92 protein-coding genes are annotated in these 98,621 nt (G+C 63.3%); 32 read left to right on the top strand and 60 right to left on the bottom strand.

Annotated elements, in window-relative coordinates; all coding sequences use genetic code 11:
- Nucleotides 1-319: 319 nt before the first annotated feature.
- Both BN1233_RS10020 and arsC read right to left on the bottom strand, forming a co-directional pair.
- Nucleotides 320-514, bottom strand: coding sequence for a hypothetical protein (locus BN1233_RS10020; RefSeq protein ID WP_046863432.1), 195 nt, complete (start codon nt 512-514; stop codon nt 320-322).
- Between the two features lie 78 nt (nt 515-592).
- On the bottom strand, nt 593-1,018 hold the full coding sequence (arsC, locus tag BN1233_RS10015) for an arsenate reductase (glutaredoxin) (RefSeq protein ID WP_046863431.1): 426 nt from the start codon (nt 1,016-1,018) through the stop codon (nt 593-595).
- Nucleotides 1,019-1,197: 179 nt separating this feature from the next.
- On the opposite strand from arsC, the gene BN1233_RS10010 reads away from it, so the two are divergent.
- From BN1233_RS10010 to BN1233_RS09960, 10 genes are all read left to right on the top strand, one after another.
- Complete coding sequence (locus BN1233_RS10010) at nt 1,198-3,738, top strand: heavy metal translocating P-type ATPase (RefSeq protein ID WP_046863430.1); 2,541 nt, start codon at nt 1,198-1,200, stop codon at nt 3,736-3,738.
- 28 nt (nt 3,739-3,766) lie between these two features.
- Complete coding sequence (gene cueR / locus BN1233_RS10005; protein WP_082145339.1) at nt 3,767-4,321, top strand: Cu(I)-responsive transcriptional regulator; 555 nt, start codon at nt 3,767-3,769, stop codon at nt 4,319-4,321.
- Between the two features lie 23 nt (nt 4,322-4,344).
- On the top strand, nt 4,345-4,824 hold the full coding sequence (locus tag BN1233_RS10000) for a cupredoxin domain-containing protein (protein WP_046863429.1): 480 nt from the start codon (nt 4,345-4,347) through the stop codon (nt 4,822-4,824).
- A gap of 39 nt (nt 4,825-4,863) precedes the next feature.
- Nucleotides 4,864-5,163 (top strand): copper-binding protein, encoded by a 300-nt coding sequence (locus tag BN1233_RS09995; RefSeq protein WP_046863428.1) that lies wholly within the window; start codon nt 4,864-4,866, stop codon nt 5,161-5,163.
- Between the two features lie 676 nt (nt 5,164-5,839).
- Nucleotides 5,840-6,244, top strand: a complete 405-nt coding sequence (locus BN1233_RS49580) for a four-helix bundle copper-binding protein (RefSeq protein ID WP_046863427.1) — start codon at nt 5,840-5,842, stop codon at nt 6,242-6,244.
- Nucleotides 6,245-6,594: 350 nt separating this feature from the next.
- A complete protein-coding gene (locus tag BN1233_RS09980; protein ID WP_046863425.1) occupies nt 6,595-9,003 on the top strand; it encodes a heavy metal translocating P-type ATPase in 2,409 nt (802 codons plus the stop codon).
- 102 nt (nt 9,004-9,105) lie between these two features.
- Nucleotides 9,106-9,453, top strand: a complete 348-nt coding sequence (locus BN1233_RS09975) for a hypothetical protein (protein WP_048707644.1) — start codon at nt 9,106-9,108, stop codon at nt 9,451-9,453.
- A gap of 75 nt (nt 9,454-9,528) precedes the next feature.
- The gene (gene copM, locus BN1233_RS51005; RefSeq protein WP_052763744.1) at nt 9,529-10,152 is read left to right on the top strand and encodes a CopM family metallochaperone; all 624 of its coding nucleotides are present in this window, start codon (nt 9,529-9,531) and stop codon (nt 10,150-10,152) included.
- Nucleotides 10,153-10,211: 59 nt separating this feature from the next.
- On the top strand, nt 10,212-10,700 hold the full coding sequence (locus BN1233_RS09965; RefSeq protein WP_046863872.1) for a DUF411 domain-containing protein: 489 nt from the start codon (nt 10,212-10,214) through the stop codon (nt 10,698-10,700).
- Between the two features lie 546 nt (nt 10,701-11,246).
- Complete coding sequence (locus tag BN1233_RS09960; RefSeq protein ID WP_046863423.1) at nt 11,247-12,272, top strand: class I fructose-bisphosphate aldolase; 1,026 nt, start codon at nt 11,247-11,249, stop codon at nt 12,270-12,272.
- A gap of 30 nt (nt 12,273-12,302) precedes the next feature.
- Here the strand turns inward: BN1233_RS09960 and BN1233_RS46745 are convergent, their stop codons facing one another.
- The 3 genes from BN1233_RS46745 to BN1233_RS09950 all read right to left on the bottom strand — a co-directional run bounded on the left by BN1233_RS46745 (nt 12,303) and on the right by BN1233_RS09950 (nt 13,028).
- The gene (locus BN1233_RS46745) at nt 12,303-12,464 is read right to left on the bottom strand and encodes a hypothetical protein (protein WP_154678260.1); all 162 of its coding nucleotides are present in this window, start codon (nt 12,462-12,464) and stop codon (nt 12,303-12,305) included.
- Complete coding sequence (locus BN1233_RS09955; protein ID WP_046863422.1) at nt 12,464-12,715, bottom strand: methyltransferase family protein; 252 nt, start codon at nt 12,713-12,715, stop codon at nt 12,464-12,466. The genes BN1233_RS46745 and BN1233_RS09955 overlap by 1 nt, the downstream gene beginning before the upstream one ends.
- Before the next feature lie 97 nt (nt 12,716-12,812).
- Nucleotides 12,813-13,028, bottom strand: coding sequence for a hypervirulence associated TUDOR domain-containing protein (locus BN1233_RS09950; protein WP_046863421.1), 216 nt, complete (start codon nt 13,026-13,028; stop codon nt 12,813-12,815).
- A 196-nt stretch (nt 13,029-13,224) separates the two neighbouring features.
- Between BN1233_RS09950 and BN1233_RS09945 the strand changes: the two genes are divergently transcribed.
- From BN1233_RS09945 to mazG, 4 genes are all read left to right on the top strand, one after another.
- Nucleotides 13,225-14,574, top strand: coding sequence for an acetamidase/formamidase family protein (locus BN1233_RS09945; protein ID WP_244470660.1), 1,350 nt, complete (start codon nt 13,225-13,227; stop codon nt 14,572-14,574).
- A gap of 235 nt (nt 14,575-14,809) precedes the next feature.
- Nucleotides 14,810-15,022, top strand: coding sequence for a heavy-metal-associated domain-containing protein (locus BN1233_RS09940; protein WP_046863420.1), 213 nt, complete (start codon nt 14,810-14,812; stop codon nt 15,020-15,022).
- A 157-nt stretch (nt 15,023-15,179) separates the two neighbouring features.
- Nucleotides 15,180-16,199 carry a CDF family Co(II)/Ni(II) efflux transporter DmeF gene (dmeF, locus tag BN1233_RS09935; RefSeq protein ID WP_046863419.1) on the top strand — a complete coding sequence of 340 codons (1,020 nt, stop codon included), beginning with the start codon at nt 15,180-15,182 and terminating at the stop codon, nt 16,197-16,199.
- Nucleotides 16,196-17,029, top strand: a complete 834-nt coding sequence (gene mazG / locus BN1233_RS09930; RefSeq protein WP_046863418.1) for a nucleoside triphosphate pyrophosphohydrolase — start codon at nt 16,196-16,198, stop codon at nt 17,027-17,029. The genes dmeF and mazG overlap by 4 nt, the downstream gene beginning before the upstream one ends.
- Here the strand turns inward: mazG and hflX are convergent.
- The 7 genes from hflX to dusB form a co-directional block, all read right to left on the bottom strand.
- Entirely contained in the window at nt 17,024-18,400 is a 1,377-nt protein-coding gene (gene hflX, locus BN1233_RS09925) for a GTPase HflX (RefSeq protein WP_046863417.1), read from the bottom strand. The genes mazG and hflX overlap by 6 nt on opposite strands.
- Nucleotide 18,401: 1 nt before the next feature.
- On the bottom strand, nt 18,402-18,656 hold the full coding sequence (gene hfq / locus BN1233_RS09920; RefSeq protein ID WP_046863416.1) for an RNA chaperone Hfq: 255 nt from the start codon (nt 18,654-18,656) through the stop codon (nt 18,402-18,404).
- Nucleotides 18,657-18,911: 255 nt separating this feature from the next.
- Nucleotides 18,912-20,282: a nitrogen assimilation response regulator NtrX gene (gene ntrX / locus BN1233_RS09915; protein ID WP_046863415.1), complete on the bottom strand. Its 1,371-nt coding sequence runs from the start codon at nt 20,280-20,282 to the stop codon at nt 18,912-18,914.
- Nucleotides 20,279-22,519 carry a sensor histidine kinase NtrY-like gene (locus BN1233_RS09910; RefSeq protein ID WP_046863870.1) on the bottom strand — a complete coding sequence of 747 codons (2,241 nt, stop codon included), beginning with the start codon at nt 22,517-22,519 and terminating at the stop codon, nt 20,279-20,281. The genes ntrX and BN1233_RS09910 overlap by 4 nt, the downstream gene beginning before the upstream one ends.
- A gap of 109 nt (nt 22,520-22,628) precedes the next feature.
- Nucleotides 22,629-24,083: a nitrogen regulation protein NR(I) gene (gene ntrC / locus BN1233_RS09905; RefSeq protein ID WP_046863414.1), complete on the bottom strand. Its 1,455-nt coding sequence runs from the start codon at nt 24,081-24,083 to the stop codon at nt 22,629-22,631.
- Nucleotides 24,084-24,090: 7 nt separating this feature from the next.
- Entirely contained in the window at nt 24,091-25,188 is a 1,098-nt protein-coding gene (locus BN1233_RS09900; protein ID WP_046863413.1) for a two-component system sensor histidine kinase NtrB, read from the bottom strand.
- A gap of 124 nt (nt 25,189-25,312) precedes the next feature.
- Nucleotides 25,313-26,332 carry a tRNA dihydrouridine synthase DusB gene (gene dusB / locus BN1233_RS09895; protein WP_052763743.1) on the bottom strand — a complete coding sequence of 340 codons (1,020 nt, stop codon included), beginning with the start codon at nt 26,330-26,332 and terminating at the stop codon, nt 25,313-25,315.
- A 120-nt stretch (nt 26,333-26,452) separates the two neighbouring features.
- On the opposite strand from dusB, the gene BN1233_RS09890 reads away from it, so the two are divergent.
- Both BN1233_RS09890 and BN1233_RS09885 read left to right on the top strand, forming a co-directional pair.
- Entirely contained in the window at nt 26,453-27,643 is a 1,191-nt protein-coding gene (locus BN1233_RS09890) for a bifunctional 2-C-methyl-D-erythritol 4-phosphate cytidylyltransferase/2-C-methyl-D-erythritol 2,4-cyclodiphosphate synthase (protein WP_046863412.1), read from the top strand.
- Nucleotides 27,640-28,128, top strand: coding sequence for a CinA family protein (locus BN1233_RS09885; RefSeq protein ID WP_046863411.1), 489 nt, complete (start codon nt 27,640-27,642; stop codon nt 28,126-28,128). The genes BN1233_RS09890 and BN1233_RS09885 overlap by 4 nt, the downstream gene beginning before the upstream one ends.
- Before the next feature lie 142 nt (nt 28,129-28,270).
- Here BN1233_RS09885 and BN1233_RS09880 read toward each other — a convergent pair whose 3' ends face one another.
- The 8 genes from BN1233_RS09880 to gyrA form a co-directional block, all read right to left on the bottom strand.
- Nucleotides 28,271-28,729: a type II toxin-antitoxin system RatA family toxin gene (locus tag BN1233_RS09880; RefSeq protein ID WP_046863410.1), complete on the bottom strand. Its 459-nt coding sequence runs from the start codon at nt 28,727-28,729 to the stop codon at nt 28,271-28,273.
- Between the two features lie 12 nt (nt 28,730-28,741).
- A complete protein-coding gene (lipA, locus tag BN1233_RS09875) occupies nt 28,742-29,695 on the bottom strand; it encodes a lipoyl synthase (RefSeq protein WP_046863409.1) in 954 nt (317 codons plus the stop codon).
- A gap of 100 nt (nt 29,696-29,795) precedes the next feature.
- Nucleotides 29,796-30,056 (bottom strand): GlsB/YeaQ/YmgE family stress response membrane protein, encoded by a 261-nt coding sequence (locus tag BN1233_RS09870; RefSeq protein WP_046863408.1) that lies wholly within the window; start codon nt 30,054-30,056, stop codon nt 29,796-29,798.
- A 72-nt stretch (nt 30,057-30,128) separates the two neighbouring features.
- Complete coding sequence (locus tag BN1233_RS09865) at nt 30,129-30,593, bottom strand: peptidylprolyl isomerase (protein WP_046863407.1); 465 nt, start codon at nt 30,591-30,593, stop codon at nt 30,129-30,131.
- 11 nt (nt 30,594-30,604) lie between these two features.
- Nucleotides 30,605-31,033 carry a TonB C-terminal domain-containing protein gene (locus BN1233_RS09860; protein WP_082145337.1) on the bottom strand — a complete coding sequence of 143 codons (429 nt, stop codon included), beginning with the start codon at nt 31,031-31,033 and terminating at the stop codon, nt 30,605-30,607.
- Nucleotides 31,034-31,107: 74 nt separating this feature from the next.
- On the bottom strand, nt 31,108-31,659 hold the full coding sequence (locus BN1233_RS09855) for a peptidylprolyl isomerase (protein ID WP_187144271.1): 552 nt from the start codon (nt 31,657-31,659) through the stop codon (nt 31,108-31,110).
- Between the two features lie 20 nt (nt 31,660-31,679).
- Entirely contained in the window at nt 31,680-32,180 is a 501-nt protein-coding gene (gene coaD / locus BN1233_RS09850; RefSeq protein WP_046863867.1) for a pantetheine-phosphate adenylyltransferase, read from the bottom strand.
- A gap of 61 nt (nt 32,181-32,241) precedes the next feature.
- Nucleotides 32,242-34,881: a DNA gyrase subunit A gene (gene gyrA / locus BN1233_RS09845; RefSeq protein WP_244470661.1), complete on the bottom strand. Its 2,640-nt coding sequence runs from the start codon at nt 34,879-34,881 to the stop codon at nt 32,242-32,244.
- A 377-nt stretch (nt 34,882-35,258) separates the two neighbouring features.
- Here gyrA and BN1233_RS09840 point away from each other — a divergent pair, with 377 nt between their 5' ends.
- Nucleotides 35,259-35,894 (top strand): MarC family protein, encoded by a 636-nt coding sequence (locus BN1233_RS09840; protein WP_046863404.1) that lies wholly within the window; start codon nt 35,259-35,261, stop codon nt 35,892-35,894.
- 5 nt (nt 35,895-35,899) lie between these two features.
- Here BN1233_RS09840 and BN1233_RS09835 read toward each other — a convergent pair whose 3' ends face one another.
- The 3 genes from BN1233_RS09835 to BN1233_RS09825 all read right to left on the bottom strand — a co-directional run bounded on the left by BN1233_RS09835 (nt 35,900) and on the right by BN1233_RS09825 (nt 38,207).
- The gene (locus BN1233_RS09835) at nt 35,900-37,006 is read right to left on the bottom strand and encodes a M20 family metallopeptidase (protein ID WP_046863403.1); all 1,107 of its coding nucleotides are present in this window, start codon (nt 37,004-37,006) and stop codon (nt 35,900-35,902) included.
- Nucleotides 37,007-37,113: 107 nt separating this feature from the next.
- Nucleotides 37,114-37,536, bottom strand: a complete 423-nt coding sequence (locus BN1233_RS09830) for a VOC family protein (protein ID WP_046863402.1) — start codon at nt 37,534-37,536, stop codon at nt 37,114-37,116.
- Nucleotides 37,537-37,706: 170 nt separating this feature from the next.
- Nucleotides 37,707-38,207 carry a single-stranded DNA-binding protein gene (locus BN1233_RS09825; protein ID WP_046863401.1) on the bottom strand — a complete coding sequence of 167 codons (501 nt, stop codon included), beginning with the start codon at nt 38,205-38,207 and terminating at the stop codon, nt 37,707-37,709.
- A gap of 409 nt (nt 38,208-38,616) precedes the next feature.
- On the opposite strand from BN1233_RS09825, the gene uvrA reads away from it, so the two are divergent.
- The 3 genes from uvrA to trmFO all read left to right on the top strand — a co-directional run bounded on the left by uvrA (nt 38,617) and on the right by trmFO (nt 43,601).
- Nucleotides 38,617-41,547, top strand: coding sequence for an excinuclease ABC subunit UvrA (gene uvrA, locus BN1233_RS09820; RefSeq protein ID WP_046863400.1), 2,931 nt, complete (start codon nt 38,617-38,619; stop codon nt 41,545-41,547).
- A gap of 365 nt (nt 41,548-41,912) precedes the next feature.
- Nucleotides 41,913-42,068 (top strand): DUF1127 domain-containing protein, encoded by a 156-nt coding sequence (locus BN1233_RS44560; protein WP_074078280.1) that lies wholly within the window; start codon nt 41,913-41,915, stop codon nt 42,066-42,068.
- Nucleotides 42,069-42,182: 114 nt separating this feature from the next.
- The gene (gene trmFO, locus BN1233_RS09815) at nt 42,183-43,601 is read left to right on the top strand and encodes a methylenetetrahydrofolate--tRNA-(uracil(54)-C(5))-methyltransferase (FADH(2)-oxidizing) TrmFO (RefSeq protein WP_046863399.1); all 1,419 of its coding nucleotides are present in this window, start codon (nt 42,183-42,185) and stop codon (nt 43,599-43,601) included.
- A gap of 10 nt (nt 43,602-43,611) precedes the next feature.
- On the opposite strand, the gene BN1233_RS09810 is transcribed toward trmFO, so the two are convergent.
- The 5 genes from BN1233_RS09810 to yajC are packed head-to-tail and all read right to left on the bottom strand — an operon-like array spanning nt 43,612 to nt 47,805.
- The gene (locus tag BN1233_RS09810; protein ID WP_082145335.1) at nt 43,612-44,454 is read right to left on the bottom strand and encodes a phytoene/squalene synthase family protein; all 843 of its coding nucleotides are present in this window, start codon (nt 44,452-44,454) and stop codon (nt 43,612-43,614) included.
- A 28-nt stretch (nt 44,455-44,482) separates the two neighbouring features.
- Complete coding sequence (locus BN1233_RS09805; RefSeq protein WP_425311711.1) at nt 44,483-44,890, bottom strand: Mth938-like domain-containing protein; 408 nt, start codon at nt 44,888-44,890, stop codon at nt 44,483-44,485.
- Nucleotides 44,880-45,821, bottom strand: a complete 942-nt coding sequence (gene secF, locus BN1233_RS09800) for a protein translocase subunit SecF (protein ID WP_046863397.1) — start codon at nt 45,819-45,821, stop codon at nt 44,880-44,882. Before secF ends, BN1233_RS09805 begins: the two co-directional genes overlap by 11 nt.
- A gap of 16 nt (nt 45,822-45,837) precedes the next feature.
- On the bottom strand, nt 45,838-47,445 hold the full coding sequence (gene secD / locus BN1233_RS09795) for a protein translocase subunit SecD (protein WP_046863396.1): 1,608 nt from the start codon (nt 47,443-47,445) through the stop codon (nt 45,838-45,840).
- A 30-nt stretch (nt 47,446-47,475) separates the two neighbouring features.
- On the bottom strand, nt 47,476-47,805 hold the full coding sequence (yajC, locus tag BN1233_RS09790; RefSeq protein WP_046863395.1) for a preprotein translocase subunit YajC: 330 nt from the start codon (nt 47,803-47,805) through the stop codon (nt 47,476-47,478).
- A 243-nt stretch (nt 47,806-48,048) separates the two neighbouring features.
- On the opposite strand from yajC, the gene BN1233_RS09785 reads away from it, so the two are divergent.
- A complete protein-coding gene (locus BN1233_RS09785; RefSeq protein ID WP_046863394.1) occupies nt 48,049-48,933 on the top strand; it encodes an ATP-binding protein in 885 nt (294 codons plus the stop codon).
- 103 nt (nt 48,934-49,036) lie between these two features.
- Here the strand turns inward: BN1233_RS09785 and BN1233_RS09780 are convergent, their stop codons facing one another.
- From BN1233_RS09780 to BN1233_RS09715, 14 genes are all read right to left on the bottom strand, one after another.
- Nucleotides 49,037-50,296, bottom strand: coding sequence for a peptidoglycan DD-metalloendopeptidase family protein (locus tag BN1233_RS09780; protein WP_046863393.1), 1,260 nt, complete (start codon nt 50,294-50,296; stop codon nt 49,037-49,039).
- A gap of 131 nt (nt 50,297-50,427) precedes the next feature.
- Nucleotides 50,428-51,066: a protein-L-isoaspartate O-methyltransferase family protein gene (locus BN1233_RS09775; RefSeq protein WP_046863392.1), complete on the bottom strand. Its 639-nt coding sequence runs from the start codon at nt 51,064-51,066 to the stop codon at nt 50,428-50,430.
- Nucleotides 51,067-51,142: 76 nt separating this feature from the next.
- A complete protein-coding gene (gene surE, locus BN1233_RS09770; protein WP_046863391.1) occupies nt 51,143-51,904 on the bottom strand; it encodes a 5'/3'-nucleotidase SurE in 762 nt (253 codons plus the stop codon).
- A gap of 2 nt (nt 51,905-51,906) precedes the next feature.
- Complete coding sequence (gene serS / locus BN1233_RS09765; protein WP_046863390.1) at nt 51,907-53,187, bottom strand: serine--tRNA ligase; 1,281 nt, start codon at nt 53,185-53,187, stop codon at nt 51,907-51,909.
- Nucleotides 53,188-53,283: 96 nt separating this feature from the next.
- Entirely contained in the window at nt 53,284-54,084 is an 801-nt protein-coding gene (tatC, locus tag BN1233_RS09760; RefSeq protein WP_046863389.1) for a twin-arginine translocase subunit TatC, read from the bottom strand.
- The gene (gene tatB / locus BN1233_RS09755; RefSeq protein WP_063776617.1) at nt 54,068-54,604 is read right to left on the bottom strand and encodes a Sec-independent protein translocase protein TatB; all 537 of its coding nucleotides are present in this window, start codon (nt 54,602-54,604) and stop codon (nt 54,068-54,070) included. Before tatB ends, tatC begins: the two co-directional genes overlap by 17 nt.
- A gap of 56 nt (nt 54,605-54,660) precedes the next feature.
- A complete protein-coding gene (locus BN1233_RS09750; RefSeq protein WP_046863388.1) occupies nt 54,661-54,912 on the bottom strand; it encodes a twin-arginine translocase TatA/TatE family subunit in 252 nt (83 codons plus the stop codon).
- A gap of 55 nt (nt 54,913-54,967) precedes the next feature.
- The gene (locus tag BN1233_RS09745) at nt 54,968-56,083 is read right to left on the bottom strand and encodes an ABC transporter ATP-binding protein (protein WP_187144270.1); all 1,116 of its coding nucleotides are present in this window, start codon (nt 56,081-56,083) and stop codon (nt 54,968-54,970) included.
- A gap of 5 nt (nt 56,084-56,088) precedes the next feature.
- Nucleotides 56,089-56,817 carry an SMC-Scp complex subunit ScpB gene (gene scpB / locus BN1233_RS09740; RefSeq protein ID WP_082145331.1) on the bottom strand — a complete coding sequence of 243 codons (729 nt, stop codon included), beginning with the start codon at nt 56,815-56,817 and terminating at the stop codon, nt 56,089-56,091.
- Between the two features lies 1 nt (nt 56,818).
- Nucleotides 56,819-57,619, bottom strand: coding sequence for a segregation and condensation protein A (locus BN1233_RS09735; protein ID WP_046863387.1), 801 nt, complete (start codon nt 57,617-57,619; stop codon nt 56,819-56,821).
- 32 nt (nt 57,620-57,651) lie between these two features.
- Nucleotides 57,652-58,668: a beta-N-acetylhexosaminidase gene (gene nagZ / locus BN1233_RS09730; protein WP_046863386.1), complete on the bottom strand. Its 1,017-nt coding sequence runs from the start codon at nt 58,666-58,668 to the stop codon at nt 57,652-57,654.
- A 133-nt stretch (nt 58,669-58,801) separates the two neighbouring features.
- Complete coding sequence (locus BN1233_RS09725; RefSeq protein ID WP_046863385.1) at nt 58,802-60,181, bottom strand: SPOR domain-containing protein; 1,380 nt, start codon at nt 60,179-60,181, stop codon at nt 58,802-58,804.
- Nucleotides 60,182-60,270: 89 nt separating this feature from the next.
- On the bottom strand, nt 60,271-62,031 hold the full coding sequence (gene argS, locus BN1233_RS09720; RefSeq protein ID WP_046863384.1) for an arginine--tRNA ligase: 1,761 nt from the start codon (nt 62,029-62,031) through the stop codon (nt 60,271-60,273).
- Between the two features lie 25 nt (nt 62,032-62,056).
- Nucleotides 62,057-63,268, bottom strand: a complete 1,212-nt coding sequence (locus BN1233_RS09715) for a deoxyguanosinetriphosphate triphosphohydrolase (protein WP_046863862.1) — start codon at nt 63,266-63,268, stop codon at nt 62,057-62,059.
- A 69-nt stretch (nt 63,269-63,337) separates the two neighbouring features.
- Here BN1233_RS09715 and erpA point away from each other — a divergent pair, with 69 nt between their 5' ends.
- Nucleotides 63,338-63,664 carry an iron-sulfur cluster insertion protein ErpA gene (erpA, locus tag BN1233_RS09710; RefSeq protein ID WP_046863383.1) on the top strand — a complete coding sequence of 109 codons (327 nt, stop codon included), beginning with the start codon at nt 63,338-63,340 and terminating at the stop codon, nt 63,662-63,664.
- Nucleotides 63,665-63,745: 81 nt separating this feature from the next.
- Nucleotides 63,746-65,608, top strand: a complete 1,863-nt coding sequence (locus BN1233_RS09705; protein ID WP_048707639.1) for a hypothetical protein — start codon at nt 63,746-63,748, stop codon at nt 65,606-65,608.
- Nucleotides 65,609-65,613: 5 nt separating this feature from the next.
- Here the strand turns inward: BN1233_RS09705 and BN1233_RS09700 are convergent, their stop codons facing one another.
- Nucleotides 65,614-67,908 (bottom strand): NADP-dependent malic enzyme, encoded by a 2,295-nt coding sequence (locus tag BN1233_RS09700; RefSeq protein WP_046863381.1) that lies wholly within the window; start codon nt 67,906-67,908, stop codon nt 65,614-65,616.
- A 93-nt stretch (nt 67,909-68,001) separates the two neighbouring features.
- Here BN1233_RS09700 and BN1233_RS09695 point away from each other — a divergent pair, with 93 nt between their 5' ends.
- Complete coding sequence (locus BN1233_RS09695) at nt 68,002-68,640, top strand: CatB-related O-acetyltransferase (RefSeq protein WP_244470658.1); 639 nt, start codon at nt 68,002-68,004, stop codon at nt 68,638-68,640.
- A 1-nt stretch (nt 68,641) separates the two neighbouring features.
- Here BN1233_RS09695 and BN1233_RS09690 read toward each other — a convergent pair whose 3' ends face one another.
- From BN1233_RS09690 to BN1233_RS09675, 4 genes are all read right to left on the bottom strand, one after another.
- Nucleotides 68,642-69,280 carry a class I SAM-dependent methyltransferase gene (locus BN1233_RS09690; protein ID WP_048707637.1) on the bottom strand — a complete coding sequence of 213 codons (639 nt, stop codon included), beginning with the start codon at nt 69,278-69,280 and terminating at the stop codon, nt 68,642-68,644.
- Complete coding sequence (locus BN1233_RS09685) at nt 69,277-70,227, bottom strand: glycosyltransferase family 2 protein (RefSeq protein ID WP_063776616.1); 951 nt, start codon at nt 70,225-70,227, stop codon at nt 69,277-69,279. Before BN1233_RS09685 ends, BN1233_RS09690 begins: the two co-directional genes overlap by 4 nt.
- A complete protein-coding gene (gene aspS / locus BN1233_RS09680; RefSeq protein ID WP_046863379.1) occupies nt 70,224-72,032 on the bottom strand; it encodes an aspartate--tRNA ligase in 1,809 nt (602 codons plus the stop codon). Before aspS ends, BN1233_RS09685 begins: the two co-directional genes overlap by 4 nt.
- A 110-nt stretch (nt 72,033-72,142) precedes the next feature.
- Nucleotides 72,143-72,610, bottom strand: a complete 468-nt coding sequence (locus BN1233_RS09675; protein ID WP_244470657.1) for a GNAT family N-acetyltransferase — start codon at nt 72,608-72,610, stop codon at nt 72,143-72,145.
- 205 nt (nt 72,611-72,815) lie between these two features.
- Between BN1233_RS09675 and BN1233_RS09670 the strand changes: the two genes are divergently transcribed.
- Complete coding sequence (locus tag BN1233_RS09670; protein WP_425311703.1) at nt 72,816-73,229, top strand: DUF4345 domain-containing protein; 414 nt, start codon at nt 72,816-72,818, stop codon at nt 73,227-73,229.
- Here the strand turns inward: BN1233_RS09670 and BN1233_RS09665 are convergent.
- Nucleotides 73,199-73,765: a GNAT family N-acetyltransferase gene (locus tag BN1233_RS09665; protein ID WP_187144269.1), complete on the bottom strand. Its 567-nt coding sequence runs from the start codon at nt 73,763-73,765 to the stop codon at nt 73,199-73,201. The genes BN1233_RS09670 and BN1233_RS09665 overlap by 31 nt on opposite strands.
- Complete coding sequence (gene gatB, locus BN1233_RS09660; protein ID WP_046863377.1) at nt 73,762-75,237, bottom strand: Asp-tRNA(Asn)/Glu-tRNA(Gln) amidotransferase subunit GatB; 1,476 nt, start codon at nt 75,235-75,237, stop codon at nt 73,762-73,764. The genes BN1233_RS09665 and gatB overlap by 4 nt, the downstream gene beginning before the upstream one ends.
- 191 nt (nt 75,238-75,428) lie before the next feature.
- Here gatB and BN1233_RS09655 point away from each other — a divergent pair, with 191 nt between their 5' ends.
- Nucleotides 75,429-75,734, top strand: coding sequence for a hypothetical protein (locus BN1233_RS09655; RefSeq protein WP_046863376.1), 306 nt, complete (start codon nt 75,429-75,431; stop codon nt 75,732-75,734).
- 110 nt (nt 75,735-75,844) lie between these two features.
- Here BN1233_RS09655 and BN1233_RS09650 read toward each other — a convergent pair whose 3' ends face one another.
- From BN1233_RS09650 to BN1233_RS09635, 4 genes are all read right to left on the bottom strand, one after another.
- The gene (locus BN1233_RS09650) at nt 75,845-76,138 is read right to left on the bottom strand and encodes a hypothetical protein (RefSeq protein ID WP_046863857.1); all 294 of its coding nucleotides are present in this window, start codon (nt 76,136-76,138) and stop codon (nt 75,845-75,847) included.
- On the bottom strand, nt 76,135-77,658 hold the full coding sequence (gene gatA, locus BN1233_RS09645) for an Asp-tRNA(Asn)/Glu-tRNA(Gln) amidotransferase subunit GatA (protein ID WP_046863375.1): 1,524 nt from the start codon (nt 77,656-77,658) through the stop codon (nt 76,135-76,137). The genes BN1233_RS09650 and gatA overlap by 4 nt, the downstream gene beginning before the upstream one ends.
- 69 nt (nt 77,659-77,727) lie before the next feature.
- Nucleotides 77,728-78,015, bottom strand: coding sequence for an Asp-tRNA(Asn)/Glu-tRNA(Gln) amidotransferase subunit GatC (gene gatC, locus BN1233_RS09640; protein WP_046863374.1), 288 nt, complete (start codon nt 78,013-78,015; stop codon nt 77,728-77,730).
- 66 nt (nt 78,016-78,081) lie between these two features.
- Complete coding sequence (locus tag BN1233_RS09635) at nt 78,082-78,780, bottom strand: metal-dependent hydrolase (protein WP_046863373.1); 699 nt, start codon at nt 78,778-78,780, stop codon at nt 78,082-78,084.
- Between the two features lie 218 nt (nt 78,781-78,998).
- Here BN1233_RS09635 and ruvX point away from each other — a divergent pair, with 218 nt between their 5' ends.
- On the top strand, nt 78,999-79,430 hold the full coding sequence (ruvX, locus tag BN1233_RS09630; RefSeq protein WP_046863372.1) for a Holliday junction resolvase RuvX: 432 nt from the start codon (nt 78,999-79,001) through the stop codon (nt 79,428-79,430).
- Nucleotides 79,431-79,569: 139 nt separating this feature from the next.
- Complete coding sequence (locus BN1233_RS09625; protein ID WP_046863371.1) at nt 79,570-80,499, top strand: AEC family transporter; 930 nt, start codon at nt 79,570-79,572, stop codon at nt 80,497-80,499.
- A gap of 8 nt (nt 80,500-80,507) precedes the next feature.
- Here the strand turns inward: BN1233_RS09625 and dprA are convergent, their stop codons facing one another.
- The 4 genes from dprA to BN1233_RS09605 form a co-directional block, all read right to left on the bottom strand.
- Entirely contained in the window at nt 80,508-81,683 is a 1,176-nt protein-coding gene (gene dprA / locus BN1233_RS09620) for a DNA-processing protein DprA (RefSeq protein WP_046863370.1), read from the bottom strand.
- Nucleotides 81,680-82,294 (bottom strand): glycerol-3-phosphate 1-O-acyltransferase PlsY, encoded by a 615-nt coding sequence (gene plsY / locus BN1233_RS09615; RefSeq protein WP_147707104.1) that lies wholly within the window; start codon nt 82,292-82,294, stop codon nt 81,680-81,682. Before plsY ends, dprA begins: the two co-directional genes overlap by 4 nt.
- Nucleotides 82,287-83,597: a dihydroorotase gene (locus BN1233_RS09610; RefSeq protein ID WP_046863369.1), complete on the bottom strand. Its 1,311-nt coding sequence runs from the start codon at nt 83,595-83,597 to the stop codon at nt 82,287-82,289. The genes plsY and BN1233_RS09610 overlap by 8 nt, the downstream gene beginning before the upstream one ends.
- 107 nt (nt 83,598-83,704) lie before the next feature.
- Nucleotides 83,705-84,643: an aspartate carbamoyltransferase catalytic subunit gene (locus BN1233_RS09605; RefSeq protein WP_046863368.1), complete on the bottom strand. Its 939-nt coding sequence runs from the start codon at nt 84,641-84,643 to the stop codon at nt 83,705-83,707.
- A gap of 192 nt (nt 84,644-84,835) precedes the next feature.
- On the opposite strand from BN1233_RS09605, the gene topA reads away from it, so the two are divergent.
- From topA to BN1233_RS09585, 4 genes are all read left to right on the top strand, one after another.
- The gene (topA, locus tag BN1233_RS09600; RefSeq protein ID WP_046863367.1) at nt 84,836-87,595 is read left to right on the top strand and encodes a type I DNA topoisomerase; all 2,760 of its coding nucleotides are present in this window, start codon (nt 84,836-84,838) and stop codon (nt 87,593-87,595) included.
- Between the two features lie 389 nt (nt 87,596-87,984).
- A complete protein-coding gene (gene parE / locus BN1233_RS09595; RefSeq protein ID WP_046863366.1) occupies nt 87,985-90,045 on the top strand; it encodes a DNA topoisomerase IV subunit B in 2,061 nt (686 codons plus the stop codon).
- Between the two features lie 368 nt (nt 90,046-90,413).
- Nucleotides 90,414-91,046 carry an AzlC family ABC transporter permease gene (locus BN1233_RS09590; RefSeq protein WP_082145414.1) on the top strand — a complete coding sequence of 211 codons (633 nt, stop codon included), beginning with the start codon at nt 90,414-90,416 and terminating at the stop codon, nt 91,044-91,046.
- Nucleotides 91,043-91,399, top strand: coding sequence for an AzlD domain-containing protein (locus BN1233_RS09585; protein WP_046863364.1), 357 nt, complete (start codon nt 91,043-91,045; stop codon nt 91,397-91,399). Before BN1233_RS09590 ends, BN1233_RS09585 begins: the two co-directional genes overlap by 4 nt.
- 31 nt (nt 91,400-91,430) lie before the next feature.
- Here the strand turns inward: BN1233_RS09585 and BN1233_RS09580 are convergent, their stop codons facing one another.
- The 3 genes from BN1233_RS09580 to BN1233_RS09570 form a co-directional block, all read right to left on the bottom strand.
- A complete protein-coding gene (locus BN1233_RS09580; RefSeq protein WP_052763742.1) occupies nt 91,431-92,468 on the bottom strand; it encodes a hypothetical protein in 1,038 nt (345 codons plus the stop codon).
- Complete coding sequence (locus BN1233_RS09575) at nt 92,468-95,359, bottom strand: penicillin-binding protein 1A (RefSeq protein WP_046863363.1); 2,892 nt, start codon at nt 95,357-95,359, stop codon at nt 92,468-92,470. Before BN1233_RS09575 ends, BN1233_RS09580 begins: the two co-directional genes overlap by 1 nt.
- 260 nt (nt 95,360-95,619) lie before the next feature.
- Complete coding sequence (locus BN1233_RS09570) at nt 95,620-98,160, bottom strand: glycosyltransferase (protein ID WP_046863362.1); 2,541 nt, start codon at nt 98,158-98,160, stop codon at nt 95,620-95,622.
- Nucleotides 98,161-98,621: the final 461 nt, after the last annotated feature.

The raw sequence follows: 98,621 nt of genomic DNA, 5'->3' as shown, positions 1-98,621 counted from the left end.
ATGGTCTGCATGGAGGGCTGCCTGAGACGGACTTGGACACAGCTGGTCCCGGCTCCGGAATCGCTGGCGGTGTCCGCCGCACCGCCAGCTGAGCCTACGCGTTCTGCGTAGTACGAACTCGCCCAATCCCGGTCTCAGTCAGGACCTGCGAGTTCCGCGGCCGAAAGGAGACACGTCGGGCCAAGGGCCGTATTGCCGCATGGATCGTATCGCCCCGGCCCGCAGCTCGGCACAGGGGCTGGGGCAACTCGCTGCCGATCTCGCAGCAGCATTCAACGGATCTCGAGCGCTGTCGCAGGGTAGGTTGGGGTGCCCCGCCCTACCCGCCGCCGATCTCCTCGATGACGATGCCAGTGCCTCCACAGATCGGACAGTCCTTGGGTCCGATCTTGCCGGTGCCCTGGCATTCCCGACAGATGTTCTCGCCCGCCCCAGGGGTGCCCGGCTCGGCCTGATCTCCGGGATTGAGCTTCGGCTTATCGGGATGAACGCTCTCCGGCTTGTTCTGAGTCATGACCTTGCTCCCGCAAACGTCCGTGCGGGTCAACGCAGCGGGGAACCGGCAGCTGGCCTCGGCGACCTCCGTGGGCCCTCAGGCGGTGGCCACGCGGCGGCCGTGCTCATCAATGACCCGCTCGCCGTCCTCCTTGACGAACTCGCCATGCTGAGGCGGCAGGATGTCGATCACCGCCTCGGAGGGACGGCACAGGCGCACGCCGTTCGGCGTGACGACGATAGGGCGGTGGATGAGGATCGGGTGCGCCATCATGGCGTCGAGGAGTTGGCCGTCCGTGAGCGACGGGTCGTCCAGGCCCAGTTCGGCATACGGCGTGCCTTTCTCCCGCAGGAGATCGCGGACCGGAAGGCCCATGCGATCGATGAGTCGTCTGAGCAGGAGCCGGGTCGGCGGGGTCTTCAGATACTCGATGATGTGCGGCTCGAGCCCGGCATTGCGGATCAGCCCGAGGGTGTTCCGCGACGTCCCGCATTGCGGGTTGTGGTAGATGATCACGTCCATGAAGCGTGGCCTCCCTTCCGGCGCTCATGCAGCAACGCTGGGCCTCCGACAAGGGTCCGCTCGCGAAGAGCCCTGCCCCGGCTTTCTCCTGCGGCGGCTCTTGCGAACATCGCTTGACCTTCCCATCATGGGAAGCCTTAGACACCCATGCAGCAAAACGAATTGACGGAGTGTTCAAGATGGCTGGCGCTGCGAAAGGGCAGGCCCAGTGGCCGGGAGAGTCACTCTCCATTCCTGTCGAAGGCATGACCTGCGCATCCTGTGTCGGGCGTGTCGAGCGCGTCCTTTCAGCTCTGCCGGGGGGTGTCGCAGCCAATGTGAATCTCGCGACCGAGCGGGCGGAAGTTACCTTCCGAGGCGCCCCGGATCCGCTCGGCGCTGCGCATGCCATCGAGGACGCAGGCTATGCCATTCGCGAGGAAAGTGCGGAGTTCCAGGTCGAAGGCATGACCTGTGCGTCCTGCGTGGGGCGCGTCGAGCGTGCGCTCGAGGCTGTCCCCGGCGTCGTGAGCGCTTCCGTCAACTTGGCGACCGAGAAGGCGAGCGTGCGCTATCTCGCGGGAATCGTCTCGGTGGATGACCTCACCTCGGCCATTCGTGACACAGGCTATGAGGCGCATCCCGTCGCCACTGCAGTGACCAAGGGTCGGGAGGATACCCGTGAGCAGGGATATCGGAGCCTGAAGCGCTCGCTTGCATTTGCCGCCGCGCTGACGCTTCCGGTCTTTGCACTCGAAATGGGCTCTCATTTTGTGCCCGGCTTCCACGACTGGGTGATGGAAACGATAGGGCACCGCGAAAGCTGGTACCTGCAGTTCGTCCTCACCACGCTCGTCCTGTTCGGACCGGGCCTGCGCTTCTTCCGCAAAGGGGTCCCTGCCCTGCTTCGGCGCGCGCCGGACATGAACTCGCTGGTCGCGCTCGGCACCGCCGCAGCCTATGGCTATTCCGTCGTCGCGACCTTTGCGCCGCGTGTGCTGCCGTCGGGCACCGTCAACGTCTATTACGAGGCGGCAGCGGTGATCGTTACGCTGATCCTTCTCGGTCGGACGCTCGAGGCGCGTGCGAAGGGAAGGACTTCGGAGGCGATCAAGCGCCTGATGGGCCTCCAGCCCAAGACGGCGCGCGTGCAGCGCGACGGAAACGCCGTCGAAATCCCGATCGATGAGATCAAGGTCGGCGATATCGTCCTCGTCCGCCCGGGAGAGAAGATTCCGGTCGATGGCAACGTCGTCGAAGGCTCATCCTTCGTCGACGAGTCGATGATCACGGGCGAGCCGGTGCCGGTCCAGAAGGGGGTGGATGCCGGTGTGGTCGGCGGGACGCTCAACAGGACCGGCAGCTTCAGCTTCAAGGCGACGAAGGTCGGGGCCGACACGGTCCTGGCTCAGATCATCCGCATGGTCGAGGCCGCGCAGGGATCGAAGCTTCCCATTCAGGCCATGGTCGACAGAGTCACGATGTGGTTCGTGCCGGCGGTCATGGCCGCGGCTGCCCTCACATTCGTGGTGTGGCTCCTCTTCGGGCCTGAACCCGCGCTCGGCTCCGCCTTGGTGAATGCGGTTGCCGTCCTGATCATCGCCTGTCCCTGCGCCATGGGACTTGCGACGCCGACCTCGATCATGGTCGGCACCGGCCGCGGAGCGGAACTCGGCGTGCTCTTTCGCAAGGGTGAAGCGCTGCAAGGTCTCAGGAGCGTCGACGTCGCGGCGCTGGACAAGACCGGCACGATCACCAAGGGACGCCCGGAGCTGACCGATCTCATCGCTGCGCAAGGCTTCGCGGAAGACGAGATCCTCGCTCTGGTGGCGGCCGTGGAGGCGCGCTCCGAGCACCCAATCGCGGAGGCGATCGTCGAGGCCGCAACGAGCCGCGGGCTGCATGTCGGAGCCGCAGACGGCTTCGACGCCTTCCCGGGCTTCGGTGTCTCGGCGCAGGTGGGCGGACGGAAGGTCGAGATCGGCGCCGATCGGTTGATGAGGAAGCTGGGATATGATGTGGCGGCGTTCGAATCCACGGCGGAGCGGCTTGGCCGTGAGGGCAAGAGTCCTCTCTATGCTGCCGTCGACGAAGAGGTTGCAGCCGTCATTGCTGTCGCCGACCCGATCAAGCCTTCCACACCGGATGCGATTGCGGCGCTGCATGGCCTCGGGTTGCAGGTTGCGATGATCACTGGCGACAATCGCGGAACGGCGGAGGCGGTCGCGCGCCAGGTCGGCATCGACGAGGTGATTGCCGAGGTGCTTCCCGACGGCAAGGTCGAAGCCCTCGAGCGTCTCCGCGCCGGCGCACGGCAGGTGGCCTTCGTGGGCGATGGCATCAATGATGCGCCGGCACTCGCAGAGGCTGATATCGGCATTGCGATCGGGACCGGAACGGATGTCGCAATCGAGAGCGCCGAAGTCGTCCTGATGTCAGGTGACCTGCGGGGCGTCGTGAACGCCATTGCGCTGTCGAAGGCGACGATCCGGAACATCCGGCAGAATCTCTTCTGGGCGTTTGCCTACAACGTGATTCTGATCCCTGTCGCAGCCGGCGTGCTCTACCCGGCTTATGGGGTTCTGCTCTCGCCCATCATTGCCGCGGGCGCGATGGCGCTCTCGAGCGTGTTCGTGCTCGGCAATGCTCTGCGGCTTCGCGGGTTTGAGCCACCGATCCGTGCGGCAGCCTCGACCGCATCGGGAGCGCCCGCTGCAGGAAGCGTCGGGGCGCACCCGTAGCGCCCCACTCTATGAAAGGAACATCGTCATGAACATCGGTCAGGCCGCGGTGGAATCCGGCGTTTCCGCCAAGATGATCCGATACTACGAGTTGATCGGGCTGATCCCGAAGACCGTGCGGACCGAGTCAGGATATAGGGTCTACTCGGATAGCGACGTTCATACGCTCCGCTTCATCCGGCGTGCCCGCGATCTCGGATTTTCCGTCGAACAGATTGCGGAACTCGTCGCCCTCTGGAGAGACCGGGACCGCGCCAGCACGGACGTGAAGCGGATCGCCCTCGCGCATGTCGATCTCCTAGAGCGTAAGGCCCGGGAACTCCAGGAAATGGCCACCACGCTGAAACATCTTGCGCAGCATTGTCATGGCGACAACCGGCCCGACTGCCCGATCATCGAAGGGCTAGCGGATGAATCGATCCCCCTGCCCCATGTCGCGGATCCGGCTCCTCATTTTGGCGCCGCCGGGCTGCGGACGAAGCGTGCCGCGGGATCCGGCAGTAAGAATGCTGTTCAGCAACGGCATGCGCATGCGGTGCAGCAGAGATCCGAGAGTCGAGAGCGTTCGGCACAGGGACAATAAGGGAGCTATCGAAGAAGACACGTATGTCCGTTGTTGCCGGCGCTGCAGCAGCGCTGGGACTTTCCATGGGAATGGCTGTTGCCGGGACCGGAGATGCTGGCCACAGCCACAGTTCGTTCGCAGCTGGCGAACCGGGTAATCCGAAGAGGCCGGTCGCGCGGACCGTCGAGGTCACGATGCGGGAGACCGATGATGCGAAGATGCTCTTCGTTCCCGATCGGGTTACGGTCAAGAGTGGCGAGCAGGTGAAATTCATCATCAGAAATGTGGGCGAGGTCGAACACGAGTTCATGCTCGATACCATGGCGAATAACGCGAAGCACAAAGTTCAGATGGAGAAGAACTCGGACAAGGGGCACGACGATCCAAACGGACGCCGTCTGAGCCCGGATAATTCGGCCGAGATCGTCTGGCGCTTCACGAAGCCCGGAACCTTCGAGTTTGCATGTCTGATTCCCGGCCACTACGAGTCCGGGATGAAGGGCGTCATCGTGGTTGAGTGATCATACACTCCACCGACCGCAACCGAGGAGGACGAACCCGTGAGGAGCTTCAACCTTGCCGCTGCGAGTCTGATCTTTGCTCTCTTCTTCTCGGGCCAGGCGCTCTCCCAGAACACCCCGATGGTTTCGGGCATCGTCCAGAGGGTCGACGCATCAGCCGGCAAGATCACGATCGATCACGGCCCGATCCCAAACCTCGACATGGACGCCATGACGATGGTGTTCCGGACACCCAATCCGGCGATACTCGAAGGCGTGAAGGCGGGTGACAGGATTCGCTTTCAAGCGGATCGCGTGAACGGGCGGATTTCGGTGATCAGAATCGAGAAGTCGAAATAAGGCTGACCGACAATCGGCGCGGTAGTCGGACGCTTCGGCCCGCAGGCTTCGCCGTCACTCTTCCTCACCACGCTCAAGTGGCCACCCGCCACCCGCAGCCGTGAAGTGAAGAGATCCCGAAGCGAACCCTTTGATCAGGGCTTGCTTTGCTTGTGTTTGATCTCCGCATTTTCCTGCCGCAACTGCTTCAAAGATTCTGCATCTCCGGGTGGGGAAATGGCCGGGGCATCAGGCGTGGTCTCTGCGTAGGGAGGTTCCTCGTCTCGCGTGCTGACGGCCTGATCGATCGGCGTGTCGGGGCCAAATCCTGCCCCTCCCGTGATTGGGGCGCTACTGCTCCTGCCTGTTTCTTTCCGGGACATTGACGCTCTCCTGAGTACTGCTTGTGAACGCGTCTTCCCGACGGGTGTTTCACTCTCAGACTGTAGAATCCATCTGCACGCTCTGCCGCCTCGTCAGCTTGACCGGAGGCGAATCCCTCGTGGTTCCGCTCGGGATGGGCGTGGCATCATGGTCATACTGGAACAGGACTCCCGACCGGCCTGTTAGAGTGGCGCCTGCCGAGCGCCCGTGCGCGCCCTGATTGCCGCAGGCCCGTTGTGAGACCGATGAGTTTGATCGTCGGTTTCTGCCATCACAACCGAACATCAGGGGCCCGCCCCGATGGAGATAGACCATGCACGCTCAAGAGATGATCCGCACCCATCCCCACGTGAAGGGCAACACGAACGAGGCGCTCATCCGCTGCATCGAGGAGTGCTACTCCTGTGCTCAGGCTTGCACGTCCTGCGCCGACGCCTGCCTCGGCGAGGACATGGTCCAGCAATTGACCCAGTGTATTCGCCTGAATCTAGATTGCGCTGACGTCTGTGCTGCGACCGGGGCGGTAGCGACACGGCGAACGGGCTCCAACGAAGAGGTCATTCGGCGTATGCTCGAGGCGTGTGCAACGGCTTGTCGGCTTTGCGGCGAGGAGTGCGAGCGCCACGCCGGACGTCACGAACACTGTCGGATTTGCGCTGAATCCTGTCGTCGGTGCGAGAAAGCCTGCCAGGAAGCCGTCCGCAGCATGGCTGCCTGACACTGCAAAGGAAGTTTGGGGAACACGGCGGGGCAATCGCTTCGTCCAGTCCGGAACTGCGATTTTTGCCTGCCGGCACGCCGGGCGCTCGAGATGCTCCTTTCTGCGAAACAGCGAATGCATGTGACGCCTGGGACACGGACGCCACATTCGTTTCAGGAGCGATCACGATGCAAGGCTTGTCTGGCGATCGCTTCCGGATCGCCGGTATGCACAAGGTCGACGAGGCCTCGGCCGACTCGGGATGACCTTCGCTCGACGAGATCGAGAGGGCTCGAGAATACGTGCCTTGATCTTCCTATGCTGAGAAGGTGTAGCGACCGGGTTTGTGCTGCAAGAGGAGACGCGGGATGAACCATGATCATCGCTCCGAAAGCCATGAACACGGTGCCGGAACAGCCCACGACCATTCCAGGCACGGACACGATCACGCCCATCACGCTGCGCCTGGGTCGGACACCGCCAATCTCGTGAAGGATCCGGTCTGCGGAATGATGGTCGATCCGCACACGACGCATCATCGCGCGCAGCATGTGGGCAGGACCTACTATTTCTGCTCGGCGGGATGCCGGTCGAAGTTCGAGGCGGATCCGACCCGCTACATCGACCCCGCCACCTCCGCGGCCAAGGCCGAGCCGGTTCCGGAGGGCACGATCTATACCTGCCCGATGCACCCGGAGATCCGGCAGGTCGGACCGGGCTCCTGCCCGATCTGCGGCATGGCCCTGGAGCCGGTTCTCGTCGGTGCCGACACGGGACCGAGCGAAGAACTCATCGACATGACGCGCCGGTTCTGGATCGGACTCGTCCTGACGATCCCGGTCTTCGTGCTCGAGATGGGCGGCCATCTCATCGGTCTCGAGCACCTCATCCCACAGACTACCTCGAACTGGATCCAGCTCCTGCTCGCCACGCCCGTGGTGCTGTGGGCCGGCTGGCCCTTCTTCGAGCGCGGCTGGCGGTCGGTCGTGAGCCGCAACCTCAACATGTTCACGCTGATCGCCATGGGCACGGGCGTGGCCTGGATCTACAGCATCGTGGCGACCCTCGCGCCGGGGATCTTCCCGGCCACCTTCCGCGCACCCGACGGTTCGGTTGCCGTCTATTTCGAGGCCGCAGCCGTCATCACCGTGCTCGTCCTGCTCGGGCAGGTGCTCGAGCTCAGAGCCCGCGAGACGACGAGCGGCGCCATCCGCGCCCTCCTCGACCTCGCCCCCAAGACGGCACGCCTCATGCGATCCGACGGGACCGAGGAGGAGGTCCAGCTCGACACGGTGCAGGTCGGAGACCGGCTCCGTGTCCGCCCGGGCGAGAAGGTGCCGGTCGACGGCGAGGTGGTGGACGGGCGCAGCTCGGTCGACGAGTCGATGGTCACGGGCGAGTCGATGCCGGTGACCAAGGAGGTCGGCGCCAGGGCGATCGGCGGAACCATCAACCGGACCGGTGCCCTCGTGATCCGGGCCGACAAGGTCGGGCGGGACACCATGCTGGCGCGGATCGTCCAGATGGTCAGCGAGGCGCAGCGCAGCCGGGCGCCGATCCAGCGCCTGGCCGATCAGGTCTCGGGCTGGTTCGTGCCGACGGTGATCGGCGTCGCCATGCTGGCCTTCCTGGCCTGGGCGATCTGGGGACCGGAGCCGCGCTTCTCCTACGGGCTGGTCGCGGCGGTCTCGGTCCTGATCATCGCGTGCCCCTGCGCGCTCGGGCTCGCCACGCCGATGTCGATCATGGTCGGCGTCGGCCGGGGCGCCCAGACGGGTGTCCTGATCAAGAACGCCGAGGCGCTGGAGCGCATGGAGAAGGTCGACACGCTCGTTATCGACAAGACCGGCACGCTCACCGAGGGCAAGCCGGCGGTGACGCGAATCGTGCCGGCTTCCGGACATGACGAGCCCGAGGTGCTCCGCCTGGCCGCCAGCGTCGAGCGGCCAAGCGAGCATCCTCTGGCGGTCGCCATTGTGGCCGCTGCCGAAGCGAAGGGGATCGCGACGGCACCGGTGACCGAGTTCGATTCCCCGGTCGGGAAAGGCGTCCTCGGCACCGTCGAGGGGAAGAGGATCGTGCTCGGCAACGCCAAGTTCATGACGGAGCACGGAGTCGACGTCGCACCGCTCTCGCAAGCGGCCGAGGAACTCCGGCGGGACGGCGCGACAGCCATCTTCGTCGGCGTGGATGGCCGTGTCATCGGCGCGATCGCCATCGCGGATCCCGTCAAGGGGACGACGCCGGAGGCTCTCGCCGTCCTCAGGGCGGACGGCATCCGGATCGTCATGCTTACCGGCGACAACTGGACGACGGCGCGGGCGGTGGCGGAGCGCCTCGGCATTGACGAGGTCGAGGCGGAGGTTCTGCCGGAGCAGAAGAGCGCCGTGGTGGACAAGTTCAGGCGCGAGGGCCGCGTCGTCGCCATGGCGGGGGACGGCGTGAACGATGCGCCCGCCCTCGCGGCCGCCGACGTCGGGATCGCGATGGGATCCGGCACCGACGTGGCCATGGAGAGTGCCGGGGTCACCCTTCTCAAGGGTGACCTGACGGGCATCGTCAAGGCGCGCCACATGTCGGAGGCCACGATGCGCAACATCCGCCAGAACCTGTTCTTCGCATTCATCTACAATGCGGCTGGCATCCCGATCGCGGCCGGCGTGCTCTATCCAGTGTTCGGCCTTCTCCTGTCCCCGATCATCGCCGCAGCCGCCATGGCACTGTCGTCGGTCAGCGTAATCGCGAACGCGTCCAGACTTCGGTTCGTGCGGCTCTGATCCCAAAGCTCATGTGAGGGAGTGAGAGCATTGCGGATTGCGCAGGGCTGAGCAGGAAGGTTGACGTGGCTCAATTGCCGCCAGAGCGGACGTAGTAGCATCATGCGTGTCATGGTCACCGCCTCCATCATCGTCCGTCTCGCCCTGGTGGCGGTCCTGATCATGGGCCCGCTCGGCTCGCCGTTCTATGCCGTCGGCGACCACGGCGGTATGGACGGCGTCCACTATGCACTGAGTGCGCCGGAGCACGACTGCTGCGATCCGGGGCCGGTCTTCCTGGACCGGACCTGCGCATTAGGCTGCATGCAGGCGCCGTGCGGACCGACTGCCCTCCCGATCCCTGCAGGTTGGCCCGCAATTGCCGATTACCTTGCGGTTTGGTGGATGGTGGCGACCGCGCTCCAGGCCGGGATCACCCCCGATCCCGCCACGCCTCCTCCTCGATCCTGAGACGACGTGCCCCATCCGGGCGGACGCGACAGCGTCCGTTGTCATTCAAGCTCGAACTCTCCGAGGAGAAACACCATGAAGACCTCTATTCTCGCTCTCGTTCTCGCCGCGAGCCTCTCCGGCACGGCCCTCGCCCAGCAGAGCACCCCATCGGCCACCGACCACGAGGCGCACCACCCGCAAGCCTCCCAGGAGCAGCCCACGGCTCCGGCCCCGTCAGGCAACCCGCCTGCTCAACAGCCGATGCCCGGCATGCGGGGCGGGATGATGGGCCAGGGCGGGATGATGTCCGGCATGCAGGGCAGCCAGCGTCCCGGCGGCATGATGGCCGGCATGGGCCAGGGCATGATGGGCTGCCCGATGATGCAGGGCGGCATGGCCGGGATGACGGGCCAGGGCGCAATGGCCGGTATGCAAATGGGCACGCCTGGCGGCGACCAGGGCGTCGCTTCGCTCGCCATGAATGCCGTCAACGAGCGCATGCACCGCGAGATGGCGATGGAATATACCGGCAATGTCGATGCCGACTTCGTCCGCAACATGATCGCCCACCACCAGGGTGCGGTCGACATGGCGAAGATCGAGGTCGCGTTCGGCAAGGATCCCAAAATCCGTCAGCTCGCCGAGGCCGTCATCAAGGCGCAGGAAGAGGAGATCGCGATGATGCGGTCGTGGCTCACCGAGAACGCGAGACAGTGATCGCGCCGGGGCGGCCACGGTCGCCCCCTCCCCTCTCCTCCATCGAACAAGGCCAGATCATGAATCCCAACCCGACATTGAGCCGGCGGGCGCTGCTCGCAGGACTCGCCGCTCTTCCCGTTGCCGTTTCTTGCTCCCCCGCCTTCGCGGCGGAACCCCTGCCCCGGATGACGGTCACCAAGGATCCGAGTTGCGGCTGCTGTGGCGCATGGGTCGACCATGTCCGCGCTGCCGGCTTCCCGGTCGAGGTGATCGAGTCATCCGAGGTGCCCCGCCTGAAGGTCCTCCTCGGTGTGCCGCGGGAGTTCGCCTCGTGCCACACAGCGGAGGTCGGCGGCTACGTCATCGAGGGCCACGTGCCCGCCGAGGCCATCAAGCGCCTGCTTGCCGAGAGGCCGCAGGCCAAAGGACTCGCGGTGCCCGGGATGCCCATCGGCTCACCGGGAATGGAGGTCGCCGGCGTCGAGGATGACACTTACGACGTCGTCCTGTTCGGGCCGGGTGGCCGGTCGACCTTCGCCCGCTACCGCGGCGCGCGTCCAGTCTGAGCCCCCACCCGGAGATCGGGAGCGCTGTTTCTCCGGGGCGCTCCCGATTGCCGGTACGTCCTGCAGCCCCGGTCGCAGGCCGACATCGCGTCTGCGGCTGCCCTGCCGGGCCGTTCGAGGTCCGGCGGCCATGCTGCGGCAGATCTCGTCGCAAGCCATCATGAGCCAGAAATCGCTGGGCTCGAGGCAGTGGGTCATCGCGGTGCCGAAGTAGGCTTGGCAGCAGCGCGGGCATTCGTCGCTGCACGATCCCGTCTCGGGTGAAATCTGGTGCATGGTAATCTCCAGAAACTCCAGGCGCGACGGACGATACAGCCCGCAGGGGCACGGCGCCTGTCGCGCCGAGGGGCCGTCACGTTCGCTGGGCGCGAAGACCGTCACACCGCGTCGGTGAGGTTGCTCCACTCAAGATCTGGAGTGCTTCGGCGGAGGGTGGATACTCGAATTCTGGAAAGGACTGCCGCCAACCGACCGCGTCGACAGGGCCGTGCTGACCGATCTGTGGTATAGTCATGCGACTTCGTCCGAATGGAGCGAGATCGACCCATGGAGATCAAGCAACTGACGGAAACAGCGGCGCGGATTCTGCGCCCCGGCATGGGCATCCTGGCTGCGGACGAGAGTTCGTCCACGATCAAGAAGCGCTTCGATGCAGTCGGAGTTGAACCGACCGAGGAGAACCGGCGCGATTATCGCGAGCTTCTCTTCCGCACGGCCGAGGCGATGAGGAATCACATCTCGGGCGTGATACTCTTCGAGGAAACTCTTCGTCAGAACGCGCGAGATGGTGCACCGCTCGTCAGGCTCATCGAGGAAGCGGGCTCCGTGCCCGGCATCAAGGTGGATAGGGGGACCAAACCGCTCGCCCTCAGCCCCGGCGAGACCGTGACCGAGGGGCTGGATGGGCTTCGCGAGCGCTTGCAGGAATCTTATGCTCTGGGCGCACGCTTCGCGAAATGGCGAGCGGTTATCCATATCGGCGACAACATCCCAACATCGGCCGCGATCAGCGCCAACGCACATGCCCTCGCCCGCTACGCTGCGCTCTGCCAGGAGCAGAACATCCTGCCGATCGTGGAGCCCGAGGTCCTGATGGAGGGGGCGCATGATATCGAGCGCTGCGCGGAAGTGACGGAACTGGTCCTGAGGACGGTCTATCGCGAATTGTACGAGCAGCGTGTTGTCCTCGAAGGGACAATTCTGAAGCCCAATATGGTCGTTCCGGGAATGGCCGCGCCGCGACAGGTTGGAGTCGAGGAAGTTGCAGAATACACGATCCGGATTCTCAAGCGGAGCGTCCCTGCAGCCGTGCCGGGAATTGCCTTCCTCTCCGGCGGACAGTCGGAGGAAGAGGCAACGGCTCATCTCGACGCCATGAGCAGGATGGGCGGAGTTCCGTGGCGGCTGACTTTTTCCTATGGCCGGGCCCTCCAGGCTTCCGCGCAATCGGCTTGGCGAGGCATCCCGGAAAATGTCCCGGCCGCGCAGCGCGCTTTTGCTCATCGGGCCCGCATGAATAGCCTTGCCACGTTGGGCCAGTGGAGCCGGGCTTCCGAAGCCGCCGCGGCGTGACGGGCAGCGAGCCCGAGGTATGGCCAGACCTCAATCCTCCTCGCTTGGGTGCTGCTTGCGCACGCGTCCAAGCCAGCGTGGTACCTGCGCCGCATAATCGGCATAGGCACATCCGTAGATCTCCCGCATGACGCGTTCCTCGATCCGGACCTGAGCCGCCATCGCAACAAGGCCCGCAATCGCGGCTCCCATTAGACTAGATCCGGAAATACGAGCGCAAGGCCCAGGAGCAGAATGGCTTGGCCAAGGAACGCCGGATTGCGGGACAGCGCGAAGGGGCCGGTGTCGACAAGCGGACCGAGCTCTCCCGGGGCTGCCCCAACGCGCCATGATGCGCCCATGTGATATTGCGACATGAGCGCAATGGCCGAGCCGAGAGCCACGAGAAAGTGACCCGCCAGAGAGGCCGCCCAGCGCCTTGGGTTGTGGGAGATCGCCAGCATCGTCCTGGAACTCGCCGCCGAGCATCAGTCATTCTTCGAGGACGGCCGACCTGCCGCGCACCGGTCACGCGGATTCGACGCGATCCAAAGGCTTTATTCACCGGCGAAGGAGCTTCAGCGCCTTTCCCCTGTGCAGAGCGACATGATCGGTCTTGTCGCTCTTGATCTCGTACTGGGGTTCGTCTTCGCTCGCATGGTGGACGTATCCTTTGTAGTTCACATCCGACCTGTGAACTTTCACGATCCGGCCGCTGACATGACCGACCTCAGAATTCCAGGTCACGTGATCGCCGACCTTGAATGTCGTCGCCATGGCTCGATCCTCCTCCGGCACTTCAGTTGCTCTCAGCAGACATTCGGCCCGGACCAATGCAACCGTCCTTCTTCCAGCTCTTCCTGGTGCAAATTTGATTTGATGACCTTGCGGCATGGGCTCACTTTACCGGGTCGACTGCGCCGGACGGATTGGCCGCAGCGACCGGCGCTGAGCCGGTACTTGGAGGTTCGTCATGCAGGAAGAACTCGCATCCCTCAGGCTCGATACTTCAGAATCCATGGCGGAGCGGGCCTTACGCACCGTTTTCGTGAACGAGTTCACCGACGGTGTTCTGGATCCGGGGCGCCCCATGCTGGGGCCGGTTGCTGACGGCGGAGTCATCGTTGCGAATACCGCCCCCGGATGCTGGGGTCCGATGATTACGCCCGAGATCCGTGGCGGACACGAGGTGACGCGGCCCGTTGCCGTCGAGGGAGCCGAGATCGGCGATGCGATCGCGATCCGGATCCGTTCCATTGTCGTGACATCCGCCGCGACCGCCTCCGGTAACGACAAGGTCATGGCGGGACGATTCAACGGAGACCCCTTCTGCGCCGCAGTCTGCCCGAACTGCGGGACCGAATGGCCACGAACTCGGGTCGAGGGGATTGGACCGACAGCCGTGCGCTGCATGAAATGCGGTGCCGATGCTACGCCATTCACATTCTCGAATGGTTATACCATCGTCTTTGACGAAGAACGCGAGATCGGAGTGACGGTCGGCAAGTCTGCTGCCGAAGCCATGGCAGAGGATGCCGCCCGTCTGATGGCCCTGCCCGACGCATCCATCCAGCACCCGATTCTGACTTTCGCGCCCGCCGATCTTGTTGGCGTGGCGACACGCTTGCGTCCGTTCCTCGGGCAGCTGGGAACGACCCCCTCGGTGGCCATGCCGGATTCTCACAATGCCGGCGACTTCGGCACTTTCCTCATCGGCGCGCCGCATCGCTATGCCCTGACTGCGGAGGAGCTCGCGGCGCACAAGACGGACGGCCACCTTGACGTGAATGCGGTTCGGGCCGGCGCGGTCCTGATCTGTCCCGTCAAGGTCCCGGGAGGCGGCATTTACCTCGGGGACATGCATGCGCTTCAAGGTGATGGTGAAATCGCTGGCCATACCTGCGATGTGGCCGGCGCGGTGACGCTGGAAGTGAGCGTCATCAAGGGGCTGAACATCGATGGGCCCATTCTTTTCCCTGTGGCGGAGGACCTACCGCATCTCGCCCGGCCGTTGCGCCGGACGGAGCGTCGCAAGGCCGTGGCTCTCGGCCGGGCGCACGGGCTTGCGGGGATCGAACGGGATGCACCCATCACGGTCATTGGGACCGGAGCCAATCTCAATGCGGCGACAGAGAATGGCCTGAAGCGCGCAGCGGACCTTTTGGAGATGACGGTGCCCGAAGTCATGAACCGCGCCACGATGGCAGGATCGATTGAGATCGGACGCCATCCGGGGGTGGTTCGGGTCACGTTCCGCGCGCCGCTCAAGGCATTGGAGGCCAGGAATCTGGCAGCTTTCGCGCGGGATCTTTACGGACTCTGACCGAGAGCGGCACCGTCGCGCTGTCCTGACGGTGCCGTCGGAGAGCCACTGCTGCCGTATCGACTCGGCGATCTCGCATTTCGTCCCCCCTGTTCGTGCGAAGTCTGCAATTGCATGTACACATGCAGTCGCCACGGCTGGAACCGGCTCGGGAGTGCTCCTTCCGACGCTCTCGCTTGACTCTCCCATCGTTGGAACCTTTACGCCTCCCGCCACACCAGGAGAGAAGATCCAAATGCTCAGGTTCCGTGTCCCGGATATGAAATGTGGTGGTTGCGCCAAAGGTGTCACGCGCGCGATCACGGGCCTCGACCCGACCTCTGATGTGGAGATCGACCTCGATACCAAGGAAGTGACAATCGTGTCCTCGCTCGAGGAGGACGCCGTTGCGTCGGCCCTCGAACGGGCCGGCTATGCGGTCGAAAGACGGCCCGCACCGGTCGGGTGACATCCGGCACGGGGCGTTTCCGATTGGCGTTCCGGCTCGCTTGTGTCGGCAGGCGCTACCCGGTCGAGCCGGAACGCCGCGGCGCAAAAGGCATGCGGGAACACGTATCGCCACTCATATATCCGATAGGTACCAACGGCTTCGGCGAGAAGAGAGAATGGTAGAGCCCCACAGCCACGAATTCCTCGGACGAGATCACGACCGTAACGCCCTACGAACCTGGCTCGTGATTGCCCTGACGACGGCGATGATGATTGCCGAGATCATTGCCGGCACTCTGTTCGGCTCCATGGCTCTGCTCGCCGACGGCTGGCACATGTCCACTCATGCAGGGGCTCTCCTGATCTCGGCTCTTGCATACGGCTATGCGAAACGGCACCGGAACGACCCACGATTCACATATGGAACCGGAAAGATCGGAGATCTCGCAGCGTTCACAAGTGCCGTCGCACTGGGGCTGATCGCGCTTCTGATCGTGTGGGAATCGCTCCAACGCCTGGTCGCGCCAGTGCCGATCGACTTCACCGAAGCGATCGTGGTCGCAACAATCGGCCTCGCGGTGAACCTCGCCAGTGCGGTTCTGCTCCACCAGGGCGATGGTCATGACCATGGTCACCACTCGCACGAGCATCACCGAGCCTCGGAACCTCCTCACGAAGCAAGCGGCCATCGAACTGCTCATCATGCTTACGCGGAAACGCATCGGCACGGCTCCGATCATCACGAGCACGACCATGGACACGGACGTCACGGGCACGATACGAACCTTCGGGCCGCCTACATTCACGTTCTGGCAGATGCCCTCACCTCGGTGCTCGCGATCGTCGCTCTCCTGGCCGGGCTATTTCTGGGCTGGAATTGGCTCGATGCCCTTTCAGGGCTCCTGGGAGCGATCGTAATTGCGCACTGGTCGCGAGGGCTGATGCGGATAGCTGCCGCAACCCTGCTCGACATGACGCCGGGAGACAATCTCGTGCGAGGGGCTCGTTCAAAGCTCGAAGGGACCGGAGCGCGGGTTATCGATCTGCATCTCTGGCGTCTCGGTCCGGGACATGTCGGCGTCACCGCAAGCGTTGCATCTCTGCAGCCGCGATCCCCTGATGAGTATCGCCGGCTTCTGTCGGATCTGCCCGGCGTGTCGCATGTCACAGTCGAAGTGCATCGCGAAGCAGCATGAAACCATCCAGCGACATCAAGCGCCTCATCGAGATCATGGCGGCACTTCGGACTCCCGGTAGGGGTTGCCCGTGGGATCTAGAGCAGACTTTCGAGACGATCGTGCCCTATACGATCGAGGAGGCCTATGAAGTGGCCGACGCGATCGAGCGGGGAGATCTTCTCGATCTACGAGATGAACTCGGAGACCTCCTCCTCCAGGTTGTTTTTCATGCGCGGATGGCCGAAGAGCAGGGTGTCTTTGGATTCGGGGCTGTCGTCGAGGCGATCACCACGAAGCTCATCCGGCGGCATCCGCATGTCTTCGGAGAGGCCAGGGATCTCTCACCGCAAGATGTGAAAGGCCTCTGGGACGAGATCAAGCAAGCCGAGAAGGCGGAGCGGAAGCGCGAGCGCGGCGCCTCGGAAGAGCACGAGGTCCCTCCCCGTCTCCTGCACGGTATTGCTAAGGCTCTTCCGGCGCTGGCGCGCGCCGACAAGCTCACCCGCGCCGCCGCGAAGGTCGGCTTCGACTGGCCGGACACCGGACAGGTTCTCGACAAGATCCGCGAGGAACTCGACGAGACCGAGGAGGCGATCGCCAGCCGAGACAGGGACCGGATCGAGGACGAGATAGGGGATCTTCTTTTTGCAGTGGCCAATCTCGCGCGCCATTGCGGTGTCGATCCCGAGATGGCGCTTCGGGGCACCAATGCGAAGTTCGAACGACGCTTTGCCGCCATCGAGGATGGTCTGGCCGCAACCGGGAAACAGCTCGGCGAAGCGAGCCTCGAAGAGATGGATGAGCTTTGGGCGGCCGCCAAGCGAGCGGAATCGAAAGGCGGCCTATAGGCGCCGTGCGGTCGGGAATCGTGCGAGGAGCCGTCCTTCGCGACCGCCGGAAACCCGTATATTGACGATCGTCTGCCCCTCGGGCGTCGCCTCGCGCGCGAGAATCTCCGTGTTCTCGTGCAGCCAGGCGAGGCCTCGTCCGTCCTCCGGCGCAACGGTGATCTCATAGGAGGGGCGCCCGAGTCCGAGGCGCACCTCGATCGTGCCGAGGAGGTCATCGAGACCCTCGCCCGTCACGGCAGAGATCAGAACCGGCCGCCGCTCGGGCGGCAGCCGCGCAACGGTCGTCGCGAGCCTCTCCCGGTCCTCGGGAGATAGCAGATCGGCCTTGTTCCAGACTTCGATCAGGCGAGACGTGTCGTCCGGGTCTATGCCGAGCTCGCGAAGCACGTGTTGCACGTCGCCGGCCTGCGCCTCAGTCTCACCGTGGGAAACGTCCCTGACATGAAGGAGCACGTCCGCCTCGATGACGTCCTCGAGGGTTGCCCGAAAGGCTGCGACCAGCATGGTCGGCAGATCGGAGATGAAGCCGACCGTATCGGACAGAATCACCTTCTCACCGCGTGGAAGTTCTACAGCCCGGGACGTTGGGTCGAGCGTCGCGAAGAGCATGTTCTCCGCGAGCACCGTCGCGGTGGTGAGGCGATTGAAGAGGGTCGATTTTCCGGCATTCGTGTATCCGACCAGGGCAACGATCGGATATGGGACGCGTCGGCGGCTGGCTCGGTGGAGGGAGCGGGTCTGGGTGACGGTCTCGAGCTCGCGCTCGATCCGATTCATGCGCTCCTGAATGAGGCGGCGATCGGCCTCGATCTGCGTCTCGCCCGGCCCGCCGAGGAATCCGAACCCGCCGCGCTGGCGCTCCAGGTGGGTCCAGGAGCGGACGAGCCGGCTCTTCTGATAGGCGAGATGGGCCAGCTCAACCTGGAGCGAGCCCTCCTTCGTTCGGGCCCGGCGCCCGAAGATCTCGAGAATCAAACCAGTCCGGTCGATGACCTTCGCGCCGGTCGCCTTCTCGAGATTGCGCTGCTGAACCGGGCTCAGCGCGCAATCCATGATGATGAGGCCGATGCCCTCGGATCGCACGATCCCAGCAAGCTCATCCACCTTACCCTTGCCGATATAGGTCGATGGCCGCGGTGACGAGAGCGCTACCACGAGGGCATCCGCGACATCCAGGTCAATCGCGCCGGCGAGCCCCACGGCTTCGTCGAGCCTGGCCTCAGTCGGGCGCGGGTTCGCCTTCTCGGTCGGCGAGGGAACACGCCGCCGCGTCAGGTAAGGACCGACCACCAAGGCACGCGTGCCCGCGGCGACTTCCTTCTCCGGCTCGAGGAGCCGGTCTTCCCCGGGAGTGCGAGGTTCGGTCACCTCACGCCTTTTCGTTCACCTCGTCCGCCTGGTCGAAGAGCTGAACCGGGTGACCGGGCATGATCGTCGAAATGGCATGTTTGTAGACCAGCTGCGAATGACCATCCCTCCGCAGCAAGACGCAAAAATTGTCAAACCAGGTGACGACCCCCTGCAGCTTGACGCCATTCACGAGAAAGATCGTGAGGGGGATCTTGTTCTTACGGACATGGTTGAGAAACGTGTCCTGGAGATTCTGCGTGCGTTCGCCCGCCATTATTGGCCTCACCGGCCCTTCGCCGCCGGTCCTGGCGAGGGGGCCGTCATTTTCGTTAATCCGCGCGTGCCTGCGGTCGGATGACTGGCACTCCTATTACAAGACCAAGCCTGACGTAGCGCAAGGCCCTCCGGTCGCCGAAATGCCTCCCGCCCCGATTTTCAGGTCGTCTCCGGTCAATTAACCTCCACCTGTGGCGTATCCACCGCAGCCGAAAGAGGCGCCGATGCAATGCTTCGATCCTCGAAGGATGCCCTAGGCCCCTACCCCAAGCGATTTGAGCTTCCGGTGCAGGGCCGAGCGCTCCATGCCGATGAACTCGGCCGTGCGCGAGATGTTGCCGCTGAACCGTGCGATCTGGGCCATCAGATATTCGCGTTCGAAAATCTCCCGCGCGTCCCGAAGCGGCAGACTCATCAATTTCTCGCCGCCGGCCCCGTTCGGCGTCGTCGGGACGAGCGCTCCGACTTCCGTCGGCAGCATTTCCGCCGTGACGGGCGCGTCCGCCTCTCCGGCCGTGAGAATCATGAGGCGTTCGACGTTGTTGCGAAGCTGCCGCACGTTCCCGGGCCAATCATGGGACTGCAGCACCGCCATCGCGTCATCCGCGATCCGGCGCTTCGGGAGGCCCGTGGCAGCGGAGATCTGTTCCATGAAGAACTCGATCAACTCGGGGACATCCTCCCGGCGTTCCGACAGGGCCGGAATCCGGATCGGCACCACGCCGAGGCGGTGGAAGAGATCCTCCCGGAAACGCCCGGCTGCAATTTCGGCGGCGAGATCCCGGCTCGAGGAGGAGATCAGGCGAACATCGACGTGGACCCTGGTCGTTCCGCCGACCCGCTGAAAGTTCTGATCGACCAGCACCCTCAGGATCCGATTCTGGGTCTCGCGGGGCATGTCGGCGATCTCGTCGATATAGAGCGTGCCGCCATGTGCCTCCTCGAGGGCTCCAATGCGCCGTCCCCGGCCGTCGCCTCCCTCGACGCCGAAGAGTTCCGCTTCCATGTTCTCGGGCGTGATGGTCGCGGCGGAGAGGACGACGAATGGGCCGCTGGCGCGATTCGAGACGGAGTGAATGGTCCGGGCAGCGAGTTCCTTGCCGCTTCCTGGCGCGCCGGTGACGAGAATCCGCGCATTCGTCGGGCCGACCCGTTCGATCGTCTGCCGCAATTGGTTGATGATTACCGATCGGCCCGCGATTCGGCTTGCCTGCACGGACCGTGCCTTCAGATCGCGGACTTCCCGCTTCAGGCGTGAGGCCTCGAGGGCCCGCTCGGCCACGAGGACCAGGCGATCGGCCTTGAATGGCTTCTCGATGAAGTCGTAGGCGCCGGACTTGATGGCGGCGACGGCGGTCTCGATATTCCCGTGCCCCGAAATCATGACGACGGGCAGGTCCGGGTGCTGCCCCTTGATGAGATCGAGGACCTGCAACCCGTCCAGGCGGCTTCCCTGCAGCCAGATATCGAGGAACACGAGGTGAGGCCGCCGAGACTCGATGGCAGCGAGCGCGTCGTCCGAACCTCCGGCAGTCCGTGTCCTGTGGCCTTCATCCTCGAGGATTCCGGCGACGAGTTCGCGAATGTCGGCTTCGTCGTCAACGACAAGGATATCGGCACTCATGATGCGACCTTGCGGGCTTCCCGCCGCTGCTGCGGCTGCTGATCGGTTTCGGAATGCTGCTTGGGAATGCGGATTCTGACCTGTCCTCCCCGGCCTGCCGGGTTGTCGAGAAGCTCGATTCCTCCGCCGTGCTCTTCGAGAATCTTGCTGACGATCGCGAGGCCAAGACCCGTGCCGCCATCGCGTGTCGTCATGTAGGGTTCCAGGAGGCGCTGGCGGCCCTCCTGGGGGAAGCCCTTGCCGTTATCGGTGATGACGAGCATCACGAAATCCTGTTCGGAACCCTCGAGCGAGACGACAATTTCCCCACGTCCGCGATCGTCTTCGGGAACCGCATTAATCGCCTCCGTTGCGTTCTTCAGGAGATTTTGCACGGCTTGCGAGACGAGGCGCCTGTCGAACGGCAGCACGATCGGCGTGTCGGGAAGCACATCGCGGAACGCAATATCGGGATGAGCGATGCGCAGCATGAATACGACTTCGCGCACCGTGGTGATGAGATCCTCTTCTCCGATCGCAGGTTTCGGCATGCGAGCGAAGGACGAGAACTCATCAACCATGCGCTTGATATCGTCGACCTGACGCACGATCGTCGCCGTGCACTGGTCGAAGACCTCCCGATCCGTCGTGATCACCTTTCCGTATTTGCGCCTGATTCGCTCGGCGGAGAGCTGAATTGGCGTGAGCGGATTCTTGATCTCGTGGGCGATGCGTCGCGCCACGTCGGCCCATGCGGAAGTACGCTGGGCCGCGACGAGATCGGTGATGTCGTCGAGCGTTATGACGAAGTCGCCTTCATGGCGGACCTGCTCGCTCGCGACACGAACGTTGAGGATCCGCTCGCGTCCGTTTCGAGCAAGTGCGAGCTGACCGTGAACGAGCCGCTGTGGATTATGGCGCGCCTCCTCGATCATGGGCGCGAGCTCGGGAAGCAGCTGCGTGGCAGGCTTGTCGAGCAGATCCTCCCGTCGAGCCGAGAACAGGGCCTCGGCCGACGGATTCACAATTGTCACGCGGCCGGCGGCATTGACGCCGATGACGCCAGGGGAGACCCCGGCGAGAACGGCTTCGGTAAATCGCCGACGACGGTCAATGAGGTCGCTCGCAGCCGTGAGGCTGTCATGCTGACGCCGAAGCTCCGACGTCATCTTGTTGAAGGTTTCGCCGAGATGCCCGAGGTCGCCCTCGCCGCCGCGGACCGGCACTTGCACATAGAAGTTGCCGGTCGAGACCTGGTCCGCTGCGTGAATCAACCGGCGCACCGGGGCGACGAGGCGATTCGCGAAATTCAGGCCGAACCAGATGGCCGAGAGCAGGACGATGAACGCGATCAGCGCGAACATCGAGGCGAATGCGATCTGGATACTGCCCTTCTTCTGATCGAGCGCCTGATAAACGGCGAAACCTGCTTCGGCGACGGCCGGGAACTCGAGCGCGCGCGGATCGACCTCGCGGGCCACATAGAGAACTCGCCCTCCATGGGCCTGGAGCTTCAGGACGGACCTGAAGACGTTCCCCTTTCCCGTGAAGAGGCACAGCGCATCCTCGGTGCTTGCTTCGTCGAGGTCCTCCGCCGACGGCATCGGAACGCCTTCGATGACTTTCGGCTCGACGCGCTCGACAACCGTCCCATCGGGCTCGACGATCAGGGCAAGCGGAAATCCGAGGAAGATCGCGCGGGAACTGAAGAACTCCCGGAAAATGCGACGGTCCGCATCGAAGAGGGGCTTCGCGCGATTCAAGTCGGCCGCCATGAGCTGGGTTTCTCGTGCCAGGGTGCGGCACTGGGTTTCCCGATAGGCATGCGCGATCGCGACCGTATTTCCCATCAGGTTCCGGAGCGAGCTCGTGAACCAGGGGTCGAGGCCGCGCTCGAGCGTGACGCTCGCGACGACGGCGACCAGGATCGCCGGGAGCACAGCCACGAGGCTGAACAGGCCGACGATGCGGGCATGCAACGAGGCGCCCGCCGCTCCCGCCCGGGTGTCGCGGATGAGGCGGTGCGTCTGCACCGCCACGATGCCGACGAGAAGGAGAATCAGCGCGCCGTTGATCAGGAACGCGAGGACGACGACGTTGTGGGTCGGCAGGATAGGCGTCAGCCCGGCGAGAACGAGAAAGGTCGCAAGAGCGGAGGCGAGCGCCGCAAGCACGGCGACCGGCCCGAGAACTCCCGGCCCTCGTTGCGCGGCGTCGCTGGTGGCACGACGGCCCGTTTGTTCCGAAGAATTCGACAAGGGTGCCCCGCCAAGAAGCGGGCGTTCGAGTGGCCCGCTCAGCCTCGTGCGCTGATGCACCAACACAACACTGTGGTCAAATTATTACAGATGCGGGAAACACCCGCTCCTACCGTGCGGTCCGGATCACCTGCAGATCCAGGTCCTTGACCTTCTTTCGCAGCGTGTTCCGATTGACACCGAGGAGTTCCGCAGCGCGAATCTGGTTGCCGCGCGTTGCGGCGAGCGCCGCTCCGATGAGCGGGCCCTCAATCTCGCGAAGGACACGATGGTAGAGTCCGGGCGGGGGGAGCGTATCCCGGTAAGTCGAGAAGTATTCCGCAAGGTGCCGCTCGACCGCGTCCGAGAGATTGCTCGCCTCGATGATGCCGGCGGGGCGCGCCGGTTGCGACACCGTCGCGGAGGGAGCGGTATCGAGTTCCGCCTCGATGATCGCGCCCGTGATCGTGTCCTGGGGATATAGGGCGGCCAGCCGGCGCACGAGGTTCTCCAGTTCGCGGACATTGCCCGGCCAACGGTAGCGCTTCAGCTGGTCCATGGCCTCGACGTCGATCTGCTTACGGGGCAATCCCTCCTTCTCGACGATGGTGAAGAAGTGCCGGATCAGATCCGGGATATCCTCGACCCGTTCGCGCAGGGGCGGCAGCCGCAGGGGAACCACGTTCAGACGGAAGAACAGATCCTCCCGAAACAGGCCCTGCTGGATCGAAATGCGGAGGTCTTTGTTCGTAGCGGCAATGATCCGGACGTTCGTCCGGATCGGCAGTCGTCCGCCGACGGTCGTGTACTCGCCCTGCTGCAGCACCCTGAGCAGGCGTGTCTGGGCCTCCATGGGCATATCGCCGATCTCGTCAAGGAAGAGGGTGCCGCCTTCCGCCTGCTCAAACCGGCCTGCGCTTCGCGCGGTCGCGCCCGTGAAGGCCCCCTTCTCGTGGCCGAAAAGCTCGGATTCGATGAGGTCACGAGGAATCGCCGCCATGTTTACGGCAACGAAGGGCCTCTGGCGACGCTTCCCATAGTCGTGCAGGGCGCGTGCGACGAGTTCCTTGCCGGTTCCGGATGCGCCGGTGATCATGACCGTCAGATCGGTCGGCATGAGGCGCGCGAGCGCCCGGTAGATCTCCTGCATCGCCGGAGAACGGCCGACGAGAGGGATCTCTTCGCCGTCCGGCGCCTGCTCCGGAACGATCGGCGCTCGCGGTCGGGAGAGCGCTCTTCCGACGACAGAGACGAGTTCCTTCAGGTCGAACGGCTTCGGGAGGTATTCGTAGGCGCCCCGTTCCGATGCCTTGATCGCAGTCATGAACGTGTTCTGTGCGCTCATGACGATGATCGGCAGCTCGGGGCGGAGCTTCTTGATCCGTGGCAGGAGGTCGAACGCATTCTCGTCGGGCATGACGACATCGGTGATGACGAGGTCCCCATCCCCTTGGGATACCCATCGCCACAGGGTGGCGGCATTGCTCGTTGAGCGCACCTCGTAGCCAGCACGGGACAGGGCCTGGTTCAGAACGGTGCGGATCGCGGCATCGTCATCGGCAAGAAGGATGTTTCCGCGGGACATGGAGCTCTCAAACCTCCGAGACGCGGCCATCGCTGGCCTGATACATGGGCAACAGGACACGGAAGGTCGTGCGCCTCGGAGCAGGGTCGAACTCGACGATCCCGCCGTGGTCACCGACGATTTTGGCGACCCAAGCAAGTCCGAGGCCACTTCCCTGGGCTTTGGTCGTGATGAAGGGGTCGAAGAGCTCTCCGGCGATGTCGGCCGGAATCCCCGGCCCGTTATCCCGCACGCTGAACTCGATCGGCAGGCGGATCCGCTCCTTCGACCCGGGCACCTGCAGGCGAACGCCGGTTCGGAACGCCGTCGACAGGACGACCTCCCCGTCCGGTGCATCGATTCCGATCGCCTCCGCAGCGTTCTTCACGAGGTTGAGGGCGACTTGGATGAGCTGGTCCCGGTTCCCGAGGACCGCGGGCAATGAGGGATCGTAGTTCTCGACGAACCGGATATGCCGCGCGAATCCGCTCTGGGCGAGGCGCTTCACGTGATCGAGGACCCCATGCACGTTGACGGGCCCCCGTTCGACCGGGCGTTCCTCCCCGAACTCCTCCATGCGCTCGACCAGCTTCACGATTCGGTCGGTCTCGTCGCAGATGAGTTGTGTCAGAACGCGGTCGTCCTGGCCTACGGATTGTTCGAGGAGCTGGGCTGCGCCTCTGATCCCCGACAGCGGGTTCTTGATCTCATGGGCCAGCATCGCGCCGAGCGCCGTGACGGAACGCGCCGCACCACGGTGTGTGAGCTGACGGTTCATCTTGTCCGCCATCGTTCGTTCCTGCAGCAGGAGAACGACAATGTCGCCGTCCTCGGCCATCGGTGTCGCAAAGACGTCCACGATGCGCTCGAGCCCAATTCGAGGACTTCCCACGTCGATCCGGTATTCGCTCACGCTGGCCCCGCGCCGGCGGACCTCCTCGACGAGACCAAGAACCGGGGACCCAAACGGCACCAGTCTCTCGAGGCTCTGACGCTGCATCACCGTGAGGCTCACGTCGAAAAAGGCCTCCGCGGCCGAGTTGGCATGCAGGATCTGCCCGCCCTGCCCGATCGTCAGGACAGGCAGGGGCAGCGCGTTCATGATGCGGTCCGGAGTGGCCTTCATAGGACTGCTCCGCGAGCGTAGTCACGGGGCCACTCGGGCCCGGGGTCACGCACCTCCGACCACCGCTCCGGTTCGATTCCGCCGGCATAATGCGATCGAAGGCGCCGCTTTCTTCCCAAGGCCGTCATGCCGCCTCCCGGACGGGCTCGCCATAAAGCCGCCCGAGGATCCTTGCGACTGCTGCGGGATCGTCCGACGTCACGAGTTCGCGTCGCTCCCCCGGGCTGATGGAAAAGCCCTGGCCGAGGGCCTCATCGGCATATGCTGCAAGATGCTTGCGGGCATGGCGGACGCCCATCTCCCGGCCATAGAGGGACAACAGGCCCTCATAGTGTTCGAGGATCGCCGCGGTCTTTGCTTCCGGTGCGGGATCACGGGCGGGACGGCCCGCGAGAGCGGAGCCCACTCGACCGACGATCCATGGACGCCCGAGCGCTGCGCGACCGATCATGACGGCCGTAGCTCGGGATGCATGCAGGCAGGCCAGCGCCTGCGCCTCCGAGTCGATGTCGCCATTCGCGACGACCGGGAGGTCGACGGCATCGACGACAGCGCGGATGGCGCTCCAATCCGCCCTGCCCTTGTAGAATTGCTGGCGTGTGCGTCCATGGACCGTCAGCGCCTGGACCCCGAGTGCCTCGGCCCGCCGCGCAAGCTCCGGAGCGTTGATCGAGGCCTCATCCCAGCCGAGGCGCATCTTCACAGTGACCGGGACCGTCGCCGCCGCGACCGTTGCTTCAATTAGGCGCGCCGCATGGTCCAAATCCCGCATCAAGGCGGATCCTGCATAGCCGCCTATGACCCGTTTTGCCGGGCAGCCCATATTGATGTCGATGATCTGGGCGCCAGCACTCTCCGCGACACGGGTGGCCTCGCTCATCCAGCGGGGATCGCATCCTGCCAGCTGGATCACATGCGGCTCGATGCCCGAGCCTTCCGCACGCATACGAGCTTCCGGAGAGCCTCGGACCAGTTCGTCCGAGGCGACCATCTCCGAGACCACGAGCCCTGCCCCGAAGCGTCGTGCGATCCTGCGGAATACCGCGTCGGTAACGCCCGAGAGTGGAGCGAGGACGGCTGGAACGGAGACCGGCAGAGCGCCGGCGTGCCAAGTGGCGCTGCCTATTTTTTCATCAATTCGCATCGTGCCTACAGAATCATCAAAATGGCCCAGGGCGCAAGGAGCATTCCAGCCGGTGATGGCGCATGACAGCAAAAAGGCTGGCTTCCCTCAGAGGTGGCGGCAGGATACAGGCACGTTCCCATGGGTATTGCCGCGGTCATTGTCGCTGCCGGACGAGGCATACGTGCCGGCGGGGAGCTTCCCAAGCAGTTTCGTGCGCTCGGCGGGCAGGCGATCATCTCACGCGTGCTCGCCCGCTTTCTGTCGCACCCGCAGATCGACCGGGTCGTGGTGGTCATCCACCCGGACGATCGTTCATTGCTCGAGGAGACAGCCCGCGGGCATCTCGGAAATCCAAAGCTGCTCGTCGTTCCCGGTGGAGGCCGAACCCGGCAGATTTCCGTCCGGAATGGACTCGAGGCGCTTCGGGAGCAGGCTCCCGACCTCGTTCTCGTTCACGATGCCGCCAGACCGTTCGTCAGCAGTGAGCAGATCGATCTGGCGATCCGAGAGGGCCTCCGCAGTGGGGCCGCGATCCCGGGGATTTCCGTCGTGGATACGGTCAAGCTCGTGGACGAGGAAGGCACGGTTGTTGCGACACCCGATCGGTCCCGTCTGCGCGCCGTCCAGACTCCGCAGGCGTTCCGATTCGATGAGCTTCTGGCTGTCCACCGGAGGGCACTTCAGGAAGGCCGAGAGGACTTCAGTGACGATGGCGCCCTCGCAGAGTGGGCCGGTCTGGCCGTGAGCGTGTTCGAGGGAGATCCGTCCAACGTGAAGCTCACGAGAATGGAAGATTTCGAACAGGCCGAGCAGCGCCTGAACAGCGATCGCACGCGTCTTGCCGTGCGATTGGGAACGGGTTTCGACGTTCATGCTTTTGCGCCCGGCGACCATATCTGGCTGGGAGGGGTCAAGATTCCCCACGACCAGGGGGTTGCCGCCCATTCCGACGGGGACGTGGTGCTCCATGCCCTGACCGACGCCCTCCTTGGCGCTCTCGCCGAGGGAGATATCGGTGTGCATTTCCCGCCGAGCGATCCGCAATGGCGCGGCGCATCCTCGGATCGCTTTCTGGCATTTGCCGCCGAGCGCGTGCGGACCCGCGGCGGGCTCATCGATCATCTGGACGCTACGATCCTCTGCGAAACGCCGCGCCTCGGGCCGTATCGTGAGGCGATGCGGACGCGAATTGCGGAGATCGTCGGAATCGGCATCGGGAGCGTGTCCCTCAAGGCGACGACGACCGAGCGCCTCGGCTTTACCGGTCGGAGAGAAGGCTTGGCCGCCCAGGCGGCTGCAACCATTCGGCTCCCGGAGGTCGGCACATGACGGAACTCTTCGGCGAGCGGACCGCTGCCCTGATCGCCCGCTACGCCGAGCGGGGCCTGCGGATCGCTACGGCCGAGTCATGCACCGGCGGCCTCGTCGCTGCCCTGCTGACCGAGATACCCGGTTCTTCGGCTGTCGTCGAACGCGGATTCGTGACCTACTCGAATGAGGCGAAGACGGAGCTGCTCGGAGTCGACCCTGCGCTCATCGCAAGGCACGGTGCCGTCAGCGAGGAGGTCGCCCTGGCAATGGCTGAAGGCGCCCTCGCCCATTCCCGAGCCGATGTCGCTGTCTCGATCACCGGGATCGCCGGACCGGGCGGCGCGACGCCCGGCAAGCCTGTCGGGCTCGTCCATTTCGGTCTCGCGCGACGCGGGCGGCCTGCCAGCCACTGTGCACGGACCTTTACGGGGCTGGATCGAACCCGGGTTCGCCTCGCCGCCGCCGAGATGGCGCTCTCTCTGTTTGAAGCAGCCATCGAGTAGCGACCGGTCAAGTTGCGGTGCGCATCATCAGGCCAATAGCATCGGACCCCAAAGTGGAATCCACTTTGGGGTCCGATGCTTTAATCCTTGAGCGGCACATCGTTCGCCGCAGAAAAGTGGACCCACTTTTCCGCACGATGCCCTAGGCCGGCACGGCTCCATAGACCTGTCGCGCACGCTCCTCGAAAGCCTGCGAGAATTTCCGGAAAGCCTTGTCGAACACCGAACCCATCAGGCGTCCCAGAAGGATGCTCTTGAACTCGTAGCGAATATAAAACTCCACATCCGATCCGTTCGCCTGCGGCCGGAAGGTCCAGCGGTTCTCGAGAAACCTGAACGGCCCGTCCACATATTCGACCAGGATCTGCTGGTGCTCGCGATCGAGCGTCACGCGACTCGTGAAGGTCTCGTTGATCGCCTTGTAGCCGACGCGCATGGAAGCGATCAGCGTTTCCGTGCCGTCGTCGGCTCTGATGCGCCGCAGCACCCGCAGCTCTTCGCACAGCGGCACGAATTCAGGATACCGCTCGACATCCGCCACGAGGTCGAACATTTGGTCCGCGCTGTAGCGAACCGGCCTGGTCGAGTGAAAGGTCGGCATTGATGATCGCTGTCAACGTTTCTCGAGCCGGGCAGCCTTCAATCTCGCGAAATCTTCGCCCGCGTGATGCGAGGACCGCGTAAGCGGTGTTGCGGATACGAGAAGGAACCCCTTTGCGTAAGCCGTGGTTTCGAGGCCCTTGAACTCATCCGGCGTGACAAAACGAACCACCGGATGATGCTTTCGCGTCGGCTGCAGATACTGCCCGATCGTCAGGAAATCGACATCCGCAGACCTAAGGTCGTCCATGAGCTGGAGAATCTCGTTTCGCTCTTCGCCGAGCCCAACCATGATCCCGGACTTTGTGAAGATCGAGTTGTCGAGTTCCTTGACGCGCTGTAGCAGCCTGACCGAATGGAAATACCGCGCACCGGGCCTCACCGTGAGATAGCGCGACGGCACCGTTTCCAGATTGTGGTTGAAGACGTCGGGGCGAGCGGCGACGACGATCTCGAGCGCTCCATCCTTTCTCAGGAAGTCGGGCGTCAGCACCTCGATCGTGGTCTCCGGCGAACGAGAGCGGATCGCCTCGATCACAGCCGCAAAATGGGCAGCACCTCCATCCGCCAGGTCGTCACGGTCGACCGACGTGATCACGACGTGCTGGAGGCCGAGCTTCGCAACCGCGTCCGCTACCTTTGCGGGCTCGTCCGGATCGAGCGCTTGCGGAAGTCCGGTTTTGACGTTGCAGAAGGCGCAGGCGCGCGTGCACGTGTCCCCCATGATCATGAAGGTGGCGTGCTTTTTCTCCCAGCACTCTCCGATGTTGGGGCAGCCGGCTTCCTCGCAGACGGTCACGAGGTTGTTGTCGCGAACGATGCGGTTCGTCTCGGCCCAGCGGGCGGAGCCTGGCGCCTTGACGCGGATCCAATCCGGCTTGCGCTGCAGGGGCTGATCCGGACGGTGCGCCTTTTCCGGGTGACGGGGCCGGCGGTCCTGGTTTAGGAGGTCGATTACAACGGACATGCGAGATCATCCCTGGAGCGGGATAGCTCGCCGCTCCGGGCCTGACTTAAGTGCAACGGGCCGGCAGCGCAAACGGCCGGCCCGATCGAGTCGCATTCTCTCAGGAAGAGGCATGCCGCCCCGTCAGGGCCCGGAAGATCACGATGAGAATCGTCGCTCCGAAGATTGCGGCGATCAGCGTTCCCCAGAACCCGCGGACGGAGATACCAACCATGCTGGCGAGAAAGCCGCCGAGGAATGCTCCGGCGATGCCGATGATGATGTTCGTCAGCAGCCCGTGATCCGAGCGCGTGAACCGCTCGGCGATCCAGCCCGCCAAGGCACCGATGACCAGCATCGCCAGAAACCCAACACCTTCCATCGCACTCTCCCGGGTGGTTGCGCCGGGTTAACTGCGAAGGTACGGCTTTCGTTCAAACGGTCGGGCGGACGATCAGGACGCGTCGCCGGTCACGCGGGCTGAAACAATCCGGTCGGGATCACGGACCGGCTCCCCACGCTTGATCTTGTCGACGTTCTCCATTCCCTCGATCACCTTCCCCCAGACGGTGTATTGCTTGTCGAGGAAGCGGGCGTCGTCGAAGCAGATGAAGAACTGTGAATTGGCGGAATGCGGATAGTTCGTCCGGGCCATCGAGCAGACGCCGCGGACATGGGGCTCCGCATTGAACTCGGCCTGGAGGTCTGGCAGGTCGGACCCGCCCGTTCCGGTGCCTTGCGGGCATCCGGTCTGGGCCATGAACCCGTCGATCACGCGGTGGAATGCCACCCCGTCGTAGAAGCCGCGATTGGCGAGCGTCGTGATCCGCTCGACATGCTTGGGAGCAAGATCGGGCCGCAACTCGATGACAACGCGGCCTTTCGTGGTTTCGAGAATGAGCTTGTCCTGTTCAGCCATGCTGTTTCCTTTCAGATTGGCCTGTCGTCGACAAAGCGGAACGTGAAGGGGCGGCCGGCAATGGCCGCACCCAGGGAAGCACTCAAGGGAAGCGGAGTGCAGCGCTCAAGTGCCTGTGTCACCGAGCGGGTGAATCGCTCGCGCTCATCCCTGTCGGGGCTGAGCCGTGCAAAGGTAATGGCAGGACGCCCGATCACTTGCCCGTCTCGCCGGAGGCTGAGGCGAACCGTGACCTGCTGCCCGCTCGGTCCGGCTCCAGTCGGGAGCCGCCAGCATTTGCGTATTGCCTCGTGGATTTCGCCGAGGCGCTCGATTCGGGAAATCTGCCGCGGTTCTGCGGAGGACCGCACGATCCCATCGAAGTGCTCCCGATCCGGCGACAGCGCCTTGCGCGCTCCGGAACCATCCGGGGGCGTGAGTGCGGCGTCGGGCCCCGGCACCGCCCCGCTACCCTGTGGGCTGGCGACCAGGACAGTTGCAGCGAAGGCAACCAGGCGGATTCCGTGAGGGATCTTCAGCGGGCATCCTCCGCGAGCTGCATACGAACGATCTTATCCGGGTTTTCGACCGTTCCGTTGGCGTTCCGGTCACCCTTCTTGATCTTCCGGACGGCATCCATTCCGGAGACCACCTCCCCGACGACCGTATATTGACCGGTCAGGGGTCCGCAGCCCTCGTAACAGATGAAGAACTGGCTGTTGGCGGAGTCCGGGTTTGCAGACCGCGCCATCCCCACGGTTCCGGGCTTATAGGGCGTCTTCGTGAACTCTGCGGGGATATTCGGGAGATCGGACTTCCCCATCCCCGTTCCGGTCGGGTCCCCCGTCTGGGCCATGAAGCCGTCTATGACCCGATGAAACGGGACGCCGTCATAAAAGCCACGCTTCGTCAGTGTCTTGATCTGCTCGACGTGGCGTGGGGCAAGGTCGGGTCTCAGGCGAATCGTGACGCGTCCGTCCTTCGTATCGAGGTAGATCGTGTTCTTCGGATCGGCCGTGCTCTGCTGAGCCAGGGCTGGTGCCACAAGGCTGGCAGCGAGCACAACGGCGGTGAGTAACCGTCTCATCAAAGTCTCCCGGGGAAGCTTCAGTTCGGGCGGAACTTGCGGCTCAGCAGCTCGGCCACGTGGGCCGGTACGAAGCTCGAAATGTCTCCGCCCATCGCAGCCACCTGACGGACGAGCGTGGCCGTGATGGGGCGAACGAGGGGCGAGGCCGGCAGAAAGACCGTCTGGACCTCGGGAGCCATGGTCTGGTTCATGGCTGCCATCTGCATCTCGTAGTCGAAGTCGGTGCCGTCACGCAGACCGCGGATCACAATGGTAGCGCCATGCCGGCGTGCCGCCTGGACCGCCAAGTCGTCGAACGTCACGACCAGGAGTTCCGTTCCCTCTTCCTGCGCGATCGGGCCGCACACGGCTTCGAGCATCTCGGAGCGCTCCTGCGCCGTGAAGATCGGAGCCTTGGCGGGATGAACGCCGATTGCGATCACGAGCCGGTCGACGAAGCGGCAGGCATGCCTGACGACGTCGAGGTGCCCGTTCGTCACAGGATCGAAGCTGCCGGTGTAAAGAGCCGTGCGGGTCATCATCCCCGCTTAGCGCGGGACACACCGGGCCGCAACGCCCGGCGCGCCTCCGAGAGAGGACCTACTCCTCGCCCTCTTCCTCTGCTTCGTCCTCGCCTTCGATGTGCTCCACCGAGACGACCCGTTGACCGTCACGGGTACCGAAGACGATCACGCCCTGAGTCGAGCGGCCGGCGATCCGGATGCCATCGACCGGCACGCGGATGAGCTGGCCGCCATTGGTGACGAGCATGATCTGATCCGAGTGCTCGACCGGGAACGAGGCCACCAGGTTTCCGTTCCGGCTGTTCACTGCCATGGCTGTGATGCCCTTGCCGCCTCGGCCGGTGATCCGGTACTCGTACGAAGAAGTGCGCTTGCCGTAGCCATTCTCCGACAAGGTCAGGATGAACTGCTCCTCGGCGCTCATTTGTGCGTAGCGCTCTTGGGAGAGCGCTGCGGCCGGCACTTCCTCCTCACCTTCCGAGGCATCGCCGTTGTGCTCACCCATCACTGCGCGGCGCATCTTCAGATAGCCGATCCGCTCTTCGCTGGTCGCTTCGACGTGGCGCAGAATGGCCATGGAGATGATGCTGTCACCCTCGGCGAGCGCGATCCCGCGGACCCCCATCGAGTCGCGGCCCTTGAAGACCCGAACGTCCGGAACGGGGAAGCGGATGCTTTGGCCCCTGGCAGTCGTCAGAAGGACGTCGTCGCCTTCGCTGCAGATCTGCACGCCGACGATGGTATCGCCCTCGTCGAGCCTCATGGCTATCTTCCCGGCCCGGTTCACCTGCGCGAAGTCCGAGAGCTTGTTTCGCCGCACAGTGCCGCGCGAGGTGGTGAACATCACATCGAGGCTGTCCCACGACGACTCGTCCTCTGGGAGAGGCATGATCGTGGTGATGCGCTCGTCCGTTTCGAGCGGAAGCATGTTGACGAGCGCCTTGCCGCGCGCGCTCGGCGCGGCAACCGGCAACCGCCAGACCTTCTCCTTGTAGACCTTGCCCTTGGACGAGAAGAACAGAACCGGCGCGTGGGTGCTGGCCACGAAAAGCCGCGTGACGAAATCCTCGTCCCGCGTCGACATGCCGGAGCGGCCTTTGCCGCCGCGACGCTGCGCCCGATAAGTCGAAAGCGGCACGCGCTTGATGTATCCCGCGTGCGACACGGTAATCACCATGTCCTCACGCTGGATCAGGTCCTCGTCGTCGACCTCCGAATCCCAATCCACGATCTGGGTACGCCGTGGCGTTGCAAAGGCCTCTCGAACTTCGGCAAGCTCCTGCTTGATGATCCCGAAGATCCGCTCACGGGAGCGCAGAATATCGAGATAATCCGAGATTTCACTCGCCAGTTTCTTGAGCTCGTCTCCGATCTCGTCCCGGCCGAGAGCGGTCAGGCGTTGCAGCCGCAGGTCCAGAATGGCCCGCGCCTGCGCTTCGGAGAGCCGATACGTCGAATCCTCAGCAACACGATGCCGCGGATCGTCGACGAGAGCGATCAAAGGAGCAATGTCGTGCGCTGGCCAATTGCGCGCCATCAAGGCTTCGCGCGCCGCGTTCGGATCGGGCGCCGTACGGATCAGGCGGATGACCTCGTCGATATTTGCGACCGCGATCGCGAGACCGCACAGGACATGGGCCCGCTCGCGGGCTTTTGCGAGCAGATATTTCGTTCGCCGGGAGACCACCTCTTCGCGGAAATCCACGAAGGCGTGCAGGAGGTCCTTGAGGTTCATTTGTTCGGGACGGCCGCCGTTCAACGCCACCATGTTGGCGCCGAACGATTGCTGCAGAGCCGTGAACCGGTAGAGCTGATTCAGCACGACCTCGGCCATCGCGTCGCGCTTCAACTCCACGACGATCCGCATGCCATCCCGATCGGATTCGTCGCGCAAATCGGAAATGCCTTCGATCTTCTTTTCGCGGACGAGCTCTGCGATCCTTTCGACCAAAGAAGCCTTGTTCACCTGATAGGGAATCTCGGTGAAGACGATTGCTTCCCTCTCCTTTCGAACTTCCTCCACCGTGCTCTTGGCACGCATGATGATCGAGCCGCGCCCGGTGGCGTAGGCCTGACGCACGCCGGCTCGCCCGAGAATCAAGCCGCCCGTCGGGAAATCGGGGCCCGGAATGAACTCGATGAGCTCTTCGGTCGTAATCTCCGGATTGTCGATCAGGGCGATGCAGCCGTCGATGACTTCTCCGAGATTATGTGGCGGCATGTTCGTCGCCATTCCGACGGCGATGCCGCCGGCGCCGTTCACGAGGAGATTTGGATAGCGCGCCGGGAGTACGGCCGGTTCGTGCTTGGATTCGTCGTAGTTCGGCGTGAAATCGACGGTGTCCTTGTCGATGTCCTCCAGAAGCGGCATGGCCGGTTTCGCGAGGCGAGACTCGGTGTAGCGCATGGCCGCCGGCGGATCGCCGTCGATCGATCCGAAGTTCCCCTGCCCATCTACCAGCATGAGCCGGAGGGAGAAGTCCTGCGCCATGCGCACGAGGGCATCGTAGATCGCGGAGTCGCCGTGAGGGTGATACTGACCCATCACGTCACCGACGATGCGCGCGGACTTCACGTATTTCCGATCGGGCGTGTAGTTGTTCTCGTGCATCGAGTAGAGGATGCGGCGATGAACCGGTTTCAATCCATCACGGGCATCCGGCAGGGCACGGCTCACGATCACGCTCATCGCGTAATCGAGGTAGGAGCGCTTCATCTCCTCGGTGATGGAAACCGGCTTGATGTCGGTCGCCGGAAGTTCGCCCGAAGGACCTCCAGGACGATTATCGTTCGGATTGCTCAAGACTGCTCTTTCTACACGACATTGCCGGCGAGCCGAGCCCCCCGCCCGGCACCCGGATCACGCGCGAATCTCATGAAGGGACTTAACTCCTTAAATGGGCGAGAAAGCGTGGATTTTCAAGCATTTTGCGGCTGTTTATCCACGAACTCGAAGCGATTTCTCGGCCCGTGCCGGTCCGGCCATCCTCGCCCTCGAGAAAGATGTTTTCCCATAGGTCACGCCTTCGCGACGCCGTTTGCCGGGACCACCGATCGATCGAGCCTTTGGGGCGGCCGAGATAGGGATTGACGATGCTCTTCGACTTCGTTTCGACGGCCCTGGTGACGCTGCTCGTGACGCTCGATCCGGCTGGCCTGGTCCCCATCTTCATCTCGGTCACGAGGGGCATGAACAGCGCTGAACGGCGTCAGGTAGCGCTGCGGGCATCTCTCATTGCATTCGGGATCCTGGTCTTCTTCGGCGTCGGTGGGGACCTGCTGTTCGACCTTCTCGGTGTCGGGTTGCCCGCATTCCGGATCTCCGGCGGGCTGCTCCTGTTCTGGATCGCCTTCGAAATGGTCTTCGAGCGCCGAACGGACCGGAAGCAGAACACCGTCGATGTGGCCATCACCGAGGACCACATCCGGAATGTGGCTGCCTTTCCCCTGGCGATTCCCCTGATGGCTGGCCCGGGTGCGATCACGGCGACGATCCTCTTGGCGGGCCGCACCCACGAACGGCCGCTGTATCTGATCAGCCTGATTCTGCTGATCGGTGTCGGCGTCGCCACCTGTTTCGCGCTCTTTCTGGCGGCAGACCGGGTCGCACGATTCCTGGGCGCCACCGGGAACGTGGTTCTGAGCCGACTGCTCGGCTTGATACTGGCGGGCCTTGCCGTTCAGTTCGTCGTCGACGGCATCCTGGAACTCATTCCGGCGTCCGGGTGAGGCGATCAGAGGCTCTCGAGCAGCCGCCGCATGAGCTCCCGCCGCGGGGCGATCGACGAAAGGAGGCCATACTCGTGCAGGGTGTGAGCCCCGTCTCCATCGATTCCCAGCCCATCGAGCGTCGGTACGCCGAGCGCAGCAGTGAAATTCCCGTCGGAGCCGCCCCCGCTCTGCGGAATGTCCAGTAGATCGAAGCCGATTTCGGCTGCGATGGCCTGCGCTTTCTCGAAAAGCTCGATCACGCCGGGGCTCCGCTCATAGGGCGGACGGTTCATTCCGCCGGTGACGTGAACGGCGACGTCTGAATTCCCGGATTGCAGCGCCAGAATCGCCGCGGAGCAGGCTTCGCCGTCGGCAGCATTCGTGACGCGAAGGTCGATTGTGAACTGGCAATGCTGAGGAATGGTGTTCACTGCCGTGCCACCGTTGACGAGGCCGACAGTCGTCGTGACCCCTCGGCCGTAATCCGTCATGCCCTCCACTGCGAGGATCAGCCGCGCCGCCTCCCGGATCGCGCTGCGGCCGTCCTGATGTCTTGATCCCGCATGAGCCGGCCGCCCTTCGACATGCACGTCGAAGCGCCCGACGCCCTTGCGGGAGGTGACGATCTTGCCTCCATCACGAGCGGGTTCGGTGACGAGGGTGTAGGCGGAGCTTCGCGCCAGATCCTCGATGATCGGCCGAGTCATCGGGCTTCCGATCTCCTCATCGGAGGTCACGAGGAAGGTGACGGGTCTCGATGCGCTCGCGGCGCGGGTAACGTCCCGGAAGGCATGGAGCGCAAGATACGCACCTCCCTTCATGTCGTAGACACCGGGCCCGTAGAGACGATCACCTTCCTGACGTATCGGAAGCTTTGCAAGGGTGCCAACCGGATGCACGGTGTCGAGATGCGACAGGACGAGCGTGCAAGGCTCATCGCGATTCGGCCCGGCCCGCAGGAGAATGCAGTCGCCAAGACCATCCGTTCCCGGAATCCTCTCCAGATTCACGGGAGAACCGGAGAGAAATTCCTGGACGAGATCCATCATCCGATTGACCCCGCCGCTATCGTGCGTCGGGCTCTCGGTACGAATCCAGGTAAGAAGATCAGCAGGAACTTCGGGCGTCATGGTCTCTGGCCGGCGAGAATGCAGAAAGGCGGCCGTCGGGGCCGCCTCTCATTTCCCTAGCGCTCTAGCGGGCAACTGTCACGACCGGGCCGAAACGGCACAGGACGTCAGAGGCCGAAAGTCACCAGTCCTTCGGGGCTGATCGCCCAGGCCGGATTCCAGGCAATCTCCCAGGCGTGGTCATCGGGATCCGCGACATAGCCGCTGAGGCCCCCGTGCGGAGGCTCGGTGGCTGCCTTCAGGATGCGTCCTCCATGATTTGAAAGCCGCTCCAGAAGGGGTTGCACTGCCTCGCGGCCCTGGACGTTATGCGCGAGGGCGAATGCGCCCGGGCGTGCAAGTCCCTCTCGCTGCATATCGGTCGCAAGGCAAGCTGCGAGCCAGGTGCCGAGAACGAAGCCATTCATCTGGTAGAAGACGATTTCGTCGTTCTGGAATACGGGCATCCAGCCGAAGCCCTCGACATAGAACCGGCGCGACCGCTCGAGGTCACTGACCCCTAGCGTGATGACGGATACCTGCTGCTGCACGATGCGAGCCTCTCCCGTGTATTGGCACTCGGGTCGCGAGGCTCAGCCGCCATGCAAGGATGGCTCCCCCCAAGGGGAGCCATCGGACAAGCCTTACCGGACCGTTCAACGGGAGAAGGAATAGTTCCCAAGGAGATCGGGTTGGCACCTCCTCCCGTCGGATACAGGACTCAGAACGGGATATCGTCGTCCAGGTCGTTGAACCTGGAGCCTCCGCTGGCTGCTGCCGGCCGCCGCTCCATGGGAGACGAACGTCCGAAATCGCCGCCCCGGCTGATCTGGCCGCCCTCCTCGTCCATTTGCTCGGACGCTCCGCCGCCTCGCCCGTCGAGAAGCGTGAGTTCACCACGGAAGCGCTGGAGCACGACCTCTGTAGTATAGCGCTCCTGGCCGGACTGATCCTGCCATTTCCTGGTCTGAAGCTGGCCCTCGACGTAGACCTTCGAGCCTTTCCGGAGATACTGCTCGGCAATTCTGGCCAGGTTCTCATTGAAGATAACGACCTGGTGCCACTCGGTCTTTTCCTTGCGCTCGCCCGTAGCCTTGTCCTTCCAGGACTCGGAGGTCGCGATACGCAGGTTCACGACCGGCTCGCCTGAGTTCAGCCGCCGGACTTCGGGGTCTTTCCCGAGATTGCCGACCAGTATTACCTTATTCACGCTTCCCGCCATGGGAGCCTCTCCACAATGTCACCTCGGACCCGTTGTGACGCGCGCAAGCGAGCCCAAGCAAGCCGAGGATCGGACCATCACTCTCCTGTCCCCAGGCTATTGGGGGCATCGCTAAACGTTCTATATTTGTTCCGTTACGGGAGCAAGCTCTTTGTCATGGCATCGGCCAGGCGGAAGCTTGTCCGTTTGCCATCGAAAGGGCCCTGCTGGCGACTACTCTACCGGCCTATCTCGATCACAGGCCCCTCCTCCAGCTCCTGCAATCTCTTGCTCCGAACCCGTTGCCGCCGCTCAATGTATTCTTTTTGTTCTGGTCGCATCGTGTTAGACGGGCCCTCTTGTGGCCGGCCGAGGGACGCTTCCATATGACGGGTCGGCAGAGCTCCCGCACTGCATGACTGGGCACGCAATGGCTTCACTCGACGATCTGTTCTCCCGCGCAAAGGCTGGCGACCGCGACGCGCGGGTCATCTCCGTACGAGGCGCCCGGGAGCACAACCTGAAGAACGTCGACCTCGTGATCCCGCGAGATCGCCTGGTCGTGTTCACGGGCCTGTCGGGTTCGGGAAAGTCTTCGCTCGCCTTCGACACGATCTATGCAGAAGGCCAGCGTCGCTACGTCGAATCCCTGTCGTCCTATGCGCGGCAGTTCCTGGAAATGATGCAGAAGCCCGATGTCGATCAGATCGACGGGCTGTCGCCGGCAATCTCGATTGAGCAGAAGACGACCTCTCGCAATCCGAGATCGACCGTCGGCACGGTGACGGAGATCTACGATTATATGCGTCTTCTGTGGGCGCGGATCGGAATTCCCTACTCGCCTGCGACCGGGCTGCCGATCGAGAGTCAGACAGTCAGCCAGATGGTGGACCGCATCCTGGAGCTTCCGGAGAAGGCCCGCCTTTACCTGCTCGCACCCGTCGTGCGCGGACGCAAGGGCGAGTACCGCAAGGAAATCGCTGAGTTTCAAAAGAAGGGTTTTCAGCGCCTGAAGATCGACGGGGAGTTCTATTCCATCGACGACGTGCCGGCGCTCGACAAGAAGTTCAAGCACGACATCGACGTCGTCGTGGACCGCATCGTCGTGCGGCCCGACATTGCTTCACGCTTGGCGGACTCCCTGGAAACTGCGCTCGAGCTCGCGGACGGAATCGCAGTGATCGAGCATGCCGACGAGAAGGACGAGAAAGGACAGCCACGGAGGATCACGTTCTCTTCGAAGTTCGCCTGTCCGGTCTCGGGATTCACGATCCCGGAGATCGAGCCCCGGCTCTTCTCGTTCAATAATCCCTTTGGCGCTTGCCCGACCTGCGGCGGCATCGGGCACGAGATGCGTGTCGATCCTGCACTCGTCGTGCCCGACGAAACGCTTCCGCTGAAGCGTGGGGCCATCGCACCTTGGGCCAAGAGCACATCGCCCTATTACGGCCAGACGCTCGAGGCGATCGCAAAGCACTACAAGGCTTCCACCAGCAAGCCCTGGGCCGAACTCGCGGCGAAGGTGCGCGATGTGATCCTTTACGGCTCTGACGCAGAGGCGATCCGCTTCGCCTATGATGACGGATTGCGGGCCTATGAAGTGAAGAAGCCGTTCGAGGGTGTGATTCCGAACCTCGAGCGCCGCCACAAGGAAACGGAGAGTGACTGGGCGCGCGAGGAGATCGGGCGCTTCATGAGCGAGACGCCCTGCGCCGCGTGCGGTGGCAAACGGCTGAAGCCGGAAGCGCTCGCGGTCAAGATAGTCGGCCGCGACGTCGGTGAGATAACCGCCCTCTCGGTTCGTGATGCACGAACCTGGTTCGCGGCGCTCCCTGATGTGCTGTCCGCAAAGCAGCAGGAAATTGCGACGCGGATCCTGAAGGAAATTCGGGATCGTCTGAGCTTTCTCGTCGATGTCGGTCTGGAATATCTCACCCTCGCTCGTTCGTCAGGGACTCTGTCCGGTGGAGAAAGCCAGCGCATCAGGCTTGCCTCTCAGATCGGATCCGGTCTGACCGGCGTTCTCTATGTTCTCGACGAGCCTTCGATCGGTTTGCACCAGCGCGACAACGAGCGCCTCCTCGGTACACTGAAGAGGCTGCGTGACCTCGGCAATACCGTGGTCGTCGTGGAACACGACGAAGATGCCATTCTCCAGGCCGACTACGTGGTGGATGTCGGGCCGGGAGCCGGTATCCACGGCGGCGAGATCGTGGCCGAAGGAACGCCGGCGGAAATCATGGCCAATCCTGCGTCGCTAACGGGGAAATACCTGACCGGCGAGATGGCCGTGAAGGTGCCCGCAAAGCGCCGCAAGCCCGTGAAGAGCCGGATGCTCCGGCTGGTCGGCGCCCGCGGCAATAACCTGAAGAACATAACGGCCGAGATCCCGCTCGGCACCTTCACGTGCATCACCGGCGTCTCCGGCGGTGGCAAGTCGACCCTCATTGTCGATACGCTCTACAAGGCGGTTGCCCGTAAGCTGAATGGCGCGCTCGAACATCCTGCCCCCTTCGACAAGATCGAGGGGCTGGAGCACCTCGACAAGGTCATCGACATCGACCAATCGCCGATCGGCAGGACACCGCGCTCGAATCCGGCAACTTATATCGGAGCGTTCACGCCCATTCGGGAATGGTTCGCCGGGCTCCCGGAAGCCAAGGCTCGCGGATATCAGCCGGGCCGCTTCTCCTTCAACGTCAAGGGCGGGCGTTGCGAGGCATGTTGTGGCGATGGTGTCATCAAGATCGAGATGCACTTCCTGCCGGACGTCTACGTGACCTGCGACGTCTGCAAGGGAAAGCGTTACGACCGGGAGACCTTGGAAGTCCGCTATCGTGAGAAATCCATCGCCGACATTCTCGACATGACCGTCGAGGAGGCGAAGGAACTCTTCAAGGCGGTGCCGACGATCCGTGACAAGCTCGAGACGTTGGCGCGTGTCGGGCTGAACTATATCCATGTCGGGCAGCAGGCGACCACGCTGTCGGGTGGTGAGGCCCAGAGGGTGAAGCTCGCGAAGGAGCTTTCCAAGCGCGCGACCGGGCGTACGCTCTACATCCTCGATGAACCGACGACGGGACTGCACTTCCACGATGTGGCCAAGCTGCTCGAGGTGCTGCACGAGCTCGTGGATCAGGGGAACACCGTCGTGGTGATCGAGCACAACCTCGAGGTCATCAAGACCGCCGACTGGGTGATCGACATGGGGCCCGAAGGTGGAGATGGCGGCGGGCGCATCGTCGCTCAGGGGACGCCCGAAGACATCTGTGCGAACGAGGCGAGCCACACGGGCCGGTTCCTTCGTGAAGTGCTTGCGCGACGGCCCCTCCGCCGAGCGGCGCGTGCTGCAGCGGAGTAGGGTCGGTCACGTGCCGCTCCTCCCGTAGGCGGAGGTGCGATTGGTCCGGGCTCGAGCCTCCTCGACAACAGGCAGTCCGGGCAGGTGACGCACCGAGGGGGCGGCACGGCGAGCGCCTGCCAAGTATGGTCGGCGAAATTCTATTCGGGAATCTTGCCAGCGCTTTTGAGCTTTTGGGGCGCATTCGCAGCATGCTCGAGAAGCACCAGAGTTAATCAACTCGGAAGGAGGTATGCACTGCACGCATGGTGCCTATCGCGGTTCGTCACTCGCCTTGGAGCATCTTTGTTCCTATATGCTGCAGTGCAACAAGAGAGCGATGCTCCGATCAAGCCCGATAGCGCATACGCTCCAGGAGTCGACCGATGTTTGTTACATACCTGCTGACCAAGATCCGCGAATACCTCCGCTACCGCGAAACCGTGCGTGAGCTCTCCCAGCTCAGCGACCGCGAGCTCGACGATCTGGGAATCTCTCGTTACCAGATCCAGTCCGTCGCGCGCGCCCACGCTTCTGCGTAAGCACGTCACAAAACGGTTGCCGTTTTGAGCGCCCGCCCCTGGCGGGCGTTTGGCGTTTCAGAGGGCGCTTCAGATCGGGTTGATCCGTCAGCATCACACGTCTACCTCACCGGCATGAGCAATCTCGAACCGATCCACGTCATTGGCGGGGGCTTGGCGGGCTCCGAAGCCGCCTGGCAGATCGCCCAAGCCGGCGTTCCAGTCATCCTGCACGAGATGCGCCCGGTCCGTGGCACCGACGCTCACAAGACCGACGGCCTCGCCGAGCTGGTCTGTTCCAACTCATTCCGCTCCGACGATCCCGAGACGAATGCGGTCGGTCTGCTTCACCAGGAGATGCGACGGCTCGGCTCACTCGTCATGCGTTCGGGTGACGCCAACATGGTGCCGGCCGGAGGAGCTCTGGCCGTCGATCGTGACGGCTTCTCCGCCGTCGTGACCGAAGCCCTCGAGCGGCATCCACTTATCGAAATCCGTCGCGAGGAAATCACGGGCCTCCCGCCGGAGGACTGGTCGTCTTCGATCATCGCGACGGGGCCGCTGACCTCCCCGGCCCTGGCCGATGCCATCCGCGGCTTCACGGGAGAGAGCGAACTCGCCTTCTTTGATGCGATTGCCCCGATCGTCTACCGGGAGAGCATCGACATGGGTACCGCTTGGTTCCAGTCCCGATACGATAAAGCCGGGCCGGGCGGAACGGGCGCCGATTACATCAACTGCCCGCTGAACCGCGAGCAGTACGAAGCGCTCGTCGATGCACTTCTTTCCGGTGACAAGACCAGCTTTCATGAATGGGAGACCAGCACGCCCTACTTCGACGGCTGTCTCCCGATCGAGGTCATGGCAGAGCGCGGGCGCGAAACTCTGCGCCATGGCCCCATGAAGCCGGTCGGCCTGACCAATCCGCACCGACCCACCGAGAAACCCTACGCTGTCGTGCAGTTGCGGCAGGACAACGCGCTGGGAACCCTATTCAACATGGTCGGGTTCCAAACGAAGTTGAAATACGGAGAGCAGGCCCGCGTATTCCGGATGATTCCCGGCCTGGAACAGGCGGAGTTCGCACGGCTCGGCGGGCTCCACCGCAACACGTACCTGAACTCGCCGAGGCTCCTCGACACGACACTCCGGCTTCGGGCACTGCCGCGAATCCGCTTCGCCGGCCAGATTACCGGCTGTGAAGGGTATGTGGAGAGCGCCGCGATCGGCCTCATGACGGGTCGTTTCGCTGCCGCGGAATGCCTTGGCCGCCCGATCAGCCCTCCTCCATCGACAACAGCGCTGGGAGCGCTGATCGGACATATCACCGGCGGTCACATCGAGGTGATTGACCGGGGTCCTCGATCCTTCCAGCCGATGAACATCAATTTCGGCCTCTTCCCGCCGCTCGAGACAGCGGCTCGCGATGAATCCGGCAAGCGGCTGCGCGGAAGTGCGAAGGCGATTGCGAAAAAGCGAGCCCTCACCGATCGCGCTCGGACGGATCTGGAAATGTGGCTGAACGAGAGCTCGCTTCCCCAAGCCGCGGAGTGAGCCGCTTTCTCTACCAGCGGTCTCGCCAGAGTGCCCATATCCGGCGCCAGGGCTGCAACTCTATCACAGAGAGGAAGGGATCGTAGCCGGGCCTGTCCATCTGAGCGAGATAGGGCTCGACAAGGGCTATCGGTCGGAATGCCGTGCTGGTGCCGGTCGGGATACCCGACCGGAGCTGCCGAGCCTGGTCCTCGTGACGCCTGGCAAGCGCGCGAAGGTCACTCAGGGCACCGAGCAGGCCCGGCCCTCCCCGTCCAGAGACGACATCTTCCCGGACGACACCATGCCTGGACAGGATGTCGCGCGGAATGAAGACCTGCCCGCGGCGCGCATGCCAAGGAAAGGCGCGCAGAATCCCGGTAATCGCGTAGGCAACGCCTGCATGGCCGGCCACATCCGCGGGTCCTGGTGGCGAACCGTCCGCCAGGATGAGTTCCGCCAAGCGCAGCAGACTGGAGGACGTCTCTCCGCAATAGCCCTCAAGGTCGTTCACACTCGGGAACAGGTCGTCGTAAAGGTCGAAGACACGCGCATCGATCAGGTCGACGAATGTCTGCCGGGGCAGCCGAAACCGGACGATCGTGTCGTCGAGGGCCGCTGCCAGGGGATTTGCCTTCACGTCTCCGCGTGCCTCGCCCTGGAGTGCGTCACGCCACCATTGCAGGCGGATCTCGCCGATCATCGCCTCACGGACGCTCTCGCGGACCCGGGCCGCCTCATGGCTGAACGCATAGAGCGCGAAGAGATACGGGCGTTTGTCGCCGGGCGCGAACAGTGTTGCCCAGTAGCGATCCGGATCGGCATCTCTCACGAGGGCTTCGGCATGGGCGAAAGCGAAATTTTCGGCGGACACGTGCGAAACCCACCTCCAGCGGACAATGTCAGCCGGCTTCCGGAACCGCAATCAGTGCGGCGGCCACACGCCGGTTCTCGGCGAGGAGCACGTTGAAGGTCCTCGCTGCGGCGCCCGTCGGCATCACGTCTATTCTGATTCCTGCGCCCCGAAGCACCGCTCGGACGGGCTCGGGCAGAGCTGCGACCTCCGGCCCGGTGCCGATCAGGAGAAGATCGATCGCATCAGCTTCCTCACGCACGAGCGCAAATGCCTCCGGCGTCAGGTCGGTGACGTCTGCGACATCCCAGGCATGTATGCCGGAAGGAAGCGCGAGGATCGATCCGCGATGGGACATCTCCGCAAAGCGGAAGCCGCCTCTGCCATAGGCGTCGATCAGATGGCGACCGGGCACGAAACCTTCATAGATCCGGCCCGCCACGGTTCTACTCCGCAGGTTGCGCGACGCGCGTGTCGGCTGTGAGGGTTTGCTCCGAGCCGGGCTTCAGCCCGAGATAGATCAGGATCGGACCCGCGATGAAGACCGACGAATAGGTACCGATCACAAGCCCGAACAGCATCGCGTACGAGAAGCTCGACAGCACGTCACCGCCGAAGATGGCGAGCGCGATCAATGCCAGTCCCGTGGAGCAACCCGTGATGATCGTGCGCGTGAGCGTCTCGTTCATCGCTCGGTCGAGGAGGTCATTGAGTGGCAGTCGCTTGTATTTCCGCATCGTTTCACGGACGCGGTCATAAACGACGACCGTGTCGTTCAGCGAATAGCCGATGATCGTGAGCAGTGCCGCAATCGAGGTCATATTGAACTCGATCTGCGTGATTGCAAAAAATCCCATCGTCAGGACGATATCGTGGAGCGTCGCAACGATGGCGCCTATCGCGAACTGCCATTCGAAGCGGAACCAGAGATAGGCCAGGATCGCGAAGAGCGAGAGGATGATGCCGATCGTGCCGGACTGCACGAGCTCGCCCGAGACCCGAGGGCCAACGACTTCGATCCGTCGGAAATCATAGTCGGCGGAGAACGCTTCCCGCATCTTGGAGACGACCGCCTGCTGTCCCTGCTCACCCCCGGGCTGGAGCTCGATGCGCACAGAAACCTCGCGGCCATCGCCGAATTCCTGCACCTCAACTTCACCGAATCCGAGCGTGTCGGCGGTCTGGCGTACGGCGGCGACATCGGCGCTCGGCCCTTTCGCCATGAGCTCGACCAGGGTCCCACCCTTGAAGTCGATGCCGAAGTTCATCCCGATGGTGAAGAACAGGACGACCGCCAGAACCGACATCGCGGCAGAGAACGGAAAGCTCATGCGCCGAATGCGCATGAACTCGTATTTCGTATCGGTCGGGAAATAGCGGATCAGCATGGTGGCCGGGGCCCTGTCAGAACGTGATGGCCTTGGGTCGCGCGTAGCGGTACCAAGTGGCAAGCAAGAGCTTCGTCACCGTGTAGGCCGTGAAAACGGTGGTGATGATGCCGATCGAGAGCGTCACGGCGAAGCCGCGAACGGGCCCTGTGCCGAGGAAGAACAGGATCGCCCCGGCCAGAAGGGTCGTGAAGTTCGCGTCGACGATGGTGCCGAGCGCACGAACGAAGCCCTGATCCATCGACAATGCCGCGGAGCGTCCGAGCCGGGCCTCTTCCCGGATGCGCTCGTAGATCAGGACGTTGGAATCGACCGCCATGCCGATGGTCAGCAGGATACCTGCAATTCCCGGCAGCGTCAGCGTCGCCTGAAGCACGGATAGAACGCCGAAGATCAGCCCGACATTGATGAGAACCGCCACCACGGCGATGAAGCCGAGAAATCCGTATGTCCCGATCATGAAGGCCGCGACAAGCAGGGTTCCGACAACGAGGGCGAGTTGCCCGGCTTCAATGGAGTCCTGCCCGAGGCCCGGGCCAACCGTGCGTTCCTCGACGATCGTCAGCTTCGCGGGAAGCGCACCCGCGCGGAGCAGCACGGCAAGGTCATTGGCCTGCTGGACCGTGAAACGACCCGAGATCTGCCCTGCGCCCCCCGTGATCGGCGTCTGGATCCGTGGAGCCGAGATGACCTCGTTATCAAGGACGATCGCCAGCGGGCGCCCGACATTCTCGGTCGTAGCCTGCCCGAAGCGCTGTGCCCCCCTGATGTTGAAGCGGAAATTGACGATCGGCTCGTTAGTGCGCTGGTCGAAAGCCGGCTGGGCATCGGTAAGGTCGGCACCCTCGACGATGACCCGCCTCTCCACCGGGATACGCTGTCCCCCGGCGTCCCGGGAAGGAAGCAGGTCGACGTCTCCCGTAGGCTGATCGGCAACCAATCGGAATTCGAGCTTTGCCGTACGCCCGAGAATTTCCTTCAGGCGTTGCGGATCCTGCAGGCCCGGCACTTGAACGAGAATCCGGTCTGCCCCCTGCCTCTGGATGTTCGGCTCGGTCGTCCCGAGCGCGTCGACGCGCCGGCGGAGCACCTCCATGGCCTGCTCGGCCGCACGGCGAATCCGCTCACGGGAACCTTCCTCAGAATAGACAAGCTGAATCAGGCCATCCGGGGCCTCCGTGATCTCGATTTCCCGGGCGCCAGTTTGCCCCAGGATGGCATTCGAGATCGGCTGCGCGAGTTCCCGGAGGCGGGGCAGCACCTTCTCCCGATCGTCGGCATCCGTTACCCGAACCTGGACCCCTCGCGGCAGGAGCTGGATTCCGCCTTGAGGCGCGACGCGGGCTTCGCGGAAGACGCGGCGGACATCGTCGCGCAGTTGCGTCGCTTGAGTTCGCATGAAGTCCGGAACATCGACCTCAAGGAGAACATGCGAGCCCCCCTGAAGATCGAGGCCGAGAACGATGGCTCGCGTCGGGACGATCCAGGATGGCACCCAGCCCGGAAGGCTTTGCCGTAACGCGAGGCGCTGATCCGCAGACATCATGCTCGGAACGGCAAGGAGCAGGCCGATCAGCACGGTCGCGACGATCGCGACGACCTTCGGGGTGGAGAACCGGAGCATTCCCGTACAAACCTTTCGTGTCGCGTCCGGTCAGGCCTTGACGGGCTCGCCCTTGGTCCGAACCTCTGCGATCATGGATCGCGCGACCTTCACCTTTACGCCGTCGGCAATCTCCACGTCGATGTCGGTGGAGTCCTCGGTGACCTTGGTGACCTTCCCGATGATCCCGCCCGAGGTCACAACAGTGTCGCCACGGCGGACGTTCTTGATCATTTCCTGGTGATCCTTCACCCGCCGCTGCTGCGGCCGAATGATCAGGAACCACATAATAATGAAAATGAGGACGAACGGCACGAGTTGGAGAAAAATATCGCCACCGCCCGCAGCGGGGGCCCCTTGCGCGAAAGCGGGGGTGATCAAGCGTCTCTCCATGGATAAAGGCGCGAGCCGAGGCCCTTCGCCTCGCCGCGCCTTTTGGTTTCGATAGCGGCCGGGACTATACGCATCGACCTCGCGAAATCAACGAACTACAGCCATGCCGTGCGCAGGGGCCGCTGTCGCCCTAGGACGCACCGCACGACGGCAGGCCCGGAGCCATGTGGATTTCGCCGCCCGGAAAATGACTCTATTCAGCAGATCGGAACTGTCCCTAGCGAGATTGTAATGCCTCCTGAGACCCTGCCCACCATTCCGCCGGAGATCACCAGCCTGCTCGAGCGGGTTGCCCATGCGCTCGAACGGATTGCCCCACCGGAATCGACTCCTCTTGATTTCACCGTGGCGGACGCCTTCGTGTGGCATCCGAACGGCCGGCGCCTGGCCCCTGTCCCGAGAGTGAACCGGGTCGAGATGACGCTGCTTCGCGGCATCGACCGGGTAAGGGACATCCTTCTCGAGAACACGACCCGGTTCGCCGACGGCCTTCCGGCCAATAACGCGCTCCTCTGGGGTGCTCGGGGCATGGGGAAATCTTCGCTCGTGAAGGCGGCCCACGAGACCGTCAACAGCTCTCGCGAAGATCGCACGGCATTGAAGCTGATCGAGATCCACAGGGAGGACATCGATTCTCTCCCGGATCTGATGACGATCCTCCGCCAGGATCCCCACCGGTTCATCATCTTCTGTGACGATCTCTCGTTCGATGCCGACGACACGTCCTACAAATCCCTCAAGGCAGTTCTCGAGGGTGGCATCGAGGGGCGGCCGCATAACGTCATCTTCTATGCAACCTCAAACCGGCGACATCTGCTGCCGCGGGACATGATGGAGAACGAGCGATCCACCGCCATCAATCCCGGAGAGGCCGTCGAGGAGAAGGTCTCGCTGTCGGACAGATTCGGACTTTGGCTGGGATTTCACCGCTGCAGCCAGGACGAGTACCTGGCCATGGTGTTTGGCTATCTCGCCCATTGGGGACTCGACACGGATCCCGAAGGCACCAGGGCGGAAGCGCTCGAGTGGGCAACAACCCGAGGCTCACGTTCGGGGAGAACGGCTTGGCAGTTCGTGCAGGATTACGCCGGGCGAGCCGGACGGGCTCTCACCTGAGCTAGCCGGTTGCCGGGAAATGAGAAAGGGGCGGTGGCTGAACATCCACCGCCCCGTCGCTTTGGCCGCCTGCAATTTCCGAGAGGTGGCCCATCCGTATCGATCAGCTTCCGCTCAGGTGAGCAATCGGATCGACCGGCGTCTGCCCCTTACGGATTTCGAAATGGAGTTGGGGCGAGGTCACGTTCCCGGTCTGCCCCGACCTGGCAATCACCTGGCCGCGCTTCACACGCTCTCCGCGCTTGACCGACAGCTCGCCATTATGAGCGTAGGCTGAGATGTAGCCGTTTTCATGCCGGATCAGGACGAGGTTGCCGTAGCCTTTCACCTCGCTGCCCGCATAGGTCACGGTACCGGCCTCGGTCGCCTTTACGGGCGTACCCTCCGGAAGCGCGATATTGATGCCTTCGTTGCCGCCATTCGATCCGAACCCGGCAATGACGCGGCCGCGAGCAGGCCAGCGGAAATCGGTCGGAGGAGCCGCGAGGCTCGCCGTCTGCTCGACTTCGGCCGGCTTTGTCGGCTCAACCACTGCAGCCGTGGCAGGCTTGGCGACGGGGGCCTCGACCCTCGCCACTGCGACGCGTGCCTCTGCGGGCTTCTCGACCGCCTTTTCGACCGGTTTTGCCGCCACCACTTGGGTAGCGGCCGCAGGTTGCGGCGCGGGCGCTTTTGCCACTGCCGGAGCCGCAGATGCCTTCGGGGCTGTCGTCGCGACCACCGGAGTTGCTGCAAACGATGCCTTGACGGGCTTGGCGGGCGCTGATGCAGCCGGCTTCGCACTTTCCACGAGGCGGAATTTGGGTTGTGGCACCGGGGCGGTCGGACGTTGTGGCGGAGTCGATGCGGCTACTGCGGTGCGCGAAGCAGCGGTGCTGTAGACCGGAATCGTGATCTGACGTCCTGCACTCACTTGTCCGGCATGCGACAGACCATTCGCTGCGAGGATTGCTGAACCTGGCACGCCGTAGCGCCGTGAAATGGCGTTGAGATCGTCGCCGCTGGCGACCGTGACGGGCGTTCCGCCGGTTGCGGTCCAACCTCCCGTGCCCGATGCAGTTACCGGTGGCGACACCGGATTGCGTGGTGCAGCAGACGGCTGCGACGCGAGCGGGGGCAGAGCAGCCGTCTGCACCGGTGCGGTAGGGACGGCAGCGACCGCAGGTGCCGGAGGCGCCGACTCCCATGATGTCGAGGGTGGCGGCGTCTGATGCGCAGTCGTCGTTGCAAATGGATTCGAGAACGGGTTCTCGGCGAACCGCACCGTGTCGGAACTACACGCTGAGGCCGCACCGCCGATCAGGACGACGAGAGCGAAACGAGAAACAGCCCCCAAACCCCGATCACCAACGCACACGCTCATGTTAGCCCCACCGACACGCGATACTGATGTTGGTGATTAAGAGGTATTCAGGTTAAGCAAGCGTTTCGTCGCAGGGTCCGGATGTAAATTTCGGCAGTGGTGACGCGAGATTCTCTCTACGCGAGGCGAGATCAGAGAGCCGCCGACCGGCCGGCCAGCAACGGAGAGAGTCGGACCGATGAGCCCACCCATTCACGCGGCCCTTCATCCGTTTGCTCGATCCGCACGAGACGAGGTCCCTGGTCGGTTACGACGGCGCCGACGAGGCATCCCTTTGCCGCAAGACGCTCGACGAGAACGGCTGGTATCGTCGGCGCAACCCCATTGACGAGAATACGATCGAACGTTTCGGTGCCGGGCGGAGCAAGGCCATCGCCGAGTTCGACGGTGACGCCATCCTCCAGGCCCGCCGCCTTCAGTTGTCCGACCGCAGCTGCTGCAAGGGTCTCGAATCGCTCCACCGTCTTCACTTGCCCACCGAGCCGTGCGAGAAGAGCTGCCGTGTAACCGCTTCCGGTACCGACCTCCAGAACCCTGTTGCCCGGAAGTACGCCGAGGCGGACCAACATCGCGGCGACCGTCCCAGGCGCGGTCATCGTCTGCCCACAAGGAAGCGGAAGCGCGAGATCCCTCCGCGAAAGATCCGCGAAGCGTCGCGGCGCAAAGACCTCGCGCGGCACGAGTTCCATGGCCCGAAGAACGCCCGTGTCGCCTACGCCGCGTGCCCGCAGCGAGAGGATGAAGGACGCCGCCCCGATCGCATCCGACACCCGCCTTCTCTCCGCCCCCCCACTCGACACCGGCTCCTCTCCTCCGCGAGGCACAGCTACCCGGAGATACATGCCCTCAGCACAGGGCCTGCGCGAACCGCGTCAGCGTCGGCTCGTCCGTCATGTCGAGTCTCAGGGGCGTCACGGCGATTCGGCGGTTCTCGATGGCCCAGAGATCCGTGCCGTTGCTCGAGACTGTTCGGCGGCGCTCGAAAGCGATCCAGTAATACGGATTTCCGCGCCCGTCCCGCCGTTCGTCGAGGCGGAGGAGTTCCTGATTGCGCTGGCCCTGGTTGACGACGGCGGCCCCCTCCACCTCGGAGGGTTCGCAATCCGGGAAATTGACGTTGACCAGAATGCCGCTCTCGATCCCGACCTCGAGGATCCTCCGGATGAGTCCGGGGCCGTGGGTGGTCGCGCAATGCCAGCGAACGGCAGCACGCCCACCCGGGCCGGAGGCCTGGGAGAGTGCAATAGAAGGAACGCCCAGGATGGTGCCCTCGATCGCTCCTGCAACCGTCCCCGAATAGCTGACGTCCTCGGCGACGTTCTGTCCCCGGTTGACGCCTGACAGCACGAGATCCGGGCGCGACTCCTGCATGATGTGGCGGACCGCCATGATCACACAATCGGTCGGCGTTCCCTTGACCGCGAAACGCCGATCGGAAAGCTCGCGCAGGCGCAGGGGATCGTTCAGCGAGAGCGAATGCGACACGCCGCTCTGGTCAGTTTCCGGAGCCACGATCCAGACATCGTCGGTGAGCTGACGCGCGATCTCCTCAAGCGCCTTCAAGCCGGGTGCATGGATCCCGTCGTCGTTCGTGCAGAGAATACGCATATTCAGGAGTTCCGTTCGATACGTCGGAGACCGCCCATATACGGTATCAGAGCCGACGGAACCGTTACGCTGCTATCCTCATCCAGATAGTTTTCGAGGACTGCGATCAGGGCGCGGCCCACTGCGACGCCCGATCCGTTCAGCGTGTGCACGAAACGCGGCCCCTTGCTGTCACGAGGACGGTAGCGGGCGTTCATCCGACGCGCCTGGAAATCGGTGCAGACCGAGCAACTCGAGATCTCACGGTATGTCCCCTGCCCTGGTAGCCAAACCTCGATGTCGTAGGTCTTGGCCGAAGCGAAGCCCATGTCACCCGTGCACAGTGTGACCGTCCGGAAAGGCAGCTCGAGCCGTTTCAGGACATCCTCCGCGCATGACAGCATTCGCTCGTGCTCATCGGCAGAGCTTTCAGGTGTCGTGACCGAGACGAGCTCACACTTCCAGAACTGATGCTGCCGCAGCATTCCCCTGGTGTCACGGCCGGCTGCGCCGGCTTCCGAGCGGAAGCAAGGCGTCAGGGCCACGAAACGCATCGGCAGAGCATCTTCTGCGAGAATGCTCTCACGGACGAGATTGGTCAGTGGGACTTCGGCCGTTGGAATGAGCCAGAGGCCCTCTCGCGTCCGGAACATATCCTCGGCCGCCTTGGGGAGGTTCCCTGTTCCGTATGGAATCTCGTCGCGCACCAGGAGCGGAGGAGCGATTTCGGTATAGCCATGCTCCTGGGTGTGCAGATCGATCATGAATTGTCCGAGGGCCCGCTCGAGCCGAGCCAGGGCCCCGCGAAGCACGACGAAGCGGGATCCTGAGAGTTTGCTCGCCGCCTCGAAATCCATGAGGCCGAGGCTTTCGCCGATCTCGAAGTGCTCCCGCGGCGAGGTCAGTGGACGTGGCGTGCCGAAACGGTGCCGCTCGACATTGCCGGTTTCATCTGTTCCGACGGGCACGTCCGGCTTGGGCAGGTTTGGAATGACCTCGAGCGCCTGCTCGAGCTCGAGACCCGCCATACGCTCGGCTTCCTCAAGTTGAGGCACCCTCTCCTTCAGGTCGGCGACCTCGGTCATGAGGCGTTGAGCCCGGTCCTCATCGCGCGCGGCCTTTGCCTGACCGATTTCCCGGGACGTGGAATTGCGGCGCTCGAGGGCGGCCTGCAATTCGGAGACCGCGTGCTTGCGACGATCGTCGAGACTGATCAATTCGGCGGAAAGGGGGGCGAGCCCGCGGCTGCGCAGCCTTTCATCAAAGAAATCTGGATTCTCGCGGATGAAGCGGATGTCGTGCATGGAATCTGCTGTCGCCCCGGCCGCATTCTGCCCGTCCAGCAGCGCGGCTTCGCCGTGTCGAGTCGCCGAGCGGGTAGAAGACGGCGGTTGACGCGCTCAGCCCGCCGCCGCGCGGGCAGCCTCGGCTGCCGCTCGCTTCTTCTCGACCATACGGACCGATAAGATGGAGGCCTCGTAAAGAAGCAACGTCGGGACCGCAAGGGCGAACTGGCTGATCACGTCCGGTGGTGTCAGCACGGCCGCGAGTATGAATACCACGACGATGGCATAGCGCCTTTTGGACGTCAGAAACTGCGCATCGATGATGCCGGCGCGCGCAAGCAGCGTGAGAATCACGGGGAGTTGGAAGCAGATCCCGAACGCGAAAATGAGCGTCATGATCAGCGAGAGATATTCGCTGACCTTCGGGAGGAATTCGATCGATGGAGTGTTTTCCGTCGCAAGCTGCTGCATCCCGACCGAGAAGCGCATCAGGAGCGGCATCGCGATGAAGTAGACCACCATCGCACCGATCGTGAAAAGGATCGGGGTTGCGACGAGATAAGGCAGGAACGCTTTTCGCTCGTTCCGGTAGAGCCCTGGAGCAACAAACTTGTAGATTTGGGCCGCTATCACCGGGAACGCCAGGAACCCGGCTCCGAAGAAGGCGACCTGGATCTGAGTGAAGAGATATTCGAGGCCATGCGTATAGACGAGATGCGCCTTTTCGGGCGACCCGACAGCGTTGACGTAGGGCCAGACGAGAATGTTGTAGATGTATTTCGCGAAGCCGAAGCACGCGAAGAACATCACGACGAAAGCGACGAGCGCCTTGATGAGCCGCGCTCGGAGTTCAATGAGATGTTCGATGAGCGGAGCGCGGGAAGACTCGATCTCGTCATCATCCGCGGTCGTCATTCAAGTCTCTCGTGGTTCTCTCGGCCGCCTCTGTCCCGGGGGCCTTGGATTGTTTCTGTAGATCGGCCGCTTCATCGATGGCACGGCCGACGGCCTCCGTCGGATCATCGACGGGAGGAACGGAGACCGAAGGCAGCGCGACGGAGGTTTCGGCCGGCGCGGCCGGACTCGTTTCGTCTCGCGCCTCGGAGGCGGGCACGGAAGCGTTGCCGGAGGGGAGCGACGGCGCCGAGGCCGACCCGGTTCCCTCGACTGCGGATTTGAGTTCGCTCCGGATGCTTTCGACGGGGTTCAGCGATCCAACGGACTCGTTCATGCCTTGGATCTGCTTCCGCACATCGTCCAGCTCGGCCTCTCGCATAGCTTCGGCGAACTGACTCTGGAACTCCCCCGCCATACGCCGGACTTGGCCGATCGTTTTGCCGAGGGTACGTAGCGCCTTTGGAAGATCCTTTGGACCAATGACGATCAGCGCCACGGCGCCGACCACCATGATCTCACCCCAACTCAGGTCCAACATGACGAGGTCTCGAGCCTCTCAGCCGGCAACGGCCAGCGCCGTACCGGGAGGCGAGTTCAGCTGATCTTTCGATCCGTTCCGACCGGAGTTGCGGCAGCAGGCTGTGAATTCTGGTGCTCGATGGTCTTGACCGGCTCGGTCGACGAGGGGCTGCTGGCGGTCGGGGTATCGTCCTCGCTCATGCCCTTCTTGAAAGCCTTGATGCCCTTGGCAACGTCTCCCATCATTTCGGATATCTTGCCACGGCCGAAAAGCAGCATGACGATCAGTCCAACGACGATCCAGTGCCAGATACTCGCGCCACCCATTGGGATCCTCCTGCGCCAAACAGGCGCGGTACAGGTATTCGAACTCGCGGCCAACCTAAGGATGTAGCGCGGCGAAAACAAGGACTTCGTGAGGGTCCACGTCCACTCCGACGTCATGTCCGGGTGTCGCTGGTGTCGCGGTCCGCAGCCTGGCCTGGATCGGCCGATCCAGGCCCTGCACCGCCAAGTGGACGAGGTCCACTTCACCCAGGAAGCGCCGCGAGACAACTCGCGCCGGGAGGCAGAATCCGGGCGGGCGAAGGCGAATGCCCTGTGGACGGATGCAGACGACCGCCGCGGTCCCCTCCGGCAGGTGCGCAGCGGGGAAGACGCCGATCGGAGTCGATACCCGGCCGCCCTCCACAACGGATTCCACCTCGTTGAAGTCGCAGAAGAACCGTGCCGCGAAGAGATCGGCGGGACGCAGATAGAGATCCTCTGCGGATCCATGTTGGACGATCATTCCGGACCGCATCAGCACGATCCGGTCTGCAATCCGCATCGCTTCCTCGGGATCGTGGGTCACGACGATGGTCGTTGCACCGATCTCCCGCAGGATCGCGACCGTTTCATCCCGAACCGCATCTCGCATGCGACGGTCCAGATTCGAGAACGGCTCGTCCATGAGCAGGACCCCGGGGCGCGGCGCAATCGAGCGTGCCAGCGCAACGCGCTGCTGCTCGCCGCCAGACAGAGTGTGAGGGTATTCTGCAGCGGCTCGGTCGAGGCCGACGCGGCTCAAAGCCCTGCGCGCCGCGTGCTCGACCTGATCCGCCGGGAGTGCCCGCAGGCCGAACGCTACATTCTCCAGAACGGTGAGATGCGGGAAGAGAGCATAGTCCTGAAACATCAGTCCGATGCCGCGCTCTTCAGGCGCCATGAAGGCGTGCGGGCCCGTGACCTCCCGCCCGTCCATCAGCACCCGGCCGGAGGTCGGAGATTCAATTCCTGCTGCGACGCGCAGAAGAGTGGTCTTCCCACATCCTGAATGGCCGAGGAGACAGACCAGCTCGCCGGGGCGAATGGAAAGCGAGATGTGGTCGAGCGCTTTCAGATCGCCAAATCGCTGAACCACATCCTCGAAGGTAAGCTCTGCCGGAATGGCAGCACCGGTCGTCCCCCGCTGTCCCCAGCGAGGCAGACGAAACCGGTCACGCGTACGGGATACCACACCTGTTACTCCGCGGGCGGCTCGCTCGGCTCGCCCGGATCCTCTGAAGCCAACTCGAGGGGTTCGTACGGGTCGTCACTCTCGAGTGGATCCTCATCCTCGCGCAGTTCCTCGGAATCCGACGGAACCGGAACCGACATGCCTGGAGGGATCCGGCCCTCCAGCAGACCAGCTCCCTTGAGCTCGTCCAGGCCTGGAAGATCCTCGATGGCATCGAGCCCGAAATGCTCGAGAAATTCGCGCGTTGTGCCGTACGTGACGGGCCGGCCAGGGGCCTTGCGGCGGCCACGCAAGCGAATCCAGCCAGTCTCGAGAAGCATATCCAAAGTGCCCTTCGAGGTTGCCACGCCCCGAATTCCCTCGATCTCGGCCCGAGTCACCGGCTGGTGATATGCGATGATCGCGAGCGTTTCCATGGCCGCCCGGGAGAGACGCCTCGGCTCGACGACATCGCGAGCGAGCACGAACGAGAGGTCACCGGCCGTCCTGAAGGCCCACCGACCGGCAACACGCACGAGATTGACGCCCCGGCCCGAATAGAGTGCCGTCAGGTCGTGCAAGACGGCCTCTACATCGGCACCCTCGGGAAGCCTGCTCCGGAGGTCATCCGCGCTCATCGGTTCGGACGAGCTGAACAACAGAGCTTCCGCAATCCGAATCGCCTCGTGGTGATCCGGCACGTCGCCGGAATCCGTGACGATCTTCAGAGCTGGGGAGTTCACGCGATTCTCCATCTCAGGACTCCGACGGTGCGGAGGCCTCTCCGGGTCCCACCCAAAGGGGAGCGAACGGCTCGTCCTGACGCAGAGTCAGGCGACCCTCCCGAACGAGCTCGAGGGTTGCCGAAAGCGCAGATGCAAGCACGGTCGGGCGCATTTGCGGCTCCACCACATACCGCACGAGATACTGATCCAGCGAAACCCAATCTGTCAGATGCCCGACAAGTCGTTCGAGCGCCTGGCGGGCATCTACGAGCGACCAGACGACGCGCCGGTGCAGCACGACTTTCGCGCTGAACTGGCGCTGCCGCTGTCGCGCATAGGCCGCAAGCAGGTCGTAGAGGTTTCCTTCCCAGCGGGGGGGTCGCCGCAATTCGATCGGTTCCGGAGCACCACGCGCAAACACGTCGCGTCCCAACCGTTCCCGCTCACCCAGGCGCAGGGCCGCCTCGCGAATGGCCTCAAGGTGCTGCAAGCGCTCCGTGAGCGCGGCAGCAAGGTCGTCGGCGCTCGGCTCCTCTCCCTTCGGAGGCTCGGGCAGAAGGAGCCGGGACTTCAAATAGGCCAGCCATGCCGCCATCACGAGATAGTCGGCTGCGAGTTCAAGCCGCAACCGCCGGGCTTCCTCGATGAACGCGAGATACTGTTCTGCAAGTGCCAGGATCGAGATCCGATGCAAATCCACCTTCTGGCGCCGAGCCAGCTCGAGAAGCAGGTCGAGAGGCCCCTCGAAACCGTCGACGTCGACCAGAAGCGCCGGTTCGCTCTCGGCTCGCTCGGTGGGTGCAACGTCTTCGAAAGCTCGTGGATCTGCCATCAACAACCGCACCTGCGGGAAAAACGCTCTGCCTATGCCACTGCCGCAAGCGCTGCGTCGAGGCGAGCCCGAGCATCCGCGGCATCGAATGGCTCGGGGGCGTGCCGGATTCGCCTGAGCGCGTCCTCGGCCCGGCGGAGCGGCAAGCCCTCCAGCGGCGGTGCAACCTCTGCCACTTCTGTCATCTCGTCGAGCCGGCCGTTGCAGTGGAGGACGACATCACAGCCAGCCTTCAGTGAAGCCTTGGCGCGATCCCCCAAAGTGCCGGTGAGCGCCTGCATGGACAGATCGTCGCTCATCAGGAGACCATCATAGCCGATCGATTCCCGGATGACTTCGGTGACGATCTTTGGAGACGTCGTAGCAGGCCTCTCCGGGTCCAGCGCTGTGTAGACGACATGCGCTGTCATCGCGAGCGGCATATCGGCGAGCATCCTGAAGGGTAGAAAATCGTGATTCTCGAGTTCGGCTCGCGACGCCTCGACGACGGGGAGAGAAAGGTGGCTATCTGCGCCTGCGCGGCCATGGCCCGGAATGTGCTTGATGACGGGACATACGCCGCCGGCAAGCAGCCCCTCTGCAGCCGCTCGGCCGAGGATCCCCACCGTTTCCGGATCCGTCGCATAGGCCCGGTCGCCGATCACGTCATGTGCGCCCGGAACCGGGACGTCGAGGACCGGAAGGCAATCTACGTTGATCCCGACCTCGAGCAGGTCATGGGCCATGAGCCTGGCGCCGATCCGGGTCAGTTCGCGACGCAGAAGGTGATTGTCGTGGTGAATGCCTCCGTAGGCTGATCCCGCCGGGTAGCGGGGCCAGTGAGGCGGGCCCATGCGCTGGACGCGCCCGCCTTCCTGATCGATCAGGATCGGCGCATCGCGCCCTACTGTCTCGCGCAAACTGGCGCAAAGGGCTCTTACCTGAGCGGGCGTTTCGATGTTCCGCTTGAAGAGGATGAAGCCCCACGGGTCGACTTCCCGGAAGAACGCCCACTCGTTGGGGCCAAGATCCAGGCCGGCACAACCGGCTATAAAGGCGCGAGCACTCATATGCGCGCCTTAAGTCTGGGGATTCAGTGGGTCAAGGACAGGAGAACCGGTGTCCCACGATTCCGCATCGGCCTGGGCCGATCGGGGGTGCCGCATCATCGGCGGCACCCTGCACCCTGACTTCGAGGAATGCTCAGTTCTTGGCCACGAAGCACTGCCCGCCCTGACCCTGAATCCGCGAGCAGAGAGAAGACGCGTCATCACGAGACATCGGGCCGACCCGAAGCCGGTAGATCGTGTTGCCGTTGACTTCCGCCTTGCGGATGATCGGCGAGAGCGTCGCGAGCTCCGCGTATTTCTGTTGGAGCCCAGGGAATGCGGATCGCGCCTCGGCTTCCGTGGTGCGCACGGCGAGCTGAACCGCGAAGCCTCCGCTCGGGGCCGGTGCGCTCGCGGCGGGAGGTGACGCCATCGCAAGTGCCGCAGGGTCAGCCGACGCGACGCGCTGCGGAGCAGGTGCCGGATTCTGGGTCGAAGCACCACCTGCACTGCTGGAGGCGGTCGCTCGTGGCGTTGCACTCGCCGGAGGCGGAGCAGGCTGTGCTGCGGGCGCCTGGCGCGCCTGAGCCGATCCCCCCGTCGCCGGCGCGGTCTGCGCCGCGGCGGGAAGCGCCATTGAAGGAGGTTGCGTCGAGGACGCTCGGCGTGGTGCTGCCGGCTCGTCCGTCACGGGCGTGCCATCGGGACGAATCGTGATGGTACGAACCCGCTTGGGCTCGCCGAGGTTCAGGCCATTGCCAGCCGGGGCGCTGATCGTGGTTGCGCCCGTCGATTCGGCGCTGGCGCCCTGTGCATCACGGACTGCCTGCTGGACGTCGACCGGCTGTTCCTCGCGATTGACGACATGCGTTTTCCCGTCCTGCGCGGCCCCGTAAATCTCCTTGTTCTGGTGAGGAATCTCGACTCCGCCAGGCGTCTGAGGCTCGACTTTGACGGGTTCCTGCGATGCCTTCACGAGAGGAGGCTCGCCTCCGCTCGAGAACGTTCCGGTCCCCTGCCCGATCATCCAGTACCCGCCGCCGACGAGAGCTACCGCTCCGAGGAGGGCTCCGGCTGCTACGAGGCCCTTCCTGGATCGGGTTGGCTGCCGACCGACTGGTTCATCGACATCGGCGTCGTATCCATAAGGCTCGGCATAGGCCTGGTCTGCGGAATAGGGTGCTCCGTAATCCGGGGCAGAGTAATCCGACGCGGAAAAGTTGTCGGGCTGATCCTCGGAAGGCATCGGAGCCGGGTAGGGCTGCGTTCCGCCCATGCCAGGGCGGGCATACTGCTCAGGAGCGCGGCTCGCGAAGATATCGTCCAGATCGGCTTGCGTATGGCTTCGTGCCGCAGGCCGCCCTCGCGAGAGAATGTCCTGGAAAGGGTCGTCCTGGCCGACGATTCGCGCGAGCTCGGCCAAGGGATCGTTGCGCGACGGTGATGCCGTTGGAGGTGTCGATTGGGCACTCGCAAGCTGACGCTCGATATCATCGAGATCGACGGCGAAACGGGGTTTTACAGATTCGCTCATTACGCTTGACTCCCGTGGCGGCCCGTCGGGACCGCTTCTCGCGACATCACGAGACCTGGCAAAGGCGCGCAAATACCCGCCGATTGCGCCTATCGCATCTCGTCCGGTGCCGTGACGCCCAACACTGAAAGGCCCGAAGACAGAACCCCCTTGAGGGCTCTCACGAGAACGAGCCTCGCCTGTGTTGAATCTTGATCAGTCTGATTAACAAACCGTAATTGAGGCAAGTCTTTGCCCTTGGTCCAGAGTGAATGGAACGAGCTGGCAAGATCGTAGAGGAAGAACGCGACCCGGTGCGGCTCATGAGCTTCGGCGGAAGCCTGAATCACGCGGGGGTACTGCGCGATCTTCCGGGCCACATCGATTTCAGCATCGTCAACCAGAGCGGAAAGATCAATTTCCCCAAGCTGTTCCCTGGGTTTGTTCGCGCCCGGCATGACCTCGTCCGCCTGGCGAAGCACGGATGCGCAGCGGGCGTGGGCATACTGGACATAGAAGACCGGATTGTCCTTGGACTGCTCCACGACCTTGGCGAGGTCGAAATCCAGGGGAGCGTCATTCTTGCGAAAGATCATCATAAACCGGACGGCATCGCGTCCGACCTCGTCGACGACATCGCGCAGTGTGACGAACTCTCCTGCTCGCTTCGACATCTTCACGGGCTGCCCGCCACGCAGAAGCTTCACCAGCTGGCAAAGCTTCACGTCGAGCTCGCCCTCCCCGGCCGTGACTGCACGGACTGCAGCCTGCATTCGCTTGACGTAACCGCCGTGGTCGGCTCCCCAGACGTCGATCATGAGCGGGAAACCCCGCTCGAACTTGGACCGGTGATAGGCGATATCGGCAGCGAAATAGGTGTAGGAGCCGTCGGACTTGAGAAGCGGACGGTCTACGTCGTCGCCGAAGGCCGTGGCCCGGAACAGCGTCTGCTCGCGATCTTCCCAATCCTCGACGGGCTGTCCTTTCGGAGGAGCCAACCTTCCTTCATAGACCAGGTCGCGGGACCGGAGATCCTCAATGGTCAGCTTGATCTCGTCCTGTGCCCCTGTCGTGAGGGAGCGCTCCGAGAAGAACACGTCGTGGCGGATATTCAGCGCGGCGAGGTCGTTCCGAATCATTTGCATCATCGCCGCGATCGCGAACGACCGGACCTCCGGGAGCCATTCCTCCTCTGGCCTGTCACGAAGAGCTGTGCCGTACTTCTCCGCGAGGGCCTGCCCAACGGGAACGAGATAGTCGCCGGGATAAAGACCCTCCGGGATCGGGCCCACCGTGTCGCCGAGCGCCTCGCGGTAGCGCAGGAAGGCGGACCGTGCGAGGATGTCGACCTGCGCTCCTGCATCGTTGATGTAGTACTCGCGGGTAACGTCGTAGCCGGCGAATCCGAGGAGATTCGCCAGAGCATCGCCGAATACCGCCCCCCGTCCGTGCCCGACATGCATGGGGCCGGTCGGATTGGCAGAGACGTATTCCACGTTGACTCTGCGCCCGGCGCCCTGCCCGCTCCGCCCGAAGAATTCTCCATCCTGAGCGGCCCGGCGGAGCACATCGTGCAGGATGGTGGGAGCAAGCCTGATATTGATGAAGCCGGGGCCCGCCACCTCCGCGGATACAACGCTGGGATCCTCCCGCAGCTCGGCGGCGATCAGTTCGGCGAGCGCTCGCGGGTTCGTCCCTGCGTCCTTCGCGAGGACCATAGCGGCATTGGTAGCAAGGTCTCCGTGGGTCGGGTCGCGCGGTGGCTCGACGATAACGCGGCGCATATCAAGGCCGGCGGGAATGGCCCCTCGCTCCGCAAGCCGCTCCAGGCTTGCGGTCACCCGGTCCTCGAACAACGCAAAAATATTCATCTGGTACGCCCCGAAACTTGGGCGCCTAACGCAGATCCGGGGTGTCGTCAAACAGCCGACGGTGCTCCATTACGGCGAAGGGATCCGTCATCCCCGCGATGTAATCCGAGACCCTCCGAGCCCTCCGTGCCGGATCTTCCGGGAGCTCGTTTCGCCACTCCTGGGGGAGCGCAGCGGGATCGTCGCAGAAGCGGTGGAAGAGATCCCGCACGATCCGATCGGCATGCTGCCGCACCTCCATGACCTTGGGGTGCCGGTACATATGGGGGTAGAGGAACTGCTTGATCGCGGCATCGGCCCCCCGGAGATCCGGCGAGAAAGCGATCACCACGTCCTGCGCACGTCGGATATCCTCCGCATCCGACGGATCGAGGGCCGAGATCCGCCTAGCACTCTCGGCCAGCACGTCCTCCACGAAGCGGGTGATCACCCGTCGTGTCACTTCGTGGATGCGGCGTGACAAGTCGAGGTTGGGGTGGAGTGCATCGATCTCACGAAGGAGGTCGTCCAGGAAAGCGGCTTGCCTCAGCTCTTCGATGTCGAACAGGCCCGCCCTGAGGCCGTCATCAATGTCATGGGCATTGTAGGCGATATCGTCGGCGATAGCCGCGGCCTGCGCTTCTGCGCCAGCCTGCGAGGCCAAGTCGAGGTCCTGCAAGGCGTTATATTCCAGAATTGCCAGAGGAAGGCCGCGTTCGGCGTATTTGCCGACCGGCCGTCCATCCGCCTCCAGGAGGGGGCCATTGTGTTTGACAAGGCCCTCCAGCGTCTCCCAGGTCAGGTTGAGACCGTCGAAGTTGGCATAACGGTGCTCCAATCGGGTCACGACCGTCAGAGCCTGTGCGTTATGGTCGAAACCTCCGAAGGCCCGCATGCATTCGTTGAGCGCATCCTCTCCGGTATGACCGAATGGGGTGTGTCCAAGGTCATGGGACAGCGCGAGAGCCTCGGCGAGGTCCTCGTCGAGTCCAAGAGACCGCGCCAGAGCCCGGGCGATCTGGCTTACCTCGATCGTGTGGGTGAGCCTCGTCCGGTAGTGGTCCCCCTCGTGATCGACGAAGACCTGTGTCTTGTGCTTAAGGCGCCTGAAGGCCGACGAGTGAATGATGCGGTCCCGGTCACGCTGGAAGTCGCTCCGGGTGGGCGACATCGGCTCCGGATAGAGCCGGCCCCGAGTCCGCGCAGGGTCGCACCCGTAAGGCGCCCGCCATCGCTCGCCAAAGGGCCTCACGGCAATTCCCCGGGTTGAAGCCACCTGAATCGGCCCTTACCTTGCAATGCGATACTGGATCAAGCCGGGATATCGATGGACGGGATCAGCCTCACAGAACGGGCGGCGCGCCGAATCAAGGACATCATGACGACCGAGCCGCCGGGTTCCATGCTTCGGATCTCGGTGAACGGGGGTGGATGCTCGGGGTTCCAGTATTCCTTCGAAATCGACCGGAGTCGCCAGGACGAGGACGTTCTCATCGAGCGGGATGGCGCTGCGGTGCTCGTCGACCCGGTCTCCCTTGAATATATGGGGGGGTCGGTCATCGACTTCGTCGACGACCTTATCGGGCAATCCTTCAAGATCGAGAATCCACACGCCACTGCTTCGTGCGGCTGCGGCACCTCTTTTTCGATCTGACGGGGAAAACCCGGCTCTCCGCTTGGCTCGACGTGCAATGCGCTCGGCTTCCCCCTATCGTCGCGCGGGGGAGAGATCATCATGCGTGGAAATAGGCTTAGGGCCGCGCTCCTGGTGAGCGCAGCTTGCTTTGGTGTTGCCATTACACGTGAGGTCCCTTGGACCTCGGGAGAAATCCGCCTCCAGTACGGCGGCCTCTCGTTCGAGGTGCAGAGCATCCGGGGTGTGTTGCTCCCGGCCGCCTTCGCGCAGAGTTCCTCTCCCGTCATCCTCAACGACGTCACGGTCGCATTCGGGCCCCTGACATACCGGGCTCCGCGCATCGAGGTCATCGGTCTGAAATCCTCCCCGGCCGATCTCCAGAGGCTTTTCGATCCGACCGCGAAGGAGCCGTTAGCCGAACGCATCGCGAAGCTCGAAGCGGAAGAAATCAGAATTCCCGAACTCATCGTCTCCCAGGACATCGCTGGCGTCGAGCAGCGGGGGGAGATGAGAAACTTGGCCGCACGCGGCATCGTGGGCGGTCAATTCGGGTCGATTGGCGTGGAGGCCGCCTTCACGGAGATGAAGGGCCCGCAGGGCCGCGCGGTCGCAACGCAGGGCCGCATGGTCGTCGAGAATTTGGACGGGCCATGGCTGGCGAGAGTACTGACCGAAAAGTCGTCCTCCGACCTGATGGCGCGCGTTTATGGCCGGATCTCAATCGAGAACATCGTGCAGACGGGCGATCAGGGCATTCTCCGCATTGAGCGGCTCACGGGCCGCGACTTCGTGGCGCGACGGACATCGGAATCCCTGCTCGGGACCCTGTCGGAACTTCTTCCATTAGCCGAAACCGGCCAGGCCTCGCCGCCCGAGGCAACGCGCGTCCTCACAATGATCGGAGATCTCGGGGGCGTATTCGAAGCCCGCGAAGTGGAAATCTCGGGCATCGAAGCGACCTCCGATGCAGGTGCTATGGCGTCCTTCGGGATGCGCATCTCCCGCATTGGCTATCGCGGTGCCTTGGACGGCGCCACCGCCGAAGCCAAGCTCGAGAACCTCTCGGTCGAGACCCCCGATGCCACCGGTACGGTCGCCGCCATCACGCTCACGGGCTTCTCGCTCAAGCCGACCTTTGCAGGTCTGCGTGAGCTCGGCGGACAGGACCTCGACAATCTTGCGCCAGAAGCATTTCAAAAGCTGCTCCCGACTTTTGGCGGGATCCGGGTTGAAGGGGTGGCGGTCGCCCCGCGTCAGTCGAGCGCCGGTCTTGATGGGGATAGCGGGCGGTTCTCGATATCCACCGTCGAACTCGGCGCAAGCGAGCCCGTCGACGGTGTTCCGACGAGCGTTCGGATTGCCGTCGACGGGCTCGCTGCGGCTCTGCCGCGCGCGAGCGACCAGGAAGGGATCAAGACACTTCTCGATCTGGGCTATGGCTCCTTCGACGTCTCCTTCGCGTCTGCCGCCAGTTGGAATCCGAGCTCTCGCGATCTGGTTTTGCAGGATCTCACGTTCAACGGCGCCGGAATGGGAGCATTCACGGTGCGCGGTGTGCTCGGAAATGTGTCGGGCGAGGCATTCGGCACCGACACCGCTCTCGCAACGGTCGCCCTCATGGAGGCCACCCTGCGCAACCTCGACGTGAAGCTCGTCAATGGCGGCCTGCTCGACAGGATTCTCGAGCGTGAGGCTCGCCAGCGCGGCAAGACCGTCGAGGCCGTACGCCGGGAATATGCTGCTGCCGTCGGCATTGCGCTTCCGGCCTTTCTCGGCAGTTCCGAGCAGGCGAGAGCCCTCACCGGAGCCGTGGCGAGATTTGTCGCCAAGCCCGGGCGCCTGACCGTGAGCGCCCGTGCCAAGGATCCGCAAGGTGTTGGCCTTGCGGATCTTGCCGGGTCGGGCAATCCTACGGCAGCGCTCGACCGCCTCGAAATCAAGGCGGCAGCTCAGGAACCCTGATCGGGTCAGATCTGAGCAGCCGGCCGCGATTGTGCTTCGACGACTGCGACTGCGGTGATGTTCACGATCCCGCGGGCAGTCACCGACGGCGAGAGGATATGAGCCGGCTTCGCCGGTCCGATGAGGATCGGACCGACTGGGAGAGCATCCGCCAAGGCCTTCGTGAACTGGAAGGCGATGTTGGCGGCGTCCAAGTTCGGCATGATCAGCACGTTCGCGGCGCCCTGAAGGCGGGAGCCCGGGAACACGCGCTCACGAGTGATCTCCGATAACGCGGTGTCAGCCTGCATTTCTCCGTCGACCTCAAGGTCGGGAGCACGCTCACGAAGGAGCGCGAGGGCATCCCGCATCTTGCATGCAGAGGGCGTATCTGCCGAGCCGAAATCCGAATGAGAGAGCAGAGCGATGCTCGGAGATAATCCGAACCGCCTCACATGACTCGCACAGGCGATCGTCATGTCCGCGATCTGCTCTGCGCTTGGGTCCGGCTGAACGTGGGTATCGGCCAGGAAATACACGCCCTTCGGCGTAATTACGAGAGACATGGCGGCAAGCGCCCGTGCAGCTGGGGCGAGCCCGATGATATCCTTGATGTGCTTCAGGCGGGAGTCGAACCTCCCCTCCAGGCCGCAGATCAACGCGTCGGCATCCCCGCGCTGCACGGCGAGCGCTCCAATCACGGTCGTGTTCGTGCGCACCAGGGTCTTCGCCGCATCCGGCGTGATACCCTTGCGCCCTGCAGCCTCGATGTAGGTCGCGACATAGTCGCGATAGCGGGGGTCATCCTCTGGATTCACGAGCTCGAAGTCACGACCGGGCTCCATCGAGAGTCCGAAACGCTTCAGCCTCGCCTCCACGACGGCCGGGCGCCCAATCAGGATCGGACGTGCGATCCCCTCCTCGATGATCGCCTGGGTAGCGCGCAGCACGCGCTCGTCCTCGCCCTCGGCATAGATCACGCGCCTCGGATCCGCCTTCGCGCGGGCGAAAAGCGGCTTCATGATGAAGCCCGAGCGGAACACGAACCGGATCAGGGAATCGGCGTAGGCTGCGAGGTCCTCGAGGGGTCTCCGTGCAACCCCGCTCTCCATCGCGGCCTGTGCGACAGCGGGAGCGATGCGCAGGATCAGGCGAGGATCGAACGGGCTCGGTATCAGGGAGTTGCGTCCGAAGGGATGCGCCTCACCCCCATAGGCACGGGCGACCACATCGGACGGCGATTCCCGGGCGAGAGCGGCGATCGCTTTCACCGCCGCAGTCTTCATGGCCTCGTTGATCGTCGTCGCGGCGACGTCCAGTGCACCCCGGAAAATATAGGGGAAGCAGAGGACGTTGTTGACTTGGTTCGGATAATCCGAGCGACCCGTGCAGATCATTGCGTCCGGCCGAGTCGCTTCCGCGAGCTCGGGCATGATCTCGGGGTGGGGATTGGCGAGAGCGAGCACGAGCGGATTCGGCGCCATCCGGGCGAGGTATTCCGGCTTGAGCACGCCGCCGGCTGATAGCCCGAGAAACACGTCCGCATCGCCGATCACGTCGGCCAGAGTGCGTGCATCGGTGTTCTGGGCATACACTCCTTTCCATCGGTCCATCAGCACCGGGCGGCCTTCGTAAACGACCCCTTCGATATCGGTCACCCAGATATTTTCGCGCTTCGCCCCGAGAGAGACGAGCAGGTTGAGGCAGGCCAGGGCGGCGGCCCCTGCCCCGGACGTCACGATCTTGACGTCCTCGATACGCTTGCCCGCCAGTTCCAGCGCGTTCGTCACGGCCGCGCCGACGATGATGGCGGTTCCATGCTGGTCGTCGTGAAAGACCGGGATACCCATCCTGGCCTGGAGGCGCTCCTCGAGTTCAAAGCACTCGGGTGACTTGATGTCCTCGAGATTGATCCCACCGAAGGTCGGCTCGAGCGCCGCAATAATGTCGACGAGGCGATCGACGTTCCTCTCCGCGAGCTCGATATCGAATACATCGATACCGGCAAACTTCTTGAACAGAACCGCCTTCCCTTCCATGACCGGCTTGGACGCCAGGGCACCGATGTCTCCAAGACCGAGCACGGCGGTGCCGTTCGAAATGACGCCGACGAGATTTTGCCGGCTGGTAAGGAGCGCAGCCTCTTCGGGGTCTTCGAGAATCGCCTGGCATGGAGCAGCCACTCCGGGCGAGTAGGCGAGAGCCAAATCGCGCTGATTTCCCAGTGGCTTCGTAGGTTGGATTTCGAGTTTTCCGGGCCTGGGATGGCGGTGGTAGAACAGCGCCCCTGATTTCAGGTCTTGTGAGATGTTGTCGACCATCCCGTGCAATCTCCCTTGGGGCACCAACAAACGCCCTTGGTGGGCCGTTGTGCTCGCTTTCGACGCATGCCGTCAACGGGCAGGCGTGTCCCAGTGAAACCGTTCCGCTTCCTTCCCCGGAACTGGCGCAATCCGCACAATGAGACGCGCGTTCATCTGGCCCGCCAGATCCGGCGCTACGGCTTCGAGATCGGTGCCTTTACCTATGGCGCTCCTAAGGTCCGCTTCCCGGAGACGGGGGCAAGACTGAAGATCGGACGCTATTGCTCGATTGCAGACGCCGTGGAGATCTTCCTCGGCGGGAATCACCGAACCGACTGGATATCGACGTATCCATTCTCGGCCTTACGTGATCGATGGCCCGAGGCGCCCCGGGGGCGAGAGGTTCACGTGACGCGCGGCGACGTGACGATCGGGCACGATGTGTGGCTGGGCTCCGGCGCGGTCGTCCTGTCGGGAGTCTCGATCGGGCATGGCGCCGTGATCGGTGCACGTGCGGTCGTGACCCGGGACGTGCCACCTTATGCGATCGTCGCGGGAAACCCGGCCAATCAGATGCGGCTGCGCTTCAATGAGGCGTCAATTGCACGCCTGCTTGAGGCTGCCTGGTGGGATCTGCCTCCCCAGCTGGTCGGCGAACTCATCCCGCTGCTGCAAAGCGCCCGCATCGAGGAACTGGCCGCGAGAGTTGCCGAACTGCGAGCTAAAGAGAGCAGTGTGGCTCTCTCATGAGCTACCGCTCCGCCACGACGAGCCACTGCTTCGCCAGGATCTCGTCCAGGCGACCGGCACTCGCTCGTGACAGGAACCAGCGCCCATCCGGGAAGCGCCAATGCTGAACCGATGTGGCGGCCACGACACTTAGATCGGCGCCGGTCGCAAGCTCGACGGCCGTCCTACGAACGAAAAAGCGCAGATGCGTCCGATCGAGGAGGCCCGCCTCGCGATAAATGAAATCGCCGCGCGTAGTGAGGCGCCAGACGAACTTCCAGTTCCTGATGTTCGGAACCGAGATGATCAATCGCCCACCCGGCCGCAGCAGCGCCGCAAGGCGCCGCGTCATCGACCATGGATCGACCATGTGCTCGAGAACATCGAGGCACAGGACCAGATCGAGGGATCCGGCAGGAATTTCCGCCTCCAGAGGCGCAGCCGCGGCATCGCCAACCCAGACGCGGTCGAAAGCATGCGCGGCCTGTGCGGCAACCTCTCCGACATATTCGATACCGCCTGCCCAGGCGAGCGACCGCAGGCTGCGCACGGCCTCGGTCGTCGCGCCCGTTCCGCATCCCACGTCGAGAACGCGCTCGACGCGCTCCGGCAGCCAGGGCAGGATTTCGGTCCTTGCGGTGCCGTAATAGCGCTCCGTCATGAGACCGCCGCACCGTCGTCTGCGATAGCGATCGTTGCGTTCGGCGGCGTCGGTTCGCCCAGGACGAGCGGAACCGCCGGATCGTCCAGGCCGGCTGCTTCGAGTGCCTTCCGGCCCCGCAGGAAGTCCAAGGCACCAGCTGCCGAACCTGCGTAGCGCTCGATCCGCGATCGGTTGAAGCCTGCGCAGGCTCCGATTGTCTTAAGGCTGTTCATCATGAAGACACGAGGAGCGGGATTTGGGAGCCCGTATTTTCGTGCGACATAGGCCTGCGACCACGCGAGATGCCAACGAGACCGGAATACCCTGCCGGGCTCCGCTCGGGTCGACCGGCCGCGCTGGTGTTCGACCACCGCCGCAGGAACGAAGATCAGCGCCGGGCTCCTCTCCGCAATTCGGCGGCACAGATCGTCATCTTCGTAGAACAGGAAGATGTTCTCGTCGAATCCTCCGATCTCGAGGAAGAGAGAGCGACGAACCAGAAAGCAGGCTCCAGAGAAGAACGGAGCACAGGCGTCGGCCTCCGGAATCGCAAGATGGCCCTTCGGGTTCTGAAGATATGGCGCAAGGAGCGAGCGCGGCTGGAAGAACACGCGCCCGTCCGGCTCGACGATCTTTGGTGCGAAGAAACCGGCTTCCGGATAGCGACGGGCCGCATTCAGAAGTTCCGCCACACACCCGGGTTGGACCACGACGTCCGGGTTCACGATGAGGAGAAACTCGCTGAGAGCGGTTCGCGCTCCGGTATTGTTCGCTCGACCATAGCCTTCGTTGCGGGCGTGCCGAACGACAGTCGCGCCATACGCAAGCGCAACATCGACGGAATCATCCCGCGACGCGTTGTCCACGACAATGGAAGGGACGCCAGCCTGCTTCAGCGCATCAAGACACGACGGCAGCGCATGCGCGCTGTCGAAGGCGACTATGATGGCCGTGATGAAGCTCATTTCTCCGGAAGGTTGAGCCTGATGTGCAACTCCCGCAGTTGCTTCGGCGTGACGGCCGATGGCGCACCGAGCAGAAGATCCTCGGCCCGCTGGTTCATCGGAAACAGCGTGACTTCGCGCAGATTGATGGCGCCGCACAGGAGCATCACGATTCGGTCGATGCCTGCTGCCATTCCGCCGTGCGGAGGCGCGCCATAGTGGAAGGCGCGATACATACCTCCGAACTTCTCTTCCAGCACACGCTCGTCATAGCCCGCAATAGCAAAGGCCCTCCGCATGATGTCGGGCCGGTGGTTGCGGATTGCGCCGGATGCAATCTCGAACCCATTGCACACTACATCGTACTGATACGCCGTAAGAGACAGAATCCGGTCGCGGTCTTCCGCATTCAGGGCGAGAAACGCATCGGGCTCGATCGCTGGCATCGAGAATGGATTGTGGGAGAAGTCGATCTTCTTCTCATCCTCGTTCCATTCATATTGCGGGAAATCGGTGATCCAGCAGAGGGCGAATTGATCCTTGTCGCCGAGGCCGAGTTCGTCCCCGATCCGCACCCTTGCCTTTCCGGCGAGAGCGGCTGCCTTGGCGGGCTCCCCTGCCGCAAAGAAGACAGCGTCACCCGCCTTGCAGCCGGATATTTTTGCAATCTCAGCCTGAGCTTCAGGCGGGACGAACTTTGCGATCGGGCCGCGCCCAGCGAGCTGCCCACCGGCATCTTCGAAGACGATGTAACCCAGGCCAGGAGCCCCCTCGCCCCGCGCCCAGTCATTCATCTTGTCGAAGAAGGAGCGCGGCTGAGCAGCGGCACCCGGAGCGGGAATGGCCCTGACAGCGCCTCCAGTCTTCAGCAGAGACTTGAAGGCATTAAAGGTCACCTCCTCGCGACCGAAGACCTCGGAGACATCGCTGATCACGAGAGGGTTCCGGAGATCCGGCTTATCGGAGCCGTACTTTAGAATTGCCTCGGCATACGGGATGCGCAGGAATACCGGCGTCACGGGCTTGCCTTCGGCGAATTCCTCGAAGGTCCCTCGGATCACGGGCTCCATGGCCTGGAACACGTCTTCCTGTGTGACGAAACTCATCTCGACGTCGAGCTGGTAGAACTCGCCCGGGAGCCGGTCGGCACGTGGATCTTCGTCCCGAAAGCAGGGCGCAACCTGGAAGTACCGGTCGAATCCCGCTACCATAAGCAATTGCTTGAACTGTTGCGGCGCCTGCGGGAGGGCATAGAACTTTCCGGGATGCAGCCGCGACGGAACGAGGAAGTCGCGGGCTCCCTCGGGAGAGGATGCCGTCAGGATGGGTGTCTGGAACTCGGAGAAGCCCTGATCCTTCATGCGGTGGCGGAGAGAGTCGATAATGGCGCCGCGCTTCATGATGTTCTCGTGAAGCCTCTCCCGGCGCAGGTCGAGGAACCGGTAGGTGAGCCGGGTTTCCTCGGGATATTCCTGCTCACCAAAGACCGGCATCGGGAGCTCGGCCGCGGGGCCGAGGACTTCCATATCGGTAATGAAGATCTCGATCATCCCGGTCGGAAGGTCCGGGTTCTCCGTGCCAGCCGGCCGGCGCCGCACCCGGCCATCGATCCGCACGACCCACTCCGCGCGTGCGGTTTCGGCGAGCTTGAAGGCCGGGGAATCAGGATCAGCAACGCATTGGGTCAGCCCGTAATGGTCACGCAAATCGATGAAGAGCACCCCTCCATGATCGCGAATGCGATGGCACCAGCCTGAGAGGCGGACGGTTTCCCCCTCATGGGACTCGCGGAGCGCGCCGCAGGTGTGGGAGCGGTAACGGTGCATGGGATCCTGCTTGCTGGATGAAGCCGGCACCATTCACGCGAGCAAGGGGATGTCAAGGCAGCCCTGCCGATCTCGACCAGCTACACAGCGCCATAGGCGCAGGCGCGCTCTTACGACGCTCGGTCGAGCGCTTTTCGAAAACCTTCGTGACTGCGGCTAAATCCTAGGCGCTCGTAGAACCGGTGGGCATCCACGCGCCGCTTGTTCGAAGAAAGCACAAGGGAGTTCGCTCCCCGTTCTTTTGCGACGGTCTCGGCATAGGTCACCATACGCCCTCCGATACCCTGTGACCGAAGGCCCGAGGCGACCTGCACCCCTCCGAGACGCATCACCAAGGCGCCCCGGCCCGCGATCGTGGGAATGAACGTCAACTGACAGCAGCCGACCACCTCCCCGTCCAGTTCCGCGACGAAGAGAAGATTGTCGGGGCTGCGCCCGATCGCGTCGAATGCGGCCTCGTATGCGGCGCTGTTCAGGCTGGTCCAGGCATCTCCATGCCCGCCGAGATCGTCCTCTGCGTGGAGGCGGACGATGGACGGGAGATCGGCGCGCTTGGCCTCCCGAATGAGCAGCTTCACAATGCGCTCTCCGAACGAAGTGGCTGGGCATGGACCCGGACGACGCTTGTGCGAGAGAGTGGAGGGCCGGGCGTAGATGGTCAACCATACCGTCTACCCCGGAAGGGCATGGGGGCGCGTCTCGTGCCGGGCCAGGTTGCGCTGACGCCGGCCGGACAGAGAGGATGCGACATTACGCCAAGGTCGCGTGGCAGGAAGGTCCGAGATGGCGATAATTCGTGAGAGACGGCTTCTCCAGCAGGCGGTCGGGATCTGTGCCATCCTGCCCGTTGCGACTGGCCTCTATGGAGTCCTGTTCGGGCACGCTCTGACGGGTGACGCGGTGAGCGTCTCGGCAGATAGCCATTTTCGCTTTCTTTCGGGTCTGCTCCTCGCCATCGGGCTCATCTTCTGGAGCACGATCCCTGCCATCGAGACCAAGACCGGTCGGTTCCGCCTTCTTACGCTTCTCGTCGTCCTCGGAGGACTTGGCCGTCTCGTCGGGCTGCTCCTGACCGGCCTTCCGTCACTTTTCATGCTCGGCGGTCTTCTCATGGAACTGGTCGTGACGCCGGTACTCTGCCTCTGGCAGACCCGGATTGCCAACGCCTATGCCGAGATCAAAGAGCCGACAGCGTAGCTTTCGCCCGACCCCGCATCATCGGTGAGTCGCTTCTCGAAGTGGTGTTCGACCGAATGCGAGATATCGCCGAGGTCGCGGACCTTACCCGTCTGGCAGTAGCCGAGACGCTCATAGAGACGATGAGCATCCCGGAACCGGGTGTCCGACCAGAGCACTACGTGGGTGCTACCCCGGGCTCGGGCGAACGCTTCGGCTGTCTCGACGAGCCTGGCTGCTAAGCCCCGGCGACGGCGATCAGGGCGGACATAGAGCCGGTGAAGCTCCATTACCCGTGCTTCGGGAAAGTCCACGGCGATACAGGCGCAGATCCGACCGGCGTGATCTTCGATCACCCAAAAGGCGCCCTCCCGCTCCGCAGTGGCCGCCGCGGGCTCCCTCAGGTCGGCAAGATCGCAATGCGGATCGACGAAACAGCCGGGATACTCGGCAAAGCAGAGGGCCAGAAGGCCGAATAGATCCTGCGCATCACGGTTCTCGACCAGCCGCAACGGCCATTCTCGAGGAGAGGCGCCGGAGTCTTCCGCTGCCGTCACTCGGAAATCCCGAGCTTGTTGCGCAACATCTCGTTGACGGCCTGAGGATTCGCCTTCCCACCGGTCGTCTTCATGACCTGCCCGACGAACCAACCAAGGAGGGTCGGCTTCGCCTTGGCCTGTTCGACCTTCTCGGGATTCGCGGCAATGATCTGATCCACGGCCTGCTCGATCGCACCGGTATCCGTCACCTGCTTCATGCCGCGGCGCTCAACGATTTCGCGAGGATCGCCGCCTTCGGTGAAGACGATCTCGAACAGATCCTTCGCGATCTTGCCGGAGATCATCTTCTCCTGGATCAGGTCGATGATCGTCCCGAGCTGATCTGCGGAGATCGGTGTCGAAGAGATGTCCTTGCCGTCGCGGTTGAGCCGGCCGAAGAGTTCGTTAATGACCCAGTTCGCGACGATCTTGCCGTCGCGGCCTTGCACGACTGCCTCGAAATAATCCGCGGCGATCCGTTCTGCCACCAGCACCCCGGCGTCATAGCTCGACAGCCCGTATTCCTTGATGAACCGGGTTCTCTTCGCGTCCGGGAGTTCCGGCAGATCAGCCGCCAGTGCCTCGACGAAGCTCTGCTCGAATTCGAGCGGCAGCAGGTCAGGATCCGGGAAGTATCGATAGTCGTGCGCCTCCTCTTTCGAGCGCATCGATCGGGTTTCGCCTTTGCCCGGATCGAAGAGGCGGGTTTCCTGCTGGATGGTTCCACCGTCCTCTAGAATCCCGATTTGCCGCCTTGCCTCGTATTCGATCGCCTGCCCGATGAAGCGAATGGAGTTGACGTTCTTGATCTCGCACCGAGTTCCCAAGGGCTCGCCTGGCCGTCGGACCGAGACGTTCACGTCTGCCCGAAGGTTGCCCTTCTCCATGTCGCCGTCGCAGGTCCCGAGATAGCGCAGAATCGTCCGCAGCTTGGTCACGTAGGCCTTCGCCTCGTCCGACGAACGCATGTCCGGCTTGGAGACGATCTCCATGAGGGCAACGCCGGACCGGTTCAGATCGACGAAGCTCAGGGTTGGGTGAAGATCATGGATCGATTTCCCTGCATCCTGCTCGAGATGCAGGCGCTCGATCCCAACCGTCAGAGACTCTCCATCCGCGAGGTCGACGATCACCTCGCCTTCTCCCACGATCGGGCTCTTGTACTGGCTGATCTGGTATCCCTGCGGAAGATCCGGATAGAAGTAGTTCTTCCGGTCGAACACGCTCTTGAGGTTGATCTGAGCTTTGAGACCAAGGCCGGTGCGTACTGCCTGCTTGACGCATTCCTCGTTGATCACCGGCAACATGCCCGGCATGGCCGCATCGACGAGGGACACGTGGGAGTTCGGTTCGCCGCCGAACTCCGCCGACGCCCCGGAAAACAGCTTGGCCCGACTGGTGACCTGCGCATGGATCTCCATGCCGATCACGACTTCCCAGTCCCCGGTCGCTCCCTTGATGAGCTTTTTGGGATCCACCCGCGCGTTCATGGTGTTGCCTCGTCGATCTCGGTCCAGCGCGGAGTAAGAGGCCAAGACCGCTCAGGTCAAGCCCTTCACCCGGTCAGTCGAGAATGACCTCAGGCCAGTTATGCACAGTCACGCCTCGCCTAGATCAGTTTTGATGAAACCCCTCGAAAGTTTGGGCGTTGTCTGGGCACTAAACAGTCAAGGAGTTTAGAATGTCGATGGATCGTGACCCTAACGTGTATGATCGCGAAACCCATGTTTACGATCGCGATACACGCGGATCCAATACGATGGCCTACATCATCGGTGGCGTTGTTCTTGCGCTGGGGCTTCTTGCCTTTCTCTTCTATGATAGCGGCGACCGTGACGTAAACACGACTGCCAGCACCACGACGCAGACCGAGCGTCCTGCAGGCGCGACTGACTCGAATGCCGGCAGCAGCAATGCGGTGACGGCGCCGAACGCCGGTTCGACGACGGCCCCGGCCGCTCCTGCAACACCCTCGTCTCCCCAGTAAAACGACTGGCCTACCATCATGATGCAGGAGGGCCCGGGTCACCCAGGCCCTCCTGCTCGTATGTGTTCGCCGGAGGCCGCGTCAGCCGGCGTTATGGCGCGCAGGACGGCTTAGCGGCGGAGCGCTCGCCGCAGACCGAATCCGAAAGATGCCCAGATGAGGGCGCCCACGGCCCGAACCGGGAACAGTATCGGAAGGTCCCGGCCGATGGGTGCGATCCAAGGAATTCCAGCCAAGGTGACGAGCCAAGCGAAGACTGCGGATGCGGCCAAAGCTGCGATTGCGGCTATAAACACCTTTCCGAACTGATCCGCTTTCCAACCCAGCCAGACAGCCAGTGCGATCAGGAGCGGGTCGAAGGCAGCAGCGAGCCAAACCGAGACCGGTGCCGAGGGTGGGGTCACGCTGCGGCTTCCCACCACCTGTCCGGCAGCCTCATTCGACCCGCAGCATCCTCGATGACGCGTCCGGCCGCGAAGAGCGTCTCCTCATCGAAGGGGCGGCCGATCAACTGCAGAGCCAGCGGAAGCCCCTGGGAATCAAGGCCAGCCGGAACGGCGATGCCGGGGAGTCCAGCCATGTTCACGGTGACGGTGAACACGTCGTTGAGATACATCTCGACCGGATCACTGGAACCCTTTTCCCCGATTCCGAACGCCGCCGAGGGCGTGGCCGGAGTCAGAATGGCATCGATTCCGCTCGCGTAGACCTCCTCGAAATCCCGCTTGATCAAGGTCCGGATCTTCTGGGCCCGGACATAGTACGCATCGTAGTAGCCGGCCGAGAGGACATAGGTGCCGATCATGACCCGGCGCTTCACTTCGCGGCCGAAGCCGGCCCCGCGCGTGTTTTCATAGAGCTCGACGACGTCCCTCCCCGGCACACGCTGCCCGTAACGCACTCCATCATACCGGGCGAGGTTGGAGGATGCTTCCGCAGGCGCGACGATATAGTAGGCCGGAAGTGCGTAGCGGGTGTGAGGCAGCGAAACCTCGACGATCCGCGCACCTGCCGCCTGCAGCCAATCGACCCCCTGCGACCAAAGCGCCTCGATCTCGGCCGGCACCCCCTCCAGGCGATATTCCTTCGGGATCCCGATCGTCAGCCCCTTCACGCCCCGGTGGATCGCAGACTCGAAATGGGGAACCGGGATCTCGGCATTCGTCGTATCCCGGGGATCCGGACCGGCCATCGATCGCAGCAGAATGGCTGCATCCTCGACGGTTCGGGCGATCGGCCCAGCCTGGTCGAGCGAGGACGCGAAAGCCACGATGCCCCACCGCGAGCAGCGCCCATAGGTAGGTTTGACGCCAACTGTTCCCGTGAATGCCGCAGGCTGACGGATAGATCCGCCCGTATCGGTGGCAGTCGCCCCTAGGCAAAGACGCGCGGCAACCGCAGCCGCCGATCCGCCAGAGGATCCACCCGGAACAAGTTGAGTTCCCTCGATATTCCCGCCGCTCGCCGCGCCGGCATTCGTACCTTGGCGCCGCCACGGCGATACAACCGGGCCGAAGGCGCTGGTCTCGTTCGACGAGCCCATCGCGAACTCATCGAGATTCAGCTTGCCGAGCATGACTGCGCCGTCATTCCAGAGATTCCGGGTAACGGTGGATTCGTAGGGTGGCTTGAACCCTTTCAGGATGTTGGAGCCCGCGGTCGTCTCAACCCCCTCGGTGCAGAAGAGGTCTTTGATCCCGAGGGGAATCCCCTCGAGCGCCCTGCCCTCTCCGCGCGCGAGGCGCTCGTCAGCCGCCTTGGCCATTTCGAGAGCTTTTTCCGGGGTCTCGAGCACATATGCGTTCAGCGCACGGGCACGCTCGACGGCAGTCACGTGCGCCTGGGCCAACTCGGTTGCCGAGAAGGTCTTCGCCCTCAGTCCCGCCCGGGCTTCGGCGAGAGTGAGTTCAGTGAGATCTGTCATGGGTACACCAAAACGAACGCGCAGGAGCCGGGGACACGTTGCGCGATGCGGGAACGGGATGCCGGTGGTCTATTCCACGACCTTCGGAACGAGAAAGAAGTAGTCGTCCGTAGCGGGCGCGTTCTGGACGATCAGGTCCGGATAGCCGCCATCCGTCACGACGTCTTGCCGCTTCTTCATCTCCATGGGGATGACGGACGTCATGGGCTCGACACCCTCGACGTCAACCTCTGCAAGTTGCTCGACAAAAGACAGGATCGCGTTCAACTCGCCCTGGAGGTGGGGCACGTCCTCGTCCGTGACCGCAATGCGCGCAAGCCGCGCGATGCGCCGGACCGTTGCCTGATCGACCGACATGAGAAGGATTTCCCGGGGATGGAAGGTTTTGCGGCCTATACAGGCCGCTTGGATGGCTCGCAACGATCAGATGCGGATGCCTACCGTCTTGTTTGGCACGATTACCTGCGTTCCCTTGCCGTCAAGCGCCGCCACGAACCGGTCGGCAGTAGGCTCGAGCACTGGGAATGATCCGTAATGGCAGGGGATCGCGGCTTTCAGCCGGAAGAAGCGCTGCACCGCCAGTGCCGCCACTTCCGGGCCCATGGTGAAACGGTCGCCGGTCGGTACGAAAGCCACGTCCGGTTGATGAATCTCGGCGATCAGCCCCATGTCGCCGAAAATGTCGGTGTCGCCCATATGATAAACCGTCGGCTCGCCCGAGGCTTTGACGATGATCCCGTTCGGGCTTCCGAGGGGCATGGCAACCCCTGTCTCGACCAGTCCGGCCGAGTGGTCGGCGCGCACGAGGGTGACGGTAAAGCCGCCTTGATCGGTGGTACCGCCAGTGTTCATCGGGTCGAATGCGGTGACGCCCTTGGAGGCGAGATACATGCACAGATCGAAGTTGGTGACGATCTTGGCGCCGGTCGACGTCGAGATCTCGACCGCGTCGCCGATGTGGTCGGCATGACCATGCGTGATCAAGATATGCGTCACGCCCTCGGCAGCCTGCTCACGGCTACCCTGGAAGGCCGGGTTTCCCGTAAAGAAGGGATCGATCAGAACGACCTTGTCCGCGAATTCGAGGCGAAATGCCGAATGTCCCAACCAGATGATCTTCATGGCGTCACTCTCGATCCTCTATCGCAGGCGCCGGCCTCGGATGAACTGGCCCGGCCGATGCCGGTCGGCGGAAGTCCTGACCATCGGGTACCTGCCTCAAGCCCCATAGCGACGCCCACCGGCAATCACAACCCTCCGCACCGTTCCGGGGGCGCCCGGTGACTTCTTCTGAGGAACTCGAGGCCTTCCTCCGGAATCTCCCACCTCGTGCGAGGTTGATGGGCGTCGATCTCGGGACTCGCACGATCGGATTGGCGCTCTCGGATATCGAGCTGCGGATCGCGACTCCGCTGGAGACCATCAAGCGCACCAAGCACAGGGCCGATGTGGGCCGGATCGCAGCACTGTCGGAGAAATTCGGTGTCGGTGGGCTCGTCTTCGGACTCCCGCTCAACATGGATGGCTCGGCTGGGCCGCGCGTTCAATCCACCCGGGCGTTCGTCCGCAATATGCAGCCTCTCCTCGCGCTCCCGGTGCTGTTCTGGGACGAGCGTCTCTCAACCGTCGCCGTGACGCGCACTCTCCTCGACGCCGACACGTCCCGCGCCAGACGCGCGGAACTCGTCGACAAGATGGCGGCAGCCTATCTCCTGCAGGGTGCGCTCGATCGTCTCGCTCGCATCCACCCTACTCCCGAGGGCGAGGGCTGATCCGCAACCGGTCGATCTGCCGCGGCCTCGTGACGGATCGATCAATTCGGCCCGGAGGAGGTCGGGACAGCCGTAGCAAAACGGGTCCAACCATGGCAGGGAGACGGCCCCGCCTATCTCCTCCTCTGCCGCCTCCTGCATGCTCCCGGTCTTTGCCAGCCTCGTCCCGGTATTCCTCCTCGTCATATTGGGCTGGACCGCACGGGTGACGCACTTCGTTCAGGACCACCACTGGGTAGGTCTCGAGCGGGTCACGTACGTGATGTTCTTTCCTGCTCTGGTGATCAACACGCTCGTGCGCGCGGATCTCGGATCGGTACCCGTGGCGGGCGTTGGTGGCGCGCTCTTCGGCTCGGTGATCGCGATGGCAGGCCTGCTCATTGCGATGAGACCTCTCCTTTCGGAGTGGATGGGGCTCACCGGGCCCAGCTTCACGTCGCTGTTCCAGGGAGCCACGCGATGGAACACGTTCGTAGCCATCGCGCTCGCAGGATCGCTGTTCGGCCAGCGCGGGGTCACCCTGACCGCGGTGGCGATCGCCGCGATGGTCCCCCTGCTGAATGTGCTCGCCCTTTTCGTGTTCGTCCGTTTCGCCGGCGGCCCGACCCAATCGACATCACAGATTCTACGAACCTTTGCGACGAACCCGTTCATCTGGTCCTGCGCGGTCGGAATCGTCCTGAACCCAATGGCGGGATTCATTCCGGAACCCTTGCTTCAGACTGCAGAGATCCTCGGCCGACCTGCGCTCGCCGCCGGCCTCATCGTCGTCGGTGCCGGTCTCGACGTCCGCAGCCTGGCCCGGCCGCGAAAGGTGCACCTCTTGGCGCTTGCGTTGAAGCTCCTGGTGATGCCGACTTTCGCAGCCGGACTGGCAGCTCTGTTCGGCATCTCCGGCCAGGACTTCATGGTGGTCGTGATCGCCGCGTCGGTTCCGACAGCCAGCGCCGCGTATCTGCTATCGCGTCAGCTCGGCGGGGATGCGCCGCTGATGGCCGAGATCCTGACACAGCAGACGCTCGCGGCCATCATCACGATGCCGGTCATGCTGGCTCTGCTCGCACTTTGATGTCGCCGCTACCGCTCGGGGACCAGGGAAACCGAGTTCCCGCCATGCCGCTCGAGACGCCCCCGCAATTCGAGCTCGAGCAGTGTCGTCTGCACCACGCGGATGGGCAGTCCCGACAGGCGAACGAGTTCATCGATACTGACAGGAGCAGCCCCCAGCAGCGACTCGACAGGGTCGGCCGTGACGACTTCGATGGGGGCAGGCCCCTCCTCATCCGGCGCCTCCGGACTGTCTCCGTCCCAGACGAAGCTGGCCTGCGGCTCTTCCGCATGCCGATCCCGAGCGAGCAATGGATCCTGCACCGCCAATCCGTTGGCGATGAGAGGCTTCAACGCAGCCGTGACGTGATCCGCCGACGCACGGAGCGTCGCCCCCTCTCGGATCAGGTCGTTCGTGCCCTCGGCACGAGGATCGAGGGGAGAGCCAGGGATCGCGAAGACCTCCCTTCCCTGCTCCAGGGCAAGCCGGGCCGTGATGAGAGACCCGGAATGCCGTGCTGCTTCGACGACGATCGTGCCATAGGAAAGGCCGGAAACGATACGGTTGCGGCGCGGAAAGTCCTTGGCGCGGGGTTCACAGCCTAGCGGCATTTCCGAGACCAGGGCGCCTCCTGCATCGAGGATTGCTTCGGCAAGCGATTTGTTTTCCGCCGGATAGATCCGATCGTGGCCGCCAGCGAGGACCGCGATCGTCCCGCTGCCCAGAGAGGCCCGGTGCGCACGCGTGTCGATGCCTCGCGCGAGGCCTGAAACAACCACCAGACCGGCTTCTCCGAGCCCGCGTGCGAGGCGCTCCGTCATGGCGAGCCCGGTAGCCGAAGCATTCCGGGACCCGACGATGGCGACGGCTGGACGCTGCAAAATGGCAAGGTCGCCGCGCACCGCGAGGACGGGCGGAGCCGTGTCGATGGCTTGCAGCGGCTTGGGGTAAAGCGGCTCGCCGAGCGCGACATAGCGAATTCCGGCACGTGCACCGGCTGCCATTTCTGCTTCGATGGAGACCCGGGAGGGAATCCGGACCGCGCGTCCGTTGCGTCGCGCGAGGTCGGGTAAGGCGTCGAGAGCTGCAGTAGCACTCCCAAACCGCGTCACGAGCAAGCGAAACGTACGTGGACCGACGTGATCGGAGCGGATAAGGCGCAGCCAGTCAAGCCGTTCAGCGTCGCTCAGCACAGTGGCTGTCATTGTTTTTGCCCGATCTTGCCTTCACTGCCGGACAGCAGGCGCTTGATGTTCTGTCGATGCTTCCACCACAGCAGGAGCGTGAGGACGACGGACATCTCGGCCATCTGGCGTTCGCCGAAAGCCCAGAGGACTGGTGACGTCAGCAGCGACGCAATGAGGGCAGATAGCGATGAGTAGCGGGTCACCGCGGCAACAACGATCCAGACCAGTGCGAATGCGAGCGCCGCGGCCGGCTTCAGCCCGATCAGGCACCCGATGAAGGTAGCAACACCCTTGCCACCACGGAATCCGAGCCAGATCGGGAACAGGTGGCCGAGAAAAGCACCCAGCGCGGCCAGGAGCGCGGTGTTCGGCCCCCACATGGCGCCCAGCAGGACTGCTGCCGTTCCCTTGAGTCCGTCGCCGAGAAGCGTGGCCGCTGCCAAGCCCTTTCGGCCGGTCCGCAGCACGTTCGTCGCGCCGATGTTGCCGGAACCGATCCTGCGGATATCGCCCAGCCCGGCAAGACGCGTGAAGAGCACTCCAAAGGGAATCGAGCCGAGCAGATAGCCGATCAGGAGAGCGGCGAGAAAGTAGGGCCAAGCAAGCACCCAGTTCATCGCCTCAGGCATGATCCGGCCCCCGTCCGAACGCATCGAAGACGATCCGGCCCGCGACGATGGTCAGGCTCACCTGCCCTTCCAACCGAGCTTCGTCGAACGGGGTGTTCTTGCTGCGGGACCGCAAGTCCTGCCTGTCGAGCACGTAGGGCGTGTCCGGCGCAAAGGTGAAGAGGTCGGCCGGAGCGCCGGGAGCAAGGCGACCGCACGGCAGACCGAGGATTTCGGCGGGTCGAGTCGAAAGAGCCCGGAGCAGACCGGGCAGTGTCATGCGACCGTCGTGGACGAGACGGAGCGCTGCCGAGAGGAGCGTCTCGAGGCCCACGGCGCCGTTGGCTGCTTCAGCAAACGGCAGCCGCTTCGTCTCGACGTCCTGCGGATCGTGATCCGACACGATCACGTCGATAATCCCCTCGGCGAGAGCCTCGATGACCGCCTGACGATCATCCTCGTGGCGCAGCGGCGGCGCGAGCTTGAAGAACGTCCGGTAGTCGCCGATATCGTTCTCGTTGAGCGTAAGATTGTTGATGGAGACTCCGCAGGTGATTACTGCTCCTGCCTCCCGAGCCCGGCGGATGATCTCGACCGAGTCGGCGCACGAGATCGCGGCGGCGTGGTAGCGGCCGCCAGTAAGGCGGACGAGACGCAGATCGCGCTCGAGCATCACGGTCTCGGCCTCGCGCGGAATGCCAGGGAGACCGAGGCGGGCTGCGAGCTCGCCTTCATTCATCACGCCTTCTCCGACGAGATCGGGATCCTCCAGGTGATGGATGACGAGCGCGTCGAAATCCCGCGCATAGGTGAGCGCGCGCCGCATGACCTGCGCATTGGTCACGGATCGCGCGCCATCCGTAAATGCGATCGCGCCAGCCTCGTGAAGGAGGCCGATTTCGGTCATCTCACGGCCCGCCAAGCCTTTGGTGAGGGCGGCAGCCGGCTGGACGTGGACGACCGCCGTATCGCGCGCGCGCCGCCTCACGAAATCAATCATCGCCGGATCGTCGAGGGGCGGATTCGTGTCCGGCATGGCCACGATCGTGGTCACGCCGCCATGCGCTGCCGCCTCGGCAGCGGTACGCAGGGACTCGCGATGTTCGGCTCCCGGTTCACCGGTGAAGGCTTGCATGTCGACGAGCCCGGGCGCCAGGACCTCGCCCTGGCAGTCGATCACCTCCGTGCCCTCGGGCCCCGCGAGCCCCGGTCCGAGATCGAGAATCTGCCCGTTGCCGACAAGCAGGCTGCCGGGTTCGTCGCGCCCGGTGGCCGGATCGATGAGACGAGCATTTTTTAGCAGTAGGGGCCTGCTGTCGGTCATTGTGGGTCGCCTGGCCTCCCTGATGCTCCAGGCGAGCGCCGCCGCTCGGCCCGGTGCTCGCTCGACCGGGACCGGGGACCGGCTCCCCTGCGCATGAAAACGTACATCTATCGGTTCGGCAGGTGGCTGGCGAGGGCCTCGAGCACCGCCATCCGGACCGCGACTCCCATCTCGACCTGCTCGCGGATGAGCGACTGGGGGCCGTCCGCGACGTGGGTCGATATTTCGACCCCTCGATTCATCGGCCCCGGATGCATCACGAGGACATCAGGCTTCGCGTAGGACAATTTCTCCTGATCGAGGCCGAAATACCGGAAATACTCCCGTACGGATGGAATGAACGATCCATTCATCCGCTCCCGCTGGAGCCGAAGCATCATCACAATGTCCGCGCCTTCGAGTCCACTCTTCATGGCCGTGTGCACTTCGACCTTGAAGTGCTCGATCCCTGAAGGCAGGAGCGTCGAGGGAGCGACCAGCCGCACGCGAGCCCCAAGGGCGCTGAGGAGGATGAGGTTCGACCGTGCGACACGCGAATGCTGGATGTCTCCGCAGATCGCGACCGTCAGCCCCTGGATCGTGCCCTTGTTCCGACGGATCGTGAGGGCGTCGAGCAGGGCCTGGGTCGGATGCTCGTGCGCACCGTCTCCGGCATTGACGACCGAACAATCGACCTTCTGAGCGAGGAGATGGACGGCGCCCGCCGCATGGTGGCGGACGATGATGATGTCCGGCCGCATCGCATTGAGGGTCGCTGCGGTGTCGATCAGCGTCTCCCCCTTCTTCACCGAGGAAGCGCTGACCGACATGTTCATGACGTCGGCGCCGAGCCGCTTTCCGGCCAGCTCGAAGGAGGATTGCGTGCGTGTCGAGGGTTCGAAAAAGAGATTGATCTGCGTGCGGCCCCGGAGGGTCGACTTCTTCTTCTCGACCTGCCGGCTGACACTCACCTGCTCTTCCGCGAGTTCGAGGAGCACCTCGATATCATGAGGGGTAAGCCCTTCGATCCCGAGGAGATGACGGTGCGGAAAGACGAGCTCGGCCATGGGACATTGCCCTACGGCTTTGGATTCGAAAATCAAGCCTTTCCCGCCGGCTCCGAAGGTTTCCGATCCGCCCCGAAGATGGCCGGGGATTTGACATGGCCAGAATTCCACACCAGTTAAGCCCCGGTCCCCTGCCGAGTCTGCAGCTCGAGACCACCCTCCCGTATTCACCCAGCTTCAAGGCATTCAGGCATGAAGGTCGTCGTCGTCGAGTCGCCTGCCAAGGCCAAGACGATCAACAAGTATCTTGGACAAGGCTATGAGGTTCTGGCCTCCTTCGGCCACGTCCGCGACCTGCCGGCCAAGGATGGTTCGGTCGACCCGCAGGCGGATTTCCACATGATCTGGTCCGTGGAGGACCGGGGGGCCAAGCGGGTTGCCGAGATCGCGAAAGCGGTGAAAGGGGCCGAGAAGCTCATTCTGGCGACCGACCCGGATCGCGAAGGTGAGGCGATCTCCTGGCATGTCGTCGAGGCCCTGAAGGAGCGCCGCGCACTGAAGGACCTCCCGATCGAGCGCGTGACCTTCAATGCTATTACGAGAGACGCGGTGCAGGCCGCGATGCGGCAGCCGCGCGACATCGATCAGGCGCTGGTAGACGCTTATATGGCGCGGCGCGCACTCGACTATCTCGTCGGCTTCACGCTGTCGCCGGTCCTGTGGAGAAAGCTTCCGGGTGCCCGTTCGGCGGGCCGTGTCCAGTCCGTTGCCCTGCGGCTCGTCTGCGACCGCGAATACGAGATCGAGACTTTCATTTCACAGGAATACTGGTCAATCGTCGCGACCCTAGCGACGAAAGCCGGTGGGGTGTTCGACGCACGTCTCGTTAGGGCCGATGGGAAGAAGATCCAGCGCCTCGATATCGGGACCGGCGAGGCCGCAGAGGCCTTCAAGCGCGACCTCGAACTCGCGACGTTCACGGTGGCCAATGTCGAGGCGAAGCCTGCGAAGCGCCACCCTTATCCTCCATTCACGACGTCAACCCTACAGCAGGAGGCCTCGCGCAAGCTCGGCTTTGCTCCGGCGCAGACAATGCGGATCGCTCAGAGGCTCTACGAAGGCGTCACGATCGGCGGCGAAACGGTCGGACTCATTACATATATGCGGACCGACGGCGTCGACATGGCACCGGAGGCCATCCAGGACACCCGTCGCGTCATCGGCCAGCAATTCGGTGATCGCTACGTTCCCGGAGCGCCTCGCCGCTACTCGACCAAAGCAAAGAACGCCCAAGAGGCTCACGAGGCCATTCGCCCGACGGACATGAGCCGCCTGCCGAAGGAGGTCTCACGGCACCTCGATACCGAACAGGCCCGTCTGTACGAACTGATCTGGATGAGGACGATCGCTAGCCAGATGGAATCAGCGGAGTTGGAACGCACTACCGCCGATATCACGGCGCAGGTCGGGCCTCGCCGTCTGGATCTCCGTGCAACCGGACAGGTCATCAAGTTCGATGGCTTCCTCGCGCTTTATCAGGAGGGTAAGGACGACGAGGGTGACGAGGATGAAGGTCGCCTTCCACCGATGCAGGCCGACGATCCGCTGGACCGGCGCCGGATCGTCGCGAGCCAGCATTTCACAGAACCGCCTCCCCGCTACTCGGAAGCGAGTCTGGTCAAGCGGATGGAGGAACTCGGCATCGGCCGGCCCTCGACATACGCCGCAGTGCTTCAAGTATTGCGGGACCGGGACTACGTTCGCCTCGAGCGCAAGCGTCTTGTTCCGGAGGACAAGGGGCGCATCGTCATCGCCTTTCTCGAGGCGTTCTTCCGCCGCTATGTCGAGTACGACTTCACGGCCGATCTAGAAGAGAAGCTGGACCGTATCTCCAACCACGAGATCGACTGGAAGCAGGTTCTGAGGGACTTCTGGCAGGACTTCTCGGCTGCGATCGAGGGCACGAAAGAGCTGCGAACCGCCGAGGTGCTGGAGGCCCTGAACGAGCTTCTGGGCCCTCACATTTTCCCCGACCGGGGTGACGGGACCAACCCCCGCACCTGTCCGACCTGCGGGACGGGCCAGCTATCCCTGAAGCTTGGCCGGTTCGGCGCCTTCATCGGGTGCTCGAACTACCCGGAATGCAAGTTCACGCGCCAACTGGCGGCCTCCGGAGCGAATGGCGATGGCGAGGGGGCGTCGGAGGATGGCTCGCCTCCTGGCGTGAAGGTCCTCGGGACCGATCCGGAGACCGGCCTGCCCGTGACCTTGAGGGATGGCCGCTTCGGGCCATTCGTCCAGCTCGGCGATGCCGAGGAAGGTGAGAAGCCGAAGCGTTCGTCGCTGCCGCGCGGCATGTCCCCAAGCGCAGTCGATCTGGAGCGAGCCCTGAAGCTCCTCGCCCTGCCCCGCCAGGTTGCAACCCATCCGGAGTCCGGCGAGCCGATCCTCGTCGGGATCGGCCGCTATGGTCCCTATGTCCAACACGGCCGCGTCTATGCCACCATCGGATCTGACGACGACGTGCTGGAGATCGGCGGCAACCGCGCCATCGATCTCATCGTTGCGAAGGAGACGGGTGGCGGATTCAGGCGCGGCTCGTCCGATCCGGGCCGCCCTCTCGGGGCTGATCCGGAAACCGGCGTCGATGTCGTCGTGAAGTCGGGGCGATATGGCCCCTATGTCACGGACGGAAAGACGAACGCGACGATTCCGAAGAGCGCTGATCCCGAGACGATCGGCCTCGGTGAGGCGTTGGCCCTCCTTGCCGCTCGCCGCGAGGCAGCGCCGGCCCGTAAGGGAGGACGGAGCCGCAAGGCAGCCGCCGGCGGTGCGACGCGTGCCTCGAAGGCGAGTTCGGCGAGGTCTCCCGCAAAGAAAAAAGCCGCCACCTCGGGTCAGAGATCCACAACCACGAAGTCGGCAGCCAAGAAGGCGACGGCGAAAGCTCCGGCCAAGAAAGCTGTCAAGAAGGCCAGCGTGAAGACCTCGGTGGCCCGAAGAAAGCCCTGATTCCGTCAGAAGACGCTGCAGGCTGTCGCGGCCACCAGGGCGACAGCCAGCCCGGTGAGAACGGGACCCCACGGGAGGCCCGATCCGCGGATAGCTGGATCGGGATCTGCAAAGGCGAAGGCTTCCCCCGCCACCCTTGCGGCCCGAGTCAATTGGATTTGCCGAGAGATGCCGGCGTACGAACCCACAGGCACGTCAATCCCCCCATCCTGGGTCAAGGCTACGCTTGTCAACGTGAAGGTACGCTGAATGTTCCGGAAGGCAACTCCGACGCGTCGAGACCGCTGGGCTGCGGCTGCTCACCCATTGTGTTTATGCTTTGTTCTCATTAACTCCTGCTTATCGGCTATAGTGCGACCATCACGAATCATTCCCGGACCAGAGATTTCATGAGTAACGACGATCTCTTCGGAGGCGCGGGGGGGCAGCCTGTTCGCAGAGCGGCGGCTGCAACGGCGAGGACTGCTGCCGTGAAGGCTTCCCGCCCGGCGACCACTACACCAGCCGAGAACGGCTACGACGCGTCCTCGATCGAGGTGCTCGAAGGGCTGGAGCCGGTGCGCCGGCGGCCGGGAATGTATATCGGCGGAACGGACGAGAAAGCGCTCCATCACCTCTTTGCCGAGGTGATCGACAATGCGATGGACGAGGCCGTCGCAGGCCATGCGACCTTCATCGAGGTCGAACTCGAGGAGAGCGGTTTCCTTTGGGTCGCCGATAACGGCCGCGGCATTCCCGTCGACCCTCATCCGAGGTTTCCCAAGAAGTCGGCGCTCGAGGTCATCATGACGACCCTGCACGCCGGTGGAAAATTCGACTCGAAGGTATACGAGACCTCGGGCGGGCTCCATGGCGTCGGCGTGTCCGTCGTCAATGCCCTATCCGAACTGTTGGAAGTCGAGGTCGCCCGGGGGCAGACCCTCTATCGTCAGGTCTATTCGCGAGGCCTCCCGAAGACGAAGCTCGAGACAGTTGGGCGGGTTCTCAACCGGAGGGGCACGCGGGTCCGCTTCAAGCCGGATCCACAGATCTTCGGCATCGATGTCCGCTTTCAGCCTCGCCGAATCTTCAAGATGGCGCGCTCCAAGGCGTACCTGTTCGGTGGCGTCGAGATTCGCTGGCGCTGCGCCCCTGCCCTTCTCGAGGGCGTGGACAATGTTCCGCCCGAGGCGGTTTTCCGCTTTCCGAACGGGCTGCGGGACTATCTGGCCCGGGACATCGATGGGAAGGAACTCGTTGCTGAGCAGGTCTTCTCCGGCAAGATCTCCCGACCGGGAGGGCATGGCTCGCTCGAATGGGCAGTCGCCTGGCTTGCAGGTGACGACGGCTTCACCTCCTCCTACTGCAATACGATCCCGACGCCCGAGGGCGGCACGCACGAAAACGGGCTCCGGATCGCGCTGCTCCGCGGCTTGCGTGACCATGCCGAGCGGGTCGGCCAAGCCAAGCGGATGACGGCCGTCACCACCGACGACGTCATGGCGACCTGCGCGGCGATGTTGTCCGTCTTTGTCCGGGAGCCGGAGTTCCAAGGGCAGACCAAGGACAAACTGGCAACCGTCGAGGCTGGCCGAATTGTCGAGAATGCCGTTCGCGACGCCTTCGACCACTGGCTCGCAGCATCTCCACAGCAGGCCAACAAACTGCTCGACTGGGTCATCGATCGCGCCGAGGAAAGGCTGCGGCGGCGACAGGAGAAGGAAGTCGCTCGCAAGACCGCGACGCGGAAGCTGCGCCTGCCGGGCAAGCTCGCCGACTGCACCAATGCGGGCGCCAAAGGTTCGGAACTTTTCATCGTCGAAGGAGACTCGGCCGGCGGCTCGGCGAAGCAGGCACGCGATCGCGCGACCCAGGCTATTCTGCCGCTACGCGGCAAGATCCTGAACGTGGCATCCGCCGGACGTGACAAGCTCCACCAGAACCAGCAGCTCTCCGATCTTGCGCAAGCGCTCGGTTGCGGGACGGGCTCGCATTACCGCGATGGCGATCTGCGTTACGAGAAGGTCATCATCATGACCGATGCCGACGTCGACGGTGCACATATCGCGTCGCTTCTCATCACGTTCTTCTACCGACAGATGCCGCGCCTCATCGATGCCGGGCATCTCTACCTGGCCGTACCGCCGCTCTATCGCCTCACACAGGGTGCGAAGAGTGCCTATGCGAGCGACGATGCACATAAGGAGCGGCTCCTGAAGACGGTCTTCAAAGGCAACGGCAAGGTTGAGATTTCCCGATTCAAGGGGCTTGGCGAGATGTTGCCGAGCCAATTGAAGGAAACCACAATGGACCCGCGGAAGCGCACACTCCTCAAGGTCGTGGTGGAGACTGAAAGCAGGGAGGAGACTGGAGATACGGTCGACCGGCTGATGGGAAACAAGCCCGAAGCACGATTCGCTTTCATTCAGGAACGTGCGGCCTTCGCCGACGATGCTCAACTCGACATCTAAGTGAAGATATCAACGAGAGGCGCGGAACGTGCTGAGCGACTACATTCCGCGCTTCAGTTCGTGTGCCCTCACGTAGAGGAGCCGTAACGTAGTCGAGGTCGAGACGCCAACGAGCGGCAAGCTTTTCAATCTCTCTGACAACGGAAATGAGACACGGCCGCGTCGTGTTCGGCCGGGATGCTACGCCGGCCCTTGACTCTTGTCGAACTGGTAGCATCACAGCTATCAAAGTTCTCCCTGGGCGCCTCCCCTCCGATGCAGCGCCATGAAATTTTCGGCTGATCGAGAACGTTCCCCTGTCTCTCCCACCCTTTCTTCACGGTGTCCGGAACTCCCTCGCCCTGCCCGCTTGGGTGGTCGGACTGACGATGCTCGGCATTGGCGGACTCGCGCGGGATGTGGGGATCCCAGCCGGAGCGGCGGTGCTATCGACGGTGCTGATCTGGGCAGGTCCGGCACAAGTCATCTTGTTCGGGGGATTGTCTGCGGGCGTCGCATGGCCGGCTATTGCTGTCGCGGTATGCCTGTCATCGATTCGCCTCCTGCCGATGACGATTTCCGTCCTGCCGCTCCTCAGATTCCCGCGAGGAGGTATCGGGACTCAGCTCCTGGCAGCCCATTTCGTGGCAGTCACCGTGTGGGTCGAAAGTCTGGCGCGCCTGCCCCCCATCCCGCCGGAAAGGCGCCGCGCCTACTATTTCGGATTCGCCGGCGCTACTGTCCTGGTGAGCGCGGCCCTCACTTTGCTCGGACATGTCCTGGCCGGAACCCTGCCTCTGGAACTGAGCGCAGCGGTTCTTTTTCTGACCCCGATTTTCTTCACCGTGTCACTGGTCGCCGCCGCGAGGCATCCCGCTGACTGGACCGCTCTTGCACTCGGGTTTGGGCTGTCACCGATCTTCGGATTCCTGCTCGGCCGGGATTTCGATCTCCTGGCGACCGGCGTTGCCGGTGGGACGGCCGCCTATCTGGTGCGGCGCGTGCAGCGGCGCGCTCGATGAGTGAATACCTCACGCTCACGGGCCCGCTCGGCGCCTATTTTCTCGTAGTCCTCGTCGGCTTCCTGCCGAGCGAGATCTGGCGCGTCATGGGCGTATTCCTCTCGCGCCGGATGGACGAGCAGTCGGAGCTTCTCGTATGGGTCCGAATGGTTGCAACGGCCCTCCTGGCCGGCATCGTCGCGAAGCTCGTCCTGGCTCCGAGCGGTGCGCTCGCGGCAGTCCCCCTGCTCGGGCGATGTGCCAGTCTCGTCATTGGACTCGCCGGATTTTTTATCCTGAGACGCTCCGTCTTCGCAGGAGTTCTGTTCGGCGAAATCTCGGTCCTTGCAATGGCCGTTCTGATGGAGCGCTGAGCCGCGGGACGATAGCAGGACCGGCCAAGCGTTAATGCTGGAGAAGGCTCGCGAAGGCTCTGATACGGTTGCGCGTGTAATCTGGAAGGCCGGCACTGAGGGAAGTCCCCGAATTGAAGGAGCTCTTGCCCATCAGGACTTGCGACGGAATCAGATTGCGCAGAACAGGAACCGTTTCGAACTCTTTTTTCCTCTCCAGAACATCCGTCTCGACGCCGAGCGACAGAAAGATGGTCGTCACAGTCCTAGCTGCATCAGTCGGATCAGCCTGGAGGATGGCAAGCAGCTTGCCGAATTGGATGACCTGATTGGCATCAAACAGGGTTTGTTCGAGAACACCGGTCACGGGTGCCTCGAGGCGCGTCAGACGCGCGAGCGCTGCCTGATCGATCTCCTCGGCCGGGAGCACCCGTAGCTCCGACTGGAACTCGATGAACTCGGAAATCTTCTTTCCACCTTCCTCGAGCTTGTTGGCCAAGCGTATGCCAAGAGGGAGCTTGCCTTCGAGCTGATAGCGCGACTGAACGCAGAGGCTCTCGGGATCCTGGCACCACCGCCGGAAGGGATTGCGATTGTGAGCCGACGCTCTCTCGATTTGAGGACGAACCTCGTCGGCAGTAATGAGATGATGCTCGATGGCAGGATCGATCTTCTTCAGAGCATCGAGCTGCAGATATTTTTTGAGGTCGATCGTCGTCGGTGCCTTTGGGATTAGGAAACGAGCCTCGACGACATAGACGTGCAGTTTCTCCTTGTAGGGTCTTTTGAGGCCGTTCACCGTGACCTCGATCGTCGGCTCCTTGTAGCCGGGAAACAGCGTGAGAAACTCCTGCTGCACCGGTCTGGCGCGGGACCATTCTTCGAAAGGCATGAGTCCGGTTGCAGGATCGGTGAGACTGTCCTTTCCGAAGTCCGCGAATGCGATCGTGGCGGGCTTGAGACGCGCAGGGCCGAGATCGGTCGCCGAGGCGACCTCCTCGACCTTGAATTCACCACCCTGCGCAGAACCAAGCCAACCGGTAATGATGAGCGCAGCCAGGAGGCCGCTCCACGGGCGTGCAAACACCATCAATAGATCCGTCCGTTGCCCCAGAAGTAGTCGGGGTCGATTCGTCGCGAGCGGCGGGGCCGGTCCTCCTCCCACCACGGCAGGTCGTGCGTTCGTCCCCGGGCGGTCGGCGGCACCGACTCGAACCAACCCGGAGCCTCCGCGACTGGAGCGTCATCGAAGTACCCGCCGAGCGGTGCCTCGTCGCCATCGCTCCACGGACCGGGGCGACGGAACGCGTAGGCATCGTATTCAGGCACGAGCCGGAACTGAGTGTCGGTGAACTGCCCGAACTGGCTCAGGCGGAAATGTTCGGTGAAGGCCTTTCTCCCCCCGTCGGTGATCCTGTCGCCCGTCTCGAGATCGATCGGCATCGCGATGAGTTGCCGGGCCGCTTGCGGAGACGGAGGATTCAAAGGCGCCTTTAGCGCGTGGTGCGCCCAGGCAGCTTCGATGATTGCCTGAAATATCGGAACTGCAATCTTTCCACCGGTCTGTCCGCGCCCGAGGGTCCGTCGTTTTCCGTCCGCGTTGTCGTATCCTACCCAGACGGCGACCGTGACGTCGTTGGTGAATCCTACGAACCAAGCATCGTTCTCGTGATCCGAGGTCCCGGTCTTGCCGGCGACATAGGGTGCAAGGGTCCGGATCGAGCGGGCCGTGCCCCGCTCGAGGACTCCCTGCAAAATCGTCTTCAGCTGATAGAAGGCGACACGATCCGCGGAGCCGATCTGCACGGGAGCAATGTTTTCCCGGCGATAGATCGTGTGCCCCCCCTCCTCGACTGCTTCCAGGGCGTAGGGTGACGGCAGGGCGCCCTCCGTCGTGATGGCCGCGTAGAAGGCCGCAAGGTCGAGCAGGCGCACCGGCTGAGCACCGAGAACGAACGGATAATACGGTTCACACTCGACGTAGAGCTGCGCCTCCAGCGCAAGTTCGCACACGCTACGCAGGCTTCGCTCCGGATCCCAGTCGAGGCCGCCTTCGAGAAGGCGCGCCGTGACGAGGTTCTGTGACGTCTCGAGAGCACGCCGCAGAGTCATGATGCCGCCGCTTCGCCCGTCGTAGTTCTTCGGCGTCCAGGAATCGCTCGCTCGCGCGCCCGCGTTCCCGCCGATCGGCGGAAATGTGACGGGCTCGTCCCAGACGAGGGTGTTGGGCTGCAGCCCCTTTGCGAGCGCCGCCAGATAGGTGAGCGGCTTCAGAGCGGAGCCCGGCTGCCGGTGGGCCTGCGTGACGCGGTTGAGCTGGCTCAATGGATAGGAGAATCCGCCCGACATGGCGAGGATGCGGCCGGTCCTGTTCTCGAGGACGACGGCTGCTCCCTGCACGGAAGGCGGCATACGCAACTCTGCGCGTGCGGCTTTCTTGCCGCTGGCCGGAATCACCCGAACCCGAACGACGTCGTAGAGCTTCAGTGCACGCCGAGCATCGGCGCTCGCAACCGTCAAAGGCATGGTGCTGCCATCGGCGAGTCCGACACGAAACGTCAGAGCTCCCTTCCGGGGGACCGACTTCTCGATCACGATCGCAGCCGGCCATTGCACGTCGTAGAGCGGCAAGCGAGCGGCCTCGAGGGCGCGGCGCCAAGGCGGTGAAGCCTTATCGGAATTCGACGGAGTATCGTCTGCGGATAGCTTGGCAATTGCCTCGGCGAGATTGCTTTCGGCCCCCTGGAAACGGCTCCGGCCCGTATTCAGCTCGTAACGGGCCAGTCCCTCCTGCAAGGCGGCTTCGGTTGCCTTCTGAAGGGCCGGATTGATCGTGGAGCGTACCGTGTATCCGGAACCCGTAAGGCTCCCGATGCCTGCCACCGGCCGCGCGCTCCGATCCAGGAAATCGACGAAGTGGAACCCGCTGCTGCGTTGGGGACGCTCGAAGGGAATGGTGGGCGGCAGCTTACCGAGCAGAAGCGTGATCTGGCCGGCGGTGACGAACTTGTCCTCCTCCATGCGGCTGAGGACATAGGCGACCCGGTCCAGGGCGCGATCGGGAGAGCGGTCCGGATTATAGACGTTCGGCCCTTTCACGAGTCCGGCCAGCAGGGCGCCTTCCGCGAGACTGAGCTCTTTCGCGGGCTTTCCGAAATAGCTGCGGGCAGCCATTTCAATCCCCCAGGACGAGCGCCCGAAATAGATGGCATTCAGGTAAATCTCGAGGATCTCGTCCTTGCTCAGGATGCGCTCGACGCGGGCGGCAACGATCATCTCCCGCATCTTGCGCTCGTAGGTGACGTCGTCACCGACGAGCAAATTCTTCACGACCTGCTGCGTGATGGTCGAACCTCCAGCCGGTCGGCCGGGATTCGTCAGGTTGGACATGAAGGCGCGAATCACACCCCGCTCGTCGATGCCTTTGTGCTCATAGAAGCGCTTGTCCTCGGCGGCCACGAAAGCCTGCTGCACAGGCTTTGGGATCTCCGAAAGCGGAACCCACATTCGGCGGTGGTCCGGCTCGTAGATCTCGGCGAACCGTTTCCCGGTCTGGTCGAGGATGACCGTGACCCCGGGTAGCCTGAGGCCCTTCAGCTTCCCGGCATCCGGGAGGTTCGCGACCGCCTCGTTGAAGTAGGTGATGACCTCCCCGAGATCGACTGGCGAGCGCTCGACCTGCTCGGTCGTGCAGAACTGACGATAACTCGCATGAAGGTCGCTGAAACTGAGGCCCTGAAGCACCTTCAGGTTACCCGTCAGGGCATCGGGATCGTCCATCGCCGTGGTGATCAACTCGTCGAGATTGATCTCCTCGATATCGAAGGCGCGCCTCATATGAGCGCAGCCCTCCTTCAGGATCCAATCCACCTCTCCTCGATCTTGAACGGCGTCGAAGCTGGTCCGCACATTGTCGGGCTGGATGGCGACCTGGCTCATCGTGAGAGCCGTCGCGAAGAGCTTCACGAGAATTCCGCTCATCTACCTTTCCGAACGAGGGCAGGAGTTGGCTCCTGCCGGGCTTGGCCGTTTGCCACTTTGCACCTTCCATGCCTCCGAGCTGGTTATGCGGAGAGGCCAAGCATACTTCAAGGAAACTGGATTTCATGGCGCTTTTGGGAAGGGCTCGTTCGGACGTCGTTCATGCTTAATCCGATCGGCCACAAGGCGAGCCCTCAAGATATCCACCCCCTGATGAATATGAGCTAGACGGGCGACCTCCGCGCGAACCATGCGCCGCGTCAGGTGATCGAGTTGCTCATCATCCAGCGGAGCAGGAGTTCTGCCACCGCCTCCGAAGGGATCCCGACAGGTAGCTCGAGGTCTCCCTGACGCCCGATCATCGGCTCCCGAGTCGACCAGCGGAACCTTGCAACGCCGATTCCGTCCGCCCTGCATAACCGCATCACCGCATCCGATGGGACCCGTCTTCGGGAGGGGAACAGGAGGCGGGCAACCCCGAGGTTTCGAAACAATGCACCGAGCTCGTGCGGCTGAATCGGGCCTGTAACGAAGGCCGGCCCCGACCTCATGAGATGGAAATCGTCCGAAGTGCTCCCGAAAACAATCAGGCCGGCGGGCGAAGGAGAGCGCGAGAAATGCTCGGCGATCGCAATCGGGAGCGCCGCATCCATGCCTTGTGAGTCGGCGATCAGTCCCAAACGGAGTCGATCCCGTAAAGCATTCCGAGGTGCCGGAGCATATGAAGGAATGGAGCACTCCGGCACGACTGCGTTTGCGATTGGATAGGATCGGCTGAACAGGGTCCGGGTGTCCTCGTCGGGGACGATGATGATCGTCGCATGTGCGATAACGTCCTCGAAGGGTGTTCGGTGGTCGGGGGCCGGGACCCGATATGGTAGCTCCAGATCGCACGGGCATCGCCCACCACAGACTTCGCAGGTCTTGCTTGCACCCTCCGAAATCTGATCCCCCTTGCACATAGCACCCACATCCCGAATCCGGACGGTAATCGGGCATCCGAGCCGCAGGACAGCGTCGAGCACCTCGCCCGGAAGCAGCATCGGATCGAGGATGTCGATGCTGGTGATCGGAATTCGCCCCAAGCTGTCTGCGAGATCGGATTGGGAAAGGTCGAGATTCTGAGGGAAGCCACCGCCTGGATCGCGCAGGCTGATCGTCATCCCGTCGCTCCCCTGATCGACCAGGGCAGCCAGCCTGCGCTGACCACCAGCGTGACCTACCGGCGGCAACAGCTCACGCCAGTCGGAGCCCTCCGTCACCGGGATCACCATGAGGTCGTAGGAGCCCAACAGAGGCAAAAGTTCGCGCTCGACGGCCTGCCGATGACCAGCCAAAGGATCCGCGCGGACGAAAGCGGCACTGGCTTGCTCGAAACCCGGATGAACGCGATCGACAATGCCGGCGCCGCTCTTCACCAGTATCGCCTTCTCCGAACCGAACGATCGTGCACCCGCATGTCCGACGTAAACACCGGTCGCGCAAACATTTCGCCAGCCCCGCACGGCTGCGCGGAGACAGAACTCCACGTCCTCGTAATAGCCGCGGCCGAACGCAAGGCTCAGCGCGCCGACGTCGTCGAGACAGTCCCGGCGGATATACAGACAGAACCCAATGCCGTTGGGCAGGTCGACGATCTGCGCGCCATTCGCGGCATCGGCGGCATCACCGATGATTTGCGCCATGCCGTAATCAGGGCATTCATTCACACGGAAACCCGTGGGAATGCTCGTATACTCGCCATTGTTCGACAGCGGCGTAACCGTTCCAATATTAGGCGCAGAATAGGCCGCGTGCTTCAGCCGGCTCAGAGTGCCTCTGGGCAGAATGGTATCGGCGTTGAGAAGGACTACGTCCTCACCGCGCGTGTGCTGAAGGGCGTGATTGATACTTCTTGCGAAGCCGCGGTTGTAGGGATTGCGCAGGAGCTCGATCTTCCCGGTTCCGGCCAGCCGATCGAGCATTGCTGCGATTGCCCGGTCCGGAGTCGCGTCGTCGATCACGAGAATGTGGCATTCGGTCTGTGCAGCTTCGTCGAGCAGGGACAGAAGACAGGTCTGCGTCGCTCCATGGTCGCCGAAGACGGGAACCAGCACAGTAAGCGTCCTCGTGCCATGCGCACCCTTAGGTGACGTAGAGGGCGGAGGGTTCGAGATTCCAGGATTCCAGGTCGGCGAGCCAACCACGATCCCTCCGGACACTTCGATGTGAAGGCGCTCGATGCCGTCTCGCCACCGAAGGCTCCAGGAAGACGCGTTTCCCAGCGCATCTCGCAAAGGATGCCCGACATCCGCTTGCAGGAGCATCGGATGCGCTTCGAGATCCTGCATCACATTTACGGCAAGCACGGGACCGCCTCGCCACGCGAAATGCCCTGTCACGCCTTCGGTACCGCCTCGAACCACGCCGACCGCATCGTTGCCTTCCGCTAGGACACGGATCGGGCCGACCTGTCGGCTCGGCTCGGTCTCTCGAGCTAGGAGAATACGCGTGGCCTCCAATCGCTCCTCCCGGGTTCCGCTCGCCATGAGAGAACGATTCGCCACCAGATGAACGGGGTCGCATCCGAGAGCCTGACGGATGTCCTCGAGTGCACCTTCGGGATCATCGACCGCCCTTCGGGTTGCAGCACGCAGCAGGAGGTGGTTTGGCGATACCAGCGGGCGAATCCGACAGTAGCGATCCGCAAGCGCAAAGGCGTCGGCATAGCGCCCAGACGAAAGACTCGTGGCAGCAGTCCGGAACAGGAGTTCCGGATGCAGCTCGGCGCACAGCGACAGTACAGCGAGTACTTCTATCATGAATGTGACAGGGGATGCTGCTGCACCAAGCCACTGTTCGGAGGGTCAAAATTGATCGAGATTGAAAGCTGCTCTCAAAGTCGATGAATACTCGGCCAAACGGCTAGGCCGCATCGCAGTCAGGGCTTCGCAGAGTTCAATACCTGTGCAGGTGAGCACCAATGCACCATGGGATTTTCGGGTGGCAAAATTAACGTTGCTGCAAAGCTTACTGTCGTGAGACGCGGGCTGTCGTTGACCTGCGTGGTTCAGCTACGTTAGTGCGAAGTAAATAATCAAGTATCTGCCGCACAAGTCTCCTGCTGGGCAGAATAGTGATTCAGGGGGAAACTATACATGCCAGAGCACCCGACAGCGGTGCCAGGCCCGAGCCTGGATATAGCGATAGGATTCGCGAGTCATCTCCTTTTGTTCGGGCGATGTGCGGCCGAGGATGCTCCCAACCGGATAACCTTGTGGGT

It is taken from the genome of Microvirga massiliensis, assembly GCF_001006805.1.
GTDB classification, from domain to species: domain Bacteria; phylum Pseudomonadota; class Alphaproteobacteria; order Rhizobiales; family Beijerinckiaceae; genus Microvirga; species Microvirga massiliensis.
Note: the sequence above shows the minus strand (reverse complement) of the source record. Positions and strands in the feature narration are given on the sequence as shown.

What these genes read in the sequence shown, in the direction of transcription:
- BN1233_RS10020 (WP_046863432.1), bottom strand. Translation starts at nt 514, where the DNA reads ATGACTCAGAACAAGCCGGAGAGCGTTCATCCCGATAAGCCGAAGCTC.
- arsC (WP_046863431.1), bottom strand. Translation starts at nt 1,018, where the DNA reads ATGGACGTGATCATCTACCACAACCCGCAATGCGGGACGTCGCGGAAC.
- BN1233_RS10010 (WP_046863430.1), top strand. Translation starts at nt 1,198, where the DNA reads ATGGCTGGCGCTGCGAAAGGGCAGGCCCAGTGGCCGGGAGAGTCACTC.
- cueR (WP_082145339.1), top strand. Translation starts at nt 3,767, where the DNA reads ATGAACATCGGTCAGGCCGCGGTGGAATCCGGCGTTTCCGCCAAGATG.
- BN1233_RS10000 (WP_046863429.1), top strand. Translation starts at nt 4,345, where the DNA reads ATGTCCGTTGTTGCCGGCGCTGCAGCAGCGCTGGGACTTTCCATGGGA.
- BN1233_RS49580 (WP_046863427.1), top strand. Translation starts at nt 5,840, where the DNA reads ATGCACGCTCAAGAGATGATCCGCACCCATCCCCACGTGAAGGGCAAC.
- BN1233_RS09980 (WP_046863425.1), top strand. Translation starts at nt 6,595, where the DNA reads ATGAACCATGATCATCGCTCCGAAAGCCATGAACACGGTGCCGGAACA.
- BN1233_RS09975 (WP_048707644.1), top strand. Translation starts at nt 9,106, where the DNA reads ATGCGTGTCATGGTCACCGCCTCCATCATCGTCCGTCTCGCCCTGGTG.
- copM (WP_052763744.1), top strand. Translation starts at nt 9,529, where the DNA reads ATGAAGACCTCTATTCTCGCTCTCGTTCTCGCCGCGAGCCTCTCCGGC.
- BN1233_RS09965 (WP_046863872.1), top strand. Translation starts at nt 10,212, where the DNA reads ATGAATCCCAACCCGACATTGAGCCGGCGGGCGCTGCTCGCAGGACTC.
- BN1233_RS09960 (WP_046863423.1), top strand. Translation starts at nt 11,247, where the DNA reads ATGGAGATCAAGCAACTGACGGAAACAGCGGCGCGGATTCTGCGCCCC.
- BN1233_RS46745 (WP_154678260.1), bottom strand. Translation starts at nt 12,464, where the DNA reads ATGGGAGCCGCGATTGCGGGCCTTGTTGCGATGGCGGCTCAGGTCCGG.
- BN1233_RS09955 (WP_046863422.1), bottom strand. Translation starts at nt 12,715, where the DNA reads ATGCTGGCGATCTCCCACAACCCAAGGCGCTGGGCGGCCTCTCTGGCG.
- BN1233_RS09950 (WP_046863421.1), bottom strand. Translation starts at nt 13,028, where the DNA reads ATGGCGACGACATTCAAGGTCGGCGATCACGTGACCTGGAATTCTGAG.
- BN1233_RS09945 (WP_244470660.1), top strand. Translation starts at nt 13,225, where the DNA reads ATGCAGGAAGAACTCGCATCCCTCAGGCTCGATACTTCAGAATCCATG.
- BN1233_RS09940 (WP_046863420.1), top strand. Translation starts at nt 14,810, where the DNA reads ATGCTCAGGTTCCGTGTCCCGGATATGAAATGTGGTGGTTGCGCCAAA.
- dmeF (WP_046863419.1), top strand. Translation starts at nt 15,180, where the DNA reads ATGGTAGAGCCCCACAGCCACGAATTCCTCGGACGAGATCACGACCGT.
- mazG (WP_046863418.1), top strand. Translation starts at nt 16,196, where the DNA reads ATGAAACCATCCAGCGACATCAAGCGCCTCATCGAGATCATGGCGGCA.
- hfq (WP_046863416.1), bottom strand. Translation starts at nt 18,656, where the DNA reads ATGGCGGGCGAACGCACGCAGAATCTCCAGGACACGTTTCTCAACCAT.
- ntrX (WP_046863415.1), bottom strand. Translation starts at nt 20,282, where the DNA reads ATGAGTGCCGATATCCTTGTCGTTGACGACGAAGCCGACATTCGCGAA.
- ntrC (WP_046863414.1), bottom strand. Translation starts at nt 24,083, where the DNA reads ATGTCCCGCGGAAACATCCTTCTTGCCGATGACGATGCCGCGATCCGC.
- BN1233_RS09900 (WP_046863413.1), bottom strand. Translation starts at nt 25,188, where the DNA reads ATGAAGGCCACTCCGGACCGCATCATGAACGCGCTGCCCCTGCCTGTC.
- dusB (WP_052763743.1), bottom strand. Translation starts at nt 26,332, where the DNA reads ATGCGAATTGATGAAAAAATAGGCAGCGCCACTTGGCACGCCGGCGCT.
- BN1233_RS09890 (WP_046863412.1), top strand. Translation starts at nt 26,453, where the DNA reads ATGGGTATTGCCGCGGTCATTGTCGCTGCCGGACGAGGCATACGTGCC.
- BN1233_RS09885 (WP_046863411.1), top strand. Translation starts at nt 27,640, where the DNA reads ATGACGGAACTCTTCGGCGAGCGGACCGCTGCCCTGATCGCCCGCTAC.
- BN1233_RS09880 (WP_046863410.1), bottom strand. Translation starts at nt 28,729, where the DNA reads ATGCCGACCTTTCACTCGACCAGGCCGGTTCGCTACAGCGCGGACCAA.
- lipA (WP_046863409.1), bottom strand. Translation starts at nt 29,695, where the DNA reads ATGTCCGTTGTAATCGACCTCCTAAACCAGGACCGCCGGCCCCGTCAC.
- BN1233_RS09870 (WP_046863408.1), bottom strand. Translation starts at nt 30,056, where the DNA reads ATGGAAGGTGTTGGGTTTCTGGCGATGCTGGTCATCGGTGCCTTGGCG.
- BN1233_RS09865 (WP_046863407.1), bottom strand. Translation starts at nt 30,593, where the DNA reads ATGGCTGAACAGGACAAGCTCATTCTCGAAACCACGAAAGGCCGCGTT.
- BN1233_RS09855 (WP_187144271.1), bottom strand. Translation starts at nt 31,659, where the DNA reads ATGAGACGGTTACTCACCGCCGTTGTGCTCGCTGCCAGCCTTGTGGCA.
- coaD (WP_046863867.1), bottom strand. Translation starts at nt 32,180, where the DNA reads ATGACCCGCACGGCTCTTTACACCGGCAGCTTCGATCCTGTGACGAAC.
- gyrA (WP_244470661.1), bottom strand. Translation starts at nt 34,881, where the DNA reads ATGAAGCGCTCCTACCTCGATTACGCGATGAGCGTGATCGTGAGCCGT.
- BN1233_RS09840 (WP_046863404.1), top strand. Translation starts at nt 35,259, where the DNA reads ATGCTCTTCGACTTCGTTTCGACGGCCCTGGTGACGCTGCTCGTGACG.
- BN1233_RS09835 (WP_046863403.1), bottom strand. Translation starts at nt 37,006, where the DNA reads ATGACGCCCGAAGTTCCTGCTGATCTTCTTACCTGGATTCGTACCGAG.
- BN1233_RS09825 (WP_046863401.1), bottom strand. Translation starts at nt 38,207, where the DNA reads ATGGCGGGAAGCGTGAATAAGGTAATACTGGTCGGCAATCTCGGGAAA.
- uvrA (WP_046863400.1), top strand. Translation starts at nt 38,617, where the DNA reads ATGGCTTCACTCGACGATCTGTTCTCCCGCGCAAAGGCTGGCGACCGC.
- BN1233_RS44560 (WP_074078280.1), top strand. Translation starts at nt 41,913, where the DNA reads ATGTTTGTTACATACCTGCTGACCAAGATCCGCGAATACCTCCGCTAC.
- trmFO (WP_046863399.1), top strand. Translation starts at nt 42,183, where the DNA reads ATGAGCAATCTCGAACCGATCCACGTCATTGGCGGGGGCTTGGCGGGC.
- secF (WP_046863397.1), bottom strand. Translation starts at nt 45,821, where the DNA reads ATGCTGATCCGCTATTTCCCGACCGATACGAAATACGAGTTCATGCGC.
- secD (WP_046863396.1), bottom strand. Translation starts at nt 47,445, where the DNA reads ATGCTCCGGTTCTCCACCCCGAAGGTCGTCGCGATCGTCGCGACCGTG.
- BN1233_RS09785 (WP_046863394.1), top strand. Translation starts at nt 48,049, where the DNA reads ATGCCTCCTGAGACCCTGCCCACCATTCCGCCGGAGATCACCAGCCTG.
- BN1233_RS09780 (WP_046863393.1), bottom strand. Translation starts at nt 50,296, where the DNA reads ATGAGCGTGTGCGTTGGTGATCGGGGTTTGGGGGCTGTTTCTCGTTTC.
- surE (WP_046863391.1), bottom strand. Translation starts at nt 51,904, where the DNA reads ATGCGTATTCTCTGCACGAACGACGACGGGATCCATGCACCCGGCTTG.
- serS (WP_046863390.1), bottom strand. Translation starts at nt 53,187, where the DNA reads ATGCACGACATCCGCTTCATCCGCGAGAATCCAGATTTCTTTGATGAA.
- tatC (WP_046863389.1), bottom strand. Translation starts at nt 54,084, where the DNA reads ATGACGACCGCGGATGATGACGAGATCGAGTCTTCCCGCGCTCCGCTC.
- tatB (WP_063776617.1), bottom strand. Translation starts at nt 54,604, where the DNA reads ATGTTGGACCTGAGTTGGGGTGAGATCATGGTGGTCGGCGCCGTGGCG.
- BN1233_RS09750 (WP_046863388.1), bottom strand. Translation starts at nt 54,912, where the DNA reads ATGGGTGGCGCGAGTATCTGGCACTGGATCGTCGTTGGACTGATCGTC.
- scpB (WP_082145331.1), bottom strand. Translation starts at nt 56,817, where the DNA reads ATGGAGAATCGCGTGAACTCCCCAGCTCTGAAGATCGTCACGGATTCC.
- BN1233_RS09735 (WP_046863387.1), bottom strand. Translation starts at nt 57,619, where the DNA reads ATGGCAGATCCACGAGCTTTCGAAGACGTTGCACCCACCGAGCGAGCC.
- nagZ (WP_046863386.1), bottom strand. Translation starts at nt 58,668, where the DNA reads ATGAGTGCTCGCGCCTTTATAGCCGGTTGTGCCGGCCTGGATCTTGGC.
- BN1233_RS09725 (WP_046863385.1), bottom strand. Translation starts at nt 60,181, where the DNA reads ATGAGCGAATCTGTAAAACCCCGTTTCGCCGTCGATCTCGATGATATC.
- argS (WP_046863384.1), bottom strand. Translation starts at nt 62,031, where the DNA reads ATGAATATTTTTGCGTTGTTCGAGGACCGGGTGACCGCAAGCCTGGAG.
- erpA (WP_046863383.1), top strand. Translation starts at nt 63,338, where the DNA reads ATGGACGGGATCAGCCTCACAGAACGGGCGGCGCGCCGAATCAAGGAC.
- BN1233_RS09705 (WP_048707639.1), top strand. Translation starts at nt 63,746, where the DNA reads ATGCGTGGAAATAGGCTTAGGGCCGCGCTCCTGGTGAGCGCAGCTTGC.
- BN1233_RS09700 (WP_046863381.1), bottom strand. Translation starts at nt 67,908, where the DNA reads ATGGTCGACAACATCTCACAAGACCTGAAATCAGGGGCGCTGTTCTAC.
- BN1233_RS09690 (WP_048707637.1), bottom strand. Translation starts at nt 69,280, where the DNA reads ATGACGGAGCGCTATTACGGCACCGCAAGGACCGAAATCCTGCCCTGG.
- BN1233_RS09685 (WP_063776616.1), bottom strand. Translation starts at nt 70,227, where the DNA reads ATGAGCTTCATCACGGCCATCATAGTCGCCTTCGACAGCGCGCATGCG.
- aspS (WP_046863379.1), bottom strand. Translation starts at nt 72,032, where the DNA reads ATGCACCGTTACCGCTCCCACACCTGCGGCGCGCTCCGCGAGTCCCAT.
- BN1233_RS09670 (WP_425311703.1), top strand. Translation starts at nt 72,816, where the DNA reads ATGGCGATAATTCGTGAGAGACGGCTTCTCCAGCAGGCGGTCGGGATC.
- gatB (WP_046863377.1), bottom strand. Translation starts at nt 75,237, where the DNA reads ATGAACGCGCGGGTGGATCCCAAAAAGCTCATCAAGGGAGCGACCGGG.
- BN1233_RS09655 (WP_046863376.1), top strand. Translation starts at nt 75,429, where the DNA reads ATGTCGATGGATCGTGACCCTAACGTGTATGATCGCGAAACCCATGTT.
- gatA (WP_046863375.1), bottom strand. Translation starts at nt 77,658, where the DNA reads ATGACAGATCTCACTGAACTCACTCTCGCCGAAGCCCGGGCGGGACTG.
- gatC (WP_046863374.1), bottom strand. Translation starts at nt 78,015, where the DNA reads ATGTCGGTCGATCAGGCAACGGTCCGGCGCATCGCGCGGCTTGCGCGC.
- BN1233_RS09635 (WP_046863373.1), bottom strand. Translation starts at nt 78,780, where the DNA reads ATGAAGATCATCTGGTTGGGACATTCGGCATTTCGCCTCGAATTCGCG.
- ruvX (WP_046863372.1), top strand. Translation starts at nt 78,999, where the DNA reads ATGGGCGTCGATCTCGGGACTCGCACGATCGGATTGGCGCTCTCGGAT.
- BN1233_RS09625 (WP_046863371.1), top strand. Translation starts at nt 79,570, where the DNA reads ATGCTCCCGGTCTTTGCCAGCCTCGTCCCGGTATTCCTCCTCGTCATA.
- dprA (WP_046863370.1), bottom strand. Translation starts at nt 81,683, where the DNA reads ATGACAGCCACTGTGCTGAGCGACGCTGAACGGCTTGACTGGCTGCGC.
- plsY (WP_147707104.1), bottom strand. Translation starts at nt 82,294, where the DNA reads ATGCCTGAGGCGATGAACTGGGTGCTTGCTTGGCCCTACTTTCTCGCC.
- BN1233_RS09610 (WP_046863369.1), bottom strand. Translation starts at nt 83,597, where the DNA reads ATGACCGACAGCAGGCCCCTACTGCTAAAAAATGCTCGTCTCATCGAT.
- BN1233_RS09605 (WP_046863368.1), bottom strand. Translation starts at nt 84,643, where the DNA reads ATGGCCGAGCTCGTCTTTCCGCACCGTCATCTCCTCGGGATCGAAGGG.
- topA (WP_046863367.1), top strand. Translation starts at nt 84,836, where the DNA reads ATGAAGGTCGTCGTCGTCGAGTCGCCTGCCAAGGCCAAGACGATCAAC.
- parE (WP_046863366.1), top strand. Translation starts at nt 87,985, where the DNA reads ATGAGTAACGACGATCTCTTCGGAGGCGCGGGGGGGCAGCCTGTTCGC.
- BN1233_RS09590 (WP_082145414.1), top strand. Translation starts at nt 90,414, where the DNA reads ATGCTCGGCATTGGCGGACTCGCGCGGGATGTGGGGATCCCAGCCGGA.
- BN1233_RS09585 (WP_046863364.1), top strand. Translation starts at nt 91,043, where the DNA reads ATGAGTGAATACCTCACGCTCACGGGCCCGCTCGGCGCCTATTTTCTC.
- BN1233_RS09580 (WP_052763742.1), bottom strand. Translation starts at nt 92,468, where the DNA reads ATGGTGTTTGCACGCCCGTGGAGCGGCCTCCTGGCTGCGCTCATCATT.
- BN1233_RS09575 (WP_046863363.1), bottom strand. Translation starts at nt 95,359, where the DNA reads ATGAGCGGAATTCTCGTGAAGCTCTTCGCGACGGCTCTCACGATGAGC.
- BN1233_RS09570 (WP_046863362.1), bottom strand. Translation starts at nt 98,160, where the DNA reads ATGATAGAAGTACTCGCTGTACTGTCGCTGTGCGCCGAGCTGCATCCG.